A 114803-nucleotide genomic window follows, 5' to 3' on the forward strand; every position below is an offset into this window, starting at 1 on the left:
GTCGGTCAGGCCCGGGCCGATGTTGATCCCCGGGGTGCTGTCGTCGCTGCTGCTGGCCGTGCTGTTGGGGTTCTGCACCGCACCGGCATCATCGGCATACCCGGCCGGCGCTGGCGGCGTGGCCGGCGGCGTGGTGTCCACGGTCACGGTCACGGATATCGGGCTGCTGCTGCCGGCCGCGTTCGTTTGCACTAACTGAAGGTTATTGAGGCCATCCGGAAGGTTGCTGGTCGGGGTAAGCGACCACCTGCCGTCCGCACCCACGATCGCGGTTCCCAACACGGTCCCCGAAGCATCTCTCAGGGTGATCGTCGCCCCTGCGTCGCCGGTTCCCGTGAACGTTGGCCGGCGATCGTCCGTCGCCTGTCCGGTCGCGAGCGGACCGGTACGCGACCCTACGTCATCCAGGATGGAACTGACTGACGGTACCGCCGGCGTCCTCGGGGCCGGCTCGGACTCATGTTCACTACCGCCCCCTAGCAGCGCCGCCACGGCCCCCAGACCGCCGACCAGACCAAGCAGTCCATATAAAGCGCTTTCGTAGTTTCCCAGCGCGATATAGCGCACAAGCGAATCGTTCACGCCATCGCCGGCCGCCGTCAGTGCATCGCCAAAATCGACACGAAACGCCTCACCCCCGTGCCTGAAGATCAGGACATCGCCATCGGACGATGCAGAAAAGAAATTGGCGATACGGATTTGCGATCCATCCTTGAAAACCACAAGCAGATCATTGCCTTCTCGCGCGTAGTTGCCGACATCGGCCCGGTCGGCCGAAATGACGAAGGCCTCCCGCCGTCCATCCACCGCTGCGACCACGCCACCAGCGGCCAATTCAACGACCGAGTAGCCTTCAAGACCTTGCTGAATCGCCATACTTTCCCCCTTACTGTTATACGACCACCTTCATTCCTGAAACCGGATTCGGCTTAGGAAGCGGAACTGTGCTTTTAAGCACATAATTAGGTAAATGTTTTTACAAAGTCAACAAACCATTAACAACGATCCATCAGGAGTTAAAGCGAAATTAGAATTATCAAATCACATTAAAATCGCCATCTCGAGAATCAGCGCTATTTTCAGAAGAAAGAACTGCTGGATCGTTCGCTCGCTTGGGACCATAACCACGCATGGCAGCCTGATCGCCATCCGCCCGGTGATCGACAGGCCGCGATTTCTCAAGCCTCTGCCAGGTACTCGACGATAGGTATGAAGGGATGTAGATCGGCGGTCCCCTGCCCGATAGCGCCGTGCAGGTCTGCGCATCGACGATGTGCGCCAACGCCCTCCCTGCCCCCCGGGAATCATCGACAGAACGAGGCGCCGCGACGCAGTCATGTGTCCACACTGGAATAGTTGCCCTGATCGCACGTCATTCGCGCAAATGCCGGAGAGCAACCGCGACGCATGAGTTACAAGATGAGGTTTCGCAAGTCGCCCCTCCAACGGGACACCCATATCGGCGCCCACCTTGTTCTGCTGCCTGTGGCGGCTTTGCAACGACTCATGAAGGAAGCGCCGTGAGCGGCGCTGCAACCGCTACAGGCAGCGGACAGGGGGGACGATAGCCACCAGACGACGCAGCGGTTCTAATGTCACGCTCATGCCCCTCGCCGACTCCTCATGAAGCCCTCTGCCCCCGACGACGCCCTCATCGAGACATGAGCGAAGCGTCGCACCGCGCCCCCACCGGAACCGAACGCGTCACCGACTCCCACCTTCGCCTGATCGCCTCCCTGGCGAGCCTGCTGGTGCACGTGTTGTTCGTGCTGGCCCTGCTGTACTCCTCCCGGATGGAACTGGCCCAGACCGAAAGCAGTAGCCGCGGGGGCGCCCGCGTCAAAGTCGACTTCCTGGGCGACAGCCCCCAGGACGACGCCCAGCCGCCCGTACCCCCCACCGGCGCCACGCTCCCCCGCAAACGCCCCAAACCCCTCAAGCCCCTGGTGACAACCCCCGTCACCTCGCCCGTCGACACCACCCGCGTCACCGAAGCCGAGAACCCCGTCGCCCCCGACGAAGCCCAGCCCCACCCCCCGGCCAGCCAACAGGCCATCGCCCCGTACCAGAACCGCCCTCCGTCCAGCCCACCCGCCTGGCGCCGCTCCGCCCAATGGGGCCAGCCGCCCGGCATGCTGGCCCGGGACACCGCCCCCGACAACTACGGCCCCACTGTCGGCACCGGCCAACACCAGGGCAACAACCAGGGCAACGCCGCCACCCCCAGCATGGAAGTGGACGGCCACCAGATCTACTACGACCTGCGCAACGAGCTGAAAGTCGCCGACTGGCAGGCCCAGGGCATGAAGGACGTCTTCTTCCCCCTGCCCGGCCGCCGCGAGCTGATGGTCTGCGCCCTGGAGATCGTGGCCACCCGCGGCTCCGGCGGCTGCCGGCTTGTGCAGCCCGACGATCCCGTCCTGGCCGACATCGGCGACGCCCGCGACGTGGTCAACGTGATGCGCATCTACCGCCGCGGCGAACTGATCTGGCGCGGACCGGGGGCGTACCGCTAGTGCTTTTCCTTCTCCCCGCCTGCGGGGAGAAGGTGCCCAGCGGGCGGATGAGGGGCAGAGCGCGGTAACGAACCGGGCGCCGAGGCATCCCCACTCCGCTCGCCCCTCACCCGCCTTCGGCACCCTTATCTCTTGACGATCTGCCAGATTAGGTGCCGAGAGCCGGCGTGGTCGGGCGTCACACCTTGGGTGCTACGACCGCGGGAGAGCAAGCTCGCCACGCCGGAATCTCCCTGCACACGCCCGAACAGTTGCTCGAGTAGGCGCTCGTAACGATAAGGCTGGGCCGCAAGGGAGGGCTCTCGACCCTGGCAGCTTACCGGAGATGGGCAATGGGATACGGCGTAGGACTTGATGTGTGCAAGGCATGGATCGACGCTCACGTGTACGGCATGGATCGTCGGGCTCGATTCCCCAACACGGCTACCGGGCTTGAGGCCTTGCGTCACTGGTTAGCCGATGTGCCGGTGCGCCAATGCGTGCTGGAAGCCACCGGAGGCTACGAGCAGCAGGCACTGGATCACCTGCATGCGGCAGGCGTGCCGATGGTGCGGGTCAATCCCCGACAGGGCCGCGACTTTGCCAAGGCCACCGGCCAACTGGCCAAGACCGATGCGCTCGATGCCCAGGTCCTGGCACACATGGCGGCGGTGCTGGAGTTGACGCCGTATCGCCCCTCACCGGCCTGGCAGCGCCGTCTGGCGCAGTACCACCAGCGTCGCCTGGATCTGCAGCAAAGCGTGCAGCAGGAACGCCAGCGACTGGAGCAGCTTACCGACCCTTGGCTGCGTCGGCAGACCTTGCTCGCCCTGCGTCGTAGTCAGGCCATGCTCAAGACGCTGGATGCCCGCATCGCCCAGCAGGTGGCCGAGCAGCCCGGCCTGGCCGTGCTGGGCCAGATCAAGGGCGTGGGGCCGGTGTTGCGCTCGGCCCTGGCTACGCAGTTGCCCGAGTTGGGTCGCCTGAGTGGCAAGGCCATCGCCAAGCTGGTGGGCGTTGCACCCTTGCCCTGCGACAGTGGCACCTTGCGCGGCACACGCCGCATCTGGGGCGGCCGGGCGGGCCTTCGGGCCACGCTGTACATGGGCACGTTGACCGCAGTGCGCTACGAACCGACTCTGCGGTCCTTCTACCAATCGCTCCGCGATCGCGGCAAACCGGCCAAGATCGCCTTGGTGGCATCCATGCGCAAACTGCTGGTCATCCTCAACGCCCGCATGCGGGACCATCTGAACGCTTCCCACTGCGCCTGAATCAAGACAGTTGCTCTCCCCGCTTCGCAAGGAGAGGGAGGTTCGGTTGTTCTGCCGAAAGAAAAACCCCGCCGAGGCGGGGTTTTATTTTCGTCGACTTACTTACGCTGGCAGCACCAAGCGTAGGACTGCGCAACTTAAGGCATCACGCGCCGATCAGGCTTTCCGCCGGGATGCCGAGGTTCCGGTGCAGGTTACGGATCATCTCAAGGGTGAGCCCGCGCTTGCGACTCAGCACCTCGTAGACGCGGTTGGGCTGCCCGATGGAAGGCACCAGGTCTTTCACGGTCAGGCCACCCTGCTCCATGCGAAAGCGGATCGCCTCGATGGGGTCCGGGGCCTCGATGGGAAAGTGCTTCGCTTCATAGGCTTCGACGAGCGTGGCCAGAATCTCGAAACGGTCCCCGTCTTCCGTACCCGGCGTGGGCTCATTGTCGAAGTAAGCCGACAGCTCGTGCAGCGCGGCCTTGTAATCCTTATCGGTGCGGATGGGATGGATGTTCATGGATCCTCCACGGTGGCGGCATCTACCCGGTCGTACTCGGTATGGGTGCCGATGAACTTGATGTAGATGGCCTGGAATCGGTAAGCCACCGCGACGATGAGCCGATAGTCGTTGCCCTTGATGTTGAACACCACGCGGTTGTGACCGACGAAACTGGCGCTGGCATAACGCTGGCGGATGTCCTGGGGCGTACGCCAGACGGCGTGCTTGGCTTCGTCGTACCACGCTTTGAGGGGCTGTTCAGCGTTCGGATGGCGCGCCCAGAAATCTCGCAACGTGCCCACGGCGATAACCTTCATGGCGCCATGCTAGTCCCAAATTGGGACCAATGCAAGACGGCCCCCGGAGGGGGGGGCAGCATCGTAGCCGGCTTCGTGATCCGCCAAGAAGAACCCCGCCGAAGGGGGGTTTTCGTTTTCTGCGGCTTACATGTTCCGCCGGTACTCCCCACCCACGTCGTACAGCGCGTGGCTGATCTGGCCCAGGCTATGGGTCTTGACCGCCTCGACCAGGGCTTCGAACACGTTGCGGCGCTCACGCGCGGTACGCTGCAGATAGGCCAAGCCATGGCCGTCGTGGACTTCCGGCTCAGCGTGTTCTTCCAGCGCCGCGGCATGGCTGTGGTCGGTCTCGCCTTCCGGCGCCAGCCCGTTGCGGCTGGCCTGCCAGGCGCGGACGTTGGCGATCTGCTGGGCCTTCTCTTCTTCGGTCGAGCGGATCAGCTCGATCTCGGTGGCGATCTCGCCGCCGTGCTCGCGCGGCAGGAAGGTGTTCACGCCAACCAGCGGCAGGCTGCCGTCGTGCTTCTTGTGCTCGTAGTACAGCGACTCTTCCTGGATCTTGCCGCGCTGGTACATGGTGTCCATCGCACCCAGCACGCCGCCGCGCTCGCTGATGGCCTCGAACTCCTTGTAGACCGCCTCTTCCACGATGTCGGTCAGCTGGTCGACGACGAAGCTGCCCTGCCAGGGGTTCTCGTTGAAGTTCAGCCCCAGCTCCTTGTTGATGATCATCTGGATGGCCACCGCGCGGCGCACGCTCTCTTCCGTGGGCGTGGTGATCGCCTCGTCATAGGCGTTCGTGTGCAGGCTGTTGCAGTTGTCGAACAGCGCATACAGCGCCTGCAGCGTGGTGCGGATGTCGTTGAACTGGATCTCCTGCGCGTGCAGCGAGCGGCCCGAGGTCTGAATGTGGTACTTCATCATCTGGCTGCGCTCGTTGGCGCCGTAGCGCTCGCGCATCGCACGGGCCCAGATGCGGCGGGCGACGCGGCCGATGACGGTGTACTCCGGATCCATGCCGTTGCTGAAGAAGAACGACAGGTTGGGGGCGAAGTCGTCGATCTTCATGCCGCGCGCCAGGTAGTACTCGACGATGGTGAAACCGTTGGACAGGGTGAAGGCGAGCTGGCTGATCGGGTTCGCTCCGGCCTCGGCGATGTGGTACCCACTGATGCTCACCGAGTAGAAGTTGCGCACGCCGTGGTCGACGAAGTACTGCTGGATGTCGCCCATCATGCGCAGGGCGAACTCGGTGCTGAAGATGCAGGTGTTCTGCGCCTGGTCTTCCTTCAGGATGTCGGCCTGCACGGTGCCGCGCACGGTGGCCAGCGTCTCGGCCTTGATGCGCGCGTAGGTGGCTTCGTCCACCAACTGGTCGCCGGTGATGCCCAGCAGGCCCAGGCCCAGGCCGTTGTTGGTCGGCGGCAGTTCGCCGTGGTACTGCGGCCGCGCGCGGCCTTCGAAGAACGCGTCGATCTTCTTCTGCGCCTCGGCCCAGCGCGCGTCGTCGGCCTTCAGGTACTTCTCCACCTGCTGGTCGATGGCGGTGTTCATGAACATCGCCAGGATGATCGGCGCCGGGCCGTTGATGGTCATCGACACCGAGGTGGTGGGCGCGCACAGGTCGAAGCCGGAGTACAGCTTCTTCATGTCGTCCAGCGTAGGGATGTTGACGCCGGAGTTGCCGATCTTGCCGTAGATGTCCGGGCGCGGCGCCGGGTCTTCACCGTACAAGGTGACACTGTCGAAGGCGGTGGACAGGCGCGCGGCCGGCTGGCCGACCGACAGGTAATGGAAGCGGCGGTTGGTGCGCTCCGGCGTGCCTTCGCCCGCGAACATGCGGATGGGATCCTCGCCGGTGCGGCGGTACGGATACACGCCGCCGGTGTACGGATAGCTGCCCGGCAGATTCTCCTTCTGCAGGAAGGTCAGCAGTTCGCCCCAGCCCTGGTACGGCGGCGGCGCGATCTTCGGGATCTGCTGGTGGCTGAGCGAGGTGGTGTAGTTGTCGATGCGGATGGTCTTGCCGCGCACCTGGTACTCGTTCACCGGATCGGTCACCGCCTTGTGGCGCGCCGGCCACTCGCGCAGCAGCTTCAGCGCCTCCGAAGACAGCGCCTGGATCGCGTCGTTGTAGCGCTGGCGCAGGGTGAGCAGCGAACGGTCGGGGCCGTTGTAGGAGCGGGCCATGCCCGCGCTGCTTTCCTGCGCGTTCGACGGGAGAGCATCGCGCCCATGGGGCGCTCCTACAAGAGCGTCTGCGGGGTAAAGCTCCAGCGCCTTCGGCAAGGCCGGATCTTCCAGATCCTTCAGCGCATTCCAGTAATGCTGGGCGCGGCTGGCGGTTTCCGCCTCGGTCTCGATGCGGCGGTTGATGCCGCGACCCTGCTCGGCGATCTCGGCCAGGTAGCGCACGCGGCTGCCGGGGATCAGCACGGTGGCGCGCGGCTCCTTCAGCTCCGTGTCGATGGCGGGCGTCCACTTCTCCGCCGGCAGTTGCAGCTTCTCGCGCAGCAGGCGGCACAGGTTGGCGAACATCCAGCTGACGCCGGGGTCGTTGAACTGGCTGGCGATCGTGGGATACACCGGCACGTCGGCGTCCGCGGTCTGGAACGCCACGCGGTTGCGCTTCCACTGCTTGCGCACGTCGCGCAGGGCGTCTTCTGCGCCGCGCTTGTCGTACTTGTTCAGCACGATCAGCTCGGCGAAGTCGATCATGTCGATCTTCTCCAGCTGGCTGGCCGCGCCGTAGTCGCTGGTCATCACGTACATGGGGAAGTCGACCAGGTCGACGATCTCGGAATCGCTCTGGCCGATGCCGGCGGTCTCCACGATCACCAGGTCGAAGCCCAGCGACTTCAGGAAGGCGATGCAGTCCTTCAGCACGGCGTTGGTGGCCACGTGCTGGCGGCGGGTCGCCATCGAGCGCATGTAGATGCGCTCGCTGCGCAGCGCGTTCATGCGGATGCGGTCGCCCAGCAGCGCGCCGCCGGTGCGGCGGCGGGTGGGATCGACCGAGATCACCGCGATGTGCATCTGCGGGAAGCAGGACAGGAAGCGGTTCATCAGCTCGTCGGTGACCGACGACTTGCCCGCACCGCCGGTGCCGGTGATGCCGATCACGGGCGTTCCGCCCGTACGGGAATGGGGAGTGGGGAATGGGGAATCGGAACCGGCGGCGGCCCATTGCTTGCGCAGCTTGGCCAGTTCCTGCTCATTGAAAGCGCCATCCTCGATGGCGGACATCATGCGGCCGATGGCGGCCTCGTCATGGAGATCGGGCCTGGCAGAAGGCTGCCATTCCCCATTCCCCGTTCCCGATTTCCGCGCATGCTGCGCACGCGCCACCACGTCCTGGATCATTTCCACCAGGCCCATCTTCATGCCGTCGTTCGGGTGGTAGATGCGCTCCACGCCGTAGGCCTGCAGTTCGGCGATCTCTTCCGGGGTGATGGTGCCGCCGCCGCCGCCGAACACGCGCACATGGCCGGCGCCGCGTTCCTTCAGCATGTCGACCATGTACTTGAAGTACTCGACGTGTCCGCCCTGGTAACTGGACAGCGCGATGCCGTCGGCGTCTTCCTGCAGCGCCGCGCGCACGACATCCTCGACGCTGCGGTTGTGGCCCAGGTGGATCACCTCCGCACCCTCGCCCTGGATCAGCCGCCGCATGATGTTGATGGCGGCGTCGTGCCCGTCGAACAGGCTGGCCGCGGTCACGAAGCGCAGCGGCGTACGGTCGGTCTGGGCGGCGGGAAACTGGCTGGCGGGTGTACTCACGCGTGCTCACTCACGGTACGAATGCAGAAGCGGGATTGTAGCCGCTCGTGCGTGAGCACCTCACCTTTTGCATACCAATGGACCGGGCCATCTCACGATACGCCCCCGTATCCTCGATGCGTCAGACCCTTGCTTCGTCGAGCGCCGTCTGCAATGACTGCAGGTGGTGCGCATACCGGCGCCATTGGCCCACGTAGCGCGCGTGGATGGGTTCACGCACCTGCGCGGCGCTGGCTGTCGCGACCGAAGATGTGCGGGGCTCCGTAGCGAGTACGCCGGGGTGCCATGCGAGGCCGCAGAAATCGAGCACACGACGTGCTGCCGCCTCTGGCGCGCGGACGAGGTCTTCGTAGGGAATGTCGAGGATCCTGCCGGGATGACGCGAGTGCCAGTGCCGCATCAGGCCCCGATAGCGGATGAAGTGCGCCGCCATCTCACGCTGATCGTAAGTATGCGGATAGGCGTCGACGAAGAGTTCCTTGAGGTTGGAGAAGCACACTTCCATCGGGTCGCGCACCATATGCAGGATCCTGGCCTGTGGCAGCGCACGCGCGATGTGGTCCACCAGCAGGAAGTTGGCCGGCATCTTGTCGGTGAAGAATGCTCGCCCATTGGCGCGCCATGCGGTCTTCTCGAGATAGCGACGACCGAGCAGTCCCATATCGGCCTGTTCGGCCGCGACGCACAGCGCTTCATCCAGGTGCGGCCCACCCACACGGTCGCACACCCAGCGCAATTGACAGAGCATGTCGCGCAGTTCGCCCGCATCCTGGACGTGAGGATGACGCGCCAGAATCTGCTCCAGCAACGTGGTGCCCGATCGCGGCATGCCGACGATGAAGATGGGCGTGGGCGCGGTGGTGGACACGGCGACACCGGTCGCGGGAACAGACCGACGTTGAAGACGGTCGAACAGGCGGGCTTCCGCCACGGCGTCGTAGGCGACCTGGCGCCGCCTGGCCTGCATGCCCTGCACGAGCGCCTGCCACGCGCCTTCGATGTCATCCAGGTCGTCCAGTTCCTTGAACAGTGCGTAATAGAGCCAGGGCGCCTCGGGATGCCCGTCGGGCATGCGTGCTGCCGTGGCCCGCAAACGGTCGATGTGGTTGCGCGCAGGCGTCTGCCTGCGCAGTTTGGCCAGCAACCGGTGCACGGGCGGCATCATCGGATTGCGCTGCAGGGCAGCTTCCCAGGCTCTTTCGGCCTCCGCTTCGTCCCCCTGGTAGAAGGCGGCCAGTCCAAACAGGTATCGCGCCGGCGCTCCACCGTCGCGGATGCGTTGCGCTCGCTGCAGGAATTTCTCTGCCAGGTCAGGAAACGATTGCGACAACAGTGCCTGACCAAGACCGCGCAACACGTCCGGATCGGACGCCGAAGAAAGTGCAGGAGCCTGGGCGCATGCAAGGCCCGCCTCGATCTCACCGAGATCGAACAGCTGCCGGGTGAGCGCCTCAAGGAGCGCGACGTCGTCCTCGTGCTGGCTGGGTGCCGACGCCCGCAACGCGAACGCCACGGCGTCGCGCATGCGCCCCGACCGCGCGGCCAGCGTGGATAGCCGAAGCGCCGCCGGGGACTGCCACCCGTCCAGATCGATCAACTGCTGGTAGCGCTCAGCTGCAGGTGCCGATTGCCCCGCGGACATCAGGCGTTCGGCTTCCTGCCAGGCCTGCAACGGATCGATGGGCATGGGACATGACGGTACGGAGGAGCGCCGAGTCTAGCAAGCGCCACCGTACTGACGACCTCAGGCCAGCCCGAACGGCAGCGCGTGCGTGGAAACGACGCGCTGCCCGACGGTCTCGCCACGAAGGAAGCGCAGCGACGCATCGAGCGTTTCCGGCGCGATGGTCACGCGGTGATGGCCCAGGCCGGTGGTGCTGAGCAGTGTGGCCTGCGGCCAGTAGCGCGCGTAGCGTTCGCCTTCGCACCACGGCACGTCGGTGTCTTCCAGGTCGTGCACGATCAGGCCGGGACGGCCGATGCGCGGTGCCGTGGCGTGGGCCTGCAGGTCGCCCACGTCATGGGCGGTGAGTTCCTGGTACTCGTCGAACAAGCGCCGGCTGAGGAACTGCGCCAGCCCCACCATGCCGCCGAAGCGGCGCGCGGCGTCGAAGGGATCAGCCGCGGGCGCCAGCAGGATCACGCGTTCGGCCTGCAGGCCCCGCGCCATGGCGATGGCGGTCCCTGCCCCGCCCAGCGAATGGCCGACGACGGCGGCCAGCGGGCCGACGTGTTCGCCTACGCGGGCAATCGCGTCGGCGAACATGGGCAGCGTGGCGCGGCGGCCGCTGCTGCGGCCATGGGCGGGCTGGTCGAACGTCACCACGGCGTAGCCTGCGCGGCGCAGCGGCTCCACCCACGGCAGGAACCGCAAGCCGAAGCTGGACCAGCCATGGGCCAGCAGGACGGTCGGCTGGCGGGCGGGATCGCCCCACGTATAAGTGGTCAGCCGTTCGCGGCCGAAGACCAGTTCACCCACGCGCGCGCCGCCGGTATCGGCCTGCCTCGCCCGCGTGCGGGCACCGGGCATGGGCGTGCAGAACAGCTGGAATGCGCGGGTCAGCGTGCTGCGCGGGGCGAGCCAGCTGCCGACGGCCAGGCGGACGCTCAGCAGGTGCAGCGCGAGGGGTTTGCGAACGATCGTGCTATTTTGACGGACGGTGACAGCGGCCATGGCGGTGGACCTCGGGAGCGTTAGGCGGGGGTGGAGACAGCGGGGGCGCCGTAGGACGCCAACAGGCGATCCAGCGAACGGCGGGCGAGCTGCGGCGCCTGTTCGGCGTCGTAAAGCCGGGCGTCGTGCAGGCCCTGGGCGACGGCGAACAGTTCGAACGCGAGCAGGACCGGGTCGGTTTTCGGCGACAGTTCGCCGGTGTCGATGCACATGCCAATCGCCTTCACCAGCTGCTGGCGCAGTTGCAGCAGCCAGTCGACGACACGATCGTGCAGCAGGCCCGGACGGGCGTCATATTCGTGTGCGGCCGCCAGGATGACGCAGCCATCCGGGTTGTCGCACACCCAGCGGAACCAGTTCTCCATGATCGCGCGCAGGCGCGGCAGGCCCCGCGGCTGGCCGATGGCCGGGACGATCACGGCGCGGGCGTACCGATCGGCCGTCCATTCCAGCACGGTCAACTGCAGGTCCTCGCGCGAGCCGAAGTGGGCGAACACGCCGCTCTTGGACATGCCGGCCGCCGTGGCCAGCTCACCGATCGACAGGCCCTCCAGACCGTGCCGGGCGGCGATGTCGTAGGCCCGCGCCAGGATCATCTCGCGGGTGGCGTTGCCCTTGTGGGTGGCGGCTTGCGGCGTCATGCCGACAGAAATAGCACGACCGTTCGATTTACACAACCGGCCTCGCGGCCGATGTGCCGTGGCGGCATGGTCATGGCGCCCACCGCCGATTGCATTAAACTGCCGCCCTGCGACGACCACGGCCGTGTTCCGGAAACGTCGCTTTTTTCTTTTCTGACAACCCGTTAGCCGTGAAGGCAAGCCCGCGCCGGCCCCACCCGCGCACCGGAGCCCACCCATGATCTTCGAAACCCTCGACACTTCCGGCCACGAACAGGTCATCTTCTGCCACAACCCGGATGCCGGGCTGAAGGCCATCATCGCCATCCACAGCACCGTGCTGGGCCCGGCGCTGGGCGGCGTGCGCATGCGGCCCTATGCCGACAGCGCGCTGGCGCTGAACGACGCGCTGCGGCTCAGCCGCACGATGACCTACAAGAACGCCCTGGCCGGCCTGAACGTGGGCGGCGGCAAAGCCGTGATCATCGGCGACAGCACCGTGGACAAGACCGAGGTGCTGTTCCGCAGCTTCGGCCGTTACGTGGATTCGCTGGGCGGCCGCTACATCACCGCCGAAGACGTGGGGACCGACGTCAATGACATGGAGAACGTCTACCGCGAGACCGAATACGTGGTGGGCGTGCACCAGGTGCACGGCGGTTCCGGCGACCCGGCGCCGTTTACCGCCTACGGCGCGCTGCAGGGCCTGATGGCCACACTGAACCGCAAGTTCGGCAACGAGGAGATCGGCAAGTACAGCTTCGCCGTGCAGGGCCTGGGCCACATCGGCATGGAATACGTGAAGCTGCTGAAGGAACGCGGCGCCAAGCTGTTCGTCACCGACCTCAATCCGGCGCTGGTCGAACACGCGGTGGAGGAGTACGGCGCCGAAGCGGTGAAGCCGGACGAGATCTACGACCTGCCGGTGGACGTGTTCAGCCCCTGCGCGCTGGAGTACGCCATCAACGAGCAGACCCTTCCGCGGTTGAAAGCCAAGGTCATCTGCGGCACCGCCAACAACCAGATGTCGCATGTCACCGGCGTGGAAGCGGCCAAGCGCGGCATCCTGTATGCGCCCGATTACGCGGTGAACGCCGGCGGCGTGATGAACGTGTCGCTGGAGATCGACGGCTACAACCGCGAGCGCGCCATGCGCATGATGCGGACCATCTACCACACGGTCGGCAGGATCTTCGACCTGGCGGAGAAGGAGAACATCGCCCCGCAGTACGCCGCCGACCGCATCGCCGAGGCGCGCATGACCGCGATCGGCAAGCTGAAGCTGCCGCTGGGCCGCACCGCGCCGCGCTTCATGGGGCATCTGCGCGGCGAACACTGACGTAGTAGGTTCCATCGACAACATGGATTGGCCGCAATAGGAGGGAGGACCGAATGCGACCGGATACCGTCAGCGGGTTTCCGCTGGGCGAAGAACTGGATGCGCTGCGCGAGGCCGTGCAGCGGTTCGCGCAGACCGAGATCGCGCCGCGTGCGGCGCAGATCGACCACGACAACGCGTTCCCGCAGGACTTGTGGCCCAAGCTGGGCGAACTGGGCCTGCTGGGCATCACCGTGGACCCCGAATTCGGCGGCAGCGGCATGGGTTACCTGGCCCATCTGGTGGCGATGGAGGAAATCTCGCGCGCCTCGGGCTCGGTGGGCCTGAGCTACGGCGCCCACTCCAACCTGTGCGTCTCCAATCTCTACCTCAACGGCAACGTCGCCCAGCGCGCGAAGTACCTGCCGAAGCTGTGCAGCGGCGAATGGAAGGGTGCGCTGGCGATGAGCGAGCCGGGCGCCGGCTCGGACGTGGTCGGCTCGATGAGCTGCCGCGCCGAACTCAGGGACGGCGTCTGGGTCGCCAACGGCAACAAGATGTGGATCACCAACGGGCCGGAAGCCGATGTGCTGCTGGTCTACATGCGCACCGCCGGCAAGGACGCGGGCAGCAAGTGCATGACCGCCTTCATCGTCGAGCGCGGCATGAAGGGCTTCTCCACCGCGCAGAAGCTGGACAAGCTGGGCATGCGCGGCAGCAACACCTGCGAACTGGTGTTCGAGAACTGCGAGATCCCGGCCGAGAACGTGCTGGGCGAGGTCAACCAGGGCGTGCGCGTGCTGATGAGCGGCCTGAACACCGAGCGCCTGGTGCTGAGCGGCGGACCCATCGGCCTGATGCAGGCCGCCCTCGACATCACCCTGCCCTACGTGCGCGAACGCAGGCAGTTCGACGCGGCCATCGGCACCTTCGGGCTGATGCAGGGCAAGCTGGCCGACATGTACACCGCCCTGCAGTCCAGCCGCGCCTTCGCCTACCAGGTGGCGCGCGGTTTCGACGAAGGCCAGGGTTCGCGCGCGGCGGCCGCAGGCTGCCTGCTGCACGCCTCCGAAGCGGCCGTGCAGGTGACGCTGGAGGCTATCCAGTCGCTGGGCGGCAACGGCTACATCAACGAGTATCCGGCCGGCCGCCTGCTCCGCGACGCCAAGCTCTATGCCATCGGCGCGGGCACCAACGAGATCCGCCGCATGCTGATCGGCCGCGAACTGTTCGACGGCCGGGGCTGATCCGCCCCTGCCATGCCGTCGGATGGGCCTTGGCCCACCCTCTCGTAGCTCCCTCGCGACGGCGGGCTTGGGCCCGCCTGAGGTTGGCATCCGTCGCGCAATGCCCTCAGAAGCCCACGCGCAGCCGCGACGACCACTGCCGGTCGTTGCGTTCCTCGCTGCCATTGCGCAGGTCGTAGCCGAACGACAGCAGCGCTTCGCGCCACGGCGACAGTTCCAGGGCCACGCCTGCGTGCGTGCTGGCGCGCTCCGCCATCGCCAGCGGGGCCCAGCTGTCCGCCCCGACGAAGCGGGCATCCACGTCGAGGCCTCGGCCATCCAGCGTGCGCTGCCACTCGACGTACGCCTGCAGGGATACCGTGCCCAGGCGCGACGTGTTCCAACCCCGGTACGCGCGCACGCCGGCCAGCGCCTGCAGCCGGTCGGTGCGGCTGTCGCGCGTGGTCAGCCCGAAGCCCTGCGCGCCTTGTTCGATGAAGCCATCACGCTGCATGCGGGTGAACTCCATGCCCGCGTACGGCGAGACCCAGGCCTGGTGGCGGCCCATGCGACGACCGGCCTCTACGCTCGCCGTGAAGTAGCGGCCGGCGTAACCGGTGGCGACGCCCCGCACCTTCTCGCCCAGCAATAGGCCACGGTCGATCTGCCGCTCGAAACGTCCCGCACCCAGCAGGCCGACCACGTGCGCGCCGTTCCAGTCGCCGCCCATGTAGGCGATCGCCTGGGTCTGGCGGTCGCGACCACGGTCTTGTCCTGCCTGCGCACCACCACCGGCGCGCGCTTGGCCGAATGCCACGCCGGCGAACCCTTGGCGACCCAGCTCTCCCTCACTGCCCAGCAGCCAGCCATCGGCCTGGTAACGCGCCACGCCCAGCGCGCCCTGACCCGGTGCACCCAATGCCTGGTACCAGTCCTGCCCGCGGCTTGCACCTGCTGCATGCGCTTCGGCACGGGCACCCAGGGCGCGGCGTCCGGCGCCGATGACGTCGTAAGTCATCGCGTCGGCGACCGCATGCAGATCGCCGGACAGGCTGCGCAACGAGGCATCGGCCTCGGCGATGCTGCCGGCACGCTGGAGCACGCCAGCGCCGTCGATGAAATCCTGCCCGATGCCGGGTGCCGTTGCCCCCGCCAGTTGCGCATCGATGGCGGACATGGCCGCTTCCACGCGTACGGCGGATGCCTTCGTGGGGGCTGGCAGTGCCAGGGCCGACACCGCGCGCGAGACATCGATGCGCTTGATGTCGAGGAACACGTTGTTGGGGTCGTAGGCCAACGAGGCTTCCAGAAACACGTTGGGCGCGCCCCGCAGGCTGCTGAACGCGCCGCTGACGCCACCGAATGCCGTCAGCAGTGTTTCCCTGGCCTGGGTGACGTAACCGCCCTTGACGCCCAGTACGGACACCTGGCCGGCGAGACTGGCCGCACCACCGACGCGGAGTGGACTGCCCAGCCAGATTCCCAGGTTGCCGCTGGCCGACTGGGTGAAGCTGTGCCCATTATCGATGGACGCGGCATTCTCGGCGCTGTTGAGGAACAGGCCGTTGTTCTGCACGTTGCCGTTGATGCCCCCGCGCGCCCATACCGTGGCGCCACTGGAGACGGTGAGATTCGAAGACAGCCCGTAGCGGATATCCAGCCCCCCCTGCTGTACGCGCGTGTCGCCGGTATAGGACTGGTAATTGAGCAGCGTCAGCACGCCGCTGCCGGATTTGATGAGACCGCCGGCGCCCACGATCTGGTTTCGCCAGACCGAGTGGCCGCTGAAGGAAACGCGCACATCGCCCCATGCGAAATTGCCGGGTCCGTTCGCCGCGCGACTCACATCCAGCAGGCCCCAGCCGAATTCCGCGTCCACGCCCGGCGTTCCGAGATCGCGGGCGGTGCCCAGCAAGGTCTGGCGCACCAGATCGTTGTCGAAGTAAGGGAACGCGGACCAGACGACGGCCGCTGCACCCGACACCTGCGGCGCTGCGTAAGAGGTACCTCCCCCCCGATAGAGGTCATAGCTGGCATCGCCCACGCGCGCATCAGGATCGATGAACACCACATTGCCAGGCGCCGCCAGGCAGTAGTTCATGGCGATGCCGCAGGCCTGCGAGTAGTCGGTGAGGCTGATCGGATTGTCGGGGTCCAGCGCCGCCACCGTCAGCCAGCCGCGTTCCAGGTCGGCCGCCGCGGCGGACAGGCTGGGCAACGCGGCGTTGTCGGACGGATTGGCGCGTAACGCGGGAATGTCGCCGGCATTGCCATTGGCGAACACGATCAGGCCGCCGCGGCCGATGACGAAATCCCGGTAGGCGGACGCCAGTTCCGTCGTCAGCGCCGCATCGTTCCAGTAAAGCCCGCCCCACGAATTGTTGATGATCCTGGCGCCCGCACCGGCCAACTGGCCGTTGATGCTGCGGAAGAAGTCGCCATACCCCTGGCCCGCCCGGATCTCGTTGCCCTCGCCGCTGCCGTCGTCGTCCGGGCGCGTGTCGTTGATGATGCGCGAGGAGACGATGTTCGCACCGGGTGCCACGCCGCCGCCCCAGTTGCCTATGCCGCGGCCGGCGGCGATCTGCGCCACCACGGTGCCATGACCCACCACGTCGTCGACGCTGGTGTTGTTGGTCGCCGGGTTGACGTTGACGAAGTTGGCGTTGACCCGTCCGCTCAGGGCGGGGTGATTGCGGTTCACGCCGGTATCGACAAAGCCGATGGTCACACCCTGCCCGGTCAGCCCGTTGCCCAGCGCGCCGGCGGCGCGGATCACCTGCAGATGCTGGCTGTACTGCGGCAGGCTGGCCGGAGGATTCTGGTTCGCTACCGTCGGCGCGTTCACCTGGGTCAACGAGCCATCGATGACCACGTTCGGTGTGAACCCCAAGCCCGTCGGCGGCGGCGGATCCGGCCGGACCGCACTGCCCCCGCCTCCGCCTCCACATGCCCCGAGCGCCCATGCCAGCGCCACCACGGAGGCCGCGCGCATGCGGCCATGCGTCACGTCATGCCATCCCTTCATCCCCGTTCTCCCTGATGTGGGCGATGCACCCCTGCATCGCCCCACAAGACTGTACCCGCTTCTTCACTCCAGCGCCGGCCACGCGGAGGCATCCAGCGTCTCCCGGTACCCATGCCAGCTGGCGTAGGCCAGCCAGGGCATCAGCACGCCCAGGCCCAGCAGCGCGGTGGCGAAGCCGACCGCCGTCAGCAGCACCAGCAGCAGACCCCACACCAGCATCACCCGCTTGTTGCGCATCACAGCGTGCACGCTGGAGACGGCCGCTGTCACCATGTCCACGTCGCGGTCGGCGATCATCGGCAGCGAGAAGGCGGTCACGGCGAAGGTGAGTGTGGCGAACACCGCGCCGACCGCAGACCCGAGCGCGAGGAACTCCCAGAACGCACCCGGATCCCCGCCATCGAACGGGAAGAACGCACCGACCATCATGCCGGCGCGCGACCACAGCAGGATGATCACTCCCTGCCCCAGTGCGAACACCCCCGCCTGCCCCAGCACGCGGCGCGCGAGCACGAACGAATCGCGCAGGCGCGGCGTGCGGCCCTGCTCCAGCGCCCGACTGACACAGTACAGGCCCACGCAGATCAACGGCGCCACGAACACGAAGCCCGACAGCAGGGTCGCCAGCAGCGCGAAACGCCCCAGCGCATAGGCCAGCCACGAGATGCCGGCACTGACCAGCACGATCACTGCGCCGAACAGCAGGCTCAGGGCCGGCGCGCGGCGCATGTCCCGCCCGCCCGCGCGCAACCAGCGCCAGGGCGCACCTGCGTCCAGGTCAGCGCAGGGCACGACGAAGGGACGCGCCGCCGGGTCTTTCGATGGTCGTTCCGCCATGATCCCCTCCCGGCACCAGCATACGCCGGCGCGGCCCTGTACCAACGGCCGATTTGCCCGCCGTCGGCCGGGAGCAGGATAATCGGCGCCTCACTCCACGCGGGAACCCCCCATGTCCGACATCGTCATCGCCGCCGCCAAGCGCACCGCCATCGGCTCGTTCCTCGGCCAGTTCAACGGCGTTCCCACCCCGACGCTGGGCGCCGCCGCCATCGCCGCGGCACTGGAGCAGTCGGGTATTCCGGCCGCGGACGTGTCCGAGGTCATCATGGGATGCGTGCTGCCGGCCAACCTGGGCCAAGCCCCCGCCCGCCAGGCCTCGCGCGCCGCCGGCATCCCGGACGCCGCAGGCGCCACCACCATCAACAAGGTGTGCGGCTCGGGCATGAAGGCGATCATGCTGGGCCACGACCTGATCAAGGCCGGGTCGGCCAGCATCGTGGTCGCCGGCGGGATGGAGTCCATGAGCAATGCCCCGCACATGATTCCCAACTCGCGCACCGGCAACCGCTACGGCAACTTCCAGGCCGTCGACCACATGGCCTGGGACGGTCTGACCAATCCCTACGACGGCCAGGCCATGGGCGTGTTCGCCGAGGCCACCGTGGCCAAGTTCGGTTTCACCCGCGAGGAGCAGGACGCCTACGCCATCGAATCGGTCACCCGCGCCCAGGCGGCGCAGGCGTCGGGCGCGTTCGACGGCGAGATCGTCCCGGTCAAGGTCGCCACCCGCAAGGGTGAGATGGAAGTGGCCTCGGACGAACAGCCGGGCAAGTCGGATGTGGCCAAGATCCCCACCCTGAAGCCCGCCTTCAAGAAGGACGGCAGCGTCACGGCCGCCAGTTCGTCCAGCATCTCCGACGGCGCCGCGGCCACCGTGCTGCTGAGCGCCGATGAGGCGGCCCGGCGCGGCATCCAGCCGCTGGCCCGGATCGTCGGTCATGCCACGTATTCGCAGGCGCCGGAGTGGTTCACCACCGCGCCGGTCGCGGCCATCGACAAGCTGCTCAAGCAGGTCGGCTGGACCGTGGACCAGGTGGACCTGTTCGAAGTCAACGAGGCCTTCGCCGTCGTCGCCATGGCGCCGATCAAGGAACTGGGCATCCCCCACGCCAAGGTCAACGTCAACGGCGGGGCCTGTGCGCTGGGCCATCCGATCGGCGCCTCCGGCGCGCGCCTGGTGGTCACCCTGGTCAACGCGCTGCGTGTCCGCGGCCTCAAGCGTGGCATCGCCACCCTGTGCATCGGCGGCGGCGAAGCCACGGCCGTCGCGGTCGAGATCGTCTGAGTTCTTGCGCAAACATGGGGGGCGAAGCGGCCGTGCTTCGCCCGCCCCATAAGGTTTAACAACGGATTGACAAAGATAACCGGCCAGGCGCTTGACACGCGTAATGGGCTTGTCATCATGTTGCAGGCGCGCAATTGCGCGTTGCCTAACTAACGACGAGGAAATTCAACGATGACCATGAACAAGGCTCTGATCGCGCTGGCTCTGGGTTTCGCCCTGGCTGCGTGCTCGAACCAGGAACAGGCTGCCGACGCCGCCGCTGACGCCGCCGCGACCGCGACCGAAGCCCAGGCTGCCGCCGACGCCGCTGCCGCCACCGGCGAAGCGACCGCCGACGCCGCCCAGCAGTCGGCCGACGCCGCTGCCGCTGCCGCCGACGCCGCTGCCACCGCCGCGACCGACGCTGCTGCCGCCACCACGACGGAAGCCGCTGACGCTGCTGCCGACGCCGCTGCCCAGGCTGCCGACACCGCCGAAGCCGCGACCGACGCTGCCAAGGAAGCCACCAAGCAGTAATCTGCTGGCGGTTGCCTGATTTGGCGTTAAACTGAGAGAGCCGCCAGTTCGCTGGCGGCTTTTTCTGTATCCGGGACCGGACTCCCTTCCGTGTCGCGCCTGTTCGCGATCGGATGCAGGAGCCTTGCCCGACACCATCTTCCACACTACCGATTTGGGGATCCACCATGAAGATCAAGAGCACCGTCCTGCTGGTCGCCGCCGCCCTGGCACTGAGCGCCTGCACGAAGAGCGAGAACACCGACGCCGCCGCTGCTGATGCCGCTGCCGCCGCCGACCAGGCCGCCGCCGCTGCCGGTGACGCCGCCACGGCCGCCGAAGTGGCCGAAAAGGCCGACGCCAAGGCTGAAGAAATCAAGAAGTAATCGACTCGCGTTCGCGTGAATCGGAAAAGGCCCGCGCAAGCGGGCCTTCTCTTTTGCACTGCGGTTTGGCGCGTGCCGGGCTTTATGGTCTGATGCCGCCTTTCCTGCCTGTCCGTACCGCATGCCTGCCATCGCCTCGCAACTCGATCCGCGCTCGCCCGACTTCACCGCCAACGCGGCCTACCATCGTGTGCTGGTGCAGGAACTGGACCGCCGGCTGGCGCGCGCGGCCGACGGCGGTGGCGAGAAGGCCCGCAACCGGCATACCGAGCGCGGCAAGCTGCTGGCACGGGATCGCATCACCGCCCTGCTCGACCCCGGTTCGCCCTTCCTCGAGATCGCCCCGCTCGCCGCCGAGGACATGTACGACGGGGCGGCACCGGCGGCCGGCATGGTGTGCGGCATCGGCCGCGTGATGGGCAACGAGGTGGTGATCGTGGCCAACGATGCCACCGTCAAGGGCGGCACCTATTTCCCCATGACGGTCAAGAAGCACCTGCGCGCGCAGGAGATCGCGCGTGAGAACCGCCTGCCCTGCATCTACCTGGTCGATTCGGGTGGCGCGTTCCTGCCGCTGCAGGACGAGGTCTTCCCCGACAGGGAACATTTCGGCCGGATCTTCTACAACCAGGCGCGGCTCTCGGCGGAGAACATCCCGCAGATCGCCGTGGTCATGGGCAGCTGCACCGCCGGCGGCGCCTACGTGCCAGCGATGTGCGACGAAAGCGTCATCGTGAAGGAACAGGGCACGATCTTCCTGGGGGGCCCCCCGCTGGTGAAGGCCGCCACCGGCGAGGTGGTGGATGCCGAGGCATTGGGAGGCGCCGACGTGCATACCAGCGTATCCGGCGTGGCCGACCATTTCGCCGAGGACGACCGCCATGCGCTGGAGATCGCGCGCGGCATCGTCGGCCACCTCAACCGCCGCAAACCCGTGCCAGTCGCGTTGCGCGAGGCGCGCGAGCCGCTGTATGCGGCCGAAGAACTGTACGGCATCGTGCCCAAGGACACGCGCCGGCCATTCGACATTCGCGAGGTGATCGCCCGCATCACCGACGGCAGTGAACTGGACGAGTTCAAGGCGCGCTACGGCAAGACGCTGGTGACCGGTTTCGCCCACCTGCATGGTTACCCGGTCGGCATCGTCGCCAACAACGGCATCCTGTTCGGCGAAAGCGCGCTGAAAGGCGCGCACTTCATCGAGCTGTGCAACCAGCGCGGCATCCCGCTGGTGTTCCTGCAGAACATCACCGGCTTCATGGTCGGTCGCAAGTACGAGAACGCCGGCATCGCCAAGGACGGTGCCAAGATGGTCACCGCTGTGGCGTGCTCGTCCGTGCCCAAGTTCACCGTGGTGATCGGTGGCAGCTTCGGCGCCGGCAACTACGCCATGTGCGGCCGTGCCTACGGCGCGCGCTTCCTGTGGATGTGGCCGAATGCGCGCATCAGTGTGATGGGCGGCGAACAGGCCGCCAGCGTACTGGCCACGGTGAAGCGCGACGGCATCGAAGCCGCGGGCAAGGCTTGGAGCGCGGACGAGGAAGAGGCCTTCAAGGCGCCCATCCGCGACCAGTACGAGACCCAGGGCAGTCCCTGGTACGCCACCGCGCGGTTGTGGGACGACGGCATCATCGACCCCGCCGATACCCGGCGCGTGCTGGGCCTGGGCATCTCGGCCTCGCTCAACGCGCCGATCGAGCCGGCGAAGTTCGGCGTGTTCCGCATGTAGCCTCAGGCGCGCGATCATGAAGCACCTCCTCTTCATTGTTGTGAGTACCGTGTGCACAAGCCCGACTCCCGGGTGAACCCCGCCTGCCTGGCCTGCGCCACACCGTCAATCGGCTGCGCAGGTCACAGTGCGCGCGCGGAAGGGCGGCGATAGTCCGAGGCTCCTTCCACCCGGAGCATCCCCTGCATGTCCATCTGGAAAGACCAAGGCCCCGCGAAGAAAGAGGCCGTCACGCCTCCCACCGAACCCACGCCCGCCGGCATGCGTGAAGCCCCCGCAGTGGCGGACTTCTCGCCGACCGTCACCGCCCCGCCCGGCACAAGGGCGCCCGAGCGGGTGCCGCAGGAAACGCTGAAGGAATCGCTGATCGCCGCCGACCTGACCATCGAGGGCAAGATCGAGGGCACGGGCCATATCCGCATCGCCGGCAAGTTCAAGGGTGATGTCAACGTGCAGGGCGACCTCACCATCGAAACCGGCGCCAAGCTCAACGGCGGCGTCCGCGCCAAGAAGGTCACCATCGCCGGCGAACTCGAGGGCAACATCGAATCGGCCTCGCGCGTCGAGCTGCTCGCCTCCGGGGTCCTGGTCGGCGACGTCAAGGCCGGCTCGCTGACCGTGGCAGCCGGTTCGCGCATGCGGGGACAGGCCGATTTCGGTTGGGACGAACCGGCCAAGGCCGGCAAGGGCGGCGGCACGGAGCCCGGCACGGCCGCATGAGCCAACCCCGTCCCGGCAGTGCCGGCGCCACCCGCACCTGCCCGCACTGCAAGACGACCATCCTGGAGAGTGCGGCGGTCTGCCCCGGCTGCCGCCATCACCTGCGCTTCGAACCCGGCGCGGGCGCCAACGCGGCGCCTGCGCTCACCCCTTTGCGCATCGAGGGCACGCTGCAGCCACCCGCCGAGGGCGCGGCGTGGGAGTACAGCGTGGTGCTGTCGATCCGCAACGACCGGGGCGAGGAAGTCACCCGCCAGGTCGTCGGCGTCGGCGCCATGCAGCCGCACGAACGGCGCAGCTTCGTCCTGTCAGTCGAACTGAACCCGGCCACCGGCAAGGCGGCAGGGCGGCGCACGCGGCATTGAGCCTCGGGGTCAGCCTCTCTTGTCGGGCCCGCAACCGCTGCAGCCGCCGCAAGCGGCGTCGACGGAGGAACCCGCCGGTGCGATCCAGCGCCCCAGCTTCTGCTGCCACGCCGCTCTGCCCTCGCGCAACAACGGCAGCGCCAGCGCGATCCGTGCCTTGCGCACCGGGCCGGGGAACTGCTTCTTGAGCACCACCCACGCGCTGACCACCACCGCGATGGCGATGATGCCGTACTGCAGGGCGAGCGAGGCATCCATGGCTCAACCGGCGCCCAGTGCGCTGGCGACCTGGTAGGTCACCAGCGAGGCGAGGTAGGCCAGCGCGAACAGGTAGAACGCGGCGAAGCCCATCTGCCTCCACGAGTTGGTCTCGCGCTTGATCGTGGCCAGCGTGGAGATGCACATCGGGGCGTAGATGAACCACACCAGCAGCGACAGCGCGGTAGCGAGCGACCAGCCATCGCTGATCACCGGGGTCAGCGCCTGGATCGCCGCGTCGTCGTCGGCGGCCGACAACGCGTAGATGGTCGCCAGCGACGACACCGCGACCTCGCGCGCGGCCAGGCCGGGGATCAGCGCAATGCAGATCTGCCAATTGAACCCCAGCGGCGCGAAGAACACCGCCATCGCGTGGCCAATGCGACCGGCAAAGCTGTAATCGATCGCCGGGCCGATCGCGCCCTCGGGCGGCGCCGGGAAATTCAACAGGAACCACAGCAGGATGGTCAGGGCCAGGATGATGCCGCCGACGCGCTTGAGGAAGATCATCGCGCGCTCCCACAGGCCGATCAGTAGGTCGCGCGGGTGCGGGATGCGGTAGGAAGGCAGTTCCAGCAGCAGCGCATGCTCGCTCTTGTCGCGACGCCACTTCTTCATCACCCACGAAACGACCAGTGCACTGAGGATGCCGGCGGCATACAGGCCGAACAGCACCAGGCCCTGCTGGTTGAAGATGCCCCACACCGTCTTCTGCGGAATGAATGCGCCGATCAGCAGCGCGTAGACCGGCAGCCGTGCCGAGCAGGTCATCAGCGGCGCCACCAGAATCGTCGCAAGCCGATCGCGCGGGTCCTGGATGCTGCGCGTGGCCATGATGCCCGGGATGGCGCAAGCAAAGCTGGACAGCAGCGGGATGAACGAACGGCCGGACAGGCCGGCCGACGCCATCATGCGGTCCAGCAGGAAGGCCGCGCGCGGCAGGTAGCCGCTTTCCTCCAGCGCCAGGATGAAGGCGAACAGGATCAGGATCTGCGGCAGGAACACCACCACACCGCCCAGGCCGGCGATGATGCCGTCCACCAGCAGGCTGCTGAGCGGCCCTTCAGGCAACACGCCGCCGGCCCAGCCGCCGAGCGCGCCCGTACCCGCTTCGATCAGGTCCATCAGCGGCGTCGCCCAGGCGTACACGGCCTGGAATATCAGGAACATCACCACGGCCAGCGCCAGCAGGCCGAACACGGGATGCAGCAGCCAGCGGTCGAGTGCGTCATCGATCTTCGCCGTGCGCGTGGGCATGGTCACGGCCAGCGACAACAGCCGGCGCGTTTCGGCGTGCAGGTCCGCGCCTTCGGCGAGGCGCGCGGTGGGTTCGTGCGGGCGCGCTGCCGTGCGATCGATCTGTTCGACAAGCGCGCGCGCGCCGTTGTGCTTCACTGCCACGGTCTCGACGACCGGCACGCCCAGTTCTCGCTCAAGTGCGGCCAGGTCGATGGCGATGCCGCGGCGCTGCGCGGCATCCATCATGTTGACCGCCAGGATCATCGGCTTGCCGAGTTCGCGCACCTCCAGCGCGAAGCGCAGGTGCAGGCGCAGGTTGGTGGCGTCCACCACGCAGACCAGCACGTCGGGTGCGGGCTCGCCCGGATAGAAACCGCGGCAGACGTCGCGGGTGACCGCTTCGTCCAGACTCGCGGCATGCAGGCTGTAGGCACCCGGCAGGTCGAGCACGGCGTACTGGCGGCCGGACGACGCGGAGTGCAGCCGTCCTTCCTTGCGCTCGACGGTAACGCCGGCGTAGTTGGCCACTTTCTGGCGACTGCCGGTCAACTGGTTGAACAGCGCCGTCTTGCCGCAGTTCGGATTGCCGACCAGCGCCAGCCGCAACGTCGAGACGTCTGCGGCGCTCATGCGGCCCCTCCGTTGCGCAAGCGGATGCGCGCGGCTTCGGAACGGCGCAGTGCGAACCGGGTGAAGCCCACCTGCACCAGCAGCGGTTCGGCACCCAGTGGACCTTTCGCGACCACTTCCACTTCCTCGCCATTGACGAAACCGAGTTCGCGCAGGCGACGGGCAATGGCGTCCTGCGGCCCATGGTCTTCCACGGCGTCGACGATGGCGGGGATACGCGAGGGCAGTTCTGTCAGGATCACGCCGGACTCTCAAATGCGAACTATTCTCATTGTAGCATCGCCGCAGTGCAGGAAGGCTGCAACGCAGCGTGCCGGTATCATTCGGCGACTTCGCAAGGAACGGCTGGCATGGCGGAAGCCCCGCAGGGACACCCTCTCGTACTCGAGCGCGTCGGCGCCGTGGTCCGCCTGCGGTTGGACCGCCCGGCGCTCCACAACGCGTTCGACGCCGGCCTGATCACGGCCCTGACCGCCGCCCTGGACCCGCTCGCCGGCGATCCGACGGTGCGCGTGGTGGTGCTGGAAGGCAGCGGGACATCGTTCTCGGCCGGTGCGGACCTGAACTGGATGCGCGGCATGGCGACGGCCAGCGAGGCCGAGAACCGCGACGACGCCCTCGCCCTCGCCCGCCTGATGCGCACCCTGGACGAACTGCCCAAGCCCACCATCGCCCGCGTTCATGGCGCGGCCTTCGGCGGCGGCGTGGGCTTGGTGGCCTGCTGCGACATCGCCATCGGCGTGCCCGAGGCGAAGTTCGGTCTGACCGAAAGCAAACTGGGCCTGTTGCCGGCGGTGATCTCGCCCTACGTCATCGCCGCGATCGGCGCGCGCCAGGCGCGGCGCTGGTTCGCCACCGGCGAGATCTTCGATGCCGCCACGGCGCTGCGGATGGGCCTGCTGCACACGGTGGTCGAAGCGGATGCGCTCGACGCCGCCATCGAGCGACAGATCGCGTTGCTGCTGAAGGCCGGGCCCGTGGCCGCGGCGCACGCGAAACGGCTGGTCGCGCGCGTGGCCGCCACGGCCGACCGCGACCGCGCCGACCGCGACAACGCCGACCTCATCGCGCGCCTGCGGGTGTCACCGGAGGGACAGGAAGGCCTGTCCGCCTTCCTCGACAAGCGCACACCCCGCTGGGTGGAGGACTGAGCGGAGTGCCACGTGCGGGCATGACAGGCCGCCGCGCTCCAGGGCCCTCCCCTTCAAGGGGAGGGTTGGGTGGGGATGGTGTTCAAGGACGGAATCACCATGCAAGGACAAACGAACAGGAAGATCATCAAGGGCAAGCTGCAACGAACGCTGCGCAATCGGCCCACCGAAGCGGAACACCGGCTGTGGTAATACCTGCGTGGCCGGCAGGTGGCGGGATGCAAGTTCCGCAGGCAGCATCCCTTCGGTGATTACATCCTGGACTTCGCCTGCCTGGAGCGGAAGATCGCGGTGGAACTGGATGGCAGCCAGCATGCCGACGACGTGCACTACGACACTGAGCGCAGCCGTCTCCTCGAAAGTGCGGGGTTCAAGGTACTCAGGTTCTGGAACAATGATGTGTTCGACAATATCGAAGGGGTGATTGAAGTGATTCTCGACTCGTTGATCCCACAGGCAGCCGCACCATCCCCACCCAACCCTCCCCTTGAAGGGGAGGGCTAGAAGCCGTGTTCTCGAAGATCCTGATCGCCAACCGCGGCGAGATCGCCTGCCGTGTCATCCGTACCTGCCGGCGGCTCGGCATCCGCACCGTCGCGGTGTACTCCGAGGCGGACGCCGATGCCCAGCACGTACGCCAGGCCGACGAGGCCTACCTGATCGGCGGGCCGCGTCCGGCGGACAGCTACCTGCGCGGCGACGCCGTCATCGCGGCGGCCAGGGAAGCCGGCGCGGAGGCCATCCATCCCGGCTACGGCTTCCTGTCGGAGAACGCCGACTTCGCCGATGCCGTCGCCGCCGCCGGCCTGGTGTTCATCGGGCCCTCGGGCGCGTCGATGCGCAAGATGGGCAGCAAGGCCGGTGCGAAGGAACTGATGGCGGCCGCGGGCGTGCCCGTCGTCCCCGGCTATACCGGCGAGGACCAGTCGCCGAACACGCTGGCCCGCGAAGCGGCGCGCATCGGCTTTCCGCTGATGATCAAGGCCGCCCATGGCGGCGGCGGCAAGGGCATGCGCGTGGTGCACCGGCTGGAGGACTTCATCGCCCAGCTGGAAAGCTGCCAGCGCGAGGCCGCCAACGCCTTCGGCCGCAACCGCGTGCTGCTGGAGCGCTACGTGGCATCGCCGCGCCACATCGAGATCCAGGTGTTCGCCGATGCGCACGGCCACACGCTGCACCTCAACGAACGCGAATGCTCGGCCCAGCGCCGCTACCAGAAGGTGCTGGAGGAATCCCCCTCCCCGTTCCTGACGCCCGCGCTGCGTGCGGCGATGGGCGATGCCGCGGTGAAGGCCGCGCAGGCCATCGACTATGTCAACGCCGGCACCGTGGAGTTCATCGTCGACCCCGACGGGCAGTTCTATTTCATGGAGATCAACACCCGCCTGCAGGTGGAGCACCCGGTCACCGAACTGGTTACGGGGCTGGACCTGGTGGAATGGCAGCTGCGCGTGGCCGCCAGCGAAGCGCTGCCCCTGGCCCAGGACGACATCCGCCAGCGGGGCCATGCGATCGAGGTGCGCCTGTACGCTGAAGATCCGGAGGCCGGTTTCCTGCCCGGGTCAGGTCGCCTGGAACGGCTTGCGCTACCCGAGGCGTCCCCGGGCGTGCGGATCGACGCCGGCGTGGTGGAAGGCGACACGGTAACGATCTTCTACGATCCGATGATCGCCAAGCTGATCGTTCATGGTGCCGATCGGATGGAGGCGCTCGCCCGCCTGCGCGACGCCCTGGCGCGCTGCGACATCGCCGGCCCCAAGTCCAACATCGCGTTCCTGGAAAGGCTGGTCCGGCATCCGGCCGTGACCGGGGGCTGGATCGACACCGGCTACCTCGACCGCCACCTGGACGAGTTCATGCCCGCCCCCTCGCTGGCAACCGCGCAGCAGGTGGCCCTCATGGCCGCGGAACTGCTCTGGCAGGAAGCCCGCGCCCGCGTCGCGGCACGGGACGGCAACGAACCGGATTCGCCCTGGGCCATCGCCGACGGCTGGCGGCTGGGCCATGCCGGCGCGCGCCCCCTCGCCTTCGCCCACCTGGGGCAGACCTGGACGGCGCTGGCGCACGGCCATGGCGGACGCTATCGCATCGAACTTGCCGATGAGGTGCACGAAATCGAGGATGCCCGCCTGACCGGCGAACTGCTCGGTTTGCGTATTCATGGACAGGCGCGACGATTCCGCATCCTGCGGCACGGCACCCGCCTGACGCTGCACGATGGGGAACAACGCACGGCGGTGGAGACGGTGCCGGCCTACCGGCGCACGGATATGGCCGAGGCGTCGGGCAGCGGAAAGATCGTCGCACCGATGCCGGGACGCGTGGTGCTGGTGAAGGCGCGGCCCGGCGATGAGGTGGTGGCCGGACAGGAGCTGCTGGTGATGGAAGCGATGAAAATGGAACTGGCCGTCAAGGCGTCGCGCGATGGCGTGGTCGCCGACGTGCGTGCGGCGGCCGGGGATTTCGTCGACGCCGATACCGTCCTCGTGGCGCTGGAGTGAAGGCCGCCATGGCGCCGCTGCGTTCGTGGGCCGTCGTGCTGCTGGCGGCCAGTCTGTTGGCCGGCTGCGTCATGTTCGAACAGCCGCCTGCCCCGCTGACCTGCGACCCGGCACTGGTCGGGCGATGGATCCCGCTGCCTGACAGCCCGCAGGACCGCGTACCGCTGGGCAAGGACGACTATGCCGATGTCGACGCGACCTGCCACGTTCGCCTCCGCGACAACAACCGCCAGGACGAACCCGGCTTCGATGCGCTCGGTTTCGAGGTGGACGGCGAGCGTTACCTCGCCCTCGGCTTCAAGGAACTGGAGAGCCTATTCGGTACCGGCAAGGCCGCCTCGCCGCCGATACCCAAAGGCATGCCCGCGGGTGCCGTCACGTTGCTCAAATACCGCATCCATGACGATACGCTGCAGATCGCGATGCTCGACACGGTGGCCATCATGCAACGGGTCCAACAGGGCGGCCTGAAGGCGCGCGAGACCGACGCCAGCACCTACCTGTTCGAAGGCAGCCCCGCGCAGCTGCGGGATTTGCTGCGCGCGCATCCTGACCTGTTCGACGCCTTCGACGGCACCTCGAAGACCCTGCGCATGCGTCGCGCGAAGGCGGGCGCATGACGCTGCCCTCGCCTCCTCCCGACGGCGACTTCGTCCGCATCGTCGAAGTGGGGCCGCGCGACGGCCTGCAGAACGAGAAGACGCAGGTCGCGACCGCCGACAAGGTGGAGCTGATCGACCGCCTGTCGCGCACCGGCCTGCTGACCATCGAAGCCACCAGCTTCGTCAGCCCGAAATGGGTGCCCCAACTGGCCGATGCGGCCGAGGTGTTTTCGGCCATCCAGCGGCGACCGGGCACGGCGTATCCGGTGCTGGTGCCCAACGAGACAGGCTACGACCGTGCGCGCGCCGTGGGTGTGCAGGAAGTGGCGGTATTCACCGCCGCCTCCGAAGCGTTCAACCAGAAGAACATCAACGCCTCCATCGACGCTTCCATCGAACGTTTCCGCCCCGTGCTGGCACGCGCCGCCGCCGATGGCGTGAAAGTCCGTGGTTATGTCTCCACCGTGCTCGGCTGTCCCTACCAGGGCGAGGTGCCGCTGGCGGACGTGGTGCGCGTGGCGAAACGGCTGCATGGCCTGGGCTGCTATGAAATCTCGCTGGGCGACACCATCGGCGTGGGGACGCCACGCAAGGCGGCCGACATGCTGAAAGCGGTCGCGTCCGAGGTGCCGATGCCCGCGCTGGCGGTGCATTTCCACGACACCTACGGCCAGGCGCTGGCGAACCTGCTGGCCTGCCTGGACGCAGGCGTACGCGTGGTCGATGCCGCGGTCTCCGGCGCGGGCGGATGCCCTTATGCGAAGGGAGCCAGCGGCAACGTCGCCACGGAGGACGTGGTGTACCTGCTGCACGGCCAGGGCCTGCACACCGGCGTGGACCTGGATCTGCTGGCCGAAACCGGGCGCTGGCTGGCGACGCGGCTGGGCCGCGAGACCGGCAGCCGTGTCGGCAAGGCGCTGGCGGCCGCCACATGAGCCATGACGCGCCCAGCGAAGGTCTCGACCTGCCGGCGCTCGTCGCCGCGCTGGAGCGCGCCGCTGCCGAACGCGGCCCGGCTGACGCCACCGCCCTGCTCCTGCGGCAGGCACGCGACGCCCTGCTGGCCAAGCAGCAGGAGGCCGACACCGAACGTTCGCGCTACCGCAACCTGTTCGACGCCGTACCCGACCCGGTCAGCATCATCGCCGAGGACGGCACCGTGCTGGACCTCAACAAGGCCGGCATGCAGGCCTACAAGCGGCCACGCGAGGAGATCGTCGGGCGCAACATCAACGTGCTCAATCCGGACCTGCCGCGCGACCACCTGGTGCCGGTCTGGGAAACGCTGAACCGCGGCGAGACCTACGTCATCGAAGTCACCAACATGCGGGGCGACGGCACGCGGTTCCCGGTGGAAGTGCATTCTGCCAACATCAGCTTCGACGGACGCAAGAGCATCGTCGCCGTCGCGCGCGACATCAGCTCCCGTCGGCTCGCGGAAATGCGCTACCGCGAACTGATGGAGACCATCGACAAAGGGATCGTGGTCAACAACCGCGACCTGGTGGTGCAGTACTGCAACGGCGCGGCCATGCGCATCTTCGGCATCCGCGAAGACCAGCGCGTGGGACAGGAACTGGCCCTGGACCGCTGGCACATCGTCGACGAGCACGGGCGCGAAATGCAGCGTCACGAACTGCCCGCGCAGCGTGCGCTGGACACCGGGCAGATGGTGGAAAGCGTGCTGCTGGGCATGTATCACCGGGAGCGCAAGCACCTGATCTGGCTGACCGCCACGTCGGTGCCGCAGTTCGCCCCCGGCGAAAGCCAGCCGTCGCAGGTGACCACGCTCTTCAGCGACGTCACCGAACTCAAGCGCGACAGTGCGCTGTTCGACCGCGCGCAGTCGCTGGCCCATATCGGCGGCTGGGAATGGGACATCGGCCGCGATCGGGTCTACCTGACCGACGAGGCCCAGCGCATCCTCGGTGCCGCGCGCCCGCTGGTGACGCTGGACGACGTGCTGTCCTGCCTGCGCGAATCCGACCGCCGCCGCCTGCGTGGCGCGCTGGACCTGATCACCGCCGGCGGCCAGGGCTTCGACCTGGAGCTGCAGGGCACGCAGGCCGACGGACATCCTTTCTGGATCCGGGTGATCGGCGACGCCGAACCCGGCGATCCGGGCGCCTCGCGCATCACCGGCACCATGCAGAACATCTCGCAGGACAAGCAGGCCGAGGAAACGTTGCGCATCCAGGCGCGCACCGACCCGCTGACCGGCCTGATGAACCGCGACGCCGTGCTGACCGACCTGGGCGCGCGCCTGGCCGATCCCGAACGCGCTCAGGTGGCGGTGCTCTACATCGACCTGGACCGCTTCAAGATGGTCAACGACGTGCTGGGGCACAACGCCGGCGACGAGCTGCTGGTGCAGGCCTCGGACCGCATCCGCGGCGCGGTGGGCACCGACGGCATGATCGCGCGCTTCGGCGGCGACGAGTTCCTGGTGATCTGCGATGCGGGCATGGATCCGCAGCTGCCGGAGAAGCTGGCGCATGCGGTGCTGGGGGCGTTCGCCGACGCCTTCCGCTTCGGCAAGGACGAGTTCGCCATCACCGCCAGTATCGGCCTGGCCGTCTCGCCCCGCGACGGCCTGCGTCCGCAACAGCTCATCCAGAACGCCGACATCGCGATGTACGACAGCAAGCATCGCGCGCGCAACGGCTGGCAGAGCTTCACCCAGGAACTGGCGCAGCGCCAGCAGGACCGCCTGCAGATCGAGACACAGCTGCGGCGGGCGGTGGACAACGAGGAGTTCCGGCTGGTCTACCAGCCCCAGGTGGACCTGCGCAATGGCCGCATCATCGCCGGCGAAGCGCTGATCCGCTGGCAGAACCACCAGCTGGGGGAACTGCGGCCGGACGTGTTCATCAGCCATGCGGAGACGACGGGCGACATCGTGCGCATCGGCAGCTGGGTGCTGCGCGAAGCCTGCCGGCAGGTGGCGGCGTGGCGCGACCTGGGACTCGGTATCGTGCGGGTGGCGGTGAACGTGTCGTACCGCCAGTTCGCCGGCGACGACCTCGCCGACCGCGTGCGCGCGATCCTCACCGAGTTCGACTTGCCCGGCGCGGCGCTTGAACTGGAATTCACCGAGCGCGTGCTGATCGAGGACGCTCCGGCCACGCTGCGCACCTTCGCCGACCTGCGCCAGTTGGGCGTGATGCTGACCATCGACGACTTCGGCGAAGGCTACAGCGCGCTGAACTACCTGCGCCGGCTGCCCATCCACGGCCTGAAGCTCAGCCCGCTGTTCACCGAGGGCGTGCCCAACAACCGCTCGGACGTGGCCGTCTGCCAAGCCGTCTCGGCCATCGCCCGCAGCCTGGGTCTGGGCCTGGTGGCCGAAGGCGTCGAATCGGAGCCCCAGCGGCAGTTCCTGCTGAATCTCGGCGTTCCGGTGGGCCAGGGCTTCCTGTTCGCGCCCGGCCTGTCGCCGGACGAATTCGCGCGGCGGCTGGCCGACAGCCCCCTGGAGCGCGCGCTGCACGCCTGAGGCGCCGTCGAGTCACGTAAATTCTCGTTGTCGAACTACGGCCGTCGCCCATATGCTTGCGACAGCGTCGGGTGGGGTGCCCGCCGCATTACACTTTCAAGGGGATAGGAATGTCCGCAATGTTCCGCAGCCTGCGCAACGCAGGTCTCGCTGTCGTCGCCTGCATGATGCTTTCCGGTTGTCTGTCGATGAAGTTCTACGTCGACCCGGCCCTGCCCGTCGTGGCCAGAACCGACCTGGTGGCGCCTGCCAAGCCGCAGTCGACTCATGTCCTTTTCGAGTTCCGCACCAAGGGCAGCGCCAACGCCACGGCCACCAGCCAGCTGCGCGGCCAGGTCGTCTCCTCGGTCGCCGAGTCGGGCCTTTTTTCCAGTATTTCGCCGGCCACGGGCGACGAAAGCGCGGGCCAGCTTAAGATCGTCATCGACAACGTCCCGCTGACCGACAACGCGGCGGCCAAGGGCTTCGGCACCGGACTCACCCTGGGTCTTGCGGGCTCCCAGGTGACCGACGGGTATACCTGCGAGGTCACTTACACCCAGGCGGGGACAACCACTACCACGACGGTCAAACACGCCCTCCATTCCACCATCGGCAATCATTCCGGGCCTGAAGGGCTAACTCCCATGCCCGCTCAGGACGCGCTCAACCAGATCATCAAACAGATGGTGTGGAACGCGCTCAAGGACCTCAACGCCAAGCGTGCGTTCGAGGGCGCGTGACCATGCGCACCCGCAGGCGTTTTCTGCCGGCGTGTCTCGCGCTGATCGCCCTGGCGCTGTCCGGCTGCATCTCCACGCCGGCACCACGGTACAACCCGAGCGTGGCCAACAGTTCGCTGATGTTGCAGCATCGTCCGATCGCCGACGTCGGCCCGTTCACCGCAGCGGCCGGAGTGGAGAATCGGGCACTGAGCATGCGCGGCTCGCGGCTGCAAGGCGGGAGCGACGGCACTTACGCTACCTACCTGCGCGATGCCGTGATCGCCGAGTTGCAGGTAGCGGGCGGCTACGTACCCGGCAGCCGGGTGAGGATCGACGGTGAGCTCACCCACAATAGCCTGAATGTGGCGGGGATCAAGGTCGGCAGCGCCGAAGTGGGAGCGCGGTTCATCGTGCGGCGCGAAGGGGTGGTCGTCTACGACCGTTCGCTCAAGGCAAACCATGAATGGGATTCGTCGTTCATCGGTGCCCTCGCCATCCAGGCCGGCATCGACAACTATGGAACCACGGTGCAGAAGCTCATCGGGCAGTTGCTTGCCGATCCCGCCTTCATCGAAGCTACACGCAAGGACGAATGAAAGGCGGGGATGGCCCGGTTCCGGGCCATCCCCGTGCGCCCTCCGCTAGAATGGCGCCCCCAACCTTGTGTGTACTCTCATGCAGCTTTCCGATACCCGTGCCGTCATCACCGGCGGCGTCTCCGGCCTGGGGCTGGCCGTCGCCCGCCATCTCGTCGCCCACGGCGGCAAGGCCGCATTGTTCGACGTCAATGACGACAAGGGTGCTGCGGCCGTCGCCGAGCTCGGCGAGGCCAACGTCCGCTACTTCCGCACCGACGTGACCGATGAGGCAGGCGTGGCCGCCAACATCGCCGCGGCGAAGGACGCGCTGGGCGGGCTGAACGCCGCGATCAACTGCGCCGGCATCCTCGGCGCCGGCCGGGTGCTGGGCAAGGACGCTCCGATGCCGCTGTCCACCTTCCAGACCACCGTGATGGTGAACCTGGTGGGCAGCTTCAACGTGGCCAAAGCGGCCGCGGATACGATGCAGCACAACACGCCGAACGCGGATGGCGAGCGCGGCGTGATCGTCAACACCGCCAGCGTGGCCGCATACGAAGGCCAGATCGGCCAGGCGGCGTACTCGGCCTCGAAGGGCGGCGTGGTCGGCATGACCCTGCCGATGGCGCGCGAGCTGTCGCGCTTCGGCATCCGCGTGATGACGGTGGCCCCTGGCATCTTCTGGACACCGATGGTCGATGGCATGCCCGAAGCCGTGCAGCAGTCGCTCAGCGCCTCGATCCCCTTCCCGTCCCGCCTGGGCAAGCCGGAAGAGTTCGCCGACCTGGTCGCCTACATCCTGGGCAACGCCTACCTCAACGGCGAGACCATCCGCCTGGACGGCGCGGTGCGGCTGGCGCCTAAGTAAAGCAGCGGCGAGTGGAGAGACGTGAGAAGTGAGCCAGAGCCCGCTTCCGCCCTTCCACTCACTCCTCACTCCTCCCCACTCACTCCTCGCATTCATATGAAAGCTTTCGAGATCAAGAAAGGCAACGTCGTCGAACACAACGGCGGCGTGTACCAGATCCGCGACATCGAGCGCAGCTCGCCGCAGGGCCGCGGCGGCAACGTGCGCTTCCGTTTCATCATGTACAGCGTGCCGGGCGGCAACAAGCTGGACGCCAGCTTCGACGCCGACGACAGCCTGACCGAAGTGGAACTGCTGCGCCGCCAGGCCACGTATTCGTACAAGGACGGCGATGCGTTCGTGTTCCTCGACGACGAGGACTACACGCCGTACACGCTGGACGCGAACGTCATCGGCGACGACGCCGGTTACATCACCGAGGGCCTGAGCGGCTGCTACGTGCAGGTGATCGACGAACTGCCGGTCGCGCTGCAGCTGCCGCAGCACGTGACCCTGGAGGTGGTGGAAACGCCGCCGGAACTGAAGGGCGGCACGGCCACCAAGCGCCCGAAGCCGGCCCGGCTCAGCACCGGCATCGAGATCATGGTGCCGGAGTACATCACCACCGGCGAGCGCATCCTGGTCAACACGACCACGGGCGAGTTCGGCGGCCGCGCGGACTGATCCGCGCTCAGGGTGCGTCTGCGGCCAATGTCCGCAGGCGCGCGCCGATGGCATCCACGTTGGCGTCGATGCCGCGCAGGGTCTCGCGCTGCTCCTCGGGAAGCCAACGTTCCAGGTCGCGACGCAGCGCGGCATCTTCGTTCCGCAACCGCGCCACCCTCGCCTGCGCTTCGGCGACGATACGCGCGCGCTCCGCAGTCTGCGGCAATCCATACCCCTCTTCCGCGAGTTCGGCGGGCCGGCTGACGAAGCTGTTATCCCCCAGCCATGCCTTCAGCGCTTCCACCGCAGCCGCGGCACCGTCGGGCACGTCGCGCCCGAGGTAGCGCCGCTTGAGTTCGTCGCGCAGCAGGAGCTGCTGCCGGCGCTGCGCTGCGTGCTCCAGGACCAGCAGCGCCGCGCTCGCCTTCAGGTCCGCCCTCGGCAACCAGTGCGCACGCTCGCCTGGCGGCAGCGCCAGCCACGCATGCGCATCCCGTTGCGGCAGCGCCAACGCATCGCGCGCGACCGAGAACAGCGCTTCGTAACGCGCGCTTGCCGCTTCGAAGTAGTACCCCAGGCGGCGGGCTTCATCAGCGTCCTCAAGGGGACGGCGATCGGCAATGCCTTCCCGCTCCAGCTTCCGCAGCAGGCCGGTGGGCGTGATGCTCGCCAACGAGGCGTCCGCAAGGCGTGGGATACCGTCGTGAAGCAGCTTCCACGTCTCCACCGCGCAGTTGTTGCCGATGAAGTAGTAGCGTCCGTCGTAGCTCCAGTGCAGTTGCGCGGCGCGCTCCAGCAGCAAGCCGATCTCTTCCCGCTGCAGGCGCAGGGGCACCGACTGCAGGCCACGCAGTTCGACCCTCGTGTATTCCTCGATCACCTGGTCCAGTGGCAACAGGAACAGGCGTGAGGGATACGAGCCGGTCAGTCCGCGCCAGCCGGAGATCTGCACGTCGCCGACGAAGGCGCGGAACGACAGCACGCGATGATGGGCCAGGTCCAGCCTGCAATCCGGCCCCGGCGCGCGTCCCGGTGCGCACACCACCAGCCTGAGCATGCTGTGTCCCCAGCGGCTCATCGCCTGCGTGTTGCCTTCGGCCAGCAAGTAGTCCACTTCGTAGACGCGGGCGGGATCCAGTGCCAGCAACGAGGCCTCGCCTGCCTCGGCATCCACGTCCAGGAACGGCAACCCGGGTGCGCAGGGATGCGCCGTCGCCAGCACGCTGAAGTGGGCCGAGAAGTGGCGATGCAGCGCCGGACGCCGACAAGCGTAGAAAGGGTCGAGCACGAAATGCTCGAGGTTCACGGCCACGAATTCGGATGGGCGCTCGAGCTCGTACGGATCGGGCGTACGTACGACGAAATCGTTGCGCGAACGACGCCCCGCGACGGTGAACACACTGCGCTGCCACCCTGCCAGATCGCGCAGACGCGGATCGCCGGACAGGACGTTGCGCTGCGCACGGTCATAGGCGTGGGCCAGTTCGTGCACCAGCGCATGGCGAGTGGCGCGCAGGGCATCGTCGTCCGCCCGCAAGGGGTTGCCTGCCCGCCAGGCGTCCAGCAGGCGGCGCGGCAGCATGATGCGATCGCCGATCCGACGTCCCGCGACGTGCGGCGACAGGTCGTCGCGCCATTGCAGGGCGAGATCCGGGGGCAGGCCATCGCGCCACGCCTGCGGCAGACGCGGCAGCACATCGTCCACCAGCGTCCGCGTCGCGGTGAGTTCGTCCGTGGTCAGCTGCGCGGGATCGATGTCGAGCGCGGCCGCCGCAGCGATCGGTCCCAGCCACGCCCACAGCAGGAGCGCGGCGATGCGCCGGCCCCGGGGCCGACGCAGGTGCATCAACGGGCCAGGATGGCCTGCGCCAGCTGCATGTCGCTGGCGCGGCGCGCGGCTTCGTCCGTTTCGCGCAGGCGGCGCAGCGCGGCTTCCAGCTGGGCCCCACGGATGCGGCCATTGCTGGCGACGAAACTGGCGGCATCCTCGCGTGCCTGCACGACGATCTTGTCGTCGCCGGACGAGCTGCCGGACGAAGCCGACGAACCGGCGGAGGAAGCGCCTGCCGATGAGCCGGCAAAACTGCCGGCGAGCACCGGCACAGAGAACGCCAGCAGCACGCCGGCCAGGATCATTCGGGACATGGATGTTTCCACACGGGGGGGAACGCCGTGACCGGCGCGGAGCGCAAAGATTACCCGCAAACGCCCGGCGAGCGCCTGAATCGGCGCACCTGCAGGAGCAGGCGATGCGCGCAGGGATGTCAAGCGTCGAACAGCTTGCCCGGATTCATCAGGCCATTGGGATCCAGCACCCGCTTGATGCCCCGCATCACCGCAATCTCGTCGGCGCTGCGCGTGCTCTCCAGATAGCCCTTCTTCACCAGGCCGATGCCATGCTCGGCCGAGATGCTGCCGTGGTGGCGCTTCAGCGAGGCCGCCAGCAGCTTGGTGACCTGCTCGCACTGGGTGACGAAGTCTGCGTTATCCATGCCATCGGGTTTCAGCACGTTGATGTGCAGGTTGCCGTCGCCGATATGGCCGAACCACACCACCTCGAACTGCGGATACGCCTCGCCCAGCAAGGCCTGGGTCTCGGCCAGGAACGCCGGCATGGCCGAGATGCGCACCGACACGTCGTTCTTGTAGGGCACGTAGCGGGCCAGCGCTTCGGTGATGCCTTCGCGCAAGCGCCACAGCTGCGCCGCCTGCGCGTCGGACTGGCTGATCACGCCGTCGCTGACCCAGCCCTGCTCCATGCAGGCCTCGAAGGCGGCCATGGCGGCGGCTTCCTTCGCCTCGTCGCCGATGGCGAACTCGGTGACCACGTAGTACGGGTGCACCTCGTCGAACGGCTTCTGCGCGCCGTGCGCCAGCACATGCTGCAGCGCGCGGTTGGTGAAGAACTCGAACGCCTCCAGCTGCAGGCGCTCGCGGAATGCGGCGAAGACCTGCATCAGCACCTCGAACGACGGCAGCGCCAGCAGCATGACGTTGGTCGGCGGTGGCGGATCGGTCAGGCGCACGGTGGCTTCCACCACCACGCCCAGCGTGCCTTCGGACCCGATGAACAGATGGCGCAGGTCGTAGCCGCTGGAGTTCTTGATCAGTGCCTTGTTGAGCTCCAGCACGTCGCCGGTGCCGGTGACCACCTTCAGGCCGGCGATCCATTCGCGCGTGTTGCCGTAGCGGATCACGCGGATGCCGCCCGCGTTGGTCGCGATGGTGCCGCCGATGGCGCACGAGCCCCGCGAAGCGAAATCCACGGGGTAGACCAGGCCCTGCTCGCGCGCCGCGTTGTGCACGGCCTCCAGCGGCATGCCGGCCTGCACGGTGAGCGTGCGGTCGACCGCATTGAAATCGATCGCCTGGTTCATGCGCTCCAGGCTGAGCACCAGTTCGCCGTTGGCCGCCACGGCGCCGCCGGACAGGCCGGTGCGGCCGCCCGACGGCACGAGCGCGACGCGATGCGCGTTGGCCCACTGCACGACGGCCTGAACGTCCTCGACGGTGGCCGGCAACGCGATCGCCAGCGGCGCTGGCGTCCAGCGCCGGGTCCAATCGCGGCCGTAGTGTTCGAGGTCGGCGGGATCGGTCTTCAGGCGCAGCCCGGGGGCGGCGTCGAGCAGGGCTTGCAGGCGCGGATCGCTCATTGCACGGGTGGGTTTTCAGGGGCGCTCAGGGTGCCAGCGATGCCGTGCGGCGTCCAGCCGATGACGAGGTCGTTTCAGAGGCAACCAAGCCGGGAAATCGGCAACCGAGCATTCCATTCCGCGCCGCAGCATCGACGGCGCGCATCTGGCATAGTGACGACCCCTTTCCATTCCCCGCACGACCTTCCGGCAATGTCGAACAAGAAGACCTCGTACCCGAAGCAGGACATCCGCGTACTGTTGCTGGAGGGGGTCAGCCAGACCGCGGTGGAGACCTTCCGCGCGGCAGGCTACACGCAGATCGAGTTCCACGAGAAGTCCCTGCCGGAGGACGAACTGAAGCGCCGCATCGCCGAGGCGCACATCGTCGGCATCCGCTCGCGCACGCACCTGACCGACGACGTGCTGGCGCAGGCGCGCCGGCTGATCGCAGTGGGCTGCTTCTGCATCGGCACCAACCAGGTGGACCTGGATGCCGCGGAGCTGGCCGGCATTCCGGTCTTCAACGCACCCTACTCCAACACCCGCAGCGTGGCCGAGCTGGTGATCGCCCAGGCCATCATGCTGATGCGCGGCATTCCGCAGAAGAACGCCGAGTGCCACCGCGGCGGCTGGAGCAAGTCGGCCGCGGGCAGCCACGAGGTGCGCGGCAAGACGCTGGGCATCATCGGCTACGGCCACATCGGCACGCAGGTCGGCGTGCTGGCCGAAGCGCTGGGCATGCACGTGCTGTTCCACGACATCGAGACCAAGCTCTCGCTGGGCAACGCGCGCCCGGCCATCGGCCTGGACGACCTGCTGGCGCAGAGCGATGTGGTCACCCTGCACGTGCCGGAGACGCCCGCCACCCAGGGCATGTTCGGCGCGGCGCAGATCGCCGGCATGAAGCGCGGCGCGCACCTGATCAACGCCTCGCGCGGCACCGTGGTCGACATCGACGCGCTGGCCGATGCGCTGAAGTCGGGCCAGGTGGGCGGCGCGGCCGTGGACGTGTTCCCGGTCGAACCCAAGGGCAATGCCGAGTCGTTCGAATCGCCGCTGCGCGGGCTGGACAACGTCATCCTCACGCCCCATGTCGGCGGCTCCACGCTGGAAGCGCAGGACAACATCGGCATCGAGGTGGCGGCCAAGCTGGTGCGCTACAGCGACAACGGCAGCACGCTGTCGGCGGTGAACTTCCCCGAGGTCACCCTGCCCGGCCACGACGGCAGCCGTCGCATCCTGCACATCCACCGCAACGTGCCGGGCGTGCTGTCGCAGATCAACGACATCTTCCGCGACCGCGGCATCAACATCGACGGCCAGTTCCTGCGTACCGATCCCAAGGTCGGCTACGTGGTCATCGACGTCACCGCCGACGAGGAACAGACCACCAGCCTGCGCGAGGCGATGGCGGCCATCGACGGTACGTTGCGGGTACGCGTGCTGTATTGAGGCCCGTCGGCGGGTGGGCCACGGCCCGCCCTACGCGCCGCCGCGCGCCAGCCACTTGCGGGCCATGCGCCCGATCGACGCATCGGCGTCCTCCGCCAGGGGGGCGATCTCGCGCCAGGCCAAGTCCAGCGACTCTTCGCTGACCACGTAGGCCTCGCTGCCGCGTGCACGCACCACGTAGCGCACGTCGTAGTGCCAGTGCCCGGGAACCCCGTTGCGCTCGGGGATCCAGTGGCGGTCCAGATCGAAGATGCCGCCCTCCACCGCCAGGTCGGACAGGCCCGACTCCTCTTCGGCTTCCTTCAGTGCCACGCGCGCCATGTCGGTGTCGCCATCGGCGTGCCCGCCCAGTTGCAGCCAGCGGTCCAGCTTGCGGTGATGGGTCATGAGGATGCGCCGGCCATCACCGCTGACGAGCCATGCGCCGCCAGTCAGGTGGCCTTCCAGCCGCTCGCGGACGAACGGATTGACCGGCTCGTCCAGCAGGGCCAGGAACTGGGCGGTGACCGCTTGTTCGTCGGGCCAGCGGCGGCCGTATTCGGCCAGGTGTTCTCGTAGCGAAGCATAAGCGGCTGACACGACGTGCTTTTCCTTTCCGCGATGGCGAAGACGGCGCCGATTATCGCCGGCCATGCTGCACCTGCGCTTGTGATCCCCCGCCCGCTTTGGCAAGGTACGGCCTTCCGTGGGGACCGTCCCCATGACCGTTGTCACCGCCCGGTGGGCCTGTCCATCGGCACTCAGTCATCTCAGGGGACGCTGCGAATGCTCAAAGCTCTGTTCAGGGTCAAGCCGGTCGCGCCGGCAGGCCACGTCGATGCCGGTGAACCCTTCGAAGGCAGCCTGGACGGCGAAGCCACCCTGAAACGGACGCTGACGGCCAGGCACCTGGTCATGCTGGGCGTGGGCGCGGTGATCGGCGCGGGCATCTTCGTGCTGACCGGCCAGGCCGCGGCCAACCATGCCGGCCCCGCGATCATGCTGAGCTTCGTGCTGGCCGGCTTCGCCTGCGCCATGGCGGGCCTCTGCTACGCCGAATTCGCTTCGATGATGCCGGTGTCCGGCAGCGCGTACTCCTATTCCTACGCGACCCTGGGCGAAGCCGTGGCGTGGTTCATCGGCTGGTGCCTGGTGCTCGAGTACCTGTTCGCCTCGTCCACGGTGGCCGTGGGCTGGTCGGGCTACCTGGTGAGCTTCCTCACGTCCACGCTAGGCGTACCCTTCCCCGAACAGCTGGCCACCGCGCCCATCACCTGGGCCGACGGCGGGTTCGTCGCCACCAACGGCATCATCAACCTGCCCGCGGTGCTGATCGTCGCGGCGGTCAGCGGCCTGTGCTATGTCGGCATCACCCAGTCGGCCTTCGTCAACGCGATCATCGTGGCGATCAAGGTGCTCGTGATCGCGGCCTTTCTGGGCTTCGGCGTGCAGTATGTGGACCCGGCCAACTGGACGCCCTTCATCCCGGAGAACACCGGTCCCGGACAGTTCGGCATGGACGGCGTGTTCCGCGCCGCGACCATCGTGTTCTTCGCCTACATCGGCTTCGACGCGGTCTCCACCGCAGCCGGCGAAGCGAAGAATCCGCAGCGCGACATGCCCAAGGGCATCCTGGGTTCGCTGGCCATCTGCACCGTCATCTACATCGCCGTCTGCGCGGTGCTGACCGGCATGACCCACTACAGCCTGCTGGGCACCGCCAAGCCGGTGGCCACCGCGCTGGAAGAGGTCCTGAAGGCCGATCCCGGCGCCAGCGTCGGCTGGCTGAAGACGGCGGTGGAGATCGGCGCCATCGCCGGCCTGTCGTCGGTGATCCTGGTGATGCTGATGGCGCAGCCGCGCATCTTCTATTCGATGTCCCGCGACGGGCTGCTGCCGCGCCTGTTCGGCAAGGTGCACCCGAAGTTCCATACGCCGTACATCGGGACGATCATCGTGGGCGTACTGGCCTGCCTGCTGGCCGGCTTCATGCCACTGAGCGTGCTGGGCGAACTGGTTTCGATGGGCACGTTGCTGGCCTTCGCCACCGTCTGTCTCGGCGTGCTGGTGCTGCGCTTCACCCGCCCCGACCTCGCTCGCCCGTTCCGCGTGCCCATGTTCTGGCTGATCTGCCCGCTGGGCGTGCTGGCCTGCCTGTTCCTGTTCATGCAGTCGTTCCTGGAACACTGGCAGATCTTCGTGGGCTGGACGGTGCTGGGGCAGGTGATCTACTTCGCCTACGGCTTCCGGAACAGCAAACTCAGGCAGCGCGCCTGATCGTCTTCAAGGCCGGCGGGCACACCGCCGGCCTTTTTGGTTGTACTCCTCGATAACGTCCCGAGACCACGCACGATGCTCCGACAGCTCCTGGCCACCAAGCACCCCCACGCCGCCCATACCGAAGCCGAAGGGCTCAGCCTGCGCCGCACGCTCGGCCCGTGGGGTCTGACCGCGCTCGGCATCGGCGCGGTGATCGGCGGCGGCATCTTCGTGATCACCGGCCAGGCCGCGGCCAACCACGCCGGTCCCGCGATCATGCTGTCGTTCGTGCTGGCCGCCATCTGCTGCACGTTCTGCGCGCTGGCCTATGCCGAATTCGCAGCGATGGTGCCGGTGTCCGGCAGCGCCTATACCTACACCTACGCGACGCTGGGCGAACTGACCGCCTGGTTCATCGGCTGGATGCTGGTGCTGGAGTACGGCGTGTCGGCGTCCGCGGTCGCGGTCAGCTGGACCGGCTATCTGCTGAGTTTGCTCGAACACGCGAATATCTATCTGCCCGAAGCCTTCGTCAGCGCACCGCTGGACGCGCAACTGCGCCCCACCGGCGCGATCGCCAACGTGCCGGCCGCCGTGCTGGTGCTGTTGCTGACCTGGCTGTGCTACGTCGGCATCCGCAAGTCGTCGGCCATGAACATGGCCATGGTGGTGCTGAAGACCGGCCTGATCGTGCTGGTGATCGTCGCCGGCTGGCAGTACGTCGACCCGGGCAACTGGCAGCCCTTCATTCCCGCCAACGAAGGCCCGGGCAAATTCGGCTGGGACGGCGTGCTGCGCGGCGCGGCGATGGTGTTCTTCGCCTACATCGGCTTCGAGGCGGTGTCGGTGGCGGCCCAGGAATCGCATCGCCCGCAGAAGGACCTGCCCGTCGGCATGCTGGCCTCGCTGGCCATCTGCACCATCCTCTACATCGCCATGGCGGCGGTGATGACGGGCCTAGTGCCGTATACCGCGCTGGGCACGGCCGAGCCGGTGGTCACCGCGGTGGCCGCCCATCCGGAGCTGGGCTGGCTGCGCATCACCGTGGAGATCGGCGCGCTGATCGGCCTGTCGTCGGTGGTGCTGGTGATGATCATCGGCCAGCCGCGCATCTTCATGATCATGGGCCGCGACGGCCTGCTGCCGCCGGTGTTCACCAAGATCCATCCCGAATACCGCACGCCGCACATCAATACGGTCATCACCGGCGTGGGCATCGCCCTGCTGGCGGCGCTGTTCCCGCTCGACATCCTGGGCGAACTGACCTCGATGGGCACCCTGATCGCGTTCGCCTCGGTCTGCGTGGGCGTGCTGGTGCTGCGCCGCACGCAGCCGGACCTGCCGCGTCCGTTCCGCATCCCCGCGGCCTGGCTGGTCTGCTCGCTGGGCGTGCTGAGCTGCATGGCGTTGCTGTCGGCGATGACGGCGCACAACTGGATGCTGATGGGCGTCTGGACCGCGGTCGGCTTCCTCATCTATTTCCTGTACGGCTACCGCCACAGCCGGTTGCGCACGCCGCGCTGAGCCGGTTCCGCAGACCGCACATGGAAAAGGCGCGGGTGACCGCGCCTTTTCGCTTTCCGTGAACCGGATGTATCAGGGCTTCTTGGCCCAGGCGCTGCACCAGCCCTTCGCGGCGACCGAGTTCTTCGGGAACAGCGTGCACGGGCCATAAGCCTGGCCCGCCGGCGCCTTGAAGAAGTTGCAGTTGGCGCAGTGATCCCCCGCCTTGTGCTTGGGGTGCTTCACGGTGGCGGCGTTCTCGCTGTAGGCCAGCGCCTTGGCGGTGGGGTTGTTGGCGTCCAGCTTGGGGAGGGCGGTAGGCGCGGCAGCCTCGGCACGCACCGCGTGCCAGGCCAGCGGGGCCACGGCGGCGGCGGTCAGGGTGGTGGTCAGGAAACGGCGGCGGGAGGCATCGTGGCTCATCTGGCTGGGCACCTGCGGGAAGGAGGCTGCAGTGTCGCGCTTCCGGCCCGCCGACCGCATTGAGCAGGATCAATCAGTCGGGCCGCCGGACGGGTTCCGTTAGAATGCGCGGCATGAACGCCCTGCCCTACGACGCCGACCAGCTGCGCGACCGCGCGCAGTCCATCATCTCCAACGTGCGCGAACTGTCGCAGCTGGGCTGGACCCCAGCCACCAGCAGCAACTTCTCGCAGCGCCTGGACGAACGGCATGCGGCCATCACCGTCTCCGGCCGCGACAAGGGCCGGCTGGTGGAGGCGGACATCATGGTGGTGGACTTCGAAGGCAAGGCCGTCGGCAGCGACCATCGCCCCTCGGCGGAAACCCTGCTGCACACCCAGCTCTACCGGCGTTACCCCGAGATCGGCTGCGTGCTGCACACGCACTCGCTGGTGCAGACCGTGGCCTCGCGCCTGTTCGCCGGCGCCGGCCATGTCCGGCTGGAGGGCTTCGAACTGCTGAAGGCATTCCACGGCAACCACACCCACGAGATGGCCATCGACGTGCCGGTGTTCGCCAACACCCAGGACATGCCGACCCTGGCCGCGCAGGTCGATGCGCTGCTGGACCGGCAGCCGCTATGGGGCTACCTGATCGACGGCCACGGCCTGTACGCATGGGGCCGCACCATGGCCGAGGCGCGCCGGCATCTGGAAGCCTTCGAATTCCTGTTCGCGGCCGAACTGGAGTTGCGCAAGCTCGGCTGCCGCGGCTGATAACCGCCGGTTATCGCCGCGTTACCTTTCCGCCACAGGGCGTCCGGGCCGGGTTTGCTACCCTAACGTTCCCCCCGCCGCCTCACGCCATTGCCATGAGCCGCCTGCGCATCTTCAAGGAATCCGACCCGGCCACCCCGGAGTTCGCCAGCTACGACCCCGATTTCATCGCCACCGAGCTGAAGAAGATCGGCGTGACCTTCGAACGCTGGAAGGCGAACAAGCCGATCGAGCCCGGCGCCTCGCCGGAAGAGGTGATGGACGCCTATCGCGCCGACATCGACCGCCTGGTGGCCGAGCGCGGCTTCAAGACCGTCGACGTGGTCAGCATCGCGCCGGACAACCCGCAGCGCGAGGCGATGCGCGCCAAGTTCCTCGACGAGCACTACCACAAGGAAGACGAGGTGCGCTTCTTCGTGGCGGGGTCGGGCCTGTTCACGCTACACGTGGATGGCAGGGTCTACGAGATCGAGTGCGTGCAGGACGACCTGATCGCCGTGCCGGACGGCGCGCTGCACTGGTTCGACATGGGCCCGGAGCCCCGCTTCGTCGCCATCCGCTTCTTCACCGAGCCGGATGGCTGGGTGGGCCACTTCACCGGCACCACCATCGCCCAGCAGTTCCCGCGCTACGACGGTCTGACCGACGGGCATTGATCGATCCTGCCGGCCCGGGCTTGCCCGGCGGCACGACCCTATCCAGAACAAGAGCAGCGGAGCGCGCTCCGCTCTACCGTGACCGTGAACATCGCCATGCCCGTTTCCGCCATCCTGACCGACATCGAAGGCACCACCAGCAGCATCTCGTTCGTGAAGGACGTGCTGTTCCCGTACGCACGGCGCGCCCTGCCCGGCTTCGTGCGCGACCACCGCGACGACCCGGAGGTCCGCCGCTGGCTGGACGTGGTGGCCACCGAGCACGGCAGCATCTGCAACGACGACGTCATCGTGGAGACGCTGCAGGGCTGGATCGACCAGGACCGCAAGCACACGGCGCTGAAGGCGCTGCAGGGCATGATCTGGCAGGCGGGTTACCGCGATGCCGACTTCACCGCCCACATCTATCCCGACGCGGCGCCCGCGCTGCGCGACTGGCACGCGCGCGGCTATCCGCTGTACGTGTACTCGTCCGGCTCGGTGCCGGCGCAGAAGCTGTTCTTCGGGCATAGCGACGCCGGCGACCTGACGCCGCTGTTTTCCGACTGGTTCGACACCGAAGTCGGCGGCAAGCGCGAAGCCGACAGCTACCGCGTGATCGCCGGCCGCATCGGCGTGCCGGCCAATGCCATCCTGTTCCTGTCCGATGTGGTGGAAGAGCTGGACGCCGCGCGCGAAGCCGGCCTGCAGACGCGCCTGATCGACCGCGTGGACGACTACCCGCAGTCCCGCGAGGGCGAGGCCGCGCACGGGCATGCGCGCGTGGCGTCGTTCGCCGACATCGCGCTGCCCGACTGAATCCGAACCATGGCGTCGCAACGCACGGCTACGCTGACGGGGCTGGCCGCCATCCTGCTGTGGGCTTCGCTGGCGGTACTGACGACCGCGACCGGCAACCTGCCCCCGTTCCAGGTGCTCGCGGTCAGTTTCGGCATCGCGTCGCTGCTGGGGCTGGCGCGGGCGGCACTGCGCGGCGCCGCGGGCTGGCGCGAGCTGCGCCAACCCGGCGTGGCGCTGGCGCTGTCCACGCTGGCGCTGTTCGGCTACCACGCGCTCTACTTCATCGCGCTCAAGCGCGCGCCGGCGGTGGAGGCGAACCTGCTCAATTACCTGTGGCCCCTGCTGATCGTGGTCTTCGCCGGCCTGGTCGGCGGCGTGACGGTGCGTGCCGGGCAGTGGGCGGGCACGCTGCTCGGCCTGGTGGCCGCGGCGCTGCTGGTGACCCGCGGACACGGCTTGCAGGTCGACCGTGCGCACGTCCCGGGCTACCTCGCCGCACTGGGTGCCGCGGTGATCTGGGCCGCGTATTCCGTGCTCAACCGCCGCTTCGCCGATGTCCCCACTGCCGCCATCACCGTGGCCTGCGCGGGCGTCTCGGTGCTGGGCGCCGCCGCGCACCTGCTGTTCGAGCGCACGGTCGCACCGGATGCCATCCAGTGGCAGGTCCTGGTCGTGATGGGCATCGGTCCGGTGGGAGCGGCGTTCTGGCTGTGGGACCACGGCACCAAGCGTGGCGACATCGCCCTGCTGGGCAGCCTGTCCTATCTGGCGCCGCTGCTGTCCACCCTCCTGCTGGTGGCGGCCGGTCGCGCGCAGGCGCACTGGATACACGCGATCGCCATCTCGCTGCTGCTGACGGGGGCGTGGCTCAGCGTGCGCGCCAGCGCGCCGCGCTGAAAGCGATTCGCGTTTCCGCACGGGTGGGCCGATCTGGCTAGACTGCGCGCCACGTCGCCCGCCCGCCTTCGCCAGCCAGCCACGTCAACCTCGCCCGCCCGCCTCCGCTCGCCCGCCGGGTTCCAGGACGCCTCCTCCGGGAGGCGTTCCGTTTCAGGCCCCGTGGATCTTCTCGCCCCGCGCGAGCATGGCCACCAGCTTTTCCACGCGTGCCTGCCGGGTTTCCGGCTTCACCGCTGTCTGCACGCGCCAGCACATCGCGTACCGGTTGGTCTTGTCGAGCGTGTCGAAGAAGGCCTTGGCCTTTCGGTTCTTCGCGAGAGCCTTGGCGAGTTCCGGCGGCACCGCCATCGACTTCGCACCGTCGTAGGCCGCGTCCCAGCGACCGTCGGCCTTCGCCGTCTGGACCTCGCGCAGGCCAGCGGGCCGCATGCGACCCGCCGCGATCAGGCTTTCGATCCGGGCGACGTTGATCTTCGACCACGTGCTGCGTGCGCGCCGGGGCGTGAAGCGCTGCAGGAAGCACTGCGCGTCGTACCCCTTCTTCTGTCCGTCGATCCAGCCGTGGCACAGCGCCACGTCCAGCGCCTCGCTGTAGCTCACCGACGCGACCCCCGAGTCCTTCTTGGCAATCTTCAGCCACACGCCTGTGGATTCCGGATGCTGCTCCAGCCAGCGTTCCCACGCCGCAGCATCCATGAAGTGCTCGAGGGGAAGTTCCGTCCCGGCCACGATCAGGGCTCCGCGACCTGCAGGCGATACGAAGTACGAGCCGATCGTTCGCCCCGCCACCGGTCGAAGGCGCGCACCTCGACCGCATGCTCGCCCTCGGCCAGGTCGGTGGGCAGCGCGCCACGCCACAGGTGCTGGGACGCCTCGGCTTCGGGCGAGCGATCGTAGCCGCGCAGCGCATCGGCCGTGTCGTCGCGCATGTTCTCCACCAGCAGCCTGGGGTCGGGCTGCTCCACGCGCCTCATCGGTTTCCATTCGCCGCCGTCGATGCGGTACTCCACGCGGGTCTCCGCATCGCCCATGTAGACATTGGCGAACACGCCCCACGCCGGATACGCACCCTTCCGCAGCACGCGCGGCGCGTGCAGGCCGATGCCGTTGTCGTCCGCATCGCGCGCCGGATGCCACGATAGCGCGTAGGCGCCGCCGGCGTCCACGCGCAGCCGCGCGTAACCATTCGGTGTACCGTCGGCCATCGTCGTGTCGGGAATGCCCTCGGCATCCTTGATGCCCGACCAGTAGGCGCCGCAGGCCGCACCGACGTTGTACTCATGCAGCGGCCGCATGCCATGCCAGCCGGTGGATGCGTCGTGGTACCAGTGGCGCTGGGTGTGGGTGTGCCCGCTGAGCAGCAGCACGTGCGGGAAGTCCTCCAGCATGGCGAACAGCCGCTCGCGGTCCTGGGGACGGAAGCCGCGCGCGCCGGGTTCGTAGAACGGGATGTGCACGCCGATCACCAGCAATCGGTCCTTCCGCACCGTGGGCAGGTACGCCTGCAGGAAGGCGAACTGATCCTCGCGCAGCCCGCCGAAATACGCAGGGGTGCCGCCCGGCTGGTAGATCACGTCGTCCAGGCCGATGAACGTCGCGGCCTCTTCTTCCCAAGCGAACGTGTCCGGGCCGAGGTGATGGCGGAACGTGCGCAGCGAATCCTCATCGCCGGCGGCATCGAAATCGAGATCGTGGTTGCCCGGGATGAACAGCCAGGGCACCTGCAGGCTCATCGTCGTGCGCAGGATCTGCGGATACAGCGAAAGGTCGTCGTTGGTCACGTCGCCCAGGGTCAGGCCCAGTGCGGCACCATGGCTCCCGACCAGCGGCTGCACGATGTCGCGCCAGTAGTAGTCCACGTCCTTCACCGAAGAAGTCTGGCTGTCGGCGAACAGCAGTACGTCGAGTGCGCTGTCCTTCGCCGCCGCCCGTGGATGCAGCCCGAAGTGCGTGCAGTCGGGCTGGCGCTCCGGGATGCCGCCGTACTTCAGCGCGGGCCCGGCGTGGTACTGCAGGTTGCGCCAGCGCGCCGGCAGGCCGTCGGGGCGCACCGCCAGATCGTAGCCCGCCGGCTTGATGATGAAGAGCGTGCGGCCGTCGACGTAATCGAGGCTGTACTCGCCCTGCCCGTCCGTCACCGCGATCTCGATGCCGTTGGACACCTTGACGCCCGGGAGGCCCGGCTCCCCCGCGTCGCGGGTCCCGTTGCCGTTGCGGTCCTCGTACACCTGACCCCAGTTGCACGGCGGCGGAAGCGCATGGGCGGGGACCGTCAGCAACGCCAGGACGAGGGCAATCAACGAAGCACGCATGGCGACTCCAGCCGGAAGGACCGGAGGATTATGGCGCAGGTGACGGCATAGCCGTTGTAGGAGCGACGTGAGTCGCGACCGCACGGCCGGAGGCTAGCGAACACATCGGAGGCGATGCGAACGATCAATCACCATGTTCGATCACGATCCGCGGTCGCGACTCACGTCGCTCCTACAAAGTGCGTGGCTATCTTACGTGGCCGCGTGGCGCTGGCGCAGGACTTCGACGGCATCGGCCAGCGACAGGCCGCGTGCGCGCAGCAGCACGGTCAGGTGGTACAGCAGGTCCGCACTCTCGCCGAGCAGCGCGGCTTCGTTCTGGGCCACGGCGGCCAAGGCGGTTTCCACGCCCTCTTCGCCCACCTTCTGCGCGACGCGGCGCACACCGGCCTCGAACAGCCGCGTGGTGTAGCTGTCCGCCGGCCGTTCGCGCTCGCGCTGCGCAACGAGGACATCCAGTTCCGACAGGAATGCCGACGGTGCCGACGGGAAGCAACTGGCGCGCTGCAGGTGGCAGGTGGGGCCATGCGGATGCGCGAGGACCAGCAGCGTGTCGTCGTCGCAGTCGGCCTCTACCGACACCAGTTCCAGCACGTGGCCGGAGCTCTCTCCCTTGGTCCACAGCCGCTGCTTGCTGCGACTGAAGAAGGTCACGCGCCCGCTGGCAAGCGTGGCCTGCAGCGCTTCGCGGTTCATGTAGCCCAGCATCAGCACCCGCAGCGTCGCGGCGTCCTGCACGATGACGGGCAGCAGGCCGTCCCCCTTGTCCCAGTCGAGACGGGTGGCGTCGAACGCCGGTCGCCGGTTGTCAGTCGCCACGTCTCACCTCGATGCCTTGCTGCGCCAATGCCTGCTTCAGTGTCGGAATGCGGATATGCCCACTGTGGAAGACGCTGGCCGCCAGCGCGCCATCCACATCCGCCTGCTGGAACACGTCGATGAAATGCCCCATCTCGCCCGCGCCGCCCGAGGCGACCAGCGGCACTTCGCAGACGGCGCGTACCGCGCGCAGTTGCGCCAGGTCGTAACCCCGCCGCACGCCGTCCTGGTCCATGCAGTTCAGCACGATTTCGCCGGCGCCCAGGCGCTGCGCCTGCACGACCCAGTCCAGCGTCCGCAGGCCGGCACCCTGCATCTTCGACGGGTCGCCGGTGTAACGGCGCACGCGCCATTCGCCATCGGCTTCCAGGATGGAGTCCACGCCGACCACGACGCACTGCACGCCGAAGGCCTGCGCCAGTTCGCCGATCAGCTCCGGGCGCTCCAGCGCAGGCGTGTTGACCGACACCTTGTCGGCCCCGCTGTACAGCACGCGACGGGCGGTCTCCACATCGCGGATGCCGCCTGCCACGCAGAACGGAACATCCAGCAGCCGCGATATACGCTCGATCCAGGCGTAGTCCACCGAACGGTCTTCCGGACTGGCGCTGATGTCGTAGAACACCAGTTCGTCGGCCCCTTCGTCGCGGTAGCGCAGCGCCAGATCGGCGATATCGCCCATGTCGACGTGGTCGCGGAATTTCACGCCCTTGACCACGCGGCCTTCGCGCACGTCCAGACAGGGAATGATGCGCCGGCTCAGCATGCCAGTGCTTCCGGCAGGGCGAAGCGGCCTTCCAGCAAGGCGCGCCCGAGCACGATGCCGGCGCAACCCGCTTCGCGCGCTCCGACGATATCCGCCACCGCGCTCACGCCGCCCGAGGCCTGTACCACCAACGCCTGCACGTTCGCGCGCAGGTGGGCGTAAAGGTCGAGGTTGGGCCCACTCAGCATGCCGTCGCGGGCGATGTCGGTGCACAGCAGATGGCGCAGGCCGGCATCGGCGTAGCGGGTGGCGAGTTCGTCCAGGGTCTCGGATGCGGTCTCGGTCCAGCCATGCACCGGCAGGCGCCACGCACCGCCAGCATCGAGCCGCGTATCCAGCGCCACGGTGATGCGCTCGCTGCCGAATTCGGCCAGCCAGGCCAGCACCATACCCGGCTCGCGGACCGCCAGCGAACCGACCACCACCCGCTGCGCGCCGGCGTCCAGGATGCGCGCCACATCGTCGCGCTGACGCACGCCACCGCCCGTCTGCACCTTCAGCGGAGTCGTACGCGCGATCTCCTCCAGCAACGGCGCGAGCGTATAGCCGCCGGCGCGCGCCGCATCCAGGTCGACCAGGTGCAGCCATTCGGCTCCCTGTGCGGCATAGCGCTGCGCGACCTGCAGTGGCGCGCCCTCGTAACGCGTCTCGCGGGCGTAGTCGCCTTGTGCCAGACGGACCACGCGGCCATCGCGCACGTCGATGGCGGGATACACGGTGAAACCTGTCATTGCAGTCCGTACTCGATGAAGTTCTTCAGCAGTCGCGCGCCGACGGCGCCCGAGCGCTCGGGATGGAATTGCGCCCCCGCGACGTTGCCGCGCTGTACGACGGCGGCAAAGCGCTGGCCGTGCTCGCTGCTGCACAGACAGTCGTCGTCGACGGCGGCGGCATAGCTGTGGACGAAGTAGGCGTGGTCGCCGTCCGCGATGCCCTCCACCAGCGAACCCCCGCGTCGCCGCTGCAGGGTGTTCCAGCCCATGTGCGGCACGCGGATGCCGGGGGCGGCGGGCAGCTTGCGCACGCGTCCCGGCAGCAGGCCCAGGCAGGGGGTGTCGTCCTCCTCGGAATGCGCGAACAACAGCTGCACACCGACGCAGACGCCCAGCAGCGGCTTGTCCAACGTGCGCAGCACGTCGACCAGGTCCAGTTGCCGCAGCCGCGCCATGCACACGGCGGCGGCACCCACGCCGGGCAGGATCACCCGGTCCGCAGCGCGGATCGTCGTCGCGTCGCCGGTCAGTTCCGCCTCCACTCCCAGACGCTGCAGCGCATAGCGCACCGAGCCGATGTTGGAGCCGCCGGCATCGACCAGGACCACCTTCGTCACAGGGCCCCCTTGGTCGACGGCAGCTCGTCACCCTCGCGCTTCACCGCCTGGCGCAGCGCGCGCGCCAGCGCCTTGAAGCTGGCCTCGACCTTGTGGTGGTCGTTGTCGCCTTCCACCTTCAGGTTGAGGTTCAGGCCGGCCGCATCGCAGAGCGAACGGAAGAAATGCGGCACCAGTTCGGTCGGCAGGTCGCCGACGCGCTCGCGCCGGAACTCGCCCGTGAAGACGAAGTATGGCCGCCCGCTGAAATCCAGCGCGGCGCTGGCCAGCGTCTCGTCCATCGGCAGGGTGAAGCCGTAGCGGCCGATGCCGCGCTTGTCGCCCAGCGCTTCCTTCAGCGCCTGCCCCAGCGCCAGACCGGTGTCCTCGACGGTGTGGTGCTCGTCGATGTGCAGGTCGCCCTCAGCGCGCACGTCGAGTGCGAACCCGCCGTGTTTGCCGATCTGCTCCAGCATGTGATCGAAGAAGGGCAATCCCGTCTTCGCGACCGGCTCGGCGATGCGGTCGAGGTCCACTTCGACGCGGATCTTCGTCTCCTTGGTGTTCCGCTGTACCGCCGCACGGCGCGGCGCATCCGCCAGTTCATGCGCGATGCCGGCCCAGTCCCACTCGCCGCCGAACTGCGCGGTCTTCAGCTGGAACGCCCGGATGTTCAAGTTCTCGGCGAACTGGTTGTCGGTCTGCCGGTCGCCCACCATCGCCGAACGCGCCCAGTCGATGCTGCGGTCCTGCAGGTAGGGGATCACCAGACCGATACCCGGCTTGCGCGTAGGACGATTCTCGTGCGGCCAGCTTTCGTCGATCAGCACGTCGCGGAAGCGGATGCCCTGGCTTTCGAAGACCTGCATCATCAGCGCGTGCGGCCCTTCGAACGAGGCACGCGGGTACTGTTCCGAACCCAGGCCATCCTGGTTGCTGACCATCACGAACTGGTAGCCGGCATCGCGCAGCTTGAGCAGCGCAGGAACGACGCCGGGGACGAAGCGCAGCTTCTCGTAGGCGTCGATCTGGAAATCCTCGGGCTCCTCGATCAGGGTGCCGTCGCGGTCGATGAAGAGGATCGGTGTCATGGCGTGGGATTCGTGTTCAGGGCCGACAGCACGCGATCGTTCTGTTCCGTCGAGCCGATGGTGATGCGCAATGCGTCGTCCAGCTGGGGCGCGGCGCGCTGGTCGCGTACCACCACGCCGGCGGCGAGCAGCGTACGGAAAGCGCCATCGGGATCGTCGAAGCGCACCAGCAGATAGTTTCCCTGCGAAGGATAGACGCGGCGTACACCGGGTATCCGCGCGAGAGCGTACAGCAGCCGTTCGCGCTCACGACGCACGACCGCCACGCGTTCCCGCGTCTGCTCCAGCGCCGTATCGGACAGGCCTTCCAGCGCAAGGTCGGCACACGGCGTGGGCACCGGATACGGTGCCTGACAGCGCTGCAGGATCGCGATCAGTTCCGCCCCACCGATCACCATGCCGATGCGCACGGCGGCCAGTGCATGCGCTTTCGACAACGTACGCAACACGGCGACGTTGGCGTGCGCACCCAGCAGCGTCGTCGCAGACGCGCCGTCGGCGAACTCGCCGTAGGCCTCGTCCACCACCACCAGCGCGTGGCCTTCCAGCGCGTGCGCCAGGGCCTTGATGCCATCCAGCGGAATGGTCGAACCCGCCGGATTGGAGGGCGAGCACAGGAACACCAGCTTGGCCCCCTGACCGAGCGCCGCCTCGCGGATGGCGTCGAGATCGGCGACGAAACCGGCGTCGCCATCGACCAGCGGCACCTCGATGATGCGTGCTCCCTGCAGGCGTGCGCAGACCACGTACATGCCGAACACCGGCGGCGTCACCACGATGGCGTCCTGTCCGGGCACGCACAGCGCGCGCACCAGCAGGTCGATGGCCTCGTCGCTGCCGCGCCCGACCAGCAGTTGTTCCGGCGCCACGCCATAGACCTGTGCCAAGCGCGCACGAAGCGCCAGTGGCTGCGGATCCGGATAGCGGCGGCTGCGCCCCTGTCCGTCGGCCGGGTTGGCCCACGCCGATTCGTTGGCGTTCAACCACACCTCGCCACGCAGGGCTTCGCTGCGCGCCGACTTGTAGCCCGCGAAATCGCGCAGGTCCGGACGCACGAGGGGCAGGACGCTGCTCATGCGACCGCCTTGCGCAACCGCAGCGCGACCGCATGGGCATGCGCACCCAGCCCCTCGGCCCGCGCGAGCGTCAAGGCGCACTCGCCGATCGCGGCGATGCCGCTACGGCTGGCCGACTGCACGCTGACGAAGTTCTGGAAGCTGGACACACTGACGCCACTGTACGCACGCGCCGCACCCGCGGTAGGCAGCACATGGTTGGTACCGCTGCAGTAATCGCCCAAGGCTTCCGGCGTGAAGTCGCCGAGAAACACCGAGCCGGCGGCTTCCACCTTGTCCAGCCACGCGCGCGGTTCGCGCAGCGCCAGGATGAGGTGTTCCGGCGCGTAGCGGTTGCTGATGGCGAAGGCATCGTCGAGCGCGGCGACCTTGACCAGGCGCGAGGCCGACAACGCCTGCTGCGCGATATCCGCCCGGTCCAGCCGGGCAAGCTGCGTGGCGAGTTCGTCCTGCACTTGGGCGATGAGGGCGTCGTCATCGGACAGCAGCAGCACCTGCGAGTCCGGGCCATGCTCGGCCTGCGACAGCAGGTCCGCCGCGACGAACGCTGCGTCGGCGCCCGCATCGGCGATCACCAGCACTTCCGAGGGACCCGCCGGCATGTCGATGGCGGCGGCGCCGGCCTGCGCGACCTGCTGCTTGGCTTCGGTCACGTAACTGTTGCCGGGACCGAACAGCTTGTCGCACTTCGGTACGCTGTGCGTGCCGAAGGCCATCGCGGCGATCGCCTGCGCACCACCGAGCTTGAACACGCGACGCACACCCGTCAGTTGTGCGGCCACCAGCACGGCGGGATCGGCGCTGCCGTCGCGGCGTGGCGGCGTGCACAGCACGACTTCGCGGCAGCCGGCCAAGCGCGCCGGCACGCCCAGCATCAACGCGGTCGACGGCAACGGCGCACTGCCCGCGGGCACATACAGGCCAACGCGCGGGATCGGCCGGATCATGCGTTCGCAGACCACACCGGGGGCGGTTTCCACGGCGTATGGCTGCGCCATGCCGGCGCGGTGGAAGGCCTCTATCCGATCCGCGGCCTGCTGCATCGCCTCGCGCAGCTCGGCGGGCACGGCGGCGTGCGCCGCAGCGAATTCCGACTCGCGCACCTCGAAGGTTTCAAGCTCCACGCCGTCGAAGCGTGCCGTGACCTCGCGCAGCGCCACGTCGCCGCGCGCCTGCACGTCGGCCAGCAGGCCGGCCACGGCATCGCGCGTGCGTTGCGCGACCGCCTGCACGGGCCGTGCGAGCACGGCGGCGCGCGCGGCAGCATCCAGCGCATTCCAGTCGTACACCGGGGCGTGCGAAGCGCTCATGCCAGCGACCTCTCCACCGACAGGACCATCAGGCCCTGCGCACCGGCACGCTGCAGTTCCTCCAGCCGCTGCCAGGTGACCGCGCCGTGGCACATGGCCTGCAGCGACAGGGGGCCTTCGTCGCCGCCCGGCAGCGTGACCAGGCCGTCGCTGTCGGTCAGCAACCGCGACAGCGCCGGGACCGTCTCGCGCTCGGCGCGGAACATCAGCAGCTTGCTGTCCTTGAGTTTCAGTACACCGTCGAGGCGGCGCAACAGCATGTCGGCCAGACCCGCGCGGGCGTCGTCGAACTCGCGCGCCGGACCGGCCAGCACCGCCTCGCTGTCGAGCAGCGTTTCCACCGGCTTCAGCTGGTTGGCGGCGAGCGTGGCACCGCTGGAGACCAGATCGCAGATCAAGTCGGCCGTGCCCAACTTGGGCGCGATCTCCACCGACCCGGACAGCTCGACCACGGCCGCGTCGATCCCGCGCGCCTGTAGCCACTGGCGCAGCACGGAGGGATAGCTGGTGGCGATGCGCAGGCCCTGCAGCTGCTGCGGACCTTCCCATTCCCAGCTCTCGGGAATGGCCAGCATCAACCGGCAGCTGCCGAAGCCGAGCGGGCGCAGTTCGCGGTAGGCCTGCGGCAGCCCGATCAGGGCGCGCTCGCCGGCCTGTTCCTCCAGTTCGTTGCGGCCGACGATGCCGAAATCGCACACACCGTCGGCGATCAGGCCGGGAATGTCGTCGTCGCGCACCAGCAGCAGGTCGACCGGCAGGGATTCGCCGTAGCAGAACAGCTTGTCGCGGCTTTCGCGCCAGCTCAGGCCGCAGGCGGCCAGCAAGGTGCGCGCCGGCTCGGCCAGCCGTCCGCTCTTCTGGATGGCGATGCGCAGACGCTCGCGCGTCGCGGGGGTCAGGGAGGGGCTCATGGAAGGACTCAGTGGGAGGCGGAAGCCGTCGCCGCCTGCTGGCGGTGGACGGCGGCGGCGTAACCACCGGCACCCCGTTCCAGGGTGCGGGCGACGCGGCCGATGGTGGTCACGCTGACCTGGGTGAGATCGTGGATTTCCCGATAGGGCACACCCTTCAGCAGGAGCGGCACCACGCGCCAGCGGTCGGCCATGGCCTCCAGCTCGGCGGGTGTACACAGGTCTTCCAGGAAGGCACGCACCTCGCCCGCTTCCGACAGCGCCGCCAAGGCCTCAGCGAGGGCCTGCAGCGGCGCGTTGTCGGCGACTTCGTCTTGGGGAGAGCGGCGCTTCATGACGGGGGATGCATGCACTAATGCATTAACGTGTTAATACATTAAATGATCAACAGAACGGCCGTCAACCCGGACACTGGCTGGAATGGGGGTCGCTTTCCGTTACTTCCGGCATGGGCACGCCAGGGGACAGATGATGGGCTGGAGCGGGCAAGGACGATGAGTACACTGCCAAGGACGCCGGAAGGCGCCGCGGGTAATCGCCGCGGCGCCCTGACCGGCCACCCGGGGGGGACGGGCATGGGGCGACGGGACGACATCACATGGCATCAGCGGCTGGTGCAGTGGTTGCTGCTGCTGGCGTTGTGGCCACTGGGTGCCGCGGCCGCGACGCAGGCGCACATCGCGCAAGACGCCAGCTACCTGCCGCTGGCACCGCAGACCACCTACCTGCACGACGCCGGCGGCGCGGTCACGGTCGAGGACGCCAGGCGCCTGCTGGCCGAGGGCCGTTTCGCACCCCTGCCCGATGGCGATGCCTCGTTCGGATTCCAGACCGGCGCGTTCTGGTTCCGGGTGAACGTCGTCAACGGCAATCCGCGCGAGCAGCGCTGGCTGCTGGTACAGCAGTACGCGCTGAGCGACCGTATCGACGTGTACGCGCGCTACCCCGATGGCCACATGGTCCACCATGCCGGCGGCGACACGTTCCCGTTCGAGCAGCGCAGCATCCGCTACCGGCATCCGAACTTCTGGCTGGACCTGCCCAGCGGGCAGCCCGTCGAACTGCTGGTCAGGGTGGAGAGCCAGAGTTCGATGCAGGTGCCGCTGTTCCTGTATACGCCCGCCGCCTTCGCCGAGCTCTCCCGCGACGGGCAACTGGGCATCGGCATCTACTACGGCATCCTGCTGGCGCTGTTCTTCTACAACCTGGTGCTGTGGCTGGTGCTGCGCGACGGCAGCTACTTCTGGTACCTGTTCCACATCACCGCGTTCGGGCTGGTGCTGTTCACCCTGAACGGACTGGGCTTCGAATACCTGTGGCCGCATTCCACCTGGCTGGCGGACAAGTCCGTACCGCTCTCGGTCTGCCTGGCGCAGATCGGCATGCAGCAGTTCTCGCGCACCTTCCTCGACCTCCACACGCGCTGGCGCCTGGGCGACCGCATCAGCAAGGCGATCATCGCGTTCTTCGTGCTGCTGGGCATCGCCGCCACCCAGCTGCCCTACCACGTGGCCACGCCGATCGCGTCGGCCGCGGTGTTTCCCAGCATCATCTGGATCGCGGTCATCACGCTGATGGTGGTACGGACCGGCTACCGGCCGGCCAAGGTGTTCCTGCTGGCATGGGCGATGTTCCTGCTGGGCACGGGCATCTTCGTGGCGCTGGCGTTCGGCCTGCTGCCCAAGACCTTCCTGACCGAATACGGCGTGCAGATCGGCTCGGCGCTGGAGATGCTGCTGCTGTCGGTGGCGCTGGGCTACCGCTACGCCGCGCTGCGCAACGAGAACGAACGCATCGTGCGTGAGGCGAAGAACTCGCTCGAGGAGCAGGTGGTATCGCGAACCGCCGAATTGCGGCAGACGATGTCCGAACTCGAGACCGCCCACCACCGCCTTCGCGAATCCAGCCGCCTCGACGGCCTGACCGACCTGTACAACCGCACCCACTTCCGCGAAGCGTTCGAGCATCTGTTGTCGCAGTCGCGGAATTCGCGGCGGCCCATCTCGCTGCTGATGATCGACCTGGACCACTTCAAGCGCATCAACGATACCTACGGCCACCTGGTCGGCGACGACTGCCTGCGCTGCACCTCTAACACGCTGGCCGAGACGCTGCGCCCCCACGGGGCACTGCTGGCGCGCTTCGGCGGCGAGGAATTCATCGCCGCCCTGCCCGGCATGGGCCTGGGCGAGGCCAGCGTGGTGGCCGAGGAGCTGCGCCAGGCGCTACGGGCCGCGCCGTGCCGAAGTGGCGAACTGGAGATCGCCGTCTCGGCCAGCATCGGCGTGCACTGCGTGGACCTGGAGGCCCGCGACAGCCTGGAGTCCGCGCTGCAGGTGGCCGACCAAGCGCTGTATGCGGCCAAGGCCGAAGGGCGGGATTGCGTGCGGACGTTGTGAGGCGACCGTGTCCACTGTAGGAGCGACGTGAGTCGCGACCGTGAGTCGTAGGCGCACGGAGCTCGTGTCAACCTATCGCCTCAACCACCGCTCCGTCACTGGTTGCCTTGGCATCAGGGCAGATGTGTTCGTGCGGTCGCGACTGACGTCGCTCCTACAGCTTCTTACTCAGCGATTGCGAACGGCGGCGAGGATCTCCCCCGACTCCACCAGGCGCACGGCGGTGGCGACTTCGCCATCCAGCGCGCGGTCGCGGTCGAGGAACGGGATCTTCGCGCGGATCGCCGCATGCGCGGCGGCCACGGCATGACCCGGATGGAAGGCCTCGCTGGCCGCCAGCGCTGCGCGCAGGGCGTCGACCTCGGCCAAGAACACGTCGCGCCCCTCGGCGCCAGGCGATGGGCCGCCCGATACTTTCGTGGCCAGTCCTTCCGCATCGGTGCGGACCGATAGCGCGCGCGCGGCATTGATCATGTCGCGCCGCAGGTCCAGCGCTTGCGCGGCGGTGTAAAGCTCCAGCGCCAGTACCTTGCCCAGGTCCTGCACCATCGCCAGCACGTGGCGCGCCTCGTTGGCCCCCATCGACACATGGTCTTCAGCGTTGGCACTGGTCGGCACCGAGAACACGCTGGCCGGATGCGCGCGGCTGGCCAGGTCGTTGACGATGGCCGCGGCGGTGTACTGCACGATCATGTGGCCCGACTCGGTGCCGTCCTCGTTGCCGATCAGGAACGCCGGCAGGCCGTCGTTGGTGGCCGGATCGACCAGTTTGTTGAGGCGGCGCTCGGAAATCGAGGCCAGCGTGGGGATGGCCGCCTTCACGTAGCTCATCGCCAGCGCCAGCGGCATGCCATGGAAGTGGCCGGCGGAGATCACCTGCTCTTCGACATGCTCGGCCTCGCGGTCGGGGAAGACCAGCGGGTTGTCAGTGACCGCGTTGAGTTCGATCTCCAGCACGCGCTTGGCCTGCTCCACCGCATCGCGCACGGCGCCATGCACCTGCGGAATGCAGCGCAGCGAATAGCTGTCCTGCGGCTGGTGCTTCTTGCCGCCACGGAACGGCATGAAGCGCTGGTAGAACTTCTCGCGGCCGTGGCGTTGGTCGACCGGCACCCAGTCCCAGCCGATATCGAAGCGCAGCGCCTGCGCTTCGGCCGTATCCCAGCTGCGCGGCAGCCACGGGCGGAACTTCGGCACCAGGTGGTACGGGATGTCGGCCAGCGTCGAGCCATCCAGCAGGTCGCGCAGCCGTGCCGCCACATGCACCTGGCCCGGGTGCGGGCGCAGTGCGTGCACTTCCTCCGCGAAGGCGCCCAGGCGGCCGGCGAACGCATCGATGGTCATCGCGGCGGCCAGGTCCGCCGTATCCAGCAACTGGTCCAGCCGGTAGGTTGCCAGCACCCCCATCGCCAGCATCTGCGCCGTGCCGTTGTTCAGCGCCAGGCCTTCCTTGTAGGACAGCGAGACCGGCGACAGTCCGGCGCGTTTGAGGGCTTCCGCACCCGGCATGCGCTCGCCGTCGTAGAACGCCTCGCCGCCGCCCAGCAGCACGATGGCCAGGTGCGACAGTGGCGCCAGGTCGCCCGATGCGCCGACCGAGCCCAGCGACGGCACCACCGGCACGATGCCGGCATTGAGCATCGCGGCAAGCGCCTGCAACGTCTGGACGCGGATGCCGGAATGTCCTTTCAGCAGCGTGTTGATGCGGATGCCCAACATGGCGCGGACGATCTCCGGCGCCATCGGCTCGCCCACGCAGACGGCATGGGTGACAATCAGGTTGTACTGCAACTCTTCGTGCAGCGAGCGGCCGGACTTCGTCGCGCCTGGCAGTTCGTCGCGCAGCGGATGCGCGCCCAGCAGCTTGTCGGCATTGCTGCCGAAGCCGGTGGACACGCCGTAGATCGGTTCCTCGCGGCGGACCTGTTCGGCCAGGAAGTCGGCCGCGCGTGCGACCGCCTTCAGCGCGCCCTTGTCCAGCTCGACGCTGGCGCCGAACGCGATCTCGACCAGCTTGTCGCGGGTGAGCGAAGCACCATCCAGCAGGATCGGCTTCATGTCAGCGCCCCGCCAGTGCGCGTGCCTGTTCCAGCTCCACCTTCAGGCTGCTGGCCAGTTCCTCGCGCTTCACTTCGAACTGCTGTTCGCGCAGCAGGTCCTTCACCGTCACCGCGCCGCGCGCGCGCTCGTCCTCGCCGGCCAGCACCACGAAGCGGATGCCCGCGCGCGAGGCGTACTGGAACTGCTTGGCCAGCTTGCGGCTTTCCATCTGCACTTCGGTGTTGATGCCGGCCGCGCGCAGACGGCGGGCGATATCCAGCGACTCTGCCAGCTGACCCTCGTCCATCAGGGCGACCATGGCCTGCACGCTGCTCTCGTCGCTGCCGGCGATCAGGCCTGCCTCGCGCAGCTGCCAGAACAGGCGGGTCAGGCCGATGGAGATGCCCACGCCCGGCAGCTTCGACTTGGTGTAGTGGCTGGCGAGGTCCTCGTAGCGGCCGCCGGAGCAGATCGAGCCGATCTGTGGGTACCCGTCCAGCTGGGTCTCGTAGACGGTGCCGGTGTAGTAATCCAGACCACGGGCGATGGAGAAGTTCAGGCAGTACGCGCTCTCGGGCACGCCCAATGCCTTCACCAGTTCCAGCACCTCGCGCAGTTCGGCCAGGCCCTGGTTGAAGGTGTCGCTGCCCTGACCCAACGCGTCCAGCTTCGCCAGCGCATCGGCATGTCCGGCGCTGCGCACGGCGACGAAGTCCAGGATGCGGTCCACGCCCTCGGCCGACATGCCGAAGCCTTCGCCGGTCAGCGTCTCGCGCACGTAGTCGGCGCCGCGCTTGTCCAGCTTGTCGACTTCGCGCAGCACCAGCGCCTGCCGTTCGCCGTCGGTGACGCCCTGCGCCTCGAAGAAGCCGCGCATCAGCTTGCGGTTGTTCAGCTGGATGGTGAAGTCACCGATGCCCAGGTCGCTGAACACGGCATGGATCACCGCCAGGATCTCAGCATCGAAGCGCACGCTCAGTGCGTCCTTGCCGATCACGTCGATGTCGCACTGGTAGAACTCGCGGAAGCGGCCGCGCTGCTGGCGCTCGCCGCGGTAGACGCGCTGGATCTGGTAGCGGCGGAACGGGAACGTCAGTTCGTGTTCGTGTTCGGCCACGTAACGGGCCAGCGGCACCGTCAGATCGAAGCGCAGCGCCAGCTCGGGCAGGCCCTCGCCTTCCTTCGCCAGTGCGCCGGTGGACTGGACGAAGTAGACCTGCCGTTCGGTTTCGCCGCCGGACTTGGTCAGCAGGGTCTCGGACAGCTCGAAGACCGGCGTTTCCACGGGCAGGAAGCCGAAGCGCTCGTAGTTCCTGCGGATGGTGTCCAGCATGCGCTGGAAGGCGATCTGCTCGCGCGGGAGCAGTTCCATCACTCCGGGCGGGGTACGGGGCTTGATCAAGCAAAACACTCCAACGGACGGCAACGCTACATTCTAGTTGGGAAGGCCGCGTGGCGTAACGAAAACGCCCGCCCCTATTGCCGCACGCGCGGCGACTGCCTACAATGCGCGGCTCCACGGGGTGTAGCTCAGTCTGGTAGAGCGCTACGTTCGGGACGTAGAGGTCGCAGGTTCGAATCCTGTCTCCCCGACCAATGCATGAGACCCGGGAAACGAAAGTTTCCCGGGTCTTTTGTTATGCGTTGCCGCCAAGGCCAGGTGGGTACCTCCCCTCCGTACCGATCACACCTGCCGGCGAGCCCTGACGGCGCCCCATCTCCGTGCCGTGAGCGATCGCCTCAAAATGTGTTGTCGATCACAAAAATGTGTCGCCATGCGTCACTAATTGCCCCGGCCCGGCACCTGCAGCAGGCCTGCTGACCCGGCCAAGTTCCTCATTTCGTTCAGAAAGGCGTGAGGCATGCGGCCAGCCTCCTCACCTGCCGACAGATCTTTACGAAAGATGAACAGCAGGGGCCGATGCATGTCCTCCGTCGACGCTCTCCGTAGATTTGGCATGGTTCTCGCTTAAGGCACGGGACAAGGACCACGTTCCCCCCGCACAGCAGATCAAGGCCGATCTTGAAACTCCTCGCACTCCCCCTTGCCCTGGCATGCGTCACGGGCTTTTCGCTTCCCTTTCACTCACTGGCCGCACCTGCTGGGCCCGCGCATGGCGCGCGCGAAGCATCGCTGGGAGAAGCCGCGCGTCTGCGCGACCAGCGTCAATGGCTCGCCGCCCTGGCGATATACGAACGCCTGCTGTCCAACGCGTCGGATGACGACGAGGCGTACCGGCTGCGCGCACTGACGCTTGCCGACCTGGGCAGTGCCGAACGTGCATGGCAGCTCTATCGCGAACGACCGCAGGCCTTCACAGCCGCCCAGGCGGATCGCCTTGAGAACGATCGACGGGCGCGACTGATCGTGTGGGGTGGCGCTTACGCGCAGGAGACCTCGTCGCGACTCGACGAGATGCGGTACGCGGAACGCATGATGGACGAGCATCTCGCCCGCCTGACGCCGGACGAACGCAGCGAAGCGACGCGCGCGCGGCTGGACAGGCTGATCATTCTCAACACGCTGGAGAAGCACGAGGAGGTGGTCGCGGCCTACCGCGTCCTGCAGGCCGACGGCGTGCGCGTGCCGCCCTATGCGCTGGCGAAAGTCGGCGATTCGCTGCTGGCGACGCGCCACCCCGAGGAAGCGGCCGCAGCCCTCGAAGCCTCCCTGGCGGACATGCCGGGCGAGTTCGACATCCAGTTGCTGCTCGCCTACGCCTACCTGGAGTCGGAACAGCACGAACGGGCACTCGCCCAGCTCCAATCCCTGGCCGAGGCGAACGATCCCTGGCCCCGCGCTGCGGGCGCGCGGCGAGGCCATCAGAACTGGCAGCGATTCGAGGCCGACACGAACCACGCGATGGTGACCGCCTATGGAAACCGGCTTGGCGAAGCGGAATCGGCGCTCCAGTCACTCGTCGCGCTGGCGCCCAACAACGCCGGCCTGCAGTCGCGCCTCGGCTCGGTCTTCAGCATGCGGGGCTGGACCGAACGCGGGCTGGAACGGCACCGCATGGCGATGACCCTGGACCCGCGCAGCACCGAGGCGCGTATTGGCGCGACCGAGTCGCTGTTGTCGCTCGACCGCGTCGAAGAAGCGCGGACGCTTCGCGACGGGCTGGTCCGGCAATACCCCGGCAATACGCACGTCCGCCGGCTCGAACGCTATTGGGATGCGCGCCAGGGCTGGCACGGCCGCGCGTGGGCGGCCACCGGCCGCAGCGATGCCCAAGGCAACGGCGACATCGCGTCGCCGCTCGGCAACCGCGACGGTGAATACGGCCTTGCCGTGGAAAGCCCGCTGCTGGGCGATCGCTGGCGTATCACGGCACAGGCCAGCGACGCGTGGGCGGACTTCCAGGGCGAGCGCGTCCACGCCCGTTACGCCGGCATGGGCCTGCGTTACGTGCATGACCGCCTTTCGCTGGAGGCGCAGGCGCTGCGTCCGGATGATCGCTACCTCGACGGAACGGCGTTCGGCCTGCAGGCGGGCTGGCGCTTCAGCGACACCTGGTCCGCCAGCGCCGCGGCGTTCAACGCAGACCCGGAAGCCTCCTTGCAGGCGCGCCGCAGCGGTATCGGCGCGGACGCGTGGCAAGCGGCGGTGACGTGGACGCCTTCCGAACAGGGCCAGTTGGGCCTACGCCTCAAACAGTGGCGTTATGACGACGGCAACCGCCGCCAGGAACTGGGCCTCGCCGGCCAGCGCCGATGGTTTACCCGTCCCCACCTGCTGATCGACATGATCGGCGATGCCTACGCATCGCGCGGCAGCCGGGACGACGCGCCCTACTTCAACCCTTCCCGCGATCATGCGCTCAACGCCGGCGTGCGCCTGGACCACATCGCCTGGCGTCGATACGAACATCATCTGCGCCAGCGCCTGGAGGTCACCGCCGGCACGTACTGGCAGGAAGGATACGGCACCGCTTGGGTGCCGCGGGCGAGCTATCGGCACGAATGGAAGCTGGGGATCGGACACCGGCTTGACTACGGCGTCTCCTGGTCGCGCCCGGTCTACGACGGGCAGCGCGAACAGCGTTTCGCCTTCGACATCGAGTACCGGTGGGGGGAATGATCATGGCACGCATCCTGTCCGCCCTTGCGCTACGCGCATGCCTGGCTCTGACCTTGGTCGCCGCTTGGCCCCTGATGGCCTTCGCGTCCGTCATGGGCGTGGACTCCAGCACCCTGCAGGTGGGAGGCAACCGCCTGCTGGTCCTGAGCTATCACGACATCCGCGACGACGTCGCCCGCAAGGGAGATCCCGACGGCTACGCCGTCAGCGCGCAGAACTTCGCCGCGCACCTGGACTGGCTTTCCGGCCACGGCTATCGACCGGTAAGTCTTGACGAGGTGATGGCCGCTTCCCGCGGCGAGCGCGCCCTGCCCGACAAGGCCGTGCTGCTCACCTTCGATGATGGCCTGCGCAGCGTGTATACGCATGCGTTCCCGCTGCTGCGCGCATACGGGTATCCGGCGCTGGTGGCGGTGGTGACCGACTGGGTCGAACTGCCCCGCGAGCGTCAGGTCGACTACGGCCCGCGCATGTTCACGCACGAGGATTTCCTGACCTGGGCGCAGTTGCGCGAAATGCAGGCCACCGGCCTGGTCGAGATCGCTTCGCACAGCCACGACCTGCACCACGGCGTGCAATCGAACCCCCAGGGCAACATGACGCCGGCGGCCATTACCCGCCGCTACGATCCCATGGCGCAGCGTTACGAGAGCGAAGCCGACTATCGCGCACGAATCCAGGCCGACCTGCAGACCAGCGCCGACCTGCTGCAGCGCGAGCTTGGCATACGGCCGCGCGCGATCGTCTGGCCGTACGCCGCGTACAACAGCATCAGCAATGGCATCGCCGAAGCGCTCGGCATGACGGTTTCGTTCGATCTTGAAGGCCGCGAGCAACTGCTCGGACAGGACCTGCACGGGCTGGCGCGCCTGCTGCTGAGCGACAATCCGAGCATCAACGACCTGGCCTACGAACTCCGCCACGACGAAAGCGTCGCGGGCGTCCGCGCGATGCAGGTCGATCTGGACTATGTCTACGACGCCGATCCGGCGCAGCTGAACCGCAACCTCGACGCGTTGCTGGAACGGGTCAAGCGGATCGGGCCCACGCACGTGTTCCTGCAGGCTTTCGCCGACCCGGACGGCAACGGCTCCGCGGACGCCCTGTACTTCCCGAATCGTCATCTGCCGGTGCGCGCCGACCTGTTCAACCGCGTGGCGTGGCAGCTGCGTACCCGCGCGGGCGTCAAGGTGCTGGCGTGGCTGCCGGTCCTGGGCTTCGAGCCGCCCGACCCCGCCGAGCGGAAGGCACTCGCGCTGCCGGAGCGCAAGGGCGACATCTTCCGACTGGATCCAAGCAATGCCCGCGCCCGGGCGATGGTCAGCGACATTTACGAAGACCTCGCGATTGCGAGCTACTTCGAAGGCTTGCTGTTCCACGATGATGCCTACCTGCGCGACGACGAAGTGCCTGCGGCAGGCGATGCCGCTGCGCGTGCGCGGTTGCTGGTCGACTTCACCCTGGACCTCAAGCGCTCCGCCGAGCGCTGGCGGCCGAAGCTGCTCACCGTCCGCAATCTGTACGCGCGCACCGTGCTCGAACCCGAGAGCCAGCAGTGGTTCGGACAGCGGCTGGACGCCTTCCTTGCCGCCTACGACTACACCGCTCTGATGGCCATGCCGTGGATGGAAGGCGAGCATCGCCGGCCCGAGGCGTGGATGCGTGAGCTGGCCGATGCGGTGCGCCTCCACGATCGGTCGTTCAGCAAGACCCTGTTCGAACTGCAGACCCGCGACTGGCGCAACGGCGAGCCGATTCCGGGCGACACCTTGCAGGCGCTGGTCCGCCAACTGCAGGCTGACGGGGTACGTCATCTGGGCTGGTACCCCGACGACTTCATCGGCGACCAACCGCGCCTGCCCGACGTTCGCGGCAGCCTCTCTGCGCGCAGCTTCCCCTACGAGGAACGCTGATGGACACGCCGCTCAAGATATTGTTCCAGTTCGCGTTCCTGTACCCCATCGTGATGTCCTTCTTCTGGATGTCCGGCGGGCTGTACTACTACTTCCGCCGTGAACGGCATGCGCGACCGCGCAACGATCCGCCGCCGATGACGGTGATGCCGTTGGCCACGCTGCTGATCCCCTGCCACAACGAAGGCGACAACGTCGAGGACACGATCGGCGGCGCGCTTGCGCAGCGGTATCCCGACTTCGAGGTGATCGCCATCAACGACGGCAGTCGCGACGATACCGGCGAACGGCTCAATGCACTGGCCGCCAAACACCCGCGCCTGCGTGTGATCCACCTGGACCGCAACCTCGGCAAGGCCAACGCGCTTCGGATGGGCGCGCTGGCCGCACGCAGCGAGTACCTCGTCTGCATCGACGGCGACGCCCTGCTCGACGAGTACGCGACCCACTGGATGATCTGGCACCTGACGTCGGCCCCCCGCGTGGGCGCGGTGACGGGCAATCCGCGCATTCGCAACCGCTCCACACTGCTCGGCCGCCTGCAGGTGGGCGAGTTCTCCTCGATCATCGGCATGATCAAGCGCGCCCAGCGGGTCTACGGACGCATCTTCACCGTATCGGGCGTGATCAGCGCGTTCCGCCGGACCGCGCTGCACCGCATCGGCTACTGGGCCGATGACATGGTGACCGAAGACATCGACATCAGCTGGCGCCTCCAGCTCGACCACTGGGACATCCGTTACGAGCCCAATGCGCTGTGCTTCATCCTGATGCCGGAAACGCTCAAGGGCCTGTGGCGCCAGCGACTGCGTTGGGCACAGGGCGGCGTCGAAGTCCTGATCCGGCACAGCTTGGACATGTTCATGTGGCGCAAGCGCCGGATGTGGGCGGTACTGGCGGAATACCTGCTCAGCGTGGTCTGGGCGTACACCATGCTGCTCATCATCGTGTTGTGGGCGTTGGGCAAGTTCGTGCCGCTGCCTGCCGGGCTGTACGTGCACACCCTGCTGCCATCCTGGCACGGCGTGATCCTGGCCATGATCTGCATGCTGCAGTTCGCCAGCAGCATCGTCATCGATCGCCGCTATGAGACCGCAGTGGGGCGCAACTATTTCTGGATGATCTGGTATCCGATGGCGTACTGGATGCTCAGCCTGTTCACCACCGTCGTCGCGGTGCCGAAGACGCTGCTGCGTCGCCGGCGCGGCCGCGCCACATGGGTCAGTCCTGACCGGGGGATAAGATGAAGTTCGATTCGCGCCTGATCCGCAAACCCAAGCAGCAACCGCGCCTGCAGCGCGCGGCATGGGGCTTCGTGACCTTGGGCTTCTGGATGGTGTACGCCTACCTGTGGACGCCGCTGGCCACACTGGTGTTGTGGCTCCTCGGCGTCCGTACGGCCTTCTTCCAGCTGTACGTGCGCGAGCACACCATCGAACCATTCCTGCTGCTCACGTTGCCAGTCCTGGCCTTCGCGTGCGCGATGCTGCTGATCGCGTGGGCCGAGTACAACCGGTTCCGCTTCGGGCGCACCGACCGCCGCAGCCAGCCGCGCAGCGCGACGCTGCCGGAAGTGGCCGAAGCACTGGGCGCCCCGCCCGCGGTCGCCCGCGCGCTCGCGACAGGCAAGGTGATCGTATTGCACATGGGCGAGGATGCGAGTCCGCAAGGCTTCAGCGCGCCCGCCGAAGCCGCCTGACACCCGCGCTCAACCCGGATCGGGGTGCCTCACCTGCCCTTCACCGCGCACCACGAAGCGCTCCACGGTCAGCGCTTCCAGGCCCATGGGGCCGTAGGAATGCAACCGGGTGGTGGAGATGCCGATCTCGGCGCCCAGCCCCAGTTCGCCGCCATCCGAGAAGCGGGAGGACGCGTTCACCATGACCACGGCCGAACGCAGGGCGTGCACGAATGCCTCCGCATGGGCGGGATCGCGGGTGACGATCACTTCGGTATGGTCCGACGTATGGCGGCGGATGTGGGCGATGGCGGCGTCGAGGTCGTCGACCACGCCCACGGCGAGGACCAGGTCGAGGAACTCGGCGGCGAAGTCCTCTTCGGTCGCCGCTGCCGCATCCGGTATCCATGCCCTGCCCGCCTCGTCCACGCGCAGGTCCACCCCACGCGCGCGCAGCGCGGCGGCCGCCTTCGGCAGGAAGCTCGGCGCGATGTCGCGATGGACCAGCAGGGTCTCCAGTGCGTTGCAGGCCGACGGCCGGGACACCTTGCCGTCCACCAGCAGCGCCAGCGCCAGGTCCTCGTCGGCGCCGGCATCCACGTACTGGTGGCAGACGCCCTTGTAGTGCTTGATCACCGGCACGCGCGCGTGCTCGGCCACGAAACGGATCAGCCCCTCGCCGCCGCGCGGGATCGCCAGGTCGACGATGTCGCTGAGCTGGATCATTTCCAGGATGGTCTCCCGGCGCAGGTCTTCGACCAGCGTCAGCACCGCCTCCGGCAGGCCGGCATCGCGCAGGGCACGCTTCAGCGCCGCCGCGATGGCGGTGTTGGAATGGATCGCTTCCGATCCGCCGCGCAGGATCACCGCGTTGCCGGCCTTCAGGCAGAGCGCGGCGGCGTCGGCCGTCACGTTCGGGCGTGCTTCGTAGATCATCGCGATCACGCCCAGCGGCACGCGCACGCGCTCGACGTGGATACCGTTGGGCCGGTCGTAGGCACGGGTGACCTGGCCGACCGGGTCCGGCAGCTCCGCCACTTCGCGCACGGCAGCGGCGATGCCCTGCAGGCGTGCCGTATCGAGCCGCAATCGATCCAGCATGGCGCTGCCGATGCCTTTTGTGGCGGCCGCTTCGATATCGCGGGCATTGGCGGCCAGGATCACGGCTTCGTCGGCCAACAGCGCGTCCGCCATCGCGCCCAGCAGGGCGTTCTTGGCTTCCGTGGGCAAGGACGCGATGGCGGCGGACGCGTCGCGGCATTGCAACGCAAGCGTCTTGATGTCGGTCATTCGCTCTCTCCTCTCGGTATCGAACACGAAACCTCCTTGTAGGAGCGCCCCATGGGCGCGATGCCGTTGCGCAAGACTGCCGGCCGAAAAGCATCGCGCCCATGGGGCGCTCCTACAGATGTGATGGTCTCTCGACGCGGACGCATCACAACAGCACCAGGTCGTCGCGATGCACGACGTTCTCGCCATACGTATAACCGAGTATGCCTTCGATCTCGCGCGAATGGCGCCGCGCGATGCGGCGAATGTCCACCGCCGAATACTGGCTGACGCCGCGCGCGATGCGCCGTTCGCCGGCGTCATCGCGCAGCACGAGCTCGACCATGTCGCCGCGACGGAAATCGCCCTCGGCCGTGGTCACGCCGCCTGGCAGCAGCGAGGCGCCCCTCTGTCCCATCGCGCTGGCGGCACCGGCATCCACCACGATGGCGCCAGCCTCCACCGGCACGTTGCGCAGCCAGTACTTGCGCGCGGCCAGACGGTTCTGCGCGGGGCGGAAACGCGTGCCGATCAGCGCACCACGCGCCAGGGCGGACACGGTGCCCGCATGCGTGCCGTTAAACAGAAAGGTCTCGATGCCCGCGGCGGCCGCCTTCGCGGCGGCTTCCAGCTTGGTGTGCATGCCCCCGGTACCGACACCGCTGCCGGCGCCGCCGGCCATGGCGAAGAACTCGGGCGTCAGCGCTTCCACGTCGAGGATCGGCGCTGCATCGGCCCGCGTGCGCGGGTTGGCGGTGTAGAAACCGTCGATGTCGGTGGCGATGAACAGGGCGTCGGCATCCACCAGCGCGGCGACCACCGCGGCGAGGTTGTCGTTGTCGCCCAGCTTGAGTTCGTCGACCGAGACCGTGTCGTTCTCGTTGACCACAGGCAACGCGCCCAGCGCCAGCAGTTCCTGCAACGTCGCGCGCGCGTTGAGGTAGCGGCGCCGGTTGCGCAGGTCGTCGTGGGTCAGCAGCACCTGCGCGACGGGCCGATCGAAAAAGCGCTGCCACAGTGCGATCAGCTGCGCCTGCCCCAGCGCCGCCAGTGCCTGCCGTTCAGCCATCGCGGCGCCGGCCTGCGGCTTGCGATGCAGCAGGCCGCGTCCGGCCGCCACCGCCCCTGACGAGACGATCACCACTTCGCGCTCGGCCGCGATGCTGGACGATACGAACTGCGCCAGGTTCAGCGCATGGCGCGGACTGAGCCCTTCGCCCTCGCCCGCCAGCAGGCTGCTGCCGACCTTGAGCACGGCACGGCGCCAGGTCGGCAAAGGTTGTTCTGCGAACGGAAGCAGCGAGGCGGGCGTCATGGTCGGGTCAGCGGGTATTCCATTCGTACACGGTGAGGTCGGAGGTGCCGGTCAGCGCCAGGGGATCGCGGGCAGCCACCGCCCGCGCCTCGTCCAGCGAGGATACGTTCACCAGCACGTAGGCGCCGCCCGAGCTGTCGCTGAAACCGCCCGTCATTTCCAACTGCCCCATCGCGCGCAGTTCTTCGAGGAAGGCGAGGTGCGGCGCGATGACCGCATCGTCGAACGACGGCCGACGCATCGCCATGACCAGATAGCGCGTCACAACGCCTCCCATCGCGCGACCAGCGCGTCCAGGCGCAGGTCCGCCGCGGCGCCCGGCGACGTCCGAGCGGCCAGGCTGCCCTCCGGTGTGCGCCCGTGCCCGGCGCTGTCCGCGGACGCGGCGGCTGACTTGTAGGCCTCGCGGAACGGAACCCCGGCCACCGCCGCTTCGACGGCGACGTCGGTGGCGTACATGCCCGAATCGATCGCCGCACGCAGCCGGTCGCCGCGCCACTCCAGGTTCGCCAGCAGCGCCGGCAGCAGTTCCAGCGCCGACAGGCCGCGGCCGAAGCCGTGGAAGATCGCGCCCTTGCTGGCCTGCAGGTCGCGGTGATATCCCGACGGCAGCGACAGCAGCTGTTCGATCTCCGTCCGTGCTGCGGCGACGCTGGCGTGGGTGGCGCGCATCAGCTCGATGACGTCCGGGTTGCGCTTGTTCGGCATGATCGAACTGCCGGTGGTGTACTGGGCCGGCAGGGCGACGAAGCCGAACTCGGCGCTGGTGAACAGCGACAGGTCCCAGGCGAGGCGGCGCAGGTCCAGCGTGGCGCCGCCCAGCGCTTCCAGTGCGGCCAGTTCGAACTTGCCGCGCGAGAGCTGCGCGTAGATGGGGCTGACCTGCATGCGCGCGAAGCCCAGCGCGGCGGTGGTGTGCTCGCGGTCCAGCTTGAGGTTGACGCCGTAGCCGGCCGCGGTGCCGAGCGGATTGGCGTCCACCAGCTTCAGCGTGTCGCGCGCACGCGTGGCATTGTCGATGAAGGCTTCCGCCCATCCCGCCCACCACATGCCGGCAGACGATACGACGGCGCGCTGGATATGGGTGTAGCCCGGAATCGGCAGGTCGCGTTCGGCCTGCGCACGGTCCAGTGCCACCTTGGCGATCTCGCGCGACAGCACCGCCACGCGGGCCAGCTTTTCCTTCAGCCACAGCCGCGTGGCCACCAGGATCTGGTCGTTGCGGCTGCGCCCGGTATGGATCTTGCGGCCGGCATCGCCCAGACGTTCGGTCAGCCGCGCCTCGATGGCGGAGTGGCCATCTTCGAAGCGCTCATCCAGCACGAAGTCGCCGCGCTGGAAATCCTCGGCAAGGATCGCCAGTTCGCGCTTCAACCCGGCCAGTTCGTCGCCCGACAGGATGCCGATGCGCTGCAGTCCTTCGGCATGCGCGGTGCTCGCCTGGATGTCGTGCAGGAAGAACGCGCGATCCAGCACCACGTCGTCGCCGGCGAGGAAACGCTGGATCTCCGCATCCACCGCCACACCGGGCTTCTGCCACAACAGGTCGCTCATGCCGTCGTCTCCTGCGGAATGCTGTCCAGTTCGTCGAATCCGAACGCCAGGTTGAGGTTCTGCATCGCCTGCGTCGCCGCACCCTTGAGCAGGTTGTCCAGGGTCGCGACGACGACCAGACGCTTGCCGCCCGGCGCCAGGGTGAAGCCGCCGATCTCGACACCATGCCTGCCCGCGATGCGGCTGACCCAGGGCGCATCGTCGAGGATGCGGACCAGGGGCTCGCCCGCATAGCGCTGGCGATACAACGCGCGGACATCTTCGACCTTCATCGCCGACTGCAGCCACAGGTTCACCGTCATGGTGATGCCACGGAAATGCGGCGCCACGTGCGGCATGAACTCCACCGGCACGCCGAGCTGGCGGCTGACCTCGCGCTCATGCACGTGGTCGGTCAGTGCGTAGGGCATCAGGTTATCGCGCAGCAGCTCGAGGTTGTTCTTGTCCGACGGCGTGGTGCCCGCGCCGGAATAGCCGGACACGCCGAAGCACTGCGGCGGACCGGCCAGACGGTCCGTCAGCGGAGCGATGGCCAGCTGCATGGCCGTGGCGTAGCAGCCCGGATTGCTGATGCGTTTCTGTCCCGCGTACTTCCGACGGGTCAGTTCGGGCAGGCCGTAGTACCAGCGCTCGTCGAAACGGTAGTCGGCGGACAGGTCGACCACGACGGTATCCGGCGCCCGCACGTCGATGGCCGCGACAAGCTCGGCGGCCTTGCCGTTGGGCAGCGCCAGGATCACCGCATCCGCGCCCTTGCCGCCCACCTGTTCGTGGCTGAGGTTCTCGTAGCGCAGCTCACCGGTGAATTCCGGGATATGGTCGCTGACCTTCTGCCCGTCGAGCTCGCGCGAGGACACGAACGCCAGTTCGACGTGCGGATGGCGGGCGATCAGGCGAATCAGCTCGGCGCCGGTGTAGCCGCGGGCGCCGACGATGCCGACGGTCTTGGGGATACTCATGGGGAATCCTGTTCGTGCCGTGCCAGCTTGGCCAGCAGGTTGCGTTTCACCGCCGGCCATTCGCCGTCGATGATCGAGAAGACGACGGTGTCCCGCGGGGAGCCGTCGGAGTGGCGCTTGTGGTTGCGCAGGACGCCGTCCTGCTTGGCGCCCAGCCGGGCGATGGCGGCACGCGAGCGGTGGTTGAACCAGCTGGTCTCGAACACCACGCTGATGCAGCCCAATGTCTCGAACGCATGCGTGAGCAGCAGCAGCTTGGCTTCGGTATTGACGCCAGTGCGCTGCGCGTCGGGCGCATACCACGTGTAGCCGATGCTGAGCTTGGGCACGTCCACTTCCATCCCGTAGAACCGGGTGCTGCCGACGACGCGTCCCTGCGCATCGCGCACCACGAACGGCAGCACGCGCCCATCCGCCCGCGCCGCCAGCGCCGCGTCCACATACGCGTCCACACGGGCCGCCGTCGGCACCTGGGTGAACCACAACGCGGCAAGTGCGTCCCCCGCCAGCGCCGCGCGCAGGCCGTCGACATGCGCGTGCGCCATCGGCTCCAGGTGCGCATGCCGCCCCGACAGGGTGGGCACCTCACGCCATGCCGCCGGCAGATCGTCGATCGCCATGGTCAGTCCTTCAGGGTCGGCTGGCGCGTGCGGCAGTGGGCCACGCAGCGCTCGATGTCCGCGAAATCCTCGATGCCGTACCAGAACACCTTCCACTTTTCCTGCTTGTAGCAGCCATCGGACTCGGCGTAGTAGAAGATGTTCACCTGGTTGTTGTGGCGCGAGCGCCAGAACAGCTGCGGATTCTCCTCGCGCATCACGTGCCAGACCGCGCGCCCCAGGCCCTCGCCCTGCGCATCGTCCAGCACGGCGAACTTGTCCAGATAGGCGAAGCCCTCCTCCCGCGTGAGGATTAGCGCGGTGCGGTAGTTCTCGCTGATGTAGACACGGTAGGGCGAGGTGCGTTGGAAGTAATCCGGCACCAGCGTGCGGCCGAAGCTGGATTCGATAAGCGTCTTCAGCCGCTCCAGGTCCACGCCGTCCCAGCTGCCCTCGAACCGCAGCACGCGCTCGCCTCGCCGCACCAGCGTGCCGGAACCGCGATGAGTGAACAGCTCCTTGGCCAGCTCGGCGGGCTTGGTGATGGAGACCGACGAGGTCAACGGCAGGCGGTCCAGCAGATCCTTGATCTGCTCGATCTTCACCCGCATGCCGCCATTGATCCACGGCTGCGCCATCAGCTCGTCGTATTCGGTCGACAGGTTGATCGAATCGATCACCCGGCCTTCCGCGTCCAGCAGGCCACCTGTGCCGGTCAGGAAGATGATCTTGTACGGCTGCAGCACCTGCACCAGTTCGTTGGCGGCGAAGTCGGCATTGATGTTGAGGATCTGCCCGCCGACGGTCTCGCCCATGCTGGCGATGACCGGAATGGACCCGGCCTTCAGGCTGGCCTCGATCGGGGTCTGGTTGATGCGGGTGACATCGCCGACCAGACCGTAGGTGGCCTGGTCCTTGTACTCGGCCTCGAACACGCCGGACACGATGGAGGTCGCACGCGCACCGACCTGCTGCAGCGCCTCGACCAGCGCCAGGTTCTGTTGCAGGAACACCTTGCGCACGATGGCCAGTACTTCCGGCGTGGTGACGCGCAGCCCGTTGACGGTCTGTTTGGCGATGCCCGCCGCAGTCATTTCCTCGTCGAGCTGCGGCCCCGCGCCATGTACGACGATCGGCGTCAGGCCGACTTCCTGCAGGAAGGTCAACGAGGACGTCAGCGATTCCAAATCGTCGCGCAGCACGGCCCCGCCGACCTTGACCACGGCGAAACGCTTGGCGTCCAGCTGCGAGAAGCGCTTGACGTACTGCGAGATCTCCTTCGCGCTGGCCATGCTGGACAGCAGCCGGATGATGGTCTGGCGGGTTTGCTTGTTCGATTCCATCTTTTCGTTCTGGGTACGTGTTCGGACGGTACGCGGTTCAGGCCAGGATGCGGGTCACGCTATCGGCATAGCGCTGCAGTTGTTCCAGCGCGACCCACTCGTCGGCGGTGTGGGCTTGGGCGATGTCACCCGGGCCGAAAACGAACGCGGTGAGTCCGGCGGCGGAGAACAGCGACGCTTCCGTCCAGAAATCCACCGCATTGCCGATCGGCAGGCCCAGCTCGTCGGCCAGGTCGCGCGCGGCCAGGCGGCGTTCCTCCGCACGGGCCACATCGCCCGACGGCAGCGATGGGCCGCGGAAGGTCTCTTCGTACTCGGCCAGCGCGTCGACATTGGCCAAGCCACGGAACGTGGCGTGCAACTCGGCCGGGTCCTGCGACGGCAACGGGCGGAAACCGAAGCGGACTTCGGCACTGGGCGCGATCATGTTCGCCTTGATGCCGCCCTCGACCCGGCCGATGTTGAAGCGCAGACCGGTCAGGCCGCCGAAGCGCAGGTGGTGCTGGGCCTGCACGAAATCCAGCGCCGATGTGCCCCAGCGTATGGCGTTGTGGAGCGCACTGAGCGAGAGCGCATTCTCGGCGGAGGCGTGCCCGGCCTGCCCCTTGAACGCCATGCGGACGGCGCTGATGCCGCGATGCGCCAGCACGGCTTCGCAGCGCGTCGGCTCGGCGATGATGGCTTCGCCGAAGCCGTGATCGCGCGCCAGGAAAGCCGCGATGCAGCGCGCATCGTTCGCTTCCTCGTCCGTCGTGAACAGGAACGCAGCGTCGCCTTTCGTCACTTGCGCGGCGGCCACCAGCGCCGCGGCCGCGCCCTTGATGTCGCAGGCACCCAGGCCGATGGCACGGTCGCCTTCGATGCGCAGCACGTGCGGATCGGCGCTCCACGCGGGCGATGACGGCACGGTGTCCAGATGTACGTTGAACACCCGCTTCGGCTGCCCGCGCACGGCGAAGAACGACACCGCACCCGCGCCGTGGTCGGTTATCTCGATGCGGAAATCCGGCAACTGCGTGCGCAGATAGTCGAAGATCCCGTCGGTGCCGATGTCGCGCGGCGGGTTGCGGGTGTCGAAGGACACCAGCTTTTCGAGGTGCTGGAGAACGGATTGCAGCATGGTGTGTGTCCGTGGACCGTCGTCGTTTCGAACGTCATCCCGGCGTACGCCGGGATCCATCTTGTTTTTGCTTCTAGGACGTCCGAAGCAGAATCAAACTGGATTCCAGCTTGCGCTGGAATGACGGCAGGGCTTTTCTCAAAGACTCAGCGATTGATCTCGGCCCACAGGGTCGAGCTCATGCCGAACAGCTTGATGAAGCCTTCCGCCTCTTCCACACCCCAGTCCGCCGACTGCGCGTAGGTCGCGCCCTTGGCGTTGAGGATATGCGGGGACTTCACCGCCACTGCGTCGACGCGGCCGCCGCGGGTCTCCAGCACCACCTCGCCGTTGACGGTGGCCTGCGAGGACTGCAGGAAGGCTTCCAGATCCGCCTTCAGCGGATCGTGGTAGAAGCCTTCGTACACCAGCTCCACCCACTTGCGCGCGATCTCGGGCTTGAAGCGGTTCTGCTGCTTGGTCAGCACGGCTTCTTCCAGCGCGCGGTGCGCGGCCAGCAGCGACACCAGACCCGGCGCTTCGAACACGATGCGTCCCTTCAGGCCGATCACGGTGTCGCCCGTGTACACGCCGCGGCCCACGCCATAGGGCGCGAACAGCGCGTTCAATTTCGCCAGCAGCGCGGCGCCGGCGACGGGCTGTCCGTCCAGGCTGACCGCCTCGCCGTTCCTGAAGCCGACCGTCACCCGCAACGGTTCCACCGGCCATTCGGCACGGGGCGCGCACCAGCCACGGGCGCCCTCGCCCGGAGCCGACCAGGTGTCGATCTCGCCGCCGGACATGGTCAGGCCCAGCAGGTTCTCGTTGATGGTGTAGCTCTTCTGCTTGGCGCGCACACCGAAGCCGCGCTCTTCCAGGTAGGCCTGTTCGTAGGCTCGGGTCTGCGTGTGTTCCTTCTGGATCTCGCGGATCGGCGCCACGATGCGGTAGTCGCCGCTGGCCTTCACCGCCAGATCGAAACGTACCTGGTCGTTGCCCATGCCGGTGCAACCGTGCGCGATGGCGTTGGTGCCCAGCTCGGCGGCCCGCTTAAGCGCGGCGTCGACGATCAGGTAACGATCGGATACCAACAGCGGGTACTGGCCCTGGTAGCCCTCCCCCGCCCACACGAACGGCTTGACGAAGCCCTCCCAGATCGCCGGGCCACCATCGACGGTGACATGGCTGGCAACACCCAGCTCGGCGGCGCGCTGTTCGATGAAGGCGCGCTCTTCGGCATCCACGCCGCCGGTATCGGCGAACACGGTATGGACGTTCCAGCCGCGTTCCTTCAGGTAGGGCACGCAGAAACTGGTGTCGAGGCCGCCGGAGAAGGCGAGGACGATGTCTTTGGAGTCGTTCATGGGTGTGGGAGGAGTGAGTGGAGAGGAGTGAGGAGTGAGGAGTGAGTAGAAGTGGGGTCGCGGGGGGAGCGGCGGGCGAGCGCTTTCGCTCACTCCTCGCTCCTCTCCGCTCACTGCTGCATCAGGGCGGTCATGATGGCCTTCTGCACATGCAGGCGGTTCTCGGCTTCGTCGATGGCGATGCACTGCGGCGAATCCATCACGCCATCGGTGGCCTTCACGTTGCGGCGCAGCGGCAGGCAATGGCTGAAGACGCCGTTGTTGGTCAGAGCCATCTTCGCCTCGTCGACGATGAAGTGCTTGTACTGGTCGCGGATGGGCTTCTCCGGCTCCCAGTTCCCGAAGAACGGCAGCGCACCCCAGCTCTTTGCGTAGACCACGTCGGCACCGCGATACGCGCTTTCGATGTCGTGGCTGACGCGCAGCGAACCGCCACTCTCGGCCACGTTCTGCTCGGCCCAGCCCATGTAGCGCTCATCCAGCACATAGTCCGGCGTGGGGCACAGCAGGGTCACGTCCATGCCCAGCCGCGTGGCGATGGTCAGCGCGGAGTTGGCCACGGCAGTGTTCAGCGGCTTGGGGTGGTAGGTCCAGGTGAGCACGTACTTCTTGCCGCGCAAGTCTGAAGTGCCGAAGTGCTCCTGCAGCGCCAGCGCATGCGCCAGCTCCTGGCAGGGATGGGTGATGGTCTCCATGTTGATCACCGGCACGGGCGAGTACTTGGCGAAGGACTTCAGCACGATGTCCTGACGGTCGTAAGCCCAGTCGATGAACTTCGGGAACGCGCGTACGCCGATCAGGTCCACGTAACGGCCCAGCACCTTCGCGACCTCGGCGATGTGCTCCTCGGTGTCGCCATCCATCACCGTGCCCAGGTTGAACTCGATGGGCCATGCGTCCTTGCCCGGCTGCAGCACCACGGCGTGACCACCCAGCTGGAAGGCGCCCAGTTCGAAGCTGGTACGGGTACGCATGGACGGATTGAAGAACACCAGCGCGATGGACCGGCCCTTCAGTGCGTCGCCCAGCTTGTGCTGCTTGTAGAGAGCAGCCTGGGTCAGCAGCGCGTCGAGGTCGCTGCGGCTCCAGTCCTGCGTGTTCAAGAAGTGCTTCATGACGGCATCCTGGTGTCGGGAATGTGGCAAAACGGGCTTCAGAAACGAAAAAACCCAGCCTCTGGCTGGGTTCCGGCGAACAGGCGAAAACGTCCGGGCTACCCAGCTAGATGCAGGATTCCGGTCGACGCGCACGCGAGGTCATGCCCGAGGCCTGGCGGGCCGCGCTGTCGGCATGGGCGTGTGCGTTCATCTTCATGGGCGCGAATGCTCGCATGTGCTGCGGCGCAGCGCAAGGACGGATTCGGTTGCGTGTGCAACCGTGCTCGAAAATCAGGGCCCGCTGGCCGTCGGCTGGGCCGGCGCCACGTAGGGCACCACGGAGATGCGGATGCGCAGGCGGTTGCCCGGGTCTTCCGCCAGGCGTGAGCGGTACTTCACGCCCTTGTAGATGTAGTCCACGTCGTAGGCGATGGGTCGCTGGAATTCACGTTCGACCGGCACCACCCTGCAATTGACCTTCACCGTGGGTGTGGGCGGCGCCACCGGGGGCGCATCCGCCTCGTCCTCACCGCCGAACCAGCCCCGCACGGAGCTGACCACCTTGTTCCAGCGACTTTCTTCCTGCGCAGGCCGTTCCGGCTTGGGCGCAGGCACCTCGTCGCAGCGCTGCTCGGTGCGGGTGGCCCGAAGGGTCTGGTACACCGGCTCGACGCTCAGCACCTGCGCGTAGTCCAAGCGGACGTTTTCGGCAGGCACCACCCGCTCCTGCGCCACGACGGGCGCGGCGAGCAGCAGGCAGGACAGGGCGAAGGCGGAGCGGAGGCGGTGCATGTGGCCTGAAAGTGGTATCCCGGTGTCACAGTGTAGGGACCGCGCCTTGAGTGGGGCTGAACATCGGCGTCGCCAGCCCGCACCGACCCCTGGCTTCGACGCAGAAGGTAGAATCGACCGGCTTTCCCCCTGCCCCGCCTCCATGACCCTGCGCCTGCACAACAACCTCACCCGTCGGGTCGAGGACTTCGAACCGCTCGGCCCCGTTCCCACGATGTACGTGTGCGGGCCCACCGTCTACAACTACGTCCATATCGGCAATGCCCGCGGGCCGGTGGTGTTCGGCGTACTGGCCGCGCTGCTGCGCCGGCGCTACGGCGGCCTGCGCTACGCACGCAACATCACCGATGTGGACGACAAGATCAACGCCGCCGCCCGGGAACTGGGCGTGCCGATCTCGGCCATCACGGGCCGCTACGCCGCCGCCTATCGCGAGGACATGGCCGGGCTGGGCGTGACCGGCGAGTTCGCGCCCGACATCGAACCCGCCGCCACCGACCATATCGCCCACATCATCGCGATGATCGAGCGGCTGATCGCCGGCGGCCACGCCTATGCCGCCGAAGGTCACGTGCTGTTCTCGGTGGCGAGCTTCCCGGACTACGGCAAGCTCTCGCGCCGTGATCCCGACGAGATGCTGGCCGGCGCCCGCGTCGACGTGGCCCCTTACAAACGCGACCCGGGCGACTTCGTGCTGTGGAAGCCCTCCACGCCGGACCTGCCGGGCTGGGACTCGCCCTGGGGCGTCGGCCGTCCCGGCTGGCACATCGAATGCTCGGCGATGGCCGCCGCCCACCTGGGCGAGACCATCGACATCCATGCCGGTGGCGTGGACCTGCAGTTCCCGCACCACGAGAACGAAGTGGCGCAGAGCGAATGCGCGCACAAGCACGCCGACGGCTCGCACAAGACGTTCGCGCGCTTCTGGGTGCACAACGGCATGCTCAACTTCGGCGGCGCCAAGATGAGCAAGTCGCTGGGCAACATCGAGAAGGTCCACGACCTGTTGCAGCAGCACCCGCCGGAAGCGCTGCGCTACGCGCTGCTCTCGGCCCATTACCGGCAGCCGCTGGACTGGTCCGACGCGCTGGTGGAACAGTCGAAGAACACGCTGGACCGGCTTTATGGGACGTTGCGTGATCTTGGCGATGTAGACGCAACGCCTGCGACACCCCCGGTCATCGAGGATGCGCTGGACGACGACCTCAACACGCCGCAGGCGCTGGCCGAAGTCGCACGCATCGCTGCCGAGGCGCGCAGAGCCTCCACCGATGCGGACAGGCAGCGGCTGAAAAGCGAGCTCCTCGGCGCCGGCCGCGTGTTGGGCCTGCTCCAGCAGGATCCCGCCGCATGGTTCGGCCGCGGTGCGTCCAGCGACGACGACGCCCGCATCCAGGCGCTCATCGACGAGCGTACGGCGGCGAAGAAGTCCCGCGACTTCGCCCGCTCCGATGCCATCCGCGACCAGCTGGCGGCCGAGGGCATCCTGCTGGAAGACACGCCGCAGGGCGTGCGCTGGAAGCGGGCGTGATGCCTTCTTTCCCTTCCCCTTCCGGGGGAAGGTGGCGCGCAGCGCCGGATGAGGGGGCCGCGGGATCTGGATGCCGGCACCACAGGGACTTCGCCGCACCCTCACCCGAACCCCTCTCCCGGAAGGAGAGGGGCTCTGAACGCCGGACCTGACAGACAACACCATGACCGACACGATCTTCCCGCTCGAACCCACCGCTGCCGACGCGCAGGCGGCCATCAAGGACGAGTTCGCCTTCTTCGGCGACTGGTCCGAACGCTACCAGTACCTGATCGATCTGGGCCGCAAGCTGCCTCCGTTCCCTGAGGAATGGAAGCGCGAGGAGCACCGCCTGCTCGGCTGCCAGTCGATGGTGTGGATCGTGCCCAAGGGCGATGCGGCGCGGCTGGATTTCCATGCCATCAGCGACTCGGCGATCGTGTCCGGGCTGATCTTCCTGGCGCTGCGCGTCTATTCGGGCCGCTCCGCCGCAGAGATCCTGGACACCACGCCCGACTACATCGCCGACATCGGCCTGGCCAAGCATCTCTCGCCCACCCGCAGCAACGGCCTGGCCTCGCTGCTGGCCTTCATCCGCGAGACGGCCGCCAACGCGAAGTGAGCGAAGCCGGGTCCCGCTCCGCCTTCTCGCTGCTGCGCAACCGCGGTTATGCGGCGGTGCTGGCCTACCGCATCTGTGCGCTGCTGTCGTACCAGATCGTCGCCGTCACCGTCGGCTGGCATATCTACGAGCTGACCCGCGATCCGTTCTCGCTGGGCCTGGTCGGACTGGCCGAGGTCCTGCCGTTCTTCTGCGTGGCACCCTTCGCCGGTTATCTGGTCGACCACCTGCCACGACGGCGCACCGGCATGGCCGCCTGCGGCGCATTGGCGGCCACGGCGCTGATCCTGGTGGCGGTGTCCGCCGACTGGCTGCCCTTCCAGGGAACGTGGCCCATCTACGCGGCCATTGCATTGACCGGCATGGCACGCTCGTTCCTCAGCCCTGTCTACAACGCCCTGTTCGCGAAGGTGCTGCCGCGCGAGGACTTCGTACGGGCTGCGGGCCTGGGCAGCGTGATCTTCCAGGCCGCGCTGGTGACCGGTCCCGCGCTGGGCGGTCTGCTGGTCGGTTTCGGCGGCAAAACACTGTCGTATGCGATGGCGGTGGTCTTCGCGCTGCTCGCGGGCGTCGTGCTGGCCCAGCTGCGCGTGGAGGAACCCGGACCGCCAGCGGTCAGCCTGCCCGTCTTCGCCAGCATCGCGCAGGGTGCGCGCTTCGTGTGGAACAACCAGATCATGTTGGGCGCGATGGCCCTGGACATGTTCTCGGTGCTGCTGGGCGGCGTGGTGGCGATGCTGCCGGCGTTCATCCACGACATCCTGCATCACGGCCCCGAGGGCCTGGGCATCCTGCGTGCGATGCCGGCAGCAGGCTCGGTGTGCGTGGGTCTATGGCTGGCGCGACATCCGCTGCAGCAGCACGCCGGCCGCGTGCTGCTGTTCGCGGTGGCGGGTTTCGGATTGGCGGTCATCGCGTTCGGCCTGTCGCGCAGCTTCTGGCTGTCGGCGGCCATCCTGCTGTTCTACGGCATGTGCGACGGTGTGTCGGTGGTGGTGCGTTCGACCATCCTGCAGCTGTCCACGCCCGACGAGATGCGCGGCCGGGTGTCGTCGATCAACGGCATCTTCGTCAGTTCGTCGAACGAACTGGGCGCGTTCTACGCGGGCACGATGGCCAGGCTGCTGGGACTGGTGCCCGCGGTGATCCTCGGCGGCTTCGCCATCCTCTCCGTGGCCGGCATCACGGCATGGAAGGCACCCCGGCTGCGGCGGCTGGACCTGCGCGAACTGCAGTAGGCCAAGATCGTCCGGGCCGGAAAAGAAAAACCCCGCCAAGGCGGGGTTCTCCATGCGCTGGACGCAGGACTCAATCGCCCTGCTGCTTCTGCAGATGCTCCCAGCGCTCCTGGGCGTCGATGGTGCGCTCGGCGGTCAGGCGCGCCTCCAGGCGATCCAGGCCGATCTCTTCGCCGGTGTCGACGCAGTAGCCGTAATCGCCGCCTTCGAGGCGCTTGAGCGTGCTGTCGATCTTGCCGATCAGCTTGCGGTAGCGGTCGCGGGTACGCAGTTCCAGCGAGTTCTCGGTCTCGCGCGTCGCGCGCTCGGCTTCATCGCCGATATCGCGGACTTCGTCCTTGAGGTTCTCGATGGTCTGCTTGGATTCCTCCACCAGGTCGGCGCGCCACTGCAGCAGGCGCTGACGGAAGTACTCGAGCTGCAGCGGGCTCATGTACTCCTCTTCGGGCGAGGGCTTGTAGCCGGTCGGCACGATGGGACGGCCGGTGGCTTCGTCGGTCTTGTAGGGCACTTCTTTCACCTTGCCGCGCACGACCGGCGCCGCGGGCCGGGCGGCCACGGCGACCGCGACCTTGCCGATCGGGCGGGTAGCGGCGGGACGGGGACTCACGGGAGCTTCGGCGGAGGACGTGGCTTTGGCGGTCTTGGTATTCGGTTTCGGGACTGGCACAGGCTTCGGGGGGGACGGAACCTTGGCGGCGGGCGCCGGGGCCTGAGCGGCCGCCTTGGGGGCGGGCGCGGGCACGGGAGTCTTGGTCGCAGCCGCGGTGGGGGCGGACTTTGCCGGAGCCGGCTTGGCGGCAGGCTTCGGTGCGGGCTTGGCAGGAGCGGGTTTCGTGGCCTTGGCCGGTGCCTTCACCGGGGCTGCCTTGGCGGCGGTCGCCTTGGGCGCCGGCGCGGGCTTCTTGGCGACGGCAGGCTTGGCAACCGCCTTCTTGGCGGGTGCGGCCTTCTTCACCGCCGGCTTGGCGACCGGCTTCTTGGCCGGCGTCGCCTTCTTGGCGACCGCCTTCTTGGCAGCCGGCTTGGGCGCCGCCTTCTTGGCCACCGGCTTGGCAGCCGGTTTCTTGGCGGCAACCTTCTTCGCGGCAGGCTTCTTGGCGACGGCCTGAACGGGCTTCTTGGCGGCCTTGGCGGCCTTCTTCGCAGGTTTCTTCGCAGCCACGAACAACGCTTCCTTGTTCTTCCCGAGCATCGGGAAAGCGCGCTTTTATAGCCTACCCGGCGGGCAGCGGCAACCCGACGCGGTATCATCGGAACATGCTTGCCCGTCTGCTCATCCTGCTGTTGAAGGGCTACAAGCGCTTCATAAGCCCGTTGCTGGGGCCACGCTGCCGGTTCGTTCCGTCATGTTCGGAGTATGCGATGGAAGCCATCGGCCGCTTTGGACCGCTGAAGGGCGGCTGGCTGGCCCTTCGCCGGATCGGTCGCTGCCATCCCCTCCACCCCGGCGGCCACGACCCGGTCCCTGCCCGCGACGGCGCCTCCCCCACCCACTCCTGTTCAGGACACCACTGATGCCCGCCACCGTCATCGTCAATGCCCGCCTGGTCAACGAAGGTCGCGTCACCGAAGGCGACCTGCGCATCGAGAACGGGCGCATCGCCCGCATCGCCGCCGAAATCCGGCCCCAGGGCGATGACACGGTGATCGATGCCGCCGGGCGCTGGCTGTTGCCGGGGATGATCGACGACCAGGTGCACTTCCGCGAGCCGGGCATGCCACACAAGGGCGACATGGCCACCGAATCCGCCGCGGCGGTTGCCGGAGGCCTGACCACGTTCATGGACATGCCCAACACCAGCCCGCCGACGCTGGACGCGGCCGCGCTGGAGGACAAGTACCAGCGCGCGAAGGGACGCGCCTGGGGCAACTACGGCTTCTACCTGGGCGCCAGCAACGACAACCTGGAGGCGATCCGCACGCTCGACCCGAAGACCGCGCCGGGCATCAAGGTGTTCATGGGGGCGTCCACCGGCAACATGCTGGTCGACAACCCGGACACGCTGGACGCGATCTTCCGCGAGGCCCCCACGCCGATCATCACCCACTGCGAGGACACGCCGACCATCGACGCCAACCTGGCCGCGTTCCAGGCCAAGTACGGCGATGCGCTGAGTGCCGAGCACCACCCCGACATCCGCAGCCGCGAGGCCTGCATCACGTCCACCCGTCTGGCGATGTCGCTGGCGCGCAGGCACGGCACCCGTCTGCACGTGCTGCACATCTCCACGGCCGACGAGCTGGCGCTGTTCACGCCGGGCCCGCTGGTGCAGCCCGATGGCAAGTGCAAGCAGATCACCGCCGAGACCTGCATCCACTTCCTTCGCTTCGACCGGGCCGACTACGCCGCGCTGGGCAACCTGATCAAGTGCAATCCGGCCATCAAGGATGCCGGCGATCGCGAAGCGCTGATCAAGGCGCTGGTGGACGACGTGGTCGATGTGCTGGCCACCGACCATGCCCCGCACACGCTGGAAGAGAAGGAAAAGCCCTACGTTCAGGCGCCCTCGGGCTTGCCGCTGGTGCAGTACGCCCTGGTGGCCGCCCTGGAACTGGTGCACGAAGGCCGCATGGACGTCGCCCGCGTGGCGCAGAAGTTCGCCCATGCCCCGGCGCAGCTGTTCGACGTGAAGGAGCGCGGCTACCTGCGCGAAGGCTATTTCGCCGACTTGGTGCTGATCGACGACGAGCCGTTCACGGTGAAGCGCGAGGACGTGCTGTCCAAGGTCGGCTGGTCGCCCTTCGAGGGCCGCACTTTCCGTTCGCGGATCGGCGCCACCTGGGTCAATGGCCGCATGGTCTGGAACGGCCAGCATCTGGTCGGCACACCCAACGGCCAGCGCCTGGAGTTCGCGCGTTGAAACTGTTCGTCGCGGCGCTGTGCGCCGCTGTCTGTGCCGGCTGGGTTCCGCTCGTCGTTGCGCAGGACCTGGTGCCGGCAGCCCCGGTTCCACAGGAAGAGCGTGTCGTGTTTCCCGCCAGCGTGCCGCAGGGTGCGTTGGTGTTCGGCAAGGTGCCACCGGGCAGCCAGACGCGCTACCGCGGACGCCTGTTGCGCGCCACGGGCTACGGCACCGTCGCGTTCGGCGTCGGCCGTGATGAGGCGGGCCCGCTGAAGGTCGATGTCACCCTGCCCTCGGGCCGCATGGAATCGGTCAGCATTGTGGTGACGCCGCGCGACTGGCCGGTCGAACATGTCAACGGCGTGCCACCGAAGACCGTCAATCCGCCGCCGGAGATCGCCGCGCGCATCCAGCGCGAGCAGGCGCTGGTCACCGCAGCGCGCGAGCGCGACGATGAGCGCACCGACTTCGCACTGCCTTTCCAGTGGCCCGTGCAGGGGCGCATCAGCGGCCGCTTCGGCAATGCGCGCGTCTACAATGGCCAGCCCGGCGCGGGCCACTCGGGCATGGACATCGCGGCGCCGGACGGGACGCCGGTCAGAGCGCCGGCCGGTGGCGTGGTGACGTTCGCATCGCCCGACCTCTATCTGACCGGTGGCACCGTGCTGCTGGACCATGGCCATGGCGTCAGTTCCAATTTCCTGCACCTGTCACGCATCGACGTGAAGGTGGGCGACCGGATCGAACCGGCACAGGTCATCGGAGCCGTGGGCGCCACGGGGCGTGCGACGGGGCCGCATCTGCACTGGGGAATGAACTGGTTCGACGTAAGGATCGACCCGCTGCTAGTGCTCGAACGCGGGAAGTAACCCACCCTGCTGTTGTGGGAGCGACGTAAGTCGCGAAGCTTTGCTTTGAGGGCGATCGCGACTCACGTCGCTCCCACATCCGGCAACCGAGGCCTCAGTCGTTGCTACCACTGACCCGGGCGACCGCGTCATGCGGGTGCAGGCTTTCGTAGTGTGCGACGGTGGCGTCGTAGCGGGCGATGCGCGCATCGCCGGCCAGCACCGACGCCACCCGACGGGCTGCGTCTTCGCAGAACATCAGGTTGTCGGCGTTGAGGCGGGCGAAGGCCTGTTCGTCCACCCGCTTCACCGCGGTCTGCACCGGCGTGCCCAGCGCGGCTTCGATCGCGTCCACGAGCGCCACCAGCGGCAACTCGTCGAACTGCGGCCGCAACTCCACACGCACACTGGCCCGGCTGCGCTGCGCATGCGGCGTGGCGGCCAAGCCGCGCTCGGAGGCCAGCCAGTCGTGCACCACGTTGACCGACAGCGGACGTGCCGCTGCAAAATCCTCGGCGAAGCGCTCGGCGTTGGCCTGGCGCGACAGCGCGGCCGAGGCCGGGCAGGTGCTGGAATATTCGACGGCGAACGACAGCGCCAGCAGAAGATGACCGTCGGTCAGTGTGGCCTCGATCTCGACCGGGTAGCGCTTCCAGCCCGCGTAGTCGCTTTCCAGCGCCTTCCGCTGCAGCAGCGCCTCGTAGCGGATGCGCAGCCGCGCCTGCGTGGCCAGCCCGGCCTGCGAGTCCACGCTGGTCTGCAGCAGGTGACGCAGGCCCGCAGGCGTGACGGATTCGCGCGCCAGACCGTCCTGCAGTTCCAGGTAGAGACGCGACATGTGGATGCCGCGCGCATCGGCGTGGGCCAGGTTCACCGACAGGTCGATGCTGGCGGCCACCTGCAGCTGGCCGCCCTGCCCGTCCGGCAGGCGGACCGGCAATGCGATGTTCTCCATGCCCACCCAGTCCAGGGGGCGCGCCAGCGGCACGCGCTGGTGGGCGACATCGGGAAGATCGGCGCGGGGTGCCGCGGGGAGCGAGGGAGCCATCGTCATGCACGGGGGAGTGGATGCGGGGCATTGTACCCCCTGCCTCCGAATCCCTCGATGAAACAGTCCGTTACAGCGGATTCCCGGATGTATCACCACGATAGGCGGAGCCTTCAGCCGCCACGTGCGGCCCGCCAGCCGGCGAACAGCAGCGAGGCCCGGGACGGCAGAGGAGCGGGTTCGCCACGTCGAGATAGACGACGCAGGCGCCCATACGCATAGGCCGACACCAGACGCCGCTCGCGTGCGCCCTCACGCGGCGGCCACTGCGCCAGCAGCGATGCGGCCCACGCGCGCGTCGCTGCCGCGTCGCTCCCGGCTTGCAGGTGGTCAACCGGGACGCCTGCCGCGCCGGCCTCCGCCAGTCGCATCGCCAGCGTCTGCACGACGATGGCGTGGGAGCCAGGGGCATCGCCCAGTACACCGGCTTCCACGGCCGTGACGGCCTGTCCATAACGCGACAGGGCGGAGAACCCCGCATCGCGGTCGGCCGGTCGCGCGCGCCCTTCTGCCAGGACAGGCAGGGCGTCGGCAAGCTGTGCCCAATCCGCCCGCACCGGTTCCAGCCGACGGCCGAGGGGATGGCGCGAACGCCGTGCCGCCCAGCCGCGCAGTTCTTCTCCCCACCATGCCAGCTTGGCATCCGCCGGCAACGGATCGCCGGCGACATTCAGGGCATCATCGAATTCCTGCAGCAGTGCGAACCACGCCACCGCGATGTCCCGGCGCTCCGGCGCGACGAAGATCTCGCCCACCGACCACTCGGGCCAGCGCGCGCGCCATTTGTCCAGGAAGCTGTCGAGGGCGGCGGAATCGGACATGCCATCAAACCTTGTAGGAGTAGTACCGGCATGCCGGTACTGGAGTCGCGACCGTGATGCTGGCGCGCACGGGCGACTGGGCGCAATGCGTTCTCTATTCGCGGCTGAAAAACTGAGGACAGCAACCGTGCGGTCGCGACTTACGTCGCTCCCACAACGCGCCGTCGCGTGGGCCACGCCGACGGATCGATGAGCGCAGCAGGCACTCCCACCATCACGTCGGCCAACCACAGCGCCGGCTCCTCATGCGCCTGGCGATAGCCCCACAGCGCCGCGACCGACGGCATGCCGGCGGCGCGGGCGGACTGGATGTCGCGCTCGTCGTCGCCCACGTAGACGCAGTCGGCGATGGCGATGTCGATACGTTCGGCGGCCACCTGCAGCGGCAACGGGTGCGGCTTCTTCTCGGCCAGCGTGTCGCCGCCGATCAGTACCGCGCAACGCGCATCCCAGCCGAACTGCGGCAGAATGTCGCGCGCGAGGTATTCGGGCTTGTTGGTCACGATGCCCCAGGTACTGCCCGCCGCTTCGAGCGCGCCCAGCATCGCGGCCACGCCGTCGAACAGCACGCTGTGCCGGCCCAGTTCTTCGTGGTAGATCGCCAGGAACTCGGGCACCAGCGCTTCGCGGGGCGCCTGTTCCATCTCTGGAAACGCCGCGGCCAGCATGGCGCGCGCGCCCTTGGAGACGTGCGGCCGCAACAGATCCAGCGTCATCGGCGCTATGCTCCGCGAGGCCCGCATCCTGTTGGCGGTAGCCAGCATGTCCGGCGCGCTGTCCAGCAGCGTGCCGTCCAGGTCGAACAGGGCGGCACGCGGGAACCCCGCCGGCGTCACGGCTTCACCGCGCAGGCCAGGTAGTTCACGTCGGTGCGCGTACTCAGCCGCGCGCGCTGCCGCCACGGCTCATAGGCCAGGCCGGACACGTCCTGCAGCTGGAACCCCGCATCGCGCAGCCACGCGGCCAGTTCCGACGGGCGGATGAATTCCTTGTAGTGGTGCGTGCCCTTCGGCAGCAGGCGGGCGATGTATTCCGCGCCGACGATCGCCAGCGCGAACGCCGCCGGCGTGCGGTTGAGCGTGGACAGGAACAGCTGCCCGCCCGGCTTCAGCAGCGCATGGCAGGCGCGGATGATGGACGTTGGATCGGGCACGTGCTCCAGCATTTCCATGCAGGTGATCACGTCGAAGCTGCCGGGGCGCTCCTCGGCCAGCGACTCCACCGAACGGAGCTGGTAATCCACCTGCACGCCGGATTCGAGCCGGTGCAGTCGCGCCACCTTCACCAGTTCCGGCGCCAGGTCGATCGCGGTGACCTGAGCGCCCTCGCTCGCAAGGGCTTCGCTCAGCAATCCGCCGCCACAGCCGACGTCCAGCGCGGTCGCGCCGGCAAGGCGTGCCCGGTCGCGCACGTACTGCAGGCGGACCGGATTCAGCGCGTGCAGCGCCTTCTGGGGACCATCGGGGTCCCACCAGCGGTTGGCCAATGCGCCGAACTTGTCGAGTTCGGCCTGGCTGAAATTGTCGTCGCGGGGCGCAGTCGAGGTGGTCATGGCGTCATTGTAAGACGATGCCGGCCATGACGCCGTCACGCGTGACTCAGGAAAGACGGATGCCGGCGATCCGCTCGCGCCACTGACGCGCGTTGGACAGGACGCCTTCGATGTCGATATCCACCAGCATGCGCTGCCGCAGCCGGGCCCGGCCTGCGATCCAGACGTCGCTGACCTGCTGGCGGCCGGTCGCGTAGATGAGCTGGGACACCACGTGATGCAGCGGTTGGGTTTCCAGCGCGGACAGGTCCACGCACACCAGGTCGGCCTCCTTGCCCGGCTCGATGGAGCCGACGCGGTCGTCGAAGCCGATCGCCTTCGCCCCGCCCAGGGTGGCCGCGCGCAGCGCGCTGAACGCATCCAGTGCCGCGGCATCCTGCGCCACCGCCTTGGCCAGCAGGGCCGCGGTGCGGGTTTCGCTGAACATGTCCAGATCGTTGTTGCTGGCGCAGCCGTCGGTGCCGACGGCCAGGTTCACGCCCGCGCGTTCCAGCGCGCAGGCCGGACAGAAGCCGGAGGCGAGCTTGAGGTTGGACTCCGGGCAATGCACCACGCTGACGCCACGCTCGGCGCACAGATGGATCTCGGCCTCGGTCAGCTGGGTCATGTGGATGGCGATCAGCCGCTCGTTGACCAGCCCCAGCCGGTCCAGCCTGGCGATCGGGCGCTGGCCATGCTTTTCCAGCGACTGCTCGACTTCCTGCGCGGTCTCGTGCAGGTGCAGATGCACGGGGATGTCCAGCTGGTCGGCCAGCATGCGCACGCGTTCGAAGTTCGCGTCGTTGACGGTGTACGGCGCATGCGGGGCGAACGCGGTCGCGATCAGCGCATCGTCGCGCCACTGGTCGTGGACCTCGTCGGCCTTATCGAAGTACTCGTCGTCCGACGCCGCCCACGCGGTGGGGAAGTCGATCACCGGCAGGCCCACGCGCGCGCGGAAGCCGTGGCGCTTGTAGGTGGCCGCCTGCACGTCGGGGAAGAAGTAGTTTTCGTTGACGCAGGTGGTGCCGCCACGGAGCATCTCGGCGATCGCCAGGGTGATGCCGTCGGCGACGAAGTCGGGGCCGATCACGGCCGCTTCGATCGGCCAGATGTGCTGCTGCAGCCAGACCTTCAGCGGCAGGTCGTCGGCGACGCCGCGCAGCAGCGTCATCGGGTTGTGCGTATGCGCGTTCACCAGGCCCGGGATCAGCGCCGCATCCGGGCGCGACACCGTCTCGTGCGGCGCGAAGCGCAAACGCGCCTCCGGCACCGGCAGGACCGCCACGATGCGGCCGCCGGTCACGGCGACCGCATGGTGTTCCAGCACCACCCCGTGCGGGACGACCGGCACCACGAAACCGGCTTCGATCAACAGGTCGCAGGCTTCGGGGATGCGGTCGCTCATGGGGCCTCGGCTCAGAATCCCAGCGTGTAGGTCAGCCCGATGGCGCCGGCGCCGAACAGCAGCCAGCACAGCAGCATCAGGGCCAGGGCGCGCCCGTATCCCAGTCGCGGCACGCTGGGGAACAGCCGCGGCAGGGTCGCATTCCAGCACAGCATCACGCCCAGGCCGGCGAGCAGCACGCCCACTGCCCAGACGCCCAGATACAGCGCAAGATGCTCCATCACTTCACGCGGCTGACGTAGTCGCCCGAGCGCGTGTCGACCTTGATGATCTCGTCCTGGCCGACGAACAGCGGCACGCGCACGACCGCGCCGGTTTCCAGTGTGGCCGGCTTGCCGCCGGTGCCGGCGGTGTCGCCCTTCACGCCCGGATCGGTCTCGACGATCTTCAGTTCGACGAAGTTCGGCGGGGTCACCTGGATCGGGGTGCCGTTGTACAGCGTGACCACGCACTGCTCCTCGCCCTTGAGCCACTTCTCGGCGCCAGCCATCCCGGCCTTGTCGGCCTGCACCTGCTCGAAGGTTTCCTGCTGCATGAAGTGCCAGTACTCGCCGTCGGAGTACAAGTACTGCATGTCGGTGTCCACCACGTCCGCCGCCTCGACCGAGTCGGTGCTCTTCATGGTGATTTCCTGCACGCGGCCGGTACGGATCTGGCGGTACTTCACGCGCGTGAACGCCTGGCCCTTGCCCGGCTTCACGTATTCGGTGTCGGTGATGACGGAAGGCTCGTTGTTGACGAGGATCTTCATCCCGTTCTTGACATCGTTCATGCCGTAACTGGCCATGGATAAACTCCTTGGGGTAAGACAAACCCGCCGCGGGACACGGCCGGCCGGATAGAATGGGGAGCCCGCCGGACCCGGCGGGTGCTTGTTTTCAGACCCGATATGATAACCGCAGCCCCCGAACCCCGACAGCCTGCCGCGCTGGTGCCCGTCCGCTGGCAGCAGGCCCTGCGGGAGGCCGTGCGCGATCCACGCGAGCTACTGGACCTGCTGGGGCTGGACCGCCTGGTCCCGCGCCTGTCGGACGAAGCCGCAGCCCAGTTCCCGCTGCGGGTACCGCGCGGCTTCGTGACCCGCATGCGTCACGGCGACCCGAGCGACCCGTTGCTGCGCCAGGTGCTGCCCCTGGACGACGAGATGCGCCCCATGCCGGGCTTCGGCCTGGACGCCGTGGGCGATGGCGCGGCGAAAACCGCGCCCGGCGTCATCCAGAAGTACCGCGGCCGTGCCCTGCTGGTGGCCACCGGCAGCTGCGCGATCCACTGCCGTTACTGCTTCCGCCGCCACTTTCCTTACGCAGAGGAAACCGCGGCCCGAGACGGCTGGCGCGAGGCCGTGGACCGGATCCGCCAGGACACCGCGATCGAGGAGGTGCTGCTTTCCGGCGGCGATCCGCTGTCGCTGTCCAACGGCAACCTGGCCGAACTGACCGGCGCGCTGGCGGACATCCCCCACCTGCGCCGCCTGCGCATCCACAGCCGCCTGCCCATCGTATTGCCCGAGCGCATCGACGGGGGCCTGCTGGGCTGGCTTTCGGCTCTGCCCTGGCCGGCCACCCTCGTGGTCCATGCCAATCACGCCAACGAGTTCGACGGCGCCGTCGACGCGGCGCTCGGGCGCCTGCGCGAGGCCGGTGTGCACCTGCTCAACCAGGCGGTGCTGCTGCGAGGTGTGAACGACGACATCGACGCACTGGCCGCACTGAGCGAACGCGGCTTCGCGGCCGGCGTGCTGCCTTACTACCTGCACCAGCTCGACCGGGTCGCCGGCGTGGCCCACTTCGAAGTGGACGACGCGCGCGCACGCGCGCTCCACGCCGGCCTGGCCGTACGCCTGTCCGGCTACCTCGTGCCCCGGCTGGTGCGCGAGATCCCCGGCGACACCGGCAAGCGTCCGCTCTAGACCGCAGGTCTGCGACGCGCCGCCGCATCTGCGACGCATGCATTGGACGCTTTGCGCCCCTTCGTGTATTAAACCCGCACCCCCGGCGGACCCGCTGCATGCAGATCGGCAAAGACACCACCCTTCGACTGACCCTTGTTGACGACAGCGCCGAGGACGCGGAGGCCATCGTGTCCACCCTGCGCAACGGCGGCATCGCCGTGCGCCCCCTGCGACCGCTCGATGCAGGCGAACTGGGACAGATGGTGGCGTCCCAGCCCATGGACCTGCTGCTGGCCTCCCGCACCGCCAAGGGCATTCCGCTGGCCACGGTGCTGGCGCAGGTCGACGGCAGCGGCAAGGACATCCCCGTCATTGTGTTGGCCGATGCCATCACCGAGGCCGACCTGCTGGCCGACCAGGCGGCCGGCGCGCGCGCAGTCGCCCTGCGCGGACGTCCGGAACATGTCCTGACGGTGTTGCGGCGCGAGTGGGCGGATCTGGACGCGCGCCGTTCGCAGCGCCGCCTGGAAGGCCAGATGCGCGAGACCGAGCGCCGGTGCGATGCGCTGATCTCGTCCTCCCGCGACCCGATCGCCTACATCCACGAAGGCATGCACATCCGCGCCAACGACGCCTACCTGGAGATGTTCGGCTTCGAATCGTTCGAGGATGTGGAAGGCCTGTCGCTGCTGGACCTGGTGGGTCCGCAGTACGTCAGCGACTTCAAGGCCCTGCTGAAGAAGCTCAGCAAGGGCGAACCGCCGCCGCCGCGCTTCGAGCTGGAAGCGCGCAGCCTGGACGGCGACAGTTTCCCGGCCACGCTGGAATTCGCCACCGCCACCTACGAGGGCGAGCCCTGCGTGCAGGTGGTGTTCCGCCGCCGCGAGGAGTTCGATCCCGAACTGGCCCGCGAGGTGGAAGACCTGCGCCAGCGCGACATGGTCACCGGCCTGCTCAACCGCCCCACCTTCCTGCGCGAGCTGGAGACGGCGGTGGCCGCGGTGGCGCGCGGCGAAGACCAGTACGGCCTGCTGCTGGTCGAACCCGACCACTACCAGCGCCTGCTGGCCGACATCGGCATCGATTCGGCCGACGACCTGGCCGCCGCGCTGGCGGCGCGCCTGTCCGAAAAGCTGGACGACAGCTGCATCGCGGCCCGCTTCGGCGAGCGCACGTTCGCCGTGCTGCTGCGCGGCAACCATGCGCACACCGCCGCGCTGGCCGAGAAGCTGCGCGCGGCCTACGCCTCGCACGTGTTCAATGTGGGCGAACGCTCGGCTTCGGTGACCGCCAGCCTGGGCGGCGTGCAGATCGGTGAGAAGATCGCCAGCGTCGGCCCCGTGCTGACGCGCGCGACGGACTGCCTGCAGGCCGCCACCAACCTGGGCGGCAACCGCTTCGAGATCTTCGACCCGGGCGCCGTGGACCGCGCCGAGGAAGAGCGCGTGCAGAACTGGATCCAGCGGCTGCGCGAAGCGCTGCAGGACGACAGCTTCCGCCTGCATTACCAGCCCGTGGTCAGCCTGCAGGCCGAGCCCGGCGAGGTCTACGAGGCGCTGCTGCGCCTGGAGTCCAACGGCGAGATCGTGCAGCCGCAGTCCTTCATCGGCATCGCCGAGGACAACGGCCTGCTCGATGCCATCGACCGCTGGGTGGTGAACCGCGCCATCGAGGTCCTGGCCGAACGCAAGCGCAACGGCCACGACACGCGCATGGTGGTCAAGGTCAGCCCGGCGTCCTTCGCCGACAACCGCCTGCTCGACCTCATCGCCCGGCAGCTGGCCGCGCACGACGTGCCCGGCGACCGCCTGTGGCTGCAGACGCCGGAGGCCAAGGTGTTCACCCACCTGCGCCAGGCTCAGGCGTTCCAGACCGCCGCGGCCAAGCTGGGCTGCCACGTGGGCCTGGAGCATTTCGGCGCGGGCCTGGATTCGTTCCAGTTGCTGTCGCACTTCCAGCCCACCTTCCTCAAGATCGACCGCGTCTTCAGCGAGGACCTGGGCCGCAATGCCGAACACCAGCAGAAGATCCGCGAGATCGCAGAGCGCGCGCAGGCCCTGGGCATCCTGACCGTGGCCGAGCATGTGCAGGATGCGGCGACGATGGCCTTCCTGTTCACCGCTAATGTGGATTACGTGGAAGGCAACTTCCTGGCGGCGCCGGGACCGCTGATGAACTACGACTTCAGCTGAGCACGCTCTCGCGCTTGCAGGAGCGGGCCACGCCCGCGATGCTCTCCGTCGTTGGTCCAAAAAAGCATCGCGGGCATGGCCCGCTCCTACGAAAAACGCTGAAAAAAACCCGCCTTCCGGCGGGTTTTTCGTTCCTGCGGCCTCGCGCGGCTCAGGCGACCGTGGCCTGCTGTGCGCGCAGCGCGGCGATGCGGTCCTCCAGCGGCGGGTGGCTGAGGAAGAGCTTCTTCATGCCCTGGCCGATGCCGCCGGCGATGCCGAACGCTTCCACCTGGGCCGGCAATGTGCTGGGGCGCTGCTGCTGCTTCAGGCGCTCCAGCGCGGCGATCATCTTCTGCCGGCCCGCCAGCGAGGCACCCCCGTGGTCGGCGCGGAATTCGCGGCGGCGCGAGAACCACATGGCGATCATGGTGGCGAACAGGCCGAACACGACTTCCAGCACCATCACGATGATGTAGTAGCCGAAACCACGGCCCTCGCCCTCGCGGTTGCCGGACAGGAAGCTGTCCACCACGCCGCCCACCACGCGCGCCAGCACGATGACGAAGGTGTTCAGCACGCCCTGCAGCAGGGCCATGGTCACCATGTCGCCGTTGGCGATGTGCGCCACCTCATGGCCCAGCACGGCCTCGGCCTCGTCCTGGTTCATCGAACGCAGCAGGCCGGTCGACACCGCCACCAGGGCATTGTTGCGGTTGGCGCCGGTGGCGAAGGCATTGATCTCCGGCGCATCGTAGACGGCGACTTCCGGCATGCCGATACCGGCCGCCTGGGCCTGGCGCTGCACGGTGGTCACCAGCCAGCGCTCGGCATCGTTGCGCGGCTGCTCGATCACCTGGGCGCCGGTGGCGCGCTTGGCCATCCACTTGGAGGTCAACAGCGAGATCAGCGATCCGCCGAAGCCGAAGATGGCGGCGAAGACCAGCAGCCCTCCCAGTTGGTTGGGGTTGACCCCCAGCAGCGACATGACGATACCGGCCAGGACCAGCACGGCGAGGTTGGTGGCGAGGAACAGGGCGACACGCGTGAACACGGTGGGGCTCCAGAAATGACGTGCAAGGACGGAGGTTGACGCCGCAGAATTGCGGCTGAGGCGGCGCGAATTCAAGCCGATGCCTGACTGCCTGGTTCAGCTTTCCTTTCCTTCCGACGAATGACCGAGACGCTTCCCCACCCCCGCTACCGGGGACGCTTCGCGCCCTCGCCCACGGGCCGCCTGCATTTCGGCTCGCTGGTGGCGGCCCTGGGCAGCTGGTTGCTCGCGCGTCACCACCATGGCCAATGGCTGGTGCGCGTGGAGGACCTGGACCCCCCCCGCGAAGTTGCCGGCGCTGCCCGGGCCCAACTGGCCACGCTGGCGGCCTTCGGCATGACCTCCGACCTGCCCGTCGTCTGGCAGAGCGGTCGCCATGACCGGTATGCCAGCGCGCTGGAGCGGCTGCTGGCCGCGGGCACGGCGTTCGAGTGCCGTTGCAGCCGCAGCGAACTGGCGTCAGCGGGCGGCATCCATCGCCGCTGCGTCGCACGCGACCCCGCGCGGTCGCCCGCCATCCGGCTGCGCGTCACCGATGGCAGCACCGTGGCCTTCATCGATGGCCTGCAGGGGCGCATCGCGCAGGCGGTCGACCGCGACGTCGGCGATGTGGTCCTGCGCCGAGCGGATGGTTTCTGGGCCTACCAGCTGGCGGTGGTCGTGGACGATGCAGAACAGGGCATTACCGATGTCGTGCGCGGGGCGGACCTGCTCGACTCCACCCCCCGCCAGATCCTGCTGCAGCGCGCGCTGGGCCTGCCCACGCCGCGCTACCTGCACCTGCCGCTGATCGTCGACGCCCACGGCGACAAGCTGTCCAAGTCGATGGCCGCCCTGCCGGTGGACGATGCGTCACCCCTGCCCGCCCTCCGTGCCGCCTGGCAGGCACTGGGACAGGCGCCGGCCCTGCTCGCCGGCCTGCCGACGGTGGCCCAGGCGATGCAGGCCGCGGCCCGAGGCTTCCGGCCCGAGCGCCTGCCCAAAGTGACACACGTGACGTTCGCTGCGGCGCACAACAATCCTGTCGAAGGCGCTGTCTAGAATCGGATCGCCGTCGGCTTGCGGCGGTATACGGAGATCCCCCACATGACATCGCGCGTCGCCCTGGTCACCGGCGGCACCGGAGGTATCGGTACCGCCATCTGCAAGAAGCTGGCCGACATGGGCCACAAGGTCGCCACCAATTACCGCAACGAGGAGAAGGCGCGCGCGTGGCAGGCGCAGATGAAGGCCGACGGCTACGACATCGCGCTGGTGAAGGGCGACGTGACCTCGCCGGACGAAGCGCAGGCGATGGTGAAGGAAGTGGAACGGACGCTGGGCCCGGTCGAGATCCTCATCAACAACGCCGGCATCACCCGCGACGGCACCTTCCACAAGATGACCGCCACCCAGTGGGGCGATGTCATCAACACCAACCTCAACTCGGTGTTCAACGTCACTCGTCCGGTGATCGAAGGGATGCGCGACCGCAAATGGGGCCGCATCATCCAGATCAGTTCGATCAACGGCCTGAAGGGCCAGTACGGCCAGGCCAACTACGCCGCCGCCAAGGCCGGCATGCACGGCTTCACCATTTCGCTCGCGCGCGAGAACGCCAAGCTCGGCATCACCGTCAACACGGTGTCTCCCGGCTACGTGGCCACCGACATGGTGATGGCGGTGCCGGAGGAAGTCCGCGCCAAGATCGCCGCCGACATTCCCACCGGTCGCCTGGGCAAGCCCGAGGAAATCGCCTACGCGGTCGCCTTCCTGGTCGACGAACAGGCCAGCTGGATCACCGGCTCCAACCTGGACATCAACGGCGGCCACCATATGGGGTGGTGAGGCACAGCGGGGAACGGGGAGTCGGGGGCGCGGGCCTCCTGCCATGCCGCCTCCGGCGAAGGATCACGTCGTTCCCGTTCCGCGCCCCGCTTTGCCTGAACAGGGACACCCTGCCCTCCGGCCTGTTGCAAGGGCTGTTGCGCTGCGTCATGCTGCCGCAATACGCGTTTAGAGCGAAGACTCAATGGCTGCGATCCGCATCATCAAGAAGTATCCCAACCGTCGTCTGTACGACACGGAGATCTCCAGCTACATCACCATCGAGGACGTGCGCCAGCTGATCGTGGACGGCGAGGATTTCGAGGTCCGCGACGCCAAGACCGGCGACGACCTGACCCGCACCGTGCTGCTGCAGATCATCAGCGAGCAGGAACAGGACGGCGAGCCGGTCCTGTCCACGCAGCTGCTCAGCCAGATCATCCGCTTCTACGGCGACTCGCTGCAGGGCTTCATGGGCAACTACCTGGAGCGCAGCATGCAGCTGTTCATGGAGCAGCAGCAGCAGTTCCGCAGCCAGATGGGCAACCTGCTGGGCCAGACGCCCTGGACCATGATGAACCAGCTGACCGAACGCAACATGGAACTGTGGCAGGAATTCCAGCGCAACCTGACCGGCGGCATGGGCCGCCCCACGACGGTCAAGCCGAAGGACGCTCCGCGCGAGACGCCGAAAACGCGCGCGCGTTGATCCTCTACGTAGTGAGACCCGGCCCGCGCCCTGTTGCGCGGGCCTTTTTTTGAGCCGCACCCTCAGGAACTTCGCATGACGCAACGCATTGCCGTGGTGACCGGTGGCTTGGGCGGTCTGGGCCTGGCGATCTGCCAGGCCTTGGCGAACGCCGGCCGCAAGGTGATCGCCGCCGACCTGCCCGCCTCCCCCGAACGCCTGGACGAGTTCCGGGCCCGTACCGCCTCGCTGGACATCGAGACCGCCGTCGTCGACGTGGCCGACTTCAATGCCTGCGCGGCCTTCGTGCGGGACATCCAGGACCGCCACGGCGCCCTCGACATCCTGGTCAACAACGCCGGCATCACCCGCGACGCCACCCTGCGCAAGATGGACAAGGCGCAGTGGGACGCGGTGATCGGCGTGAACCTGGACAGCGTATTCAACCTGTGCCGGCACGCCGTGGACGGCATGCAGGCGCGCGGTTTCGGCCGCATCGTCAACATCAGCTCGGTGAGCGGCCAGACCGGCAACTTCGGCCAGGTGAACTACGCTGCCGCCAAGGCCGGCCTGCACGGTTTCTCGATGTCGTTGGCCCGCGAAGTCGCGCGCAAGGGCGTGACCGTCAACAGCGTCTCGCCCGGTTACGTGGAAACGCCGATGACCCGGGCCATGCCGGACGAGGTCCGCGAGCGGACCGTCGCGTCGGTCCCCGTCGGCCGCATCGGCCAGCCAGCCGACATCGCGCGCGCGGTCGCCTTTCTCACTGCGGACGATGCCGGCTACATCACCGGCGCCAACCTGCCGGTGAATGGCGGCCTGTTCATGAGCTTCTGACCGGATTCCCGGTCGTACGACGATCTCTTCACGAACCCTCAAGAGACTCCCCGATGAAACTCACTCCTCCCACCTTCGGTGTCTGGCTGATCGCTCTGCTGCTGGGCGGCGGCGGCATCGCCGCGAAGTTCGGTTACGTGCCGGTGCTCGCTCCGCATGCATTCTGGCTGGTGGTCGCCGGCTTCGGCCTGCTGGTGGCGGCCACGCTCTTAAGCAAGCTCTGAGCGCCACGGGCTATGCTCCCGATGTCGATCATCGGGAGTCGGCCATGGAACTGATCGCCGCACTGCTCGGCGGCTTGTGGAACAGGCTGCATGGGGATGATCTGGGGCATGGATCTCGCTCCTTGAACGTGGCATCCGGCAGACGGGCTATCGCCCAGCGCTGGCGGACGACGTGCAGCGCCGGATGCGCGATGGAACCGGCTCACCGGCCCTCCGTCGGTATAGCTCACACGGAGATGAACAACCCCGGCGCGTACGCGGCCGCCAACAGCGCAATGATGCCGACGACGCTGACCGTGAGCGCAAGCGCTGCATGGCGCGCCCGGCCGCTTTTTGCAGCGACCGCCGCAAGGAACAGGCAGAGCATGGGCAAGGACCACCACCCCTTGATCGTGCCGAATACGAACTGCGAGTAGCCCGACTGGACGACGTCAAAACCGGCCCAGGTGTCGGCGAATGCGTTGCCAGCACCGTGCTGGATGGCATGGATGAAATAGCCCTGCGCCACTACCAGCAGCAGCACCATGACAACGATCGCGATTCTCTTGAACACGAGCCCCCCTCTTGCATGGCCGACCGAAGTGGTCACGCGGCCTGTGCGCCGAGCTCCGGCTCGAGCCGAGCGTTGATGTCGTTCCATCAGATGAGGCGGCCGAGGGCAGCCTTCGTCCCGATGGCCGTGTGCGCCTGGCTCAGCGCGGGGGACCCTCGTTGCCCTTGCGCAGGAACGCCGCCAGGCCGCCCAGCTGCAGGCCCTGCACCTTGTCCACGACGGGGGCGAACTTGCCGACATCATCCGGCGTGTAACCCCCTGCGCGGTACCACAGGGTGATGCGGGTGCCGCCGTTCTCTTCGGCGAAGCGCCACTCGAGCGCGCCGTGCAGCCCCATGCCCTGCAACGGGCCGAGGCCCCCGGTCATGCGCATCAGCTTGCCCGGATCGGTGAAGGTCACCGTCATGTGCCAGGCCTGCTGCGCGCCGTTGATCTCGCAGAAGCAGCCGCCGGCCTTGTCGCTGATCGACAGCTTCGAGGCGTCGCCCCACCAGGTGTGGTCGGTCGGCCACCAGCGGCCGACATCGTTCACCAGCGCCGCGTAGGCCACCTGCGGCGCGACCGGTACCCATTCGGAATTCTCGAGGGTGAAGCCATTAGGCTGCGCATCCTTGACCGCCGCCTGCACCGGCGCGGCGACCGCGAGCCCCAGCAGCACGACGCCTGCCAGCGTCTTCATTGCGCCGCTCCCTGCGGGCAGAACTTCGCGCGGTAGGCCATCGCCTTGGGCATCAGCGCGGTGAGGTTCTGGATGCGCGTGCCGGGATTGGGGTGGGTCGACGAGAACTCCGGCGGGGCCTGGCCACCACTGGCTTCGCTCATGCGCTGCCACAGCGGTACGGCTTCCTGCGGATTGAAGCAGGCCGCCGCGGCCAGCATCAGACCCACTTCATCGGCCTGCGTCTCATGCTCGCGTGCATAGGGCAGCAGGTAGCCGTAGCCCATCGCGGCCATCACCATCTGCTGCTGTTGCGGGTCCATGCCGCTCATGGCGCCGGCCATCTGGCCGATCTGGGTGAGCTTCTGCTGCGACATGCGCTGCGCGCCATGGCGCAGCAGGGCGTGGGCGATCTCGTGACCCATCACCACGGCCACGGCATCGGCGTTCTGCGCCACCGGGATCAGGCCGGTGTAGACGGCCATCTTGCCGCCAGGCAGGCAGAAGGCATTGGCCTGGTCGGACTGGATGACGTTGACGTCCCAGTCGAAGGACTTCCAGTTGCCGCTGGGCTGGGTGCCCTTCTCCGCCGCGATGGCGGCCTCGACTTCGGGCACCTTCGCGATCAGCCGCTGGGCGATGGTGCGCACCTGCTGGGCGATCTGCGAGTTCGGATCGACCGGTCGCTCCTGCTGCAGGATCTCTTCGTAGGCCTGCAGGCCCAGCGCCTTCTCCTCTTCCACGCCGATCGAATTGTCGATCAACACCTTCTCGCCGGTGTACGGATCGACGACGCGGTTGTTCAGGTAATAGCACCCGCCATACACCAGAAAGCCCAGCAGGATCAGCCAGCGCAGGTTGCCCAGTCCGCCGCCGCGACGCCCGCCGCCCTGGCCGTACTGCGAGCGACCGTAAGGATCTTGCCTCATCACCCTCTCCCTGGCGGCTAGATGCCGCGAACGACGCGGAAACCCACCCGCGCATTAGTCATATCCGAATCCGAAGACGAACGCCATGCCGCGCGCGCCTGCGCCGGTGAACTGGCCCAGGAACCGCCGCGCACGACCCGCGACCGGCAGCCGGGGTTGAACCACGCGGCCCCGTCCGCCGGAGCGCGCCGGTAGCTGGCATGCCAGCAGTCGCCGACCCATTCACTGGTGTTGCCGTCCAGGTCCTTCAGGCCGAAGGCATTGGCGCGGAAACGGCCTACCGGCGCCGGTCCCCAGTAACCGTCGCCATAACCGACGAAGGCGTTGTTCCAGGTGCGGCCACTGGGCGAGCGGTCGTTTCCGCCGGTCAGGTTGGCCACGCCGCGCGGCGGCTGGCCGTTGCCCCAGGGATAGCGTCCCTGCTGGCCGGCGCGCAGCGCGTATTCGTATTCGGCCTCGCTGGGAAGCCGGTAGCCGTGGCCGGTCTGGCCGGCCAGCCACTCGGCATAGGCCTCGGCGTCGTACACGCTCACGTGCAGCACGGGCATGTCGTCGCTGGCGGGCTGGCCGGCGTAGTCGGATCGCCAGTCCACCCCGCTGCGACGGACGAAATTGCCGCTGCGTTCGTCATAGACGATGGAGTGGCCACGACGGGTGGCCCGTGGCCGGTACTGGGTGGCCTCGACGAAGCGGCGGAACTCGCCCACCGTCACCGGATGCCGCGCCATGGCAAAGCCGCGGTCGAAGCGGACGTAGTGCGCAGGTTTCTCGGCATCGGCGGCATCGACCTCGTCGTCGCCCGCGCCCATCAGGAAACCTCCGTGCGGCACCACCACCATTTCGGGCCCGCGACCGCCGTTATGCAACGCGTCGGTGAACGCCTGGCCGGGGCGGAACAGTCCGTAGTGAGTTGCCAGGTCGATGCGCTGCCGGAAATCGGCGGCCACGCGGTTGCCGGGCTCGGCGATGCGCAGGACCTCGGCCAGCTTGATCCGCGCATCCTTCAGGCCCAGTGGCGTGACCAGGTCGCGCACGCCGGCGTCGCGCAGTTCGACGATGCGCGCCAGGCGGATGGCTTCCACCCGCACGCGCGCGTCGGCCACGGTCTGCGCGTCCTGGCGGACCTGCGCGGCATGGTCCAGCCACCGCCTGGCGGTGGCGAAGTCGCTGGCGTGGGCGGCCTCTTCGGCGCGCCGGATCATCGCGCTCTCGACCGCCGCCACGCCCTGCAGGGCACGCGGCTGGCCCGGCTTCCACTTCAGTACCTCACGGAAGCCGGCCAGCGCACCGCCGCCCGCTTCGCCCAAGCGCCCCTCGCGCAGCGCGCGCTCGCTGGCCACGTTCAGCCGGGTGAGCTGATCGGCTTCGTCCACCCGAGCCAGATACGTCGTAACCGCGGTATCGCCGGGCGCCACGGTGCGTGCGACGGCCGCGATCTGGCGTGCGCGCCGCAACGATTCGGTGCGGTCTTCGGCATGGCGCAGCGTCTGCCGCCCCTGCTCCAGCAACCGGTCGAGGCTGCGGTCGAGTCCGCGCCTGGCGCGGGCGTCGGCAGGATCCAGGCGCAACAGCGCAAGGTAGAGCGGAATGGCATCGTCTGCCGTATCGAACAGACGCCCGTCGGACAGGGCCGCCGCGGCACGGCGATGCGCATCGGCGACGCCCTCGGGCGCCAGCGTCACGGCCGGCGGGCGCCAGTTCAATTCGTCCACACTGCTGTCGTCGCCACTGACCGTCACGCTGGGCATGCGTACGGCATCGGCCGCGCCTTTCGCATCGTCCGGATCCACCGCATCGCGCGAGCACGCGGCGAGCCACGGCAGCGTGAGCAACAAGGCGGCAAGGATCGCGCGCAAACACCCTCCGTGATGGGAGCGACCGGCCCCCGTGAGAGAATGCCGGCAGACCATACCGGCAGACGATACTGGTTGAGCCGGGACCATAGGTTATTGTCCCCTGACTGAGCAAACGACGCATCACGCGGAGACCACGTTGCCCCACTGGATAGACACCCCCGCCGCGCTGGACGCGCACCTGCAGCGCCGGCCCACGCGGATCGGCCTGGATACCGAATTCGTCCGCGAACGCACCTTCTGGCCGCAGCTCGCGCTGGTGCAGATCGCGCTGGACGACGACGTGCTGCTGGTCGACCCGCTGGCCCCCGGCATGACCGACGCCCTGCGGCCGTGGCTGACAGATCCCGCGATCACCAAGGTGATGCACAGCGCCAGCGAGGATCTGGTGGCGTTCAAGGTGGCCTGCGATGCGTTGCCCACCCCCCTGTTCGACACGCAGATCGCCGCCGCCCTGGCCGGAGTGGCGGCAGGCATCGGTTACCAGAAGCTGGTGGAGCGCATCACCGGCGTCGTGCTGCCCAAGGGCGAGACACGCTCGGACTGGCTGCGACGGCCGCTCAGCGAATCGCAACTCCACTATGCCGCCGACGATGTGCGTTACCTGTTCGCCGTGCACGACGCCTTGCGGACAGCGCTGGCGTCTTCGGGGCGCCTTGGCTGGCTGGAGGAGGACTGCGCGCGCTTCGTCGACAATGCCGCACAGGACGAAGGCGAGCGCTGGCCGCACCTGGGCATGCGCAGTGCGCAGTTCCTCGATGCGGATGCGCAACGCCGGCTGGTGCGGCTGCTCCGGTGGCGCGAGGCGCAGGCCCGCGCCAGCGATAAGCCGCGCAGTTGGATCCTGGACAACGAGCTGGCCGTGACACTGGCGCGCACGCCGCCGACGGACAAGGCGGCGCTGCTGCGCCTGTTCGACGGCCAGCCCAAGGCGCCCCGCAAGCTGGCCGATCCGTTGTGGCAGGCGCTCACCACGCCCGTGGACGACGAGGCCGCGATGCCGCTGGCGCGTGCCGCCAGCGACGGCGACAAGGCCCGGCTCAAGCGACTGCAGGATGCCGTGGCCACCCGGAGCGCCGGCCTGGGCCTGCCCGACGGCGTGCTGGCCTCGCGACGCCACCTGGAAGCGCTGCTGGAATCCGGCCAGTGGCCCGCCTCCCTCGCCGGCTGGCGACGCGCCGAACTGCAACCCGTGCTGGAGCCGATCCTGGTCGGCCCAGGCTTGGCACAGGCGCCTGCCGCGGGCTAGAATGGCGCCGCTCTTGTGGGGCCATAGCTCAGCTGGGAGAGCGCGTCGTTCGCAATGACGAGGTCGGGAGTTCGATCCTCCCTGGCTCCACCATCCAACACGAAAGGCCAGGCGAAAGCCTGGCCTTTTTCTTTGCGCCACTCGCGCTGCCTCGCCAAAGAAAAAGCCCGCCGGCACGAGGCCGACGGGCTGGGAGAACTCAAGGTATCGCGTGAATCAGAACCGGTAGTTGACGCCCAACAGATAGGTGCGACCCCACTCGATGTACTCCAGCGGGCGATCCTTGGTACCGGCGTAGGTCTGGTAGGCCTCGTCGGTCAGGTTGCTGACCTGGAACAGGACGCTCAGACCGTTCAGCGCGTGGCCCTCGGGGAACGAGTAGCTCACCTGCGCGTCAGTGATGTCCTCACCCACCACGTAACGCAGCGTGCGATCGCCATCGAAGTTGCCGATTTCGCCGATGAAGTCCGAACGCTTGCGCTGGCTGACGCGCGCTTCGAAGCCATTGCGCTCGTAGTAGGCGGTGAGGTTATACACGCGCTCGGAGAGACCCGGCAGCATGATGTTTTGGCTGCCCACGCTGTTCACCGCACCGGGCGGTGGCGGGATAGTGATATCACTATCGTTGAAGCCCGCGCTCGCGATGACGCCAAAACCTTCCAGCACGTCACTGAAAAGATTCAACGGCAGCGATGCGGTCAGCTCCAGGCCTTTCAGCGAGCCACCTTTGCCATTGTACGGCGCGGTGAAGCTGCCAACGGTCTGGAGCGGCGGTCGAGTACCCGGCCACGGATAGTCTGCCAACAGGCCGCTGTAATCGTATCCCTCGCGCTTCTCGGTGTAGATGTAGGTGCGCAGATCCTTGTAGAAGAATGCCGCCGCGACATATGCCTTGTTGCCGAAGTACTTTTCCCATGACAAGTCGAACGCGTAGGCCTTCCACGGATCCAACTCGGGGTTGCCACCGCTGCCGCCCGGTTTGCCGTTGGCCTCGTCAACGCCGAATTCTAGCGACGCGCGAAGTTCATCCACGCGCGGACGCGCGACCTGCTCAGCCAACCCCACGCGCAGCGTCTGTTCGGCGGGCAGCGAGAAAGCCAAGTTGAGGCTGGGCAATACCTCGGTATACGTCTTGCCGCGGGTGATCGGAAAGACCTGCTGGCCTGCCGGGCGCCCCCGATCGAAGTAGCGCGACGTCGACGACTGGTCCACGTGCTGGACCTGTAGGCCGACATTGCCGCGTACCGGCACCGAACCCCACTCGGTATCGATGTTCAAACGCGCAAATGCCGTTCCGATCTTCTCGTTGACGTCCCATGCCTTCGGAATCAGATAGTCGAGGTCATCCACCGGATTGAACGTCATGTAACGGGCGACAGCGGCCGGGACGTTCCATGAGGGAATGTAGCCGATGCCGGCGAAGCGCAGGTCCACCAGCCCGTACTGCAGATCGGGGGCGATCGCGCTAATGCCCTGCGCGCCGAGATTGATGCTGCCCTCCGGCTGACGCTTGTTCTTCTCTCGATCTGCGTAGTTCAAGCCCACGTCCAAGTCCGTGAACCAACTCAGACTTTCCGGCATTGGAAACGATGCGCCCACCCTGATTGCGCGCAGTTCGTCCTCCACCTTTGGCGTCTTACCGTAGCCAGAGCCGTAGATGGTATTGGCGAGAAACAGCCGAGAGGAATCCGAATAATCCAGACCCGGCGCCATCTGGGAGAAGCTACCGCGACGAATCGCCAGCTGGATCGTATCCAGCTGCGGATTAGGCAGCAGCTGCGTGTTGTTCTCGAGACTTATCTCATCGCGCTTGGTCTTGGACCAGCTGACGTCGGCCACCCAGCGCACCGAGCCCGTATTGAACTCATTGTTCCAGCCAAACGCGCTGATCTCATCCTCGCGGTAGTTGTACATGCCGCGAACCAACGGATAAACACCCGTCAGCGTACCCCCTGCAAAAGAACCGTTGCGCAGCTCGACGTTGCTGTAGACGCAGTCTGGATTACACGGGAAGTTGCCGTTGTACTGCGTGTTGACCTCCCACTGGTTGGCCGTACTCTCCTGCTCGGCTTCCGAGTAGAACAGGTCCAGCGTACTAGTCCACGCATTGGACGGGCGAAACTGCAGGGTGGCCATCACGCCATCACGCTTGGTCTCACCGGTACGGCGCAGTGCCTTCATGCCGTCAGTCGCGAACGTCCCGACCGGCAATCCAGGGCGAGCATCCGTCTTCCACGGTTCGTACAGGCCCACCTGGTTTTCCTGCACCGGCGTGGTCGAATGCGAATAGCCGATCGAGAAGCCGAACGTGCGCGCTTCGTTCTGGGTGATGTAGCTGGCATTGATGCGTTCGCCGTAGGCAGACGCATCGGCCGCGTTGCCGAGAGAATTGCGCTGGCCGCGGATGCCGACCGCACCGACCGGCGCATCGAAGCTAAGCGGACGCACGGTCTGCATGTCGACCGTACCGGACAGACCCTGGCCGACGAGGCCGGCGTCGGGCGTCTTGTACACGGTCACGCCGCTGACCAGCTCGGACGGATACTGGTCGAACTCGACGCTGCGGTTGTCGCCGGTGCTGACCATCTCGCGGCCGTTCAGCAGCGTGGTGGAGAAGTCGGGCGACAGACCGCGCACGCTGATCACCTGCGCACGGCCGGCGACGCGCTGCGCGGCCAGGCCCGGCAGGCGGGCGAGCGATTCGGCAATGCTGACATCGGGCAGCTTGCCGATGTCTTCGGCGGAGATCGCCTCGACGATGGAGGTGGAATCGCGCTTGACCGAAATGGCGCTTTCGATGCCGCGGCGGATGCCGGTCACCACCACGGTGTCCAGTTCGGTGGCGTCGGCTTGCTGGTTCTGTTCTGCGGTGGCTTCGGCCGTCTGGGCCTGTACGCCGGTCGCGGTCAGCGCGATGGCGGACGCCAACGCCGCGCTAAGCAGGTTGCGCTTGAGTTGCATGTTCCCCTCTCCAAGGACGTTGTATGCGATGAACCGGGTGCGTCGCGCGATGCGATCGCCCGGCTCTGCCACGCCGGAGCGGCTGCCCCGGAACGTGCGGCCATGGTAGTGGTGCACGCAGCTGCACAAACTGCGCTGCATACGTATTCATGCATATTCCGCGCCATCATGTAACGCACGATCCATCCCTACGTGCAGGCAGGCGCACGCCATCCTCGCCGGACGCGAAGACCGTTCCCCTGCGCGGTGGAGCGCCGGGATCCGCCGGCGATTCAGGGACGCAGCAGAAACGCCAACGGCACCTCGATACGATCGCGCCACGCGGCCTCATTGTGGGTCGCGCCGAGGTAGCGATGGCTCACCATGTCCACGCCAGGCCGGTAGCCGTGCGCCAGCATCGCCGCATCGACGCGCCGCTGATACGGCTCGTACTGCGCGTCGATGGCTTCGGTACCGTAGTCGAAATAGAAGCGATGGCGACCGGGCGCAGGAAGATGCGTCGCCACGTACGCCTCGACGACGCCGCCGGCGATAGGCCAATGCGTCGAGACGCACCCTGCACCGCCGAACACGTGGGGAAACTCCATCACCGCATACGCCGAGATCAGCCCGCCCATGCTGGACCCCATCACGAACGTGTCCGAAGGCCCCGTCAACGTGCGGTACTGCGCATCGATGAACGGCTTCAGTTCGGCGGCCAGGAACGCCAGATAGTCGTCGGCGACGATCTCGGCCGTCGGGAACGGCGGGTCGCCGGGTGTCGGGATGAAGCTCTCGCTCCGGATGGCCTTGCGCGGCATGTACTCCTGCAGGCGCTTGGGCGTATTCCACACGGCCACGATGATGGCCGGGCGCACATGACCGTTGCCGACCAGGCGCGTCATCGCCTCATCCACGCCCCAGTCGATACGGGTGTACGAAGTCGATGGATCGAACACGTTCTGGCCATCGTGCATGTAGAGCACCGGATAGCGCGCGTCCTTCGCCTCGTCATAGCCCGGTGGCAACCACACATCCACATTCCGGGACGCGACATGGCGCGAGGGAAACTGCGCATGGCGCAGCAACGTACCGGTGACGCCCTCGCCGACTACCCGCTGTGCAGGCGGTGAAGGCGATGCAACGTCTTGCGCCGACGCGGCGCACGCAGCGACGCAGAGCAGCAGCGCCATACCGATCCGAAACACACCGATACCCATGTTCACGGCACTCCGACTCATTCGAGGGCGGCGTAGTACACGCCGCGGGCCGGAAGCGCGAGCGTGCCATCCTGCAGGGTGCCGGACGGCAGGCCGTGGCTTTCCACCGGATGCGGCGACAGGCCGGTGGGCAGCTTCCAGGCGACGGGTTGCGGCGACAGGTTGAACACCACCAGCATCGCGGCGCCTTCGGACTCGCGCACGAACGCCAGCACCGGTTCCGGCGCATCGAGGAAGCGGATGCGGCCCACCCGCAGTGCGGGCTGGATGCGTCGCCAGGCCAGGAAGCGCCGCACCTGGTTGAGGATGGAGTCGGGATCGGCGTCCTGCGCGGCCACGTTGATGGCGCGGTGCTCAGCCGGGATCGGCAGCCACGGCTGCCCCTGGCTGAAACCGGCCTGCGCGCCTTCGCGCCACGGCATCGGCGTACGGCAGCCGTCGCGGCCCTTGAAGTTCGGCCAGAACGTCTTGCCGTACGGGTCCTGTAGCGCTTCGTACGGCACGTCGGCCTCGGGCAGGCCCAGTTCCTCGCCCTGATAGAGGCAGACCGAGCCGCGCAGCGAACACACCAGCGCCACCAGTTGCGCCGCCAGCGCCGGCGAAGTGTCGCCGCGTCCCCATCGCGTCACGGCGCGCTGCACATCGTGGTTGGAGATGGCCCAGCAAGGCCAGCCATCCACCATCGCCGCTTCCAGGCGCTCGACCGTGTCGCGGATGTAGGCGGCCGTACCGTCGTCGGTCAGCAGCTCGAAGCTGTAGCCCATGTGCAGGCGCTGGTCGGTGACGTACTCGGCGGTGGTCGCCAGCGAATCTTCCGACGAGATTTCACCCAGGGCACCCGCGTCCGGATACCGGTCGAGCAGCGCGCGCAGGCGCTCCAGGAAGCCGATGTTCTCCGGCTGGGTGTTGTTGTAGTAGTGGTACTGGTACGCGTACGGATTGTCGGGACTGAAGCCGCGCCCCACCCGTTTTTCCTTGGGCTTGGGCGGGTTGTCGCGCAGCTGCGCGTCGTGGAAGCAGAAGTTGATCGCGTCCAGGCGCAGGCCGTCCACGCCCCTGTCCAGCCAGAACTTCACGTTGTCCAGCGTGGCGTCCTGCACGGCCGGGTTGTGGAAGTTCAGGTCCGGCTGGCTGGCCAGGAAGTTGTGCAGGTAGTACTGCTCGCGTCGCGGCTCCCAGCGCCAGGCCACGCCGCCGAACAGCGACATCCAGTTGTTGGGCGGCGTGCCGTCTTCCTTCGGGTCGGCCCACACGTACCAGTCGGCCTTGGGGTTGTCGCGGCTCTCGCGGCTTTCCTTGAACCAGGCGTGCTCCACCGAACAGTGGCTCAACACCTGGTCGATCATCACCTTGAGGCCCAGCGCATGCGCCTTTGCCAGCAGGGCGTCGAAGTCGGCCAGCGTGCCGAACATCGGATCCACGTCGCGGTAGTCGGCGATGTCGTAGCCGAAATCGGCCATCGGCGACTTGAAGAATGGCGAGATCCAGATGGCATCCACGCCCAGGCCCGCGATGTAGTCCAGCTTCTCGACGATGCCGGGCAGATCGCCCACGCCATCCCCGTTGGTGTCCAGGAAGCTGCGGGGGTAGATCTGGTAGATCACCGCTCCGCGCCACCAATTGTTCTTCTTCATTGCGGCACCGGTCTGCATGCATGGCGCACCCCTCCGGTGCGCACGGCGGGCGCCACTATTCCATGACCCGCCGACATGCGTGAGCGCAAGGCGTCATGGGCGCGCATGAATACGTATGCATGCAACGCGAACGTCGGCGGACGAGCGAAGCGCGTTGGTCGGCATCCGACGTTGGGAGAATCGGCCGAAATCCAAGTGCGGCAAGGGCTTGGGCTTTACCTCGACGCTCGGTGGGCACGATCGGTCGCACCCGGTGCGCTATCCGCATTGTTTGCGGTGCAGCATGGAAACGCAGGCGCTTGCCTGCAAGATGCCGCCACGCCCGCGACCTTCGCGTACGCCCTCGTCCACGCTCCGCCAGGAATCCTGCATGACCGCCAAGCCACGCCTGTCCTTCTGGCAGATCTGGAACATGTCTTTCGGCTTCCTCGGCATCCAGTTCGGCTTCGCGCTGCAGGGCGGCTTCATGTCGCGCATCTTCCAGACATTGGGCGCGGAAAAGGATGCATTGCCACTGCTGTGGATCGCCGCGCCGCTGACCGGGCTGCTGGTCCAGCCGGTCATCGGCTATCTCAGCGACCGGACCTGGCACCCCCGCCTGGGGCGCCGTCGACCGTTCTTCCTGATCGGCGCCATCCTCAGTTCCATCGCCCTGGTATTCATGCCGCACTCGCCCACATTGTGGATCGCGGCAGGCCTGCTATGGGTGCTGGATGCCAGCATCAACATCAGCATGGAGCCCTTCCGTGCGCTGGTGGCCGACAAGCTGCCCGAGGAGCAGCGTTCGTACGGTTTCGTGCTGCAGACGCTGATCATCGGCGTGGGCACGTGGGTGGCCAGCAACCTGCCGTGGTTCATCACCCAGATGGGGATTCCAAACGAAGCCGGCCCCGGCGTGGTACCGCCCTCGGTGAAGGTGGCGTTCGCCATCGGCGCGTTCGTGTTCATGGCCAGCATCCTGGTGACCATCTTCACCACGCCCGAGTACCCTCCCGAAGACCTGCAGCGGTTCCGCGAAGAACAGAAGCGGCGCGGCAACTTCGCCGGTGAGATCGTCCACCACGTGGTCCACATGCCTGCGCAGATGCGCCGCCTGGGCCTGGTGCAGTTCTTCAGCTGGCTGGCCTTCTTCGCCATGTGGAGCATGGCCACCCCCGGCCTGACCGAACACGTGTTCAAGGCGCCCGCGCCGGACCCGGCGGCCTTCGACATGGCAGTCCCCGCGCAGGCCGCCGCCTTCCAGTCGGCCAATGCCGCGTTCCAGAACGCGGCCGACCTGGTCGGCTCCTACATGGGCTACTACGGTCTGTCCTCCATGCTGATCGCCCTGCTGCTGAGTTTCTACGCGGCGCGCTTCCCGCTCAACCGCAAGGCGGTGCATGCCGGCTCGCTGGTGCTGGGCGGGGTCGGCTTCCTGTCGATGTGGTTCGTGCCGCATCCGGCCTGGCTGATCGGCTCGTTCGCACTGGTCGGCGTGGCCTGGGCCAGCATCCTGTCGATGCCCTACGCCCTGCTGTCCAGCCATGTGCCGGCGGAGAAGATGGGCATCTACATGGGCATCTTCAACATGTTCATCGTGATACCGCAGATCGTCGCCGCCACCCTGCTGGGGCCAGCCCTGCGTGCGTTCTTCGCCAACGAGGCGGTGTTCGCGCTGGTCATCAGCGGCGCCAGCCTGCTGCTGGCGGCCCTGGCACTCGTCCGCGTGCGCGAACCTGCCCACACGCCCGTCCCTCTCGCTTCGCAGGCCCATTGATGAAGTTTCCACGCCGACCGCTCGCCGCCAGCCTGGCTGCCCTGCTCTGCGCCCCCATAACCGCACTGGCCACGGACGATCTCTACGGCACCACGGAGCCTTTCGCGAAGGAAGCCGTGTACTTCGTACTGACGGACCGCTTCGTCAACGGCGATCCGTCGAACGACCACCGCGACCAGGGCGGCGCGAACCGCACCTTCGACCGCCCCACCCCGGGCGCGCCGGAGGGAAGGACCGACAACGTCGGCTACCTGGGCGGCGACTTCAAGGGCGTGCTGGACAACGCCGGCTACATCCGCGACCTCGGCTTCACCTCGGTGTGGATCACGCCGATCGT

Annotated in this window: 104 protein-coding genes, 2 tRNA genes and 1 pseudogene (1 of these 107 running past the window's edge); 50 read left to right on the top strand and 57 right to left on the bottom strand. The window is 67.6% G+C overall.

Going from position 1 to position 114803, the window contains the following annotated elements; translation table 11 throughout:
• Positions 1-876: Ig-like domain-containing protein (locus tag V8246_RS00005; protein ID WP_336187386.1), on the bottom strand; the 876-nt coding region annotated here is incomplete at its 3' end.
• Positions 877-1661: 785 nt separating this feature from the next.
• Here V8246_RS00005 and V8246_RS00010 point away from each other — a divergent pair.
• Both V8246_RS00010 and V8246_RS00015 read left to right on the top strand, forming a co-directional pair.
• Complete coding sequence (locus V8246_RS00010; protein WP_336187387.1) at positions 1662-2516, top strand: type II toxin-antitoxin system RelE/ParE family toxin; 855 nt, start codon at positions 1662-1664, stop codon at positions 2514-2516.
• Positions 2517-2848: 332 nt separating this feature from the next.
• A complete protein-coding gene (locus tag V8246_RS00015; RefSeq protein WP_336187388.1) occupies positions 2849-3769 on the top strand; it encodes a transposase in 921 nt (306 codons plus the stop codon).
• Positions 3770-3914: 145 nt separating this feature from the next.
• On the opposite strand, the gene V8246_RS00020 is transcribed toward V8246_RS00015, so the two are convergent.
• From V8246_RS00020 to V8246_RS00045, 6 genes are all read right to left on the bottom strand, one after another.
• Entirely contained in the window at positions 3915-4274 is a 360-nt protein-coding gene (locus V8246_RS00020; RefSeq protein WP_185895926.1) for a transcriptional regulator, read from the bottom strand.
• Positions 4271-4573, bottom strand: coding sequence for a type II toxin-antitoxin system HigB family toxin (locus V8246_RS00025; RefSeq protein WP_336187389.1), 303 nt, complete (start codon positions 4571-4573; stop codon positions 4271-4273). The genes V8246_RS00020 and V8246_RS00025 overlap by 4 nt, the downstream gene beginning before the upstream one ends.
• 126 nt (positions 4574-4699) lie before the next feature.
• The gene (locus V8246_RS00030) at positions 4700-8335 is read right to left on the bottom strand and encodes a methylmalonyl-CoA mutase family protein (protein ID WP_336187390.1); all 3636 of its coding nucleotides are present in this window, start codon (positions 8333-8335) and stop codon (positions 4700-4702) included.
• Positions 8336-8456: 121 nt separating this feature from the next.
• Positions 8457-10022, bottom strand: a complete 1566-nt coding sequence (locus tag V8246_RS00035; protein WP_336187391.1) for a sulfotransferase — start codon at positions 10020-10022, stop codon at positions 8457-8459.
• 57 nt (positions 10023-10079) lie between these two features.
• A complete protein-coding gene (locus tag V8246_RS00040; RefSeq protein WP_336187392.1) occupies positions 10080-11009 on the bottom strand; it encodes an alpha/beta hydrolase family protein in 930 nt (309 codons plus the stop codon).
• Between the two features lie 20 nt (positions 11010-11029).
• Positions 11030-11650, bottom strand: coding sequence for a TetR/AcrR family transcriptional regulator (locus V8246_RS00045; RefSeq protein WP_336187393.1), 621 nt, complete (start codon positions 11648-11650; stop codon positions 11030-11032).
• Between the two features lie 217 nt (positions 11651-11867).
• Here V8246_RS00045 and V8246_RS00050 point away from each other — a divergent pair, with 217 nt between their 5' ends.
• Both V8246_RS00050 and V8246_RS00055 read left to right on the top strand, forming a co-directional pair.
• On the top strand, positions 11868-12968 hold the full coding sequence (locus V8246_RS00050; RefSeq protein ID WP_162109571.1) for a Glu/Leu/Phe/Val dehydrogenase: 1101 nt from the start codon (positions 11868-11870) through the stop codon (positions 12966-12968).
• Positions 12969-13021: 53 nt separating this feature from the next.
• The gene (locus tag V8246_RS00055; protein WP_336187394.1) at positions 13022-14194 is read left to right on the top strand and encodes an isovaleryl-CoA dehydrogenase; all 1173 of its coding nucleotides are present in this window, start codon (positions 13022-13024) and stop codon (positions 14192-14194) included.
• Between the two features lie 106 nt (positions 14195-14300).
• On the opposite strand, the gene V8246_RS00060 is transcribed toward V8246_RS00055, so the two are convergent.
• Together V8246_RS00060 and V8246_RS00065 are read right to left on the bottom strand one after the other, a co-directional pair.
• The gene (locus V8246_RS00060; RefSeq protein WP_336187395.1) at positions 14301-17201 is read right to left on the bottom strand and encodes a S8 family serine peptidase; all 2901 of its coding nucleotides are present in this window, start codon (positions 17199-17201) and stop codon (positions 14301-14303) included.
• A gap of 63 nt (positions 17202-17264) precedes the next feature.
• Complete coding sequence (locus V8246_RS00065; RefSeq protein ID WP_336187396.1) at positions 17265-18038, bottom strand: DUF2189 domain-containing protein; 774 nt, start codon at positions 18036-18038, stop codon at positions 17265-17267.
• A gap of 112 nt (positions 18039-18150) precedes the next feature.
• Between V8246_RS00065 and V8246_RS00070 the strand changes: the two genes are divergently transcribed.
• The 6 genes from V8246_RS00070 to V8246_RS00095 all read left to right on the top strand — a co-directional run bounded on the left by V8246_RS00070 (position 18151) and on the right by V8246_RS00095 (position 23021).
• Positions 18151-19326, top strand: a complete 1176-nt coding sequence (locus V8246_RS00070; RefSeq protein ID WP_336187397.1) for a thiolase family protein — start codon at positions 18151-18153, stop codon at positions 19324-19326.
• Between the two features lie 171 nt (positions 19327-19497).
• Positions 19498-19842, top strand: a complete 345-nt coding sequence (locus V8246_RS00075; protein ID WP_162109575.1) for a hypothetical protein — start codon at positions 19498-19500, stop codon at positions 19840-19842.
• Positions 19843-20009: 167 nt separating this feature from the next.
• The gene (locus tag V8246_RS00080; RefSeq protein WP_336187398.1) at positions 20010-20207 is read left to right on the top strand and encodes a hypothetical protein; all 198 of its coding nucleotides are present in this window, start codon (positions 20010-20012) and stop codon (positions 20205-20207) included.
• A gap of 121 nt (positions 20208-20328) precedes the next feature.
• Positions 20329-21936, top strand: a complete 1608-nt coding sequence (locus V8246_RS00085; RefSeq protein ID WP_336187399.1) for a carboxyl transferase domain-containing protein — start codon at positions 20329-20331, stop codon at positions 21934-21936.
• A gap of 186 nt (positions 21937-22122) precedes the next feature.
• Entirely contained in the window at positions 22123-22656 is a 534-nt protein-coding gene (locus V8246_RS00090) for a polymer-forming cytoskeletal protein (protein WP_336187400.1), read from the top strand.
• A complete protein-coding gene (locus tag V8246_RS00095) occupies positions 22653-23021 on the top strand; it encodes a hypothetical protein (protein ID WP_336187401.1) in 369 nt (122 codons plus the stop codon). Before V8246_RS00090 ends, V8246_RS00095 begins: the two co-directional genes overlap by 4 nt.
• Before the next feature lie 9 nt (positions 23022-23030).
• Here V8246_RS00095 and V8246_RS00100 read toward each other — a convergent pair whose 3' ends face one another.
• The 3 genes from V8246_RS00100 to V8246_RS00110 are packed head-to-tail and all read right to left on the bottom strand — an operon-like array spanning position 23031 to position 25390.
• Positions 23031-23279, bottom strand: coding sequence for a DUF6587 family protein (locus V8246_RS00100; protein ID WP_336187402.1), 249 nt, complete (start codon positions 23277-23279; stop codon positions 23031-23033).
• 3 nt (positions 23280-23282) lie between these two features.
• Complete coding sequence (locus tag V8246_RS00105) at positions 23283-25148, bottom strand: ferrous iron transporter B (RefSeq protein ID WP_336187403.1); 1866 nt, start codon at positions 25146-25148, stop codon at positions 23283-23285.
• Complete coding sequence (locus tag V8246_RS00110; protein WP_313498944.1) at positions 25145-25390, bottom strand: FeoA family protein; 246 nt, start codon at positions 25388-25390, stop codon at positions 25145-25147. The genes V8246_RS00105 and V8246_RS00110 overlap by 4 nt, the downstream gene beginning before the upstream one ends.
• A gap of 108 nt (positions 25391-25498) precedes the next feature.
• Here V8246_RS00110 and V8246_RS00115 point away from each other — a divergent pair, with 108 nt between their 5' ends.
• From V8246_RS00115 to yeiP, 10 genes are all read left to right on the top strand, one after another.
• Complete coding sequence (locus V8246_RS00115) at positions 25499-26299, top strand: enoyl-CoA hydratase-related protein (RefSeq protein ID WP_336187404.1); 801 nt, start codon at positions 25499-25501, stop codon at positions 26297-26299.
• Positions 26300-26494: 195 nt separating this feature from the next.
• Positions 26495-26803, top strand: coding sequence for an endonuclease domain-containing protein (locus tag V8246_RS00120; protein WP_336188294.1), 309 nt, complete (start codon positions 26495-26497; stop codon positions 26801-26803).
• A gap of 5 nt (positions 26804-26808) precedes the next feature.
• The gene (locus V8246_RS00125; protein ID WP_336187405.1) at positions 26809-28800 is read left to right on the top strand and encodes an acetyl/propionyl/methylcrotonyl-CoA carboxylase subunit alpha; all 1992 of its coding nucleotides are present in this window, start codon (positions 26809-26811) and stop codon (positions 28798-28800) included.
• An 8-nt stretch (positions 28801-28808) separates the two neighbouring features.
• Positions 28809-29420, top strand: a complete 612-nt coding sequence (locus V8246_RS00130; RefSeq protein WP_336187406.1) for a hypothetical protein — start codon at positions 28809-28811, stop codon at positions 29418-29420.
• Positions 29417-30337, top strand: coding sequence for a hydroxymethylglutaryl-CoA lyase (locus V8246_RS00135; RefSeq protein ID WP_336187407.1), 921 nt, complete (start codon positions 29417-29419; stop codon positions 30335-30337). Before V8246_RS00130 ends, V8246_RS00135 begins: the two co-directional genes overlap by 4 nt.
• Positions 30334-32898 (top strand): EAL domain-containing protein, encoded by a 2565-nt coding sequence (locus tag V8246_RS00140; protein ID WP_336187408.1) that lies wholly within the window; start codon positions 30334-30336, stop codon positions 32896-32898. Before V8246_RS00135 ends, V8246_RS00140 begins: the two co-directional genes overlap by 4 nt.
• A 119-nt stretch (positions 32899-33017) precedes the next feature.
• Positions 33018-33620: a hypothetical protein gene (locus tag V8246_RS00145; RefSeq protein ID WP_336187409.1), complete on the top strand. Its 603-nt coding sequence runs from the start codon at positions 33018-33020 to the stop codon at positions 33618-33620.
• Positions 33617-34198: a hypothetical protein gene (locus tag V8246_RS00150; protein ID WP_336187410.1), complete on the top strand. Its 582-nt coding sequence runs from the start codon at positions 33617-33619 to the stop codon at positions 34196-34198. Before V8246_RS00145 ends, V8246_RS00150 begins: the two co-directional genes overlap by 4 nt.
• 79 nt (positions 34199-34277) lie before the next feature.
• On the top strand, positions 34278-35048 hold the full coding sequence (locus V8246_RS00155; RefSeq protein ID WP_336187411.1) for an SDR family NAD(P)-dependent oxidoreductase: 771 nt from the start codon (positions 34278-34280) through the stop codon (positions 35046-35048).
• Positions 35049-35144: 96 nt separating this feature from the next.
• Positions 35145-35711 carry an elongation factor P-like protein YeiP gene (gene yeiP, locus V8246_RS00160; protein ID WP_336187412.1) on the top strand — a complete coding sequence of 189 codons (567 nt, stop codon included), beginning with the start codon at positions 35145-35147 and terminating at the stop codon, positions 35709-35711.
• Positions 35712-35718: 7 nt separating this feature from the next.
• Here the strand turns inward: yeiP and V8246_RS00165 are convergent, their stop codons facing one another.
• The 3 genes from V8246_RS00165 to V8246_RS00175 all read right to left on the bottom strand — a co-directional run bounded on the left by V8246_RS00165 (position 35719) and on the right by V8246_RS00175 (position 39346).
• The gene (locus V8246_RS00165) at positions 35719-37539 is read right to left on the bottom strand and encodes a DUF4105 domain-containing protein (protein ID WP_336187413.1); all 1821 of its coding nucleotides are present in this window, start codon (positions 37537-37539) and stop codon (positions 35719-35721) included.
• Positions 37539-37838, bottom strand: coding sequence for a DUF2388 domain-containing protein (locus V8246_RS00170; RefSeq protein ID WP_336187414.1), 300 nt, complete (start codon positions 37836-37838; stop codon positions 37539-37541). Before V8246_RS00170 ends, V8246_RS00165 begins: the two co-directional genes overlap by 1 nt.
• A 119-nt stretch (positions 37839-37957) precedes the next feature.
• Complete coding sequence (locus tag V8246_RS00175; protein ID WP_336187415.1) at positions 37958-39346, bottom strand: FAD-binding oxidoreductase; 1389 nt, start codon at positions 39344-39346, stop codon at positions 37958-37960.
• A gap of 192 nt (positions 39347-39538) precedes the next feature.
• On the opposite strand from V8246_RS00175, the gene serA reads away from it, so the two are divergent.
• On the top strand, positions 39539-40780 hold the full coding sequence (serA, locus tag V8246_RS00180; protein ID WP_313222770.1) for a phosphoglycerate dehydrogenase: 1242 nt from the start codon (positions 39539-39541) through the stop codon (positions 40778-40780).
• 30 nt (positions 40781-40810) lie between these two features.
• Here the strand turns inward: serA and V8246_RS00185 are convergent, their stop codons facing one another.
• On the bottom strand, positions 40811-41359 hold the full coding sequence (locus V8246_RS00185) for an NUDIX hydrolase (RefSeq protein WP_336187416.1): 549 nt from the start codon (positions 41357-41359) through the stop codon (positions 40811-40813).
• 186 nt (positions 41360-41545) lie between these two features.
• On the opposite strand from V8246_RS00185, the gene V8246_RS00190 reads away from it, so the two are divergent.
• Together V8246_RS00190 and V8246_RS00195 are read left to right on the top strand one after the other, a co-directional pair.
• Positions 41546-43036, top strand: coding sequence for an amino acid permease (locus V8246_RS00190; protein WP_336187417.1), 1491 nt, complete (start codon positions 41546-41548; stop codon positions 43034-43036).
• Positions 43037-43111: 75 nt separating this feature from the next.
• Positions 43112-44542, top strand: a complete 1431-nt coding sequence (locus V8246_RS00195; RefSeq protein ID WP_336187418.1) for an amino acid permease — start codon at positions 43112-43114, stop codon at positions 44540-44542.
• Between the two features lie 72 nt (positions 44543-44614).
• On the opposite strand, the gene V8246_RS00200 is transcribed toward V8246_RS00195, so the two are convergent.
• Entirely contained in the window at positions 44615-44944 is a 330-nt protein-coding gene (locus V8246_RS00200; RefSeq protein ID WP_253460370.1) for a high-potential iron-sulfur protein, read from the bottom strand.
• A gap of 113 nt (positions 44945-45057) precedes the next feature.
• Between V8246_RS00200 and V8246_RS00205 the strand changes: the two genes are divergently transcribed.
• From V8246_RS00205 to V8246_RS00220, 4 genes are all read left to right on the top strand, one after another.
• A complete protein-coding gene (locus V8246_RS00205; RefSeq protein ID WP_185895896.1) occupies positions 45058-45699 on the top strand; it encodes a methylthioribulose 1-phosphate dehydratase in 642 nt (213 codons plus the stop codon).
• Between the two features lie 95 nt (positions 45700-45794).
• Entirely contained in the window at positions 45795-46355 is a 561-nt protein-coding gene (locus V8246_RS00210; RefSeq protein ID WP_185895895.1) for an acireductone dioxygenase, read from the top strand.
• Between the two features lie 96 nt (positions 46356-46451).
• A complete protein-coding gene (mtnC, locus tag V8246_RS00215; RefSeq protein ID WP_336187419.1) occupies positions 46452-47153 on the top strand; it encodes an acireductone synthase in 702 nt (233 codons plus the stop codon).
• Between the two features lie 9 nt (positions 47154-47162).
• Positions 47163-48032 (top strand): DMT family transporter, encoded by an 870-nt coding sequence (locus V8246_RS00220; RefSeq protein ID WP_336187420.1) that lies wholly within the window; start codon positions 47163-47165, stop codon positions 48030-48032.
• A gap of 153 nt (positions 48033-48185) precedes the next feature.
• On the opposite strand, the gene V8246_RS00225 is transcribed toward V8246_RS00220, so the two are convergent.
• The 11 genes from V8246_RS00225 to V8246_RS00275 form a co-directional block, all read right to left on the bottom strand.
• Complete coding sequence (locus V8246_RS00225; RefSeq protein WP_336187421.1) at positions 48186-48764, bottom strand: YdeI/OmpD-associated family protein; 579 nt, start codon at positions 48762-48764, stop codon at positions 48186-48188.
• Between the two features lie 2 nt (positions 48765-48766).
• The gene (locus V8246_RS00230) at positions 48767-50347 is read right to left on the bottom strand and encodes a calcineurin-like phosphoesterase family protein (RefSeq protein WP_336187422.1); all 1581 of its coding nucleotides are present in this window, start codon (positions 50345-50347) and stop codon (positions 48767-48769) included.
• A 192-nt stretch (positions 50348-50539) separates the two neighbouring features.
• Positions 50540-51166: a bifunctional phosphoribosyl-AMP cyclohydrolase/phosphoribosyl-ATP diphosphatase HisIE gene (gene hisIE, locus V8246_RS00235; protein ID WP_336187423.1), complete on the bottom strand. Its 627-nt coding sequence runs from the start codon at positions 51164-51166 to the stop codon at positions 50540-50542.
• Positions 51156-51932: an imidazole glycerol phosphate synthase subunit HisF gene (gene hisF, locus V8246_RS00240; protein ID WP_336187424.1), complete on the bottom strand. Its 777-nt coding sequence runs from the start codon at positions 51930-51932 to the stop codon at positions 51156-51158. The genes hisIE and hisF overlap by 11 nt, the downstream gene beginning before the upstream one ends.
• Complete coding sequence (gene hisA, locus V8246_RS00245; RefSeq protein ID WP_336187425.1) at positions 51926-52663, bottom strand: 1-(5-phosphoribosyl)-5-[(5-phosphoribosylamino)methylideneamino]imidazole-4-carboxamide isomerase; 738 nt, start codon at positions 52661-52663, stop codon at positions 51926-51928. Before hisA ends, hisF begins: the two co-directional genes overlap by 7 nt.
• The gene (hisH, locus tag V8246_RS00250; RefSeq protein ID WP_336187426.1) at positions 52660-53262 is read right to left on the bottom strand and encodes an imidazole glycerol phosphate synthase subunit HisH; all 603 of its coding nucleotides are present in this window, start codon (positions 53260-53262) and stop codon (positions 52660-52662) included. Before hisH ends, hisA begins: the two co-directional genes overlap by 4 nt.
• Positions 53259-54332, bottom strand: a complete 1074-nt coding sequence (gene hisB, locus V8246_RS00255; RefSeq protein ID WP_336187427.1) for a bifunctional histidinol-phosphatase/imidazoleglycerol-phosphate dehydratase HisB — start codon at positions 54330-54332, stop codon at positions 53259-53261. Before hisB ends, hisH begins: the two co-directional genes overlap by 4 nt.
• A complete protein-coding gene (hisC, locus tag V8246_RS00260; protein ID WP_336187428.1) occupies positions 54329-55408 on the bottom strand; it encodes a histidinol-phosphate transaminase in 1080 nt (359 codons plus the stop codon). Before hisC ends, hisB begins: the two co-directional genes overlap by 4 nt.
• The gene (gene hisD / locus V8246_RS00265; protein WP_336187429.1) at positions 55405-56718 is read right to left on the bottom strand and encodes a histidinol dehydrogenase; all 1314 of its coding nucleotides are present in this window, start codon (positions 56716-56718) and stop codon (positions 55405-55407) included. Before hisD ends, hisC begins: the two co-directional genes overlap by 4 nt.
• Positions 56715-57629 (bottom strand): ATP phosphoribosyltransferase, encoded by a 915-nt coding sequence (gene hisG / locus V8246_RS00270; protein ID WP_336187430.1) that lies wholly within the window; start codon positions 57627-57629, stop codon positions 56715-56717. Before hisG ends, hisD begins: the two co-directional genes overlap by 4 nt.
• An 8-nt stretch (positions 57630-57637) precedes the next feature.
• The gene (locus tag V8246_RS00275; protein ID WP_185895882.1) at positions 57638-57964 is read right to left on the bottom strand and encodes a YerC/YecD family TrpR-related protein; all 327 of its coding nucleotides are present in this window, start codon (positions 57962-57964) and stop codon (positions 57638-57640) included.
• Positions 57965-58123: 159 nt separating this feature from the next.
• Between V8246_RS00275 and V8246_RS00280 the strand changes: the two genes are divergently transcribed.
• Positions 58124-60028 (top strand): 7TM diverse intracellular signaling domain-containing protein, encoded by a 1905-nt coding sequence (locus V8246_RS00280; RefSeq protein ID WP_336187431.1) that lies wholly within the window; start codon positions 58124-58126, stop codon positions 60026-60028.
• A gap of 168 nt (positions 60029-60196) precedes the next feature.
• Here the strand turns inward: V8246_RS00280 and V8246_RS00285 are convergent, their stop codons facing one another.
• Together V8246_RS00285 and hisS are read right to left on the bottom strand one after the other, a co-directional pair.
• A complete protein-coding gene (locus tag V8246_RS00285; protein WP_336187432.1) occupies positions 60197-62086 on the bottom strand; it encodes an aromatic amino acid ammonia-lyase in 1890 nt (629 codons plus the stop codon).
• Position 62087: 1 nt separating this feature from the next.
• Positions 62088-63470 (bottom strand): histidine--tRNA ligase, encoded by a 1383-nt coding sequence (gene hisS, locus V8246_RS00290; RefSeq protein WP_336187433.1) that lies wholly within the window; start codon positions 63468-63470, stop codon positions 62088-62090.
• 117 nt (positions 63471-63587) lie between these two features.
• On the opposite strand from hisS, the gene V8246_RS00295 reads away from it, so the two are divergent.
• The 5 genes from V8246_RS00295 to pgaD all read left to right on the top strand — a co-directional run bounded on the left by V8246_RS00295 (position 63588) and on the right by pgaD (position 69761).
• Positions 63588-63664 (top strand) — tRNA-Pro (locus tag V8246_RS00295).
• Between the two features lie 427 nt (positions 63665-64091).
• Complete coding sequence (pgaA, locus tag V8246_RS00300; RefSeq protein WP_336187434.1) at positions 64092-66149, top strand: poly-beta-1,6 N-acetyl-D-glucosamine export porin PgaA; 2058 nt, start codon at positions 64092-64094, stop codon at positions 66147-66149.
• Positions 66150-66223: 74 nt separating this feature from the next.
• Positions 66224-68062, top strand: a complete 1839-nt coding sequence (pgaB, locus tag V8246_RS00305) for a poly-beta-1,6-N-acetyl-D-glucosamine N-deacetylase PgaB (protein WP_336188295.1) — start codon at positions 66224-66226, stop codon at positions 68060-68062.
• The gene (gene pgaC, locus V8246_RS00310) at positions 68062-69309 is read left to right on the top strand and encodes a poly-beta-1,6-N-acetyl-D-glucosamine synthase (protein ID WP_336187435.1); all 1248 of its coding nucleotides are present in this window, start codon (positions 68062-68064) and stop codon (positions 69307-69309) included. The genes pgaB and pgaC overlap by 1 nt, the downstream gene beginning before the upstream one ends.
• Entirely contained in the window at positions 69306-69761 is a 456-nt protein-coding gene (gene pgaD, locus V8246_RS00315; protein ID WP_336187436.1) for a poly-beta-1,6-N-acetyl-D-glucosamine biosynthesis protein PgaD, read from the top strand. Before pgaC ends, pgaD begins: the two co-directional genes overlap by 4 nt.
• A gap of 9 nt (positions 69762-69770) precedes the next feature.
• On the opposite strand, the gene V8246_RS00320 is transcribed toward pgaD, so the two are convergent.
• From V8246_RS00320 to V8246_RS00370, 11 genes are all read right to left on the bottom strand, one after another.
• Positions 69771-71030: a glutamate-5-semialdehyde dehydrogenase gene (locus V8246_RS00320; RefSeq protein ID WP_336187437.1), complete on the bottom strand. Its 1260-nt coding sequence runs from the start codon at positions 71028-71030 to the stop codon at positions 69771-69773.
• 145 nt (positions 71031-71175) lie between these two features.
• Positions 71176-72324 (bottom strand): glutamate 5-kinase, encoded by a 1149-nt coding sequence (proB, locus tag V8246_RS00325; protein ID WP_336187438.1) that lies wholly within the window; start codon positions 72322-72324, stop codon positions 71176-71178.
• A gap of 7 nt (positions 72325-72331) precedes the next feature.
• The gene (locus V8246_RS00330) at positions 72332-72601 is read right to left on the bottom strand and encodes a YciI family protein (RefSeq protein WP_284448041.1); all 270 of its coding nucleotides are present in this window, start codon (positions 72599-72601) and stop codon (positions 72332-72334) included.
• A complete protein-coding gene (argH, locus tag V8246_RS00335) occupies positions 72586-73878 on the bottom strand; it encodes an argininosuccinate lyase (protein WP_336187439.1) in 1293 nt (430 codons plus the stop codon). Before argH ends, V8246_RS00330 begins: the two co-directional genes overlap by 16 nt.
• A complete protein-coding gene (gene argC, locus V8246_RS00340) occupies positions 73875-74837 on the bottom strand; it encodes an N-acetyl-gamma-glutamyl-phosphate reductase (protein ID WP_336187440.1) in 963 nt (320 codons plus the stop codon). The genes argH and argC overlap by 4 nt, the downstream gene beginning before the upstream one ends.
• A complete protein-coding gene (locus V8246_RS00345) occupies positions 74834-75457 on the bottom strand; it encodes a GNAT family protein (protein ID WP_336187441.1) in 624 nt (207 codons plus the stop codon). The genes argC and V8246_RS00345 overlap by 4 nt, the downstream gene beginning before the upstream one ends.
• 2 nt (positions 75458-75459) lie before the next feature.
• Positions 75460-76779 carry an acetylglutamate kinase gene (locus V8246_RS00350; RefSeq protein ID WP_336187442.1) on the bottom strand — a complete coding sequence of 440 codons (1320 nt, stop codon included), beginning with the start codon at positions 76777-76779 and terminating at the stop codon, positions 75460-75462.
• A gap of 37 nt (positions 76780-76816) precedes the next feature.
• A complete protein-coding gene (locus V8246_RS00355; protein ID WP_336187443.1) occupies positions 76817-77899 on the bottom strand; it encodes an acetylornithine deacetylase in 1083 nt (360 codons plus the stop codon).
• A gap of 146 nt (positions 77900-78045) precedes the next feature.
• The gene (locus V8246_RS00360) at positions 78046-79242 is read right to left on the bottom strand and encodes an argininosuccinate synthase (RefSeq protein WP_336187444.1); all 1197 of its coding nucleotides are present in this window, start codon (positions 79240-79242) and stop codon (positions 78046-78048) included.
• A gap of 110 nt (positions 79243-79352) precedes the next feature.
• Positions 79353-80357, bottom strand: a complete 1005-nt coding sequence (locus tag V8246_RS00365) for an N-acetylornithine carbamoyltransferase (RefSeq protein ID WP_336187445.1) — start codon at positions 80355-80357, stop codon at positions 79353-79355.
• Between the two features lie 273 nt (positions 80358-80630).
• Complete coding sequence (locus V8246_RS00370; protein WP_187572291.1) at positions 80631-81131, bottom strand: hypothetical protein; 501 nt, start codon at positions 81129-81131, stop codon at positions 80631-80633.
• 142 nt (positions 81132-81273) lie between these two features.
• Here V8246_RS00370 and cysS point away from each other — a divergent pair, with 142 nt between their 5' ends.
• The 3 genes from cysS (at position 81274) to V8246_RS00385 (ending at position 84501) form a co-directional block, all read left to right on the top strand.
• Complete coding sequence (cysS, locus tag V8246_RS00375; protein ID WP_336187446.1) at positions 81274-82662, top strand: cysteine--tRNA ligase; 1389 nt, start codon at positions 81274-81276, stop codon at positions 82660-82662.
• A gap of 163 nt (positions 82663-82825) precedes the next feature.
• Positions 82826-83263 carry a SufE family protein gene (locus V8246_RS00380; protein WP_336187447.1) on the top strand — a complete coding sequence of 146 codons (438 nt, stop codon included), beginning with the start codon at positions 82826-82828 and terminating at the stop codon, positions 83261-83263.
• Entirely contained in the window at positions 83260-84501 is a 1242-nt protein-coding gene (locus V8246_RS00385; protein WP_336187448.1) for an MFS transporter, read from the top strand. Before V8246_RS00380 ends, V8246_RS00385 begins: the two co-directional genes overlap by 4 nt.
• Positions 84502-84571: 70 nt before the next feature.
• Here V8246_RS00385 and dksA read toward each other — a convergent pair whose 3' ends face one another.
• Positions 84572-85666 (bottom strand): RNA polymerase-binding protein DksA, encoded by a 1095-nt coding sequence (gene dksA / locus V8246_RS00390; protein WP_336187449.1) that lies wholly within the window; start codon positions 85664-85666, stop codon positions 84572-84574.
• Positions 85667-85761: 95 nt separating this feature from the next.
• On the opposite strand from dksA, the gene yidD reads away from it, so the two are divergent.
• The 3 genes and pseudogenes from yidD to V8246_RS00405 form a co-directional block, all read left to right on the top strand.
• Complete coding sequence (yidD, locus tag V8246_RS00395) at positions 85762-86019, top strand: membrane protein insertion efficiency factor YidD (RefSeq protein WP_336187450.1); 258 nt, start codon at positions 85762-85764, stop codon at positions 86017-86019.
• Entirely contained in the window at positions 86019-87365 is a 1347-nt protein-coding gene (locus tag V8246_RS00400; protein ID WP_336187451.1) for a dihydroorotase, read from the top strand. The genes yidD and V8246_RS00400 overlap by 1 nt, the downstream gene beginning before the upstream one ends.
• Positions 87366-87469: 104 nt before the next feature.
• Positions 87470-88216 (top strand): annotated as a pseudogene (locus V8246_RS00405) (M23 family metallopeptidase); the annotation flags it as partial.
• A 94-nt stretch (positions 88217-88310) separates the two neighbouring features.
• On the opposite strand, the gene folE2 reads toward V8246_RS00405, so the two are convergent.
• From folE2 to efp, 7 genes are all read right to left on the bottom strand, one after another.
• Complete coding sequence (folE2, locus tag V8246_RS00410; RefSeq protein WP_336187452.1) at positions 88311-89249, bottom strand: GTP cyclohydrolase FolE2; 939 nt, start codon at positions 89247-89249, stop codon at positions 88311-88313.
• 107 nt (positions 89250-89356) lie between these two features.
• Positions 89357-90064: a squalene/phytoene synthase family protein gene (locus tag V8246_RS00415; protein ID WP_336187453.1), complete on the bottom strand. Its 708-nt coding sequence runs from the start codon at positions 90062-90064 to the stop codon at positions 89357-89359.
• Between the two features lie 140 nt (positions 90065-90204).
• Positions 90205-90900, bottom strand: coding sequence for a phosphoglycolate phosphatase (locus V8246_RS00420; protein ID WP_336187454.1), 696 nt, complete (start codon positions 90898-90900; stop codon positions 90205-90207).
• Positions 90897-91616 (bottom strand): bifunctional 2-polyprenyl-6-hydroxyphenol methylase/3-demethylubiquinol 3-O-methyltransferase UbiG, encoded by a 720-nt coding sequence (ubiG, locus tag V8246_RS00425; protein ID WP_336187455.1) that lies wholly within the window; start codon positions 91614-91616, stop codon positions 90897-90899. Before ubiG ends, V8246_RS00420 begins: the two co-directional genes overlap by 4 nt.
• A 46-nt stretch (positions 91617-91662) precedes the next feature.
• Entirely contained in the window at positions 91663-93003 is a 1341-nt protein-coding gene (locus V8246_RS00430; protein WP_336187456.1) for a TRZ/ATZ family hydrolase, read from the bottom strand.
• An 11-nt stretch (positions 93004-93014) separates the two neighbouring features.
• Positions 93015-93224 carry a hypothetical protein gene (locus tag V8246_RS00435; RefSeq protein WP_185895857.1) on the bottom strand — a complete coding sequence of 70 codons (210 nt, stop codon included), beginning with the start codon at positions 93222-93224 and terminating at the stop codon, positions 93015-93017.
• Positions 93224-93790: an elongation factor P gene (efp, locus tag V8246_RS00440; protein WP_162108939.1), complete on the bottom strand. Its 567-nt coding sequence runs from the start codon at positions 93788-93790 to the stop codon at positions 93224-93226. The genes V8246_RS00435 and efp overlap by 1 nt, the downstream gene beginning before the upstream one ends.
• A gap of 102 nt (positions 93791-93892) precedes the next feature.
• Between efp and epmB the strand changes: the two genes are divergently transcribed.
• Positions 93893-94912, top strand: a complete 1020-nt coding sequence (gene epmB, locus V8246_RS00445; RefSeq protein WP_336187457.1) for an EF-P beta-lysylation protein EpmB — start codon at positions 93893-93895, stop codon at positions 94910-94912.
• A gap of 98 nt (positions 94913-95010) precedes the next feature.
• Complete coding sequence (locus V8246_RS00450) at positions 95011-97086, top strand: bifunctional diguanylate cyclase/phosphodiesterase (RefSeq protein WP_336187458.1); 2076 nt, start codon at positions 95011-95013, stop codon at positions 97084-97086.
• 151 nt (positions 97087-97237) lie between these two features.
• On the opposite strand, the gene htpX is transcribed toward V8246_RS00450, so the two are convergent.
• Entirely contained in the window at positions 97238-98119 is an 882-nt protein-coding gene (gene htpX / locus V8246_RS00455) for a protease HtpX (RefSeq protein ID WP_313222740.1), read from the bottom strand.
• A 120-nt stretch (positions 98120-98239) separates the two neighbouring features.
• Between htpX and gluQRS the strand changes: the two genes are divergently transcribed.
• The 5 genes from gluQRS to V8246_RS00480 all read left to right on the top strand — a co-directional run bounded on the left by gluQRS (position 98240) and on the right by V8246_RS00480 (position 101674).
• A complete protein-coding gene (gene gluQRS, locus V8246_RS00460; RefSeq protein ID WP_336187459.1) occupies positions 98240-99160 on the top strand; it encodes a tRNA glutamyl-Q(34) synthetase GluQRS in 921 nt (306 codons plus the stop codon).
• A gap of 45 nt (positions 99161-99205) precedes the next feature.
• Positions 99206-99946, top strand: coding sequence for a beta-ketoacyl-ACP reductase (locus V8246_RS00465; protein WP_287757434.1), 741 nt, complete (start codon positions 99206-99208; stop codon positions 99944-99946).
• A gap of 184 nt (positions 99947-100130) precedes the next feature.
• Positions 100131-100634 (top strand): polyhydroxyalkanoate synthesis repressor PhaR, encoded by a 504-nt coding sequence (phaR, locus tag V8246_RS00470; protein WP_162108933.1) that lies wholly within the window; start codon positions 100131-100133, stop codon positions 100632-100634.
• Positions 100635-100709: 75 nt separating this feature from the next.
• A complete protein-coding gene (gene phbB / locus V8246_RS00475) occupies positions 100710-101450 on the top strand; it encodes an acetoacetyl-CoA reductase (RefSeq protein ID WP_336187460.1) in 741 nt (246 codons plus the stop codon).
• 53 nt (positions 101451-101503) lie between these two features.
• Positions 101504-101674, top strand: a complete 171-nt coding sequence (locus V8246_RS00480; protein ID WP_336187461.1) for a hypothetical protein — start codon at positions 101504-101506, stop codon at positions 101672-101674.
• 226 nt (positions 101675-101900) lie between these two features.
• On the opposite strand, the gene V8246_RS00485 is transcribed toward V8246_RS00480, so the two are convergent.
• From V8246_RS00485 to V8246_RS00500, 4 genes are all read right to left on the bottom strand, one after another.
• Entirely contained in the window at positions 101901-102263 is a 363-nt protein-coding gene (locus tag V8246_RS00485; RefSeq protein WP_336187462.1) for a hypothetical protein, read from the bottom strand.
• A 103-nt stretch (positions 102264-102366) separates the two neighbouring features.
• Positions 102367-102906 (bottom strand): SRPBCC domain-containing protein, encoded by a 540-nt coding sequence (locus V8246_RS00490; RefSeq protein ID WP_336187463.1) that lies wholly within the window; start codon positions 102904-102906, stop codon positions 102367-102369.
• A complete protein-coding gene (locus V8246_RS00495) occupies positions 102903-103814 on the bottom strand; it encodes a M48 family metallopeptidase (RefSeq protein ID WP_336187464.1) in 912 nt (303 codons plus the stop codon). The genes V8246_RS00490 and V8246_RS00495 overlap by 4 nt, the downstream gene beginning before the upstream one ends.
• A 17-nt stretch (positions 103815-103831) precedes the next feature.
• Positions 103832-105562: a formylglycine-generating enzyme family protein gene (locus tag V8246_RS00500; protein WP_336188296.1), complete on the bottom strand. Its 1731-nt coding sequence runs from the start codon at positions 105560-105562 to the stop codon at positions 103832-103834.
• 244 nt (positions 105563-105806) lie between these two features.
• Between V8246_RS00500 and rnd the strand changes: the two genes are divergently transcribed.
• Positions 105807-106916, top strand: a complete 1110-nt coding sequence (gene rnd / locus V8246_RS00505) for a ribonuclease D (RefSeq protein ID WP_336187465.1) — start codon at positions 105807-105809, stop codon at positions 106914-106916.
• Positions 106917-106933: 17 nt separating this feature from the next.
• Positions 106934-107009: transfer RNA gene (locus V8246_RS00510), tRNA-Ala, on the top strand.
• Between the two features lie 123 nt (positions 107010-107132).
• Here the strand turns inward: V8246_RS00510 and V8246_RS00515 are convergent.
• From V8246_RS00515 to V8246_RS00525, 3 genes are all read right to left on the bottom strand, one after another.
• On the bottom strand, positions 107133-109877 hold the full coding sequence (locus V8246_RS00515; RefSeq protein ID WP_187572270.1) for a TonB-dependent receptor: 2745 nt from the start codon (positions 109875-109877) through the stop codon (positions 107133-107135).
• 272 nt (positions 109878-110149) lie between these two features.
• Positions 110150-111076 carry an alpha/beta hydrolase-fold protein gene (locus V8246_RS00520; protein ID WP_336188297.1) on the bottom strand — a complete coding sequence of 309 codons (927 nt, stop codon included), beginning with the start codon at positions 111074-111076 and terminating at the stop codon, positions 110150-110152.
• Between the two features lie 17 nt (positions 111077-111093).
• Positions 111094-112710 carry an alpha-glucosidase family protein gene (locus V8246_RS00525; RefSeq protein WP_336187466.1) on the bottom strand — a complete coding sequence of 539 codons (1617 nt, stop codon included), beginning with the start codon at positions 112708-112710 and terminating at the stop codon, positions 111094-111096.
• Positions 112711-113080: 370 nt separating this feature from the next.
• On the opposite strand from V8246_RS00525, the gene V8246_RS00530 reads away from it, so the two are divergent.
• Entirely contained in the window at positions 113081-114466 is a 1386-nt protein-coding gene (locus V8246_RS00530; RefSeq protein WP_336187467.1) for an MFS transporter, read from the top strand.
• A gap of 56 nt (positions 114467-114522) precedes the next feature.
• Positions 114523-114803, top strand: partial view of an alpha-amylase family glycosyl hydrolase gene (locus V8246_RS00535; protein ID WP_336188298.1) — the start only. It continues 1339 nt past the right edge of the window; only the first 281 of its 1620 coding nucleotides appear in the window; it begins with the start codon at positions 114523-114525; its stop codon lies off the right edge, out of view.

This window comes from Pseudoxanthomonas sp. F11 (assembly GCF_037046485.1).
In the GTDB taxonomy this organism is placed as follows: Bacteria; Pseudomonadota; Gammaproteobacteria; order Xanthomonadales; family Xanthomonadaceae; genus Pseudoxanthomonas_A.

Coding starts and splice junctions, on each gene's coding strand:
- hisA (WP_336187425.1), bottom strand. CDS start 52,663: ATGACAGGTTTCACCGTGTATCCCGCCATCGACGTGCGCGATGGCCGC.
- gluQRS (WP_336187459.1), top strand. CDS start 98,240: ATGACCGAGACGCTTCCCCACCCCCGCTACCGGGGACGCTTCGCGCCC.
- hisC (WP_336187428.1), bottom strand. CDS start 55,408: ATGAGCAGCGTCCTGCCCCTCGTGCGTCCGGACCTGCGCGATTTCGCG.
- V8246_RS00045 (WP_336187393.1), bottom strand. CDS start 11,650: ATGACGCCGCAAGCCGCCACCCACAAGGGCAACGCCACCCGCGAGATG.
- V8246_RS00495 (WP_336187464.1), bottom strand. CDS start 103,814: ATGAGGCAAGATCCTTACGGTCGCTCGCAGTACGGCCAGGGCGGCGGG.
- V8246_RS00025 (WP_336187389.1), bottom strand. CDS start 4,573: ATGAAGGTTATCGCCGTGGGCACGTTGCGAGATTTCTGGGCGCGCCAT.
- V8246_RS00210 (WP_185895895.1), top strand. CDS start 45,795: ATGAGCCGCCTGCGCATCTTCAAGGAATCCGACCCGGCCACCCCGGAG.
- V8246_RS00360 (WP_336187444.1), bottom strand. CDS start 79,242: ATGAACGACTCCAAAGACATCGTCCTCGCCTTCTCCGGCGGCCTCGAC.
- V8246_RS00430 (WP_336187456.1), bottom strand. CDS start 93,003: ATGAGCGACCGCATCCCCGAAGCCTGCGACCTGTTGATCGAAGCCGGT.
- V8246_RS00065 (WP_336187396.1), bottom strand. CDS start 18,038: ATGGCGGAACGACCATCGAAAGACCCGGCGGCGCGTCCCTTCGTCGTG.
- argC (WP_336187440.1), bottom strand. CDS start 74,837: ATGAGTATCCCCAAGACCGTCGGCATCGTCGGCGCCCGCGGCTACACC.
- V8246_RS00190 (WP_336187417.1), top strand. CDS start 41,546: ATGCTCAAAGCTCTGTTCAGGGTCAAGCCGGTCGCGCCGGCAGGCCAC.
- V8246_RS00070 (WP_336187397.1), top strand. CDS start 18,151: ATGTCCGACATCGTCATCGCCGCCGCCAAGCGCACCGCCATCGGCTCG.
- V8246_RS00015 (WP_336187388.1), top strand. CDS start 2,849: ATGGGATACGGCGTAGGACTTGATGTGTGCAAGGCATGGATCGACGCT.
- V8246_RS00465 (WP_287757434.1), top strand. CDS start 99,206: ATGACATCGCGCGTCGCCCTGGTCACCGGCGGCACCGGAGGTATCGGT.
- V8246_RS00515 (WP_187572270.1), bottom strand. CDS start 109,877: ATGCAACTCAAGCGCAACCTGCTTAGCGCGGCGTTGGCGTCCGCCATC.
- V8246_RS00060 (WP_336187395.1), bottom strand. CDS start 17,201: ATGAAGGGATGGCATGACGTGACGCATGGCCGCATGCGCGCGGCCTCC.
- V8246_RS00350 (WP_336187442.1), bottom strand. CDS start 76,779: ATGGAATCGAACAAGCAAACCCGCCAGACCATCATCCGGCTGCTGTCC.
- V8246_RS00050 (WP_162109571.1), top strand. CDS start 11,868: ATGATCTTCGAAACCCTCGACACTTCCGGCCACGAACAGGTCATCTTC.
- pgaB (WP_336188295.1), top strand. CDS start 66,224: ATGGCCTTCGCGTCCGTCATGGGCGTGGACTCCAGCACCCTGCAGGTG.
- V8246_RS00435 (WP_185895857.1), bottom strand. CDS start 93,224: ATGGAGCATCTTGCGCTGTATCTGGGCGTCTGGGCAGTGGGCGTGCTG.
- V8246_RS00135 (WP_336187407.1), top strand. CDS start 29,417: ATGACGCTGCCCTCGCCTCCTCCCGACGGCGACTTCGTCCGCATCGTC.
- V8246_RS00165 (WP_336187413.1), bottom strand. CDS start 37,539: ATGCACCTGCGTCGGCCCCGGGGCCGGCGCATCGCCGCGCTCCTGCTG.
- V8246_RS00490 (WP_336187463.1), bottom strand. CDS start 102,906: ATGAAGACGCTGGCAGGCGTCGTGCTGCTGGGGCTCGCGGTCGCCGCG.
- V8246_RS00100 (WP_336187402.1), bottom strand. CDS start 23,279: ATGGATGCCTCGCTCGCCCTGCAGTACGGCATCATCGCCATCGCGGTG.
- V8246_RS00200 (WP_253460370.1), bottom strand. CDS start 44,944: ATGAGCCACGATGCCTCCCGCCGCCGTTTCCTGACCACCACCCTGACC.
- V8246_RS00520 (WP_336188297.1), bottom strand. CDS start 111,076: ATGGGTATCGGTGTGTTTCGGATCGGTATGGCGCTGCTGCTCTGCGTC.
- V8246_RS00400 (WP_336187451.1), top strand. CDS start 86,019: ATGCCCGCCACCGTCATCGTCAATGCCCGCCTGGTCAACGAAGGTCGC.
- phaR (WP_162108933.1), top strand. CDS start 100,131: ATGGCTGCGATCCGCATCATCAAGAAGTATCCCAACCGTCGTCTGTAC.
- V8246_RS00525 (WP_336187466.1), bottom strand. CDS start 112,710: ATGAAGAAGAACAATTGGTGGCGCGGAGCGGTGATCTACCAGATCTAC.
- ubiG (WP_336187455.1), bottom strand. CDS start 91,616: ATGACCACCTCGACTGCGCCCCGCGACGACAATTTCAGCCAGGCCGAA.
- V8246_RS00145 (WP_336187409.1), top strand. CDS start 33,018: ATGTTCCGCAGCCTGCGCAACGCAGGTCTCGCTGTCGTCGCCTGCATG.
- V8246_RS00195 (WP_336187418.1), top strand. CDS start 43,112: ATGCTCCGACAGCTCCTGGCCACCAAGCACCCCCACGCCGCCCATACC.
- pgaC (WP_336187435.1), top strand. CDS start 68,062: ATGGACACGCCGCTCAAGATATTGTTCCAGTTCGCGTTCCTGTACCCC.
- V8246_RS00080 (WP_336187398.1), top strand. CDS start 20,010: ATGAAGATCAAGAGCACCGTCCTGCTGGTCGCCGCCGCCCTGGCACTG.
- V8246_RS00380 (WP_336187447.1), top strand. CDS start 82,826: ATGACCGACACGATCTTCCCGCTCGAACCCACCGCTGCCGACGCGCAG.
- V8246_RS00330 (WP_284448041.1), bottom strand. CDS start 72,601: ATGGGAGGCGTTGTGACGCGCTATCTGGTCATGGCGATGCGTCGGCCG.
- V8246_RS00035 (WP_336187391.1), bottom strand. CDS start 10,022: ATGCCCATCGATCCGTTGCAGGCCTGGCAGGAAGCCGAACGCCTGATG.
- hisG (WP_336187430.1), bottom strand. CDS start 57,629: ATGAGCCCCTCCCTGACCCCCGCGACGCGCGAGCGTCTGCGCATCGCC.
- yidD (WP_336187450.1), top strand. CDS start 85,762: ATGCTTGCCCGTCTGCTCATCCTGCTGTTGAAGGGCTACAAGCGCTTC.
- V8246_RS00285 (WP_336187432.1), bottom strand. CDS start 62,086: ATGAAGCCGATCCTGCTGGATGGTGCTTCGCTCACCCGCGACAAGCTG.
- V8246_RS00415 (WP_336187453.1), bottom strand. CDS start 90,064: ATGTCCGATTCCGCCGCCCTCGACAGCTTCCTGGACAAATGGCGCGCG.
- hisD (WP_336187429.1), bottom strand. CDS start 56,718: ATGAGCGCTTCGCACGCCCCGGTGTACGACTGGAATGCGCTGGATGCT.
- V8246_RS00230 (WP_336187422.1), bottom strand. CDS start 50,347: ATGCGTGCTTCGTTGATTGCCCTCGTCCTGGCGTTGCTGACGGTCCCC.
- V8246_RS00365 (WP_336187445.1), bottom strand. CDS start 80,357: ATGAAGCACTTCTTGAACACGCAGGACTGGAGCCGCAGCGACCTCGAC.
- V8246_RS00130 (WP_336187406.1), top strand. CDS start 28,809: ATGGCGCCGCTGCGTTCGTGGGCCGTCGTGCTGCTGGCGGCCAGTCTG.
- V8246_RS00085 (WP_336187399.1), top strand. CDS start 20,329: ATGCCTGCCATCGCCTCGCAACTCGATCCGCGCTCGCCCGACTTCACC.
- V8246_RS00020 (WP_185895926.1), bottom strand. CDS start 4,274: ATGAACATCCATCCCATCCGCACCGATAAGGATTACAAGGCCGCGCTG.
- V8246_RS00090 (WP_336187400.1), top strand. CDS start 22,123: ATGTCCATCTGGAAAGACCAAGGCCCCGCGAAGAAAGAGGCCGTCACG.
- V8246_RS00220 (WP_336187420.1), top strand. CDS start 47,163: ATGGCGTCGCAACGCACGGCTACGCTGACGGGGCTGGCCGCCATCCTG.
- V8246_RS00320 (WP_336187437.1), bottom strand. CDS start 71,030: ATGACCGACATCAAGACGCTTGCGTTGCAATGCCGCGACGCGTCCGCC.
- V8246_RS00055 (WP_336187394.1), top strand. CDS start 13,022: ATGCGACCGGATACCGTCAGCGGGTTTCCGCTGGGCGAAGAACTGGAT.
- V8246_RS00095 (WP_336187401.1), top strand. CDS start 22,653: ATGAGCCAACCCCGTCCCGGCAGTGCCGGCGCCACCCGCACCTGCCCG.
- folE2 (WP_336187452.1), bottom strand. CDS start 89,249: ATGACGATGGCTCCCTCGCTCCCCGCGGCACCCCGCGCCGATCTTCCC.
- V8246_RS00355 (WP_336187443.1), bottom strand. CDS start 77,899: ATGCTGCAATCCGTTCTCCAGCACCTCGAAAAGCTGGTGTCCTTCGAC.
- V8246_RS00345 (WP_336187441.1), bottom strand. CDS start 75,457: ATGGCGATCGACGATCTGCCGGCGGCATGGCGTGAGGTGCCCACCCTG.
- argH (WP_336187439.1), bottom strand. CDS start 73,878: ATGAGCGACCTGTTGTGGCAGAAGCCCGGTGTGGCGGTGGATGCGGAG.
- V8246_RS00530 (WP_336187467.1), top strand. CDS start 113,081: ATGACCGCCAAGCCACGCCTGTCCTTCTGGCAGATCTGGAACATGTCT.
- V8246_RS00480 (WP_336187461.1), top strand. CDS start 101,504: ATGAAACTCACTCCTCCCACCTTCGGTGTCTGGCTGATCGCTCTGCTG.
- V8246_RS00040 (WP_336187392.1), bottom strand. CDS start 11,009: ATGGCCGCTGTCACCGTCCGTCAAAATAGCACGATCGTTCGCAAACCC.
- hisF (WP_336187424.1), bottom strand. CDS start 51,932: ATGCTGAGCCGGCGCATCATTCCCTGTCTGGACGTGCGCGAAGGCCGC.
- efp (WP_162108939.1), bottom strand. CDS start 93,790: ATGGCCAGTTACGGCATGAACGATGTCAAGAACGGGATGAAGATCCTC.
- serA (WP_313222770.1), top strand. CDS start 39,539: ATGTCGAACAAGAAGACCTCGTACCCGAAGCAGGACATCCGCGTACTG.
- pgaD (WP_336187436.1), top strand. CDS start 69,306: ATGAAGTTCGATTCGCGCCTGATCCGCAAACCCAAGCAGCAACCGCGC.
- V8246_RS00105 (WP_336187403.1), bottom strand. CDS start 25,148: ATGAGCGCCGCAGACGTCTCGACGTTGCGGCTGGCGCTGGTCGGCAAT.
- V8246_RS00370 (WP_187572291.1), bottom strand. CDS start 81,131: ATGCACCGCCTCCGCTCCGCCTTCGCCCTGTCCTGCCTGCTGCTCGCC.
- V8246_RS00115 (WP_336187404.1), top strand. CDS start 25,499: ATGGCGGAAGCCCCGCAGGGACACCCTCTCGTACTCGAGCGCGTCGGC.
- mtnC (WP_336187419.1), top strand. CDS start 46,452: ATGCCCGTTTCCGCCATCCTGACCGACATCGAAGGCACCACCAGCAGC.
- hisB (WP_336187427.1), bottom strand. CDS start 54,332: ATGACACCGATCCTCTTCATCGACCGCGACGGCACCCTGATCGAGGAG.
- yeiP (WP_336187412.1), top strand. CDS start 35,145: ATGAAAGCTTTCGAGATCAAGAAAGGCAACGTCGTCGAACACAACGGC.
- V8246_RS00175 (WP_336187415.1), bottom strand. CDS start 39,346: ATGAGCGATCCGCGCCTGCAAGCCCTGCTCGACGCCGCCCCCGGGCTG.
- V8246_RS00155 (WP_336187411.1), top strand. CDS start 34,278: ATGCAGCTTTCCGATACCCGTGCCGTCATCACCGGCGGCGTCTCCGGC.
- V8246_RS00205 (WP_185895896.1), top strand. CDS start 45,058: ATGAACGCCCTGCCCTACGACGCCGACCAGCTGCGCGACCGCGCGCAG.
- V8246_RS00170 (WP_336187414.1), bottom strand. CDS start 37,838: ATGTCCCGAATGATCCTGGCCGGCGTGCTGCTGGCGTTCTCTGTGCCG.
- epmB (WP_336187457.1), top strand. CDS start 93,893: ATGATAACCGCAGCCCCCGAACCCCGACAGCCTGCCGCGCTGGTGCCC.
- V8246_RS00280 (WP_336187431.1), top strand. CDS start 58,124: ATGAGTACACTGCCAAGGACGCCGGAAGGCGCCGCGGGTAATCGCCGC.
- V8246_RS00010 (WP_336187387.1), top strand. CDS start 1,662: ATGAGCGAAGCGTCGCACCGCGCCCCCACCGGAACCGAACGCGTCACC.
- cysS (WP_336187446.1), top strand. CDS start 81,274: ATGACCCTGCGCCTGCACAACAACCTCACCCGTCGGGTCGAGGACTTC.
- V8246_RS00075 (WP_162109575.1), top strand. CDS start 19,498: ATGACCATGAACAAGGCTCTGATCGCGCTGGCTCTGGGTTTCGCCCTG.
- V8246_RS00275 (WP_185895882.1), bottom strand. CDS start 57,964: ATGAAGCGCCGCTCTCCCCAAGACGAAGTCGCCGACAACGCGCCGCTG.
- V8246_RS00500 (WP_336188296.1), bottom strand. CDS start 105,562: ATGCCCAGCGTGACGGTCAGTGGCGACGACAGCAGTGTGGACGAATTG.
- V8246_RS00450 (WP_336187458.1), top strand. CDS start 95,011: ATGCAGATCGGCAAAGACACCACCCTTCGACTGACCCTTGTTGACGAC.
- phbB (WP_336187460.1), top strand. CDS start 100,710: ATGACGCAACGCATTGCCGTGGTGACCGGTGGCTTGGGCGGTCTGGGC.
- proB (WP_336187438.1), bottom strand. CDS start 72,324: ATGACGCCCGCCTCGCTGCTTCCGTTCGCAGAACAACCTTTGCCGACC.
- V8246_RS00140 (WP_336187408.1), top strand. CDS start 30,334: ATGAGCCATGACGCGCCCAGCGAAGGTCTCGACCTGCCGGCGCTCGTC.